The following is a 114,477-nucleotide window of genomic DNA, read 5'->3' as shown; positions in this document are numbered from 1 at the left end:
ATGATCTTTGTCTGGAAACTCAGATCATGGACAGGGTCCTCCCCATATCGCTAGACCTAGACCACTACGAATCCCCCCGATGGTCAAAACACGAGAGGTGCCCGTGACCATTATCGGTCACGGGCACCTTCCGTCGTGCGCCGCGGTCCACGGAATGTGCGCAACTGACCGGCGGATATCGCGTCAGCGGCCGATCTTGTCCAGTTCGGTGAGGTCGTCGGCGGAGAGCGCGAGCCCCGCGCCGGCGACGTTCTCCCGCAGGTGCGCCACCGACGAGGTGCCGGGGATCAGGAGGATGTTCGGCGACCGGTGCAGCAGCCAGGCCAGGGCGACCGACATCGGCGTCGCGCCCAGCCGGGCGGCCACGGTCGACAGCGCCGAGGACTGCAGCGGGCTGAAGCCGCCGAGCGGGAAGAACGGCACGTAGGCTACGCCCTGCTCGGCGAGCCGGTCGATCAGGTCGTCGTCCTGGCGGTACGCCAGGTTGTAGAGGTTCTGTACGCACACGATCGGCGCGATCGCCTGCGCCTCGGTCACCTGATCCGGCGTCACGTTGCTCACCCCGAGGTGCCGGATCAGGCCCTCCCGCTGAAGGTCGACGAGCGTCTCGAACGGCTCGGCGAGTGGGCCGGGTTCGGTTCCCACGGCGCTGCCGAGCCGGAGGTTGACCAGGTCGAGCGCCTCGACTCCGAGGTGGTCGAGGTTCTCCTGGACGGCCCGGCGCAGCTGCTCCGGCGCTCGGGCCGGGGGCCAGCCGCCCTGCCGGTCGCGGGTCGCGCCGACCTTGGTCACGATGTGCAGCGCGTCGGGGTACGGGTGCAGCGCCTCCCGGATCAGCTGGTTGGTGACGTGCGGCCCGTAGGCGTCGCTGGTGTCGATGTGGGTGATGCCCAGGGCGACGACCTCCCTGAGCACGGCGAGCGCACCGGCGGGGTCGGCGGGCGGCCCCATCACCCCGGGGCCGGCGAGCTGCATGGCGCCGTAGCCGAGCCGGGTGACGGTCAGATCGCCCAGCGTCCAGGTGCCGCCGGGAAGGGACGTGGAGTGCATGTTCGTACCTCGGGCTTTCGGGTTGCTCGTCGGCGCTGGTGCCGGACGGCTACCTGCTCCACTATCGTGGGGTAACTTCCTGGTGGGAAGTAGGCACTTCCGAGTGCGCAACGTACCCCCGGGTGAAGGAGTGATCGATGGCGACGACGGCAGCGCAGAAGAGGGCCTCGACCAAGGCGGATTATGACGCCTTTCTGGCATTGTGTCCCAGTCGCAAGCTGCTCGACCGGATTTCCGACAAGTGGGTGGTGCTGGTGCTGGCCGCGCTGCGCACCGACGGCTCGCACCGGTTCGGCGCCGACTGCGCCGGCGAGCCCCGGCCGATGCGCTACTCGGAGCTGTCCCGTCTGCTGGCCGGCGTCAGCCAGAAGATGCTCACCCAGACGCTGCGCTCCCTGGAACGGGACGGGCTGATCACCCGCACCGTGACGCCGACCGTGCCCGTCACGGTCACCTACGAGCTGACCGACCTCGGCCTCTCCCTGCACGAGATGATGCGCGGCCTCAAGGGCTGGGCCGAGACGCACATGGACGACGTGCTCGCCCACCGCGCGGCGTACGACGCCCGGACCCCCTGACCCGGCGGGGCGCAGAGGCGGCCCGCACCCGCCACCACCCGAGCGCAGGGGGCGGGCCGTACCCGCCACCACCGTCCGGCGGCCCGACGCTCGCCGACTCAGACCTTGTCGAGAAACTCGGTGAGGATCTCGGTGAACCGCTCCGGGGTCTCCAGGTGCGGCAGGTGGCTGGCCCCCTCGATGATCTCCCAACGCGCCCCGGGGACGAGGTCGTGGAAGGGGCGTACCGCGGCGGGGGTGACCTCGTCGTGCTCGCCGCTGACGACCAGGGTGGGCACGTCGATCTGCGGCAGCCGGTCGACCAGCGAGTAGTCGCGCAGCGTGCCGGTGATGTGGAACTCGCTCGGCCCGTTCATCGAGTGGTAGACGGTCGAATCGCCGTTGATCTCCATGAAGGAGGCCATCAGCTCCGGCGGCAGCGGCTTGCACCGGCACACGTGCCGCTGGTAGAAGACCATCATCGCGGCCTTGTACGCGGCGCTGTCGGTGGTGCCGGCAGCCTCGTGGCGGCGCAGCGTCGCGTCCACGCCGGGCGGCAGCGCGGCCCGCAGGACGTCCAGCTCCGGCAGCCAGAGCGGGTACGACGCCGGCGCGTTGGCGATCACCAGGCCGCGCAGCCCGGCGGGCCGGTCCACCGCGTGCGACGCCGCCAGCACCCCGCCCCAGGACTGTCCCAGCAGCACGTACCCGTCGGCGATGCCGAGTTGACGCAGCAGGTTGTCCAGCTCGGCCAGGAACAGCTCCACGGTCCAGAAGTCGGCGCCCCCACGCAGGTGGGTGGAGCCACCGTTGCCGAGCTGGTCGTAGTGCACCACCGGCCAGCCGGACCGGCTCAGCTCGGCCAGGTTCAGCAGGTAGTCGTGGGTGCTGCCGGGGCCGCCGTGCAGCACGACGAGCGGCGGCCGACCGCCGTGCAGCTCCCCCGTCACCCGGTACCAGGTCCGGTGGTCGCCGAACTCGACGGTGCCCTTGGCGGTCGGTGCCAGTGTCATGTCGTCCACTCCAGCTGTCGTCACTGCGAGATCCAGTCCCGTACCACCCCGGCGGTCGTGCCGACCTGACCCTCCATCATGGTGAAGTGGTCGCCGGGCACCTCCCGGAGCGTGTGCGGGGTTTCCCAGGTGGCCCGCCACCCGTCGTCGTCGCTGCCGGCCACGATGGACTCCTGCGGCCGGACGAAGAGCACCGGCGTGTCGATCGCCTCGATCGGGCAGGTGTCCAGCAGCCGGATGTACCGGCCCATCGCCGAGAGCCGGGCGCTGCTGAACTCGCCGAAGGTGTCCTCCTTGGCCAGCAGCGATTCGAGCATGTGGGTGAAGAACGTCGCCGTGGTGCTGCCGGTGGTCAGGTAGGTGTCCAGCAGCACCACCCCGGTCGGGCCGTGGCCCTGCCGCTCCAGCTCACCGGCGGTGGCGTGGGCGAACAGCCCACCGGAGGAGTAGCCGACGATGACGTACGGCCCCTGTTCGGCGATCGGCCGGACCATCTCGGCGAAGACCCGTACCGCCGCGTCGGACGAGGCGGGCAGGCTGTCGTCGCGGCCGAAGCCCGGCACCGGCAGGGTCCACACGTCCCGGGCGCCGCCGAACTCGGCGGTGAACCGGGCGTACTGCTGGTCGCCGCCGAGCGCCATCGGCGAGGGGAAGCAGACGATCGCCGGCCCCTGGTCGCCGCGGGCGAGCCGGCGGGGGGCGGGGATCTCCGGCAGGTCGGCCGGCCCGTCGAAGGTGGGCCGGATGTCGGCCACCGCGTACAGCAGGGACAGGCCCTGCTGCACCCGACCACCCTTGACGGCGGTACGGAACAGCGCGCTCATCGTGTCGGCGGCGGTGTCGGGCGGTCCGGCCCGGTCCTCGGTGGGTGCGGCGGCCAGTTCGGTGCGCAGCAGCGCGGCGAGTTCGGCGACGCTGCCGTGGTCGAAGACCACCCCGGTGGCCAGCCGCAGCCCGGTGGCCTCGTTGAGGGCGTTGCGCAGCTCCATCGCGGTGAGCGAGTCGAAGCCCAGCTCGACGAAGCGCAGCGCCGGGTCGACGTCGTCGGGTCCGCCGTGGCCGAGCACCGTCGCGGCCCGCGCCCGGACCAGCTCGCGCAGCTGCGCCTCCTGGCCGTCGGCGTCGAGCCCGGCGAGGGTACGCCGCAGCGCCGCCGGGTCGGGCCGGGCGCTGCCGGACGCGGTACGCCGGGCCGGGGTGACCAGCGCGCCGAGGATCGGCGGCACCTCCCCCGCCGCCGCGGTGCGCAGGTCGGCCTTGACCGGGACGAGCACCGCGTCGGTACGGACCAGTGCCGCGTCGAGCAGGGCCAACCCCTCCCCGGCCGACATCGGCAGCACTCCGCCCCGGGACATCCGGGCCCGGTCGGTGCCGCCGAGGTCGTCGGCCATCCCGCCGCCGGCCCACGGCCCCCAGGCGAGGGACTGGGCGGGCAGCCCGGCCGACCGCCGGGCGCTGGCCAGCGCGTCGAGGAAGGCGTTCGCCGCCGCGTAGTTGCCCTGGCCCGGCCCGCCGAGCACACCGGCCGCCGAGGAGAAGAGCACGAACGCGGTGAGGTCGGCGTCGCGGGTCAGCTCGTGCAGGTGGGTGGCGGCGTCGACCTTGGGGCGCAGCACCGCGTCGAGGCGGTCCCGGGTCAGTGCCGGGATGATCCCGTCGTCGAGCACCCCGGCGGCGTGCACCACCCCGGTCAGCGGGTGGTCGGCGGGCACCCCGGCGAGCAGCGCGGCGACCGCGTCCCGGTCGGCCAGGTCGCAGGCCGCCACGGTGACCTCGGCCCCGCGGGCGGTGAGGTCTTCGCGCAGCGCGGCCATCCCGTCCGCGTCGGGGCCCCGCCGGCTGGCCAGCAGCAGGTGCCGGACCCCGTACGCGTCGACCAGGTGCCGGGCGACGAGCCGGCCGAGGGTGCCGCCGGCTCCGGTGAGCAGGACGGTGCCGTCGGCGGTGAAGACGCTGCCGGGGGTGCCGTCGGGCGCGGCGGCGGGCACCAGCCGGGCGGCGTGGGCGACGCCCTCGCGGATGACCAGTTGCGGTTCGCCGCCGGCAAGCACGGCCGGGAGGGCCTGCGCCGACTCGTCGTGGTCGTCGAGGTCGACCAGGACGATCCGCCCCGGGTTCTCCGACTGGGCGGACCGGCCGAGGCCCCAGGCCGCCGCGGCGGCGGGTTCGGTGCCCGGGGTGCCCTGCGCGCCGTGGGTGAGCACCAGCAGCCGGGACGCGGCCAACCGCGCGTCGGCCAACCAGGTCTGCATCAGCCCGAGGAGCTGCCCGGTGGTGTGCCGGGCACCGGCGGCGAGGTCCCTCGAGTCGGGTTGGACGCTGGCGACCAGCACCACGTCCGGTGCGGCGTCCCCCGCGTCCAGGGCGGCGGTGAGGGCGCTCAGGTCGGGGTGGGCCTCGGCGACCAGCCCGACCGTGTCGAGCGCGGCGGCCACCTTGAACTCGTCGGCGCCGACGAGCGCCCACCGGCCGGTGGTCGGGGTGGCGGGCAGCGGCACCGGGGTCCAGTCGACCCGGTAGAGGTGCTCCTGCCGGCCGGTACGGGCGGCGGCGAGCTGGCCGGGGTCGATTTCCCGCAACACCAGCGAGTCGACCCGGGCGATCGGGTCACCGGCCTCGTCGGTGAGGGTGAGGGCGACCTCGTCGGGGCTGGCGGGAGTGACGGTGACCCGCAGGGTTGCCGCGCCGGTGGCGTGGACGGTCACCCCGGTCCAGGAGAACGGGACGGCGGGCGCTCCCTCGCCCCGGCTGAGGCCGACGGCGTGCAGGGCCGCGTCGAACAGGGCCGGGTGCAGGTGGAACCGGTCGGCGTCGAGGACGTCGGTGGGGAGCGCGATCTCGGCGTACACCTCGTCACCGTGTCGCCAGGCGGCCCGCAGGCCCTGGAAGACCGGGCCGTAGACCAGACCGGCGTCAGCCATCCGCTCGTAGATCCCGTCGAAGTCGACGGGGGTGGCGGCGGCCGGCGGCCACGGGGCCGACGGGTCGGCCGACGGGCTGGTCGGTGCCGGGGTGAGCAGCCCGGTGGCGTGCCGCGTCCACGGCGCGTCCTGGTGCCGGGAGTAGACGGTGACCGGCCGGCTGCCGTCGTCGCCGGGTGCGCCGACGGCCACCTGCACCTGGACGCCGTCGTCGTCGGGGACGACCAGCGGGGCCTGGAGGGTGAGTTCGGCCAGCCGGCCGCAGCCGACGTGGTCACCGGCGTGGAGGGCGAGTTCGACCAGTCCGGTGCCGGGCAGCACGATCGTGTCGCCCAACGCGTGGTCGGCCAACCACGGGTGGGTACGCCGGGACAGCAGCCCGGTGGCGATCAGCCCGTCGGTGTCGGGCAGGGTGGTGACGGCCGACAGCAGCGGGTGCGCGGCGTCGAGCAGCCCGGCGGCGGTGACGTCCCGGTCGGCTCCGGTGTCCTGCATCCAGTAGTGCTGGTGCTGGAAGGCGTAGGTGGGCAGGTCGACCTGCCGGCCGCCCGGGTGCACCGCCGCCCAGTCCAGGCCGATCCCGCTGATCCACGCCTGGGCCATCCCGGCGGCGTACGCCTCCACCTGGCCCCTGTCGCGCCGTTGCAGCGCAACGGTGACCGCGTCGTCGACGCAGTCGGCGACCATCGCGGTGAGCACACTGTCCGGCCCGATCTCGATGAACCGGGTGACCCCGCGTTCCTTGAGCGCGGCGACCGCGTCGGCGAACCGCACCGTCCCCCGCACCTGACCCTGCCAGTACCCAGCACTACCCAACTCGGCGGCAGAAGCGAGATCACCGGTCGCCGTCGACACCAACGGAACACCCGCCGGATTGGCGACCACCCCGTCGAGGACCCGCCCGTACTCCGCGAGCATCGGATCCATCAGATGCGAATGGAACGCATGCGACACCCGCAACCGGCGCGTCTTCACCTCAAGACGAGCCTCCAGGCCGGCAATCTGCTCCTCCGTGCCCGACACCACCACCGCACGAGGACCGTTCACCGCCGCCACATCGACGCCATCGAGATCCAACTCATCCAGCGACGCCGCGACCGCCAACATCGCCCCACCCGCCGGCAACGCCTGCATCAACCCACCACGCGCCGCCACCACCCGACACGCATCCTCCAGCGACCACACCCCCGCCACATGCGCGGCAGCCAGTTCACCGATCGAATGCCCGGCGACGAAGTCCGGCTTCAGACCCCACGACTCCGCAAGACGGAACAACGCCACCTCCACCGCGAACAACGCCGGCTGCGTCCACCCCGTCTGATCCAACACACCACCCGGATCGGCGAACATCACCTCCCGCAGATCACCACCCAACAACGGCCCGAACGCCGCACACACCTCGTCCAGGGCAGCGGCGAACACCGGGAAGGCATCCGCAAGCTCACGACCCATCCCCACCCGCTGCGCACCCTGACCCGTGAACAACACCGCCGTCCGACCAGCGGTCACCCGACCCGACAGACCGGTGCCGGCGGCCAGGGCCTCCAGGCCGGCGGCGAGGTCGGGGGCGGAGCCGGCGGCGAGGTCGGGGGCGGAGCCGCCGACGACGACAGCCCGGTGGTCCAGGGCGGCCCGGCCGGTGGCGAGGGAGTGCCCGATGTCGACCGGCCGCTCGTCGGTGAGGAAGTCCCGCAGCCGGGTCGCCTGGGCGGTGAGTCCGGCGGTGGAACGGCTGGCCAGCGGCCAGAGCACCACGGCCGGTTCCGGCGTCGACACGGGCGCGGCGACGGGCTGCGGGTACTCCTCGACGATGACGTGGGCGTTGGTGCCGCTGATGCCGAACGAGGAGACCGCCGCCCGACGAGGCCGACCCACCGACGGCCAGTCCACGACCTCGGTGGCCAACCGCACCTCACCCGCAGACCAGTCCACATGCGGACTCGGCGCATCCACATGCAGAGTGCGCGGCACCACCCCATGCCGCATCGCCATCACCATCTTGATAACCCCAGCAACACCCGCAGCAGCCTGCGTATGACCAAGGTTCGACTTCACCGAACCCAACCACAACGGCAACTCCCGACCCCGACCATACGTCGCCAGAATCGCCTGCGCCTCAATCGGATCACCCAACGTCGTACCCGTACCATGCGCCTCCACCACATCCACCTCAGCCGCCGACACCCGCGCATTCGCCAACGCCTGACGAATCACCCGCTGCTGAGACGGACCATTCGGCGCCGTCAAACCATTCGACGCACCATCCTGATTCACCGCCGAACCCCGCACCACACCCAAAACCCGATGCCCATTCCGCACCGCATCCGACAACCGCTCCAACACCAACACACCAACACCCTCAGACCACCCGGTCCCATCAGCACCCGCCGCAAACGGCTTACACCGACCATCCCGCGCCAAACCCTGCTGCCGCGAAAACTCCACAAACGTCTCCGGCGTCGCCATCACCGTCACCCCACCAGCCAACGCCAGATCACACTCACCCGACCGCAACGCCTGACCCGCCAGATGCATCGCCACCAACGACGACGAACACGCCGTGTCCACGGTGACGGCGGGGCCTTCGAGGCCGAGGGTGTAGGCGATCCGGCCGGAGACGACGCTGCCGGCGCTGTGCCCGGTCACGTAGTCGTGGTACATGAGGCCGGCGAAGACGCCGGTGGCGGAGCCGCGTACCGAGGAGGGGTCGATGCCGGCCCGCTCGAACGCCTCCCAGGAGACCTCCAGCAGCTGCCGCTGCTGCGGGTCCATCAGGACGGCCTCCCGGGGCGAGATGCCGAAGAAGGCCGGGTCGAAGCCGGTCGCACCGGGCAGGAACCCGCCCTGGTCGGCGTAGCTCGTGTCGGGGCGGGTGCCGGTCGGGTCGTAGAGGCGGGCCAGGTCCCAACCCCGGTCGGTGGGAAAGCCGTCGACGGCGTCGACCCCGTCGGCGACCAGCCGCCACAGGTCCTCGGGCGAGGACACCCCACCGGGGTAGCGGCAGGCCATCCCGACGATCGCCACCGGCTCGTCACCGACCGCCGTGGTGGCGGTCTCCCGGGCCTGCGGTACGTCGAGGGCACCGGTCAGCTCACGGTGCAGCGACTCGGCGAGGGCCACCGGCGTCGGGTAGTCGAAGATCAGGGTGGCGGGCAGTCGCAGGCCGGCGGCCGTGGACAGGGCGTTGCGCAGTTCGACGGCGGTGAGCGAGTCGAAGCCGAGGCTCTGGAAGGTCCGGTCCGCCTCGACGGCGTCCGGCCCGGCGAGGCCGAGCACGGCGGCGACATGGGTGTGGACCAGGTGCCGGACGGCTCCGGCCCGCTCGTTCTCCGGCAGGATGGCCAGCCAGTCGCTCTGCGGCCGGTCGACGGTCGCGGCGGTGGCGGCGGTGCGCCGGGTCGGGCCGGCCAGGCCACGCAGCACCGGGGGCAGCCGGTCGCCGAGGGTACGCAGGGTGGGCACGTCGAGCCGGGCCGGGACGAGGGTGGCCGGTCCACCGGCGACGGCGGCGTCGAGCAGCGCCAACCCGTCCTCGGTCGTCAGCGGCAGCACCCCGCCCCGGGACATCCGTTCCCGGTCGGCGTCGCCGAGCCGGTCGGTCATCGCCGACCCCGCACCCCACAACCCCCACGCCAACGACACCCCCGGCAGCCCTGCCCTCCGACGGGACACCGCGAGCGCGTCGAGGTAGGCGTTCGCCGCCGCGTAGTTGGCCTGCCCGGGTGCGCCGATCACCCCGGAGAGCGAGGAGAACAGCACGAACGCCGACAGCGGCCGGTCCCGGGTCAGCTCGTCCAGCAGCGCCGCCGCGTCCACCTTGGGGCGCAACACCCCCGATACCCGCGCTGCGGTGAGCGACGACACGATGCCGTCGTCGAGCACACCGGCCGTGTGCACCACCGCCGACAGGTCCGGCGCACCCGCCAGCACGGCGGTCACCTGATCCCGGTCGGCCACGTCGCAGGCGACCAGGTCGACCTGCGCCCCCGCCTCGGACAGCTCCGCGACGAGGTCGCCCGCACCGGCCGCCGCCGGGCCGCTGCGCGACAGCAACAGCAGCCGGGACACACCGTGCGTCGCCACCAGGTGCCGGGCCACCGCCGTGCCGAGCGCGCCGGTCGCGCCGGTGACCAGCACCGTGCCGGTGCCGAAGAGCGGGGTGTCCGGCGTCGTCGGCAGCGTCCGACGCCCGATCCGGGGTACGGCGACGACGCCGTCCCGGACCAGCACCTGCGGGTCTCCGGTGGCCAGGGCCAGCGGCAGTACGTCGTCGAGCCGCTCGGTGTCGGAGTCGACGAGGAGGAACCGGTCGGGGTTCTCCGCCTGCGCGGAGCGGATCAGGCCCCACACCGCCGCCCCGGCCAGGTCGGTCACGTCGTCGCCGACGGCGTGCCGGGTGAGGACGACGAGCGGGGCGGTGGTGGTCGTCTCGGCCAGCCAGCGCTGGGCGATCCCCAGTACCCGGTTCACCTCGGCGTGCACGTCGTCGGTGCCACCGGCGGCCAGCACCACCAGGTCCACCGAGTCGTCGCCGGTCGCGGTCGGGGCGGTGTCGGGGTGCCAGGCCCAGGTGGGGGTGGTTGCCGTCAGGGTGACCCCGACGGGCTGCCAGTCGAGGCCGAAGAGCGCGTCGGCGACGCCGGAGGCGGCGGCGACCTGCACCGGGCGGAACACCAACGACTGCACGGTGGCGACGGGTGCGCCGACCGCGTCGGCGACCGCGATCCGGACGCCGGTGCCGACGGGGGTGAGCCGGACCCGGAGGCTGGTCGCGGCGGTGGCGTGCAGCGCCACGCCCGACCAGGCGAACGGCAGGCCCCGGTGGGAGTCACCGTCGGCGCGGGTGAGGGTGTGCAGGGCGGCGTCGAAGAGCGCCGGGTGCAGGCCGTAGCCGTCGTTGTCCGTACCGTCGGGGAGGTCGACCTCGGCGAAGAGGTCGTCGCCGGCCCGCCAGGCGCGGCGCAGGCCCTGGAAGGTGGGGCCGTAGTCGAGTCCGCCGGTGGCGAGGTCGTCGTAGAGGCCGGCCAGCGGCAGGGCTTCGGCGTCGGCGGGAGGCCACTCGGTGAGGGCGACGCCGGGGGTGTCCCCGGCGGTGAGGACGCCGGTGGCGTGCCGGGTCCACGGCGCGTCGTCCCGGTGGCGGGAGTGCACCTGGACGGCACGCCGGCCGGTCGGGTCGGGCGTCTCGACGGCGACCTGCACCTCGACGCTGCCGCCGTCGGGGACGACGAGCGGCGCGTGCAGGGTCAGCTCGTCGAGCAGGCCGGTGCCGACCTGGTCGCCGGCGTGGATGGCGAGTTCGACCAGACCGGTGCCGGGGAACACGACGGTGCCGCCGACGGCGTGTTCGGCGAGCCACGGGTGGGTGTTCAGCGACCAGCGCCCGGTGAAGACGACGCCGTCGGTGTTGGCCAGCGGTACGGCGGCGTCGAGCAGCGGGTGGGTGGCGGCGAGCAGTCCGGCCCCGACGAGGGCCGGGTCATAGAGCCAGTAGTGCTGGCGTTGGAAGGCGTAGGTGGGCAGGTCGACCTGCCGCGCGGCGGGGTGGATGGCCGACCAGTCGAGGTCGACGCCGGTGGTCCACGCCTGGGCCATCCCGGTGGCGTACCCGGTGACCTCGTCCCGGTCACGGCGCTGCAACGGGACGGTCACCGCGTCGCCGACGCTGTCGGCGACCATCGCGGTGAGCACACTGTCCGGCCCGATCTCCACGAACCGGGTGACCCCGCGTTCCTTGAGCGCGGCGACCGCGTCGGCGAACCGCACCGTCCCCCGCACCTGCCCCTGCCAGTACCCGGCACTACCCAACTCGTCGTCGGTGGCGAGATCACCGGTCGCCGTGGACACCAGCGGAACACCCGCCGGATTGGCGACCACCCCGTCGAGGACCCGCCCGTACTCGGCGAGCATCGGATCCATCAGATGCGAATGGAACGCATGCGACACCCGCAACCGACGCGTCTTGACCTCAAGGGACGACTCCAGGCCGGCGATCTGCTCCTCGGTGCCCGACACCACCACCGCACGGGGACCGTTCACCGCCGCCACATCGATGCCGTCGAGGTCCAACTCACTCAACGGCGCGGCGATGGCGAGCATCGCCCCACCGGCGGGCAACGCCTGCATCAACCCACCACGCGCCGCCACCACCCGACACGCATCCTCGAGAGACCACACCCCGGCGACATGCGCGGCAGCCAGTTCACCGATCGAATGCCCGGCGACGAAGTCCGGCTTCAGACCCCACGACTCCGCAAGACGGAACAACGCCACCTCGACCGCGAACAACGCCGGCTGCGTCCACCCCGTCTGATCCAGAACACCGTCCGGATCGGCGAACATCACCTCCCGCAGATCACCATCGAGCAACGGCCCGAACGCGGCACACACCTCGTCGAGGGCGGCGGCGAAGACCGGGAAGGCGTCCGCAAGCTCACGACCCATGCCGACCCGCTGCGCACCCTGACCGGTGAAGAGGACGGCCGTACGGCCGGTGGTCAGGTGGCCGTGCACGCCCTGGCCGGCGGCGAGCGCGCGGAGACCGGCGACGCCGTCACCGACGGCCACACCCCGGTGTTCCAGGGCCGCCCGGCCGGTGCCGAGGGTCAGGGCCACGTCGGCGGGGTGCAGGTCGGCGTCGGCGAGGAAGTCGGCGAGGCGGGCGGCCTGGGCGGCGAGGCCGGCGGCGGACCGGCCGGACACCGGCCAGAGCGGCACCGACGGCGGGGCGGGGTCGGTGGCCGGCGTGGTCGCGGGGGCCTGTTCCAGGATCAGGTGGGCGTTGGTGCCGCTGATGCCGAACGAGGAGACCGCCGCCCGACGAGGCCGACCCACCGACGGCCAGTCCACGACCTCGGTGGCCAACCGCACCTCACCCGCAGACCAGTCCACATGCGGACTCGGCGCATCCACATGCAGAGTGCGCGGCACCACCCCATGCCGCATCGCCATCACCATCTTGATAACCCCAGCAACACCCGCAGCAGCCTGCGTATGACCAAGGTTCGACTTCACCGAACCCAACCACAACGGCAACTCCCGACCCCGACCATACGTCGCCAGAATCGCCTGCGCCTCAATCGGATCACCCAACGTCGTACCCGTACCATGCGCCTCCACCACATCCACCTCAGCCGCCGACACCCGCGCATTCGCCAACGCCTGACGAATCACCCGCTGCTGAGACGGACCATTCGGCGCCGTCAAACCATTCGACGCACCATCCTGATTCACCGCCGAACCCCGCACCACACCCAAAACCCGATGCCCATTCCGCACCGCATCCGACAACCGCTCCAACACCAACACACCAACACCCTCAGACCACCCGGTCCCATCAGCACCCGCCGCAAACGGCTTACACCGACCATCCCGCGCCAAACCCTGCTGCCGCGAAAACTCCACAAACGTCTCCGGCGTCGCCATCACCGTCACCCCACCAGCCAACGCCAGATCACACTCACCCGACCGCAACGCCTGACCCGCCAGATGCATCGCCACCAACGACGACGAACACGCCGTGTCGACCGACACCGCCGGCCCCTCCAGCCCGAACGTGTACGCCACCCGGCCGGTGACGATGCTGCCGGAGCTGTGCCCCGAGACGTAGTCGTGGTACATCACCCCGGCGAACACGCCGGTGGACGAGCCGCGCAGGGTGCCCGGGTCGATGCCGGCCCGCTCGAACGCCTCCCAGGAGACCTCCAGCAGCAGCCGCTGCTGCGGGTCCATGATCACCGCTTCGCGGGGTGAGATGCCGAAGAAGACCGGGTCGAACTCGGCGGCGTCGGTGAGGAACCCGCCCTTGTCCACGTACGTGGTCTCGGGGCGGGTGCCGGTCGGGTCGTAGAGCCGGGCCAGGTCCCAACCCCGGTCGGTGGGGAAGCCGTCGACGGCGTCGACACCGTCGGCGACCAGCCGCCACAGGTCCTCCGGGGAGGTGATGCCGCCGGGGTAGCGGCAGGCCATCCCGACGATCGCCACCGGCTCGTCCGCGACGGCCGTGCCGGTGACCGCCCGGGTCGTGTCGGCGCTGTCCGGGCCACCGATCTCGTTGAGCAGGTGCCGGGCCAGGTCACGCGGCGACGGGTAGTCGAAGATCAGGGTGGCCGGCAGCCGCAGGCCGGTGCTGGCGGAGAGGCCGTTGCGCAGCTCGACGGCGGTGAGCGAGTCGAAACCCAGCTCCTGGAACGCCCGACCGGCGTCGATCCGCTCGGCGGAGGCGTGCCCGAGGACCGCCGCCACCTGACTGAGGACCAGGGCGGTGGCGGCGCGCTCGCGTTCCTCGGTGGGCAGTGCGGCGAGGTCCGCCGCCCAGCCGCTGGTGGCAGCCCCGGCGACGGCACGGGCGGCCGTGCGCCGGGCCGGGCGGACCAGGCCGTGGAACGGCAGCGGCAGGTCGTCGCCGAGGGCGCGCAGGGCGGCCAGGTCGAGCCGCGCCGGCACCGCCGTCGGGTACGGGTTGGCGACGGCGGCGTCGAGCAGGGCCAGCCCGTCGGCGGTGGCCAGCGGCAGCACCCCGCCCCGGGACATCCGCTCCCGGTCGGCGTCGCCGAGCCGGTCGGTCATCGCCGAACCGGCACCCCACAGCCCCCAGGCCAGCGACACCGCCGGTCGGCCGGCGGAGCGTCGTACCACCGCCAGCGCGTCCAGGAACGCGTTCGCCGCCGCGTAGTTGCCCTGCCCGGGAGCACCCAGCACCCCGGACATCGAGGAGAACAGCACGAACGCCGACAGGTCCCGGTCCCGGGTCAGCTCGTCCAGCAGCCACGCCGCGTCCACCTTGGGACGCAGCACCGCCGAGAGCCGCGCGGTCGACAGCGACGACACCACGCCGTCGTCCAGCACGCCCGCCGTGTGCACCACCGCCGACAGGTCCGGATGGCCGTCGACCAGGGCCGTCAGCTGGGAACGGTCGGCCACGTCGGCGGCGACCAGCTCGACCTGCGCGCCGGCCCCGGTCAGCTCCGCGACGAGGGCGTCGGCGCCCTCGGCGGCGGGGCCACGTCGGGACACCAGCAGCAACCGGGACACCCCGTGCGTCGCCACCAGGTGCCGGGCCACCGCCGTGCCGAGCGCACCGGTCGCGCCGGTGACCAGCACGGTGCCCGTGCCGAAGAGCGGGGCGTCCGGGGTGGACGGGGCGACGACCTGGCGGGTGAGCCGGGGCACCGAGACCACACCGTCGCGGACCCGCACCTGCGGTTCGCCGGTCGCCAGGGCCACGGCGAGCGCCGACGTCACGTCCCCGGTCGGGTCGGCGTCGGTGTCGACCAGCAGCAACCGGTCCGGGTTCTCGGCCTGCGCCGAGCGGAGCAGCCCCCACACGGCCGCCCCGGCCAGGTCGGTCACGTCGTCACCGACGGCGCGTCGGGTGAGCACCACCAGCCGGTGGGTGTCCGGGCCGGCCAGCCACTCCTGCACCAGCCCGAGCACCCGGTTCACCTCGTCGTGCACCGCCTCCGGGCCGGCGACGTCCCCGCCGACCCCGGCGGCCAGCACCCGCAGGTCGCCGGCGGCGTCCGGGGCGGTCGGGCCGACGGCGGGCACCGGCCCGCTGGCAGCCGGGTGGTGCGCCCAGCCCGGGGTGGGCACCGTGCCGGGGGTGCCGATCTCCTGCCAGGTGAGGTCGAACAGCGCGTCGGCGACCCCGCCGGGGCGGACCACCTGGACGGGCCGCAGCACCAGCGAGTCGATCGTGGCGACCGGGGCGCCGACCGCGTCGGCGACGGCCACCCGGACCCCGGAGCCGGCCGGGGTGAGCCGGACCCGGACGCCGGCCGCGCCGGTGGCGTGCAGGGTGAGACCCGACCAGGCGAACGGCAGCCCCCGGAAGGTGTCACCGTCGGCGAAGCCGAGGGCGTGCAGGCCGGCGTCGAGCACGGCGGGGTGCAGGCCGAAGCCGTCGGCATCCACCTCCTCGGGAAGGCTCACCTCGGCAGAGAACTCGTCGCCGTGTCGCCAGACCCGGCGCAGCCCCCGGAACACCGGGCCGTAGACCAGGCCGCCGGCGGCGAGGTGGTCGTACAGGTCGTCGGTGGGGACCGGTTCCGCACCGGCGGGCGGCCACTCGGTGAGGGCGGTTCCGGTGGTACGGCGGCCGGTGGCGAGCACCCCGCTGGCGTGCCGGGTCCACGGGGCGTCGGTGTCGGCGCTGCGGGCGTACACCTGGAGGGTGCGGGCCTGTCCGGCGTCGGCCGGGCCGACGACGACCTGGAGCTGGACGGCGCCGCGTTCGGGCAGCACCAGCGGGGTCTCGATGGTCAGGTCGTCGACGGTCTCGGCACCGACCTGCGCGCCGGCGTGTAGGGCGAGGTCGACGTAGCCGGTGCCGGGGAAGACCACCGCGCCGTTGACGGCGTGGTCGGCAAGCCACGGGTGCCGGTCGAGGGAGAGCCGGCCGGTGAGGACTGCGCCGTCGGCGTTGGCGAGGGTGACCGCCGCGCCGAGCAGCGGGTGGTCGGCGGAGTCCAGCCCCATGGCGGTGGCGTCCCCGGGGTCGGCCGGGGCGTCCAGCCAGAAGCGTTGGCGCTGGAAGGCGTAGGTGGGCAGGTCGACCGACCTGCCGCCCGGGTGCACCGCCGCCCAGTCCAGGTCGACGCCGCTGATCCACGCCTGGGCCATCCCGGCGGCGTACGCCGCGACCTGCTCGTGCTTGCGTCGCTGGAGCGGGATCGCCACCGCGTCGTCGACGCAGTCGGCGACCATCGCGGTGAGCACACTGTCCGGCCCGATCTCCACGAACCGGGTGACGCCCCGCGCCGCCAGGGCAGCAACGGCGTCGGCGAACCGGACCGTCCCCCGCACCTGACCCTGCCAGTACCCGGCACCACCCAACTCGGCGTCAGAGGCGAGATCACCGGTCGCGGTGGACACCAACGGGATGGTCGCCGGGCTGGCGGTCACCCCGTCGAGCACCTGCCCGTACTCCGCGAGCATCGGGTCCATCAGGTGCGAATGGAACGCGTGCGACACCCGCAACCGGCGCGTCTTCACCTCAAGACGAGCCTCCAGGCCGGCAATCTGCTCCTCCGTGCCGGAGACAACCACCGCACGGGGGCCGTTGACGGCGGCCACGTCGATGCCGTCGAGGTCCAACTCGTCCAGCGGCGCGGCGATGGCCAGCATCGCCCCACCGGCGGGAAGGGCCTGCATCAGACCACCACGCGCCGCCACCACCCGACACGCGTCTTCGAGAGACCACACGCCCGCAACGTGCGCGGCAGCCAGTTCACCGATCGAATGCCCGGCGACGAAGTCCGGCTTCAGACCCCACGACTCCGCAAGACGGAACAACGCCACCTCCACCGCGAACAACGCCGGCTGCGTCCACCCCGTCCGATCCAGAACACCATCCGGATCGGCGAACATCACCTCCCGCAGATCACCACCCAACAACGGCCCGAACGCCGCACACACCTCGTCCAGGGCAGCGGCGAACACCGGGAAGGCATCCGCCAACTCACGACCCATCCCCACCCGCTGCGCACCCTGACCCGTGAACAACACCGCCGTCCGACCGGACACCACCTGGCCGGACAGGCCGCCACCGGCGGCCAGGGTCTCCAGGCCGGCCACGTCACCGCCGAGCACCACGCCCCGGTACGCCGAGACCGCCCGGGTCGTCCCGAGCGAGTACCCGACGTCCACCGGACGCTCGTCGGTCAGGAAGCCCCGCAGCCGGTCCGCCTGCCCGGCCAGCGCCGCCGCCGACCGGCCCGACAACGGCCAGAGCACCGCCGGCGGCTCGACGGCCCCGTCCGGCTCGGCGGTCTCGACCGGTGGGGCCTGCTCCAGGATCACGTGCCCGTTGGTGCCGCTCACGCCGAACGACGACACCCCGCCCCGGCGCGGCTGGCCGTGGTCGGGCCACCGCCGCGCCTCGGTCAGCAGTTGCACGGTGCCGGCCGACCAGTCCACGTGCGTGGAGGGTTCGCCCACGTGCAGGCTCTTGGGCAGGACGCCGTTGCGCAGCGCCATCACCATCTTGATCACGCCGCTGACGGCGGCGGCGGCCTGGGCGTGGCCGATGTTGGACTTGACCGAGCCGAGCCAGAGCGGCCGGTCCGCCGGCCGGTCGTGGCCGTACGTGGCGATCAGCGCCTCGGCCTCGATCGGGTCGCCGAGGGTGGTGCCGGTGCCGTGCGCCTCGATCAGGTCGACGTCGGTGGAGGTGAGACCCGCGTTGGCGAGCGCCTGGAGGATGACCCGCTGCTGGGCCACCCCGTTGGGGGCGGTCAGGCCGTTGGACGCGCCGTCCTGGTTGATCGCGGAACCCCGGATGACGGCGAGGACCCGGTGGCCGTTGCGCTGGGCGTCGGAGAGCCGCTCCAGCAGCAGCATGCCGACGCCCTCGCCCCAGCCGGTGCCGTCGGCGTCCTCGGAGAAGGGCTTGCACCGTCCGTCGGAGGCCAGCCCCCGCTGCCGGCTGAACGCGACGAACGCGCCGGGCGTCGACATCACGGTCACGCCGCCGGCCAACGCCAGGCCGCACTCCCGCTGGCGCAGCGCGTGCGCGGCCAGGTGCAGCGCGACCAGCGACGACGAGCAGGCGGTGTTGATGGTGACGGCCGGCCCCTCCAACCCCAGGCTGTACGCGACCCGCCCGGAGATGACCGCGCCGGAGCTGCCGGTGCTCATGTACGCCTCGACCGGTTCGGGCAGCACGGTGAGCCGGTCCCAGTAGTCCTGGCCGCCGCAGCCGACGAAGACGCCGACCGGCCCGCCGCGCAGCGAGTCGGGGTTGATGCCGGCCCGCTCGCACGCCTCCCAGCTCGCCTCCAGCACCAGTCGCTGCTGCGGGTCCATGGCCAACGCCTCGCGGGGCGAGATGCCGAAGAACTCGGCGTCGAACTCGTCGGCGTCGTGGACGAAGCCGCCCTGCTGGACGTAGCTGCTGCCGGCGGTGGACGGGTCGGCGTCGTAGAGGGCGGCGGTGTCCCAGCCCCGGTCGGTGGGGAAGTCGCCGATGGCGTCGACGCCGTCGGCGACCAGCCGCCACAGGTCCTCGGGCGAGTTGACCCCGCCCGGGTAACGGCAGGCCATGCCGACGATCGCGATCGGATCCTGCTCCTGCGACTCGACCTCGCGCAGCCGCTCCCGGGTGCGGTGCAGATCGGCCGTGACCCGCTTCAGGTATTCGAGGAGCTTCTCTTCGTTCGCCATCCGAACCTCACCAAACTCGTTGCCAGCGGGACACGTTGCTCCGGGAGCGCGGTGGCGGCTCAGGTCATCCCGAGTTCCTTGTCGATCAGGTCGAACACGTCGTCGGCGGAGGCTGTTTCGAGCCGGTCGACCAGGGTGGTGCCCGCGGTGGTGCTGAGGGTCTCGTTGAGCTTCGCCAGCAGCGACTGGAGCCGGACGGTGACCCGGTGGCGTTCGATCTCCTCGGGCGTCAGACCGGCGACGGTGACCTCCAACCGGTCCAGCTCGGCGAGCAGGCCACCGGCGGTGTCACCGGTGTAGCCGAGTTCGGCGCGGAGCTGGTCGGCGAGGGCGGTCGGGTTGGGGTGGTCGAAGACCAGGGTGGCGGAGAGCCGTACGCCGGTGGCGGCACTGAGCCGGTTGCGCAGCTCCACCGCGGTCACCGAGTCCATGCCGAGTTCCTTGAACGCGCGCTGCGGTTCGACCTGGTCGGCGTCGCCGTAGCCGAGGACGGCGGCCACGTTGGTGCGGACCGTGTCGAGCAGCAGGGCACGCTGCTCGGCCTCGGGCAGCGCGGCGAGCCGGTCGGCGAGCGCGGAGGACGACGCCGGGTCGTCGGTCTCGGCGGCCTCGGGCGCGGCGTCGGGCAGGTCGGCGAGCAGCGGCCGGTCCCGGGCCAGGGTGTAGATGGGGGCGAACCGGGCCCAGTCGATGTCGGCGACGACGAGGTGACTCTCGTCGTGGTCGAGGGCCTGCCCGAGGGCGCCGACGGCGAGCCGGGGGTCCATGACGCCGACGCCGAGCCGGTCGAGGTGCGCGCCGACCTCACCGCCGGCCATCCCGCCGCCGCCACCCCAGCTGCCCCAGGCGATCGAGGTGGCCACCGCCCCCCGGGTCCGCCGCCGGTGCGCCAACGCGTCCAGGTACGCGTTCGCCGTCGCGTACCCCGCCTGCCCGGCACTGCCCCACACCGCAGCACCCGACGAGAACAACACGAACGCGTCCAACGACCGGTCAGCCAACAACGCGTCGAGATGCACCGCACCCAGCACCTTCGCCCGGCACACGTCGGCGAAGTCGTCGAGGCTGGTCTCCCCCAACGGCACCTCGGGGTGCAGCACCCCGGCGGCGTGGAACACGGCGGTCAGCTCGTCGCCCAACTCGGCCAGGAGCGCGGCGACCGCGTCCCGGTCGGCCACGTCGCAGGCGACCACCCGTACACCGGGCAGCCGGGCGGTGAGTTCGGCCGCGCCGGGGGCGTCCGGGCCGCGCCGGCTGGCCAGCACGACCCGGTCCGCACCGTGCGCGATCAGCCATTCGGTGACGTGCCCGCCGACCCCGCCGGTGCCGCCGGTGACCAGGACGGTGCCGCTGGGTCGCCAGCGCCGTTCGGGTGCCCCGGTCACCGGACGACGGACCATCCGGCGGGCCAGCGTCCCGGCCGCACGCACCGCGACCTGGTCCTCGCCGCCACCGGTCAGCACGTCGGCCAGCCGGTCGACGGTGTCCGGCGTCCACTCGGCCGGCAGGTCGACCAGGCCACCCCACCAGCCGGGGTAGTCGAGGGAGAGCACGGTGCCCAGACCCCACAGGGCGCCCTGGGCGGGGTCCGTGACCGACTCGAACCGGTCGACGCCGACCCCGCCTGCGGTGACGCACCAGAGCCGCCCGGTGAAGTCGGACGCGGCCAGGGCACGCACCAACGACACGGTGGCGGTGATCCCGGCGGACAGGCCCACGCCCAGCGGATCGGGCCCGTCGTCCAGGGCGAGCAGGGAGAGCACCCCGGCGGGGGCCTCCCGGCCGGCGTGGTCGGTGCCGGTGACGGTGACCACCTCGGCCCCACGGGCGGCCAGCCCGTCGGCGAGCGTACGGAGCCGGTCGTCGCCGGCCAACGCCGCCGGGGCGACCACCCACCAGACGCCGGTCAGCGATCCGCCGGTGGGCAGTTCGGCCGGCTGCCACACCACCCGGTACCGCCAGCCGTCCACGGTGGCGACGTCGCGCTGCCGGGACCGCCACGACGTCAGGCCCGGCAGCACCTCGCCGACCAGCGCGGTGTCGACGCCGAGGCCGTCGGCGAGCACGTCGACGTCGGCGCGTTCCACGGCCTCCCAGAACCCGGCGTCGGTGCCGGCCACGGCCGGGGCGGCGGTGGTCGGGGCGATCCAGTAACGCTCGTGCTGGAAGGCGTAGGTGGGCAGGTCCGCCCGGCGGGTGCCGGGCAGGGCGGTGGCCCAGTCCACGTCGACGCCGCGCACGTGCAGTTCGGCCAGGGAGGTGAGCAGCCGGTCCAGGCCACCGTCGTCACGGCGCAGGGTGCCGGTGACCACCGTCGGGTGGTCCGCCGACTCCAGCGTCTCCTGCATTCCCATGCCGAGCACCGGATGCGGGCTGACCTCCACGAACCCGGTCCAGCCCTGCCCGGCGAGAGAGCGGATCGCCGGGTCGAACCGGACCGTGTTGCGGAGGTTGTCGTACCAGTAGCGGGCGTCGAGGGTGGCGGTGTCCACCCAGTCGCCGGTGACGGTGGAGAGCATCCGGATCGTCCCGGTACGCGGGTTGATCGGGGCCAGGTCCTCCAGCAGCCGGTGTTCCAGCGCCTCCACCTGGGCGGAGTGCGAGGCGTAGTCGACGGCGACCTGCTTGACCCGTACCCCCTCGTCGGTGAGCGTGGCGACGAGTTCGCGCAGCGCCTCCGGGGTGCCGGAGACCACCACCGAGCCGGTGCCGTTGACCACGGCGAGGGAGATGTCGCCCGCCCACCGGGCGATCCGCTCCTGTACCCGGTCGGCGGGCAGCCCGACGGAGACCATGCCACCCCGGCCGGCCAGCTTCTCGCCGATGGCGCGGCTACGCAGGGTGACCACCCGCGCCCCGTCGGCGAGGGACAGCCCGCCGGCCACGCAGGCGGCGGCGATCTCACCCTGCGAGTGGCCGACCACGGCGTCGGGTTCGACACCGTATGCCCGCCAGGTCGCGGCGAGGGAGACCATCATCGCCCAGAGGGCGGGCTGGACGACGTCCACCCACTCCAGCGACGGCGCACCGGGTACGCCGCGCACCACGTCGAGCAGGTCCCAGTCGACGTACGCGCGCAGTTCGGTGGCGCAGCGGCGCATCTGCTCGGCGAAGACCGGCGAGGAGTCCAGCAGGGCGGCGGCCATGCCGACCCACTGGGCGCCCTGGCCAGGGAAGACGAAGACGACCCGGCCGGCGGCGTCGGCGGTGCCGGTGACCGAGGTCGGGGCGGGCTGGCCGACGGCGACCGAGGCGAGCGCGGCGCGCAGCTGCGGCAGGTCCCCGCCGAGCACCACCGCCCGGTGGTCGAGCCGGGCTCGGCCGGCCAGCGTACGACCCACCGCGGCGGGGTCGGTCGGCGCGGCGTCCAGGTGGGACAGCAGCCGTTCGGCCTGGGCCCGCAGCGCCCGGTCGGTGTGCCCGGAGAGCACCCACGGCAGCACCGCCGGGGTGGCCGGCTGCTCGTCCTCCTCGGCCGGGGGCACCTCCTCCAGCACCACGTGGGCGTTGGTGCCGCTGATGCCGAACGAGGAGACCGCGCAGCGGCGGGCCCGGCCGGTCTGCGGCCAGTCGACCGGCTCGGTGAGCAGCCGCACGGTGCCGGGCGACCAGTCGACCTCGCCGCTGGGCTCGTCGACGTGCAGGGTACGGGGCAGCACCCCGTGCCGCATCGCCTGCACCATCTTGATCACCCCGCCGACCCCGGCGGCGGCCTGCGAGTGGCCGATGTTGGACTTGAGCGAGCCGAGCCAGAGCGGCCGGTCGGCGGGGCGGTCCCGGCCGTACGTGGCGAGCAGCGCCTGCGCCTCGATCGGGTCGCCGAGCCGGGTGCCGGTGCCGTGCGCCTCGACCGCGTCGATCTCCTGGCTGGCGAGCCGGGCGTTGGCGAGCGCGGCCCGGATGACCCGGCGCTGGGAGGGGCCGTTGGGGGCGGTGAGGCCGTTGGACGCGCCGTCCTGGTTGATCGCGGAGCCCCGGATGACGGCGAGCACCGGGTGGCCGTTGCGGCGGGCGTCGGAGAGCCGTTCCAGCACCAGCGCGCCGACGCCCTCAGCCCAGCCGGTGCCGTCCGCGGCGGCGGCGAACGACTTGCACCGGCCGTCGAAGGACAGCGCCCGCTGCCGGGAGAACTCCACGAACGCGGCGGGGGTGCCGATCACGGTGACCCCGCCCGCGACGGCGAGCGACGACTCGCCGGAGCGCAGCGACTGGCAGGCCCAGTGCAGGGCGACCAGCGACGACGAGCAGCCGGTGTCGACGGTGACCGACTGCCCTTCCAGGCCGAGGGTGTACGACAGCCGACCGGAGACGATGCTGCCGGCCCCCCAGCTGTCCGGGTAGTCGTGGTAGGCGACGCCGGTGAACACGGCGGTGGGGCTGCCCTTGAGCGACAGCGGGTCGATGCCGGCCCGCTCCAGCGCCTCCCAGGACGTCTCCAGGAACAGCCGCTGCTGCGGGTCCATCTCGGCGGCCTCGCGGGGCGAGATGCCGAAGAACGTCGGGTCGAAGGCGGCGGCGTCGAAGAGGAAGCCACCCTCCCGGGTGTAGCTGGTGCCGGGGTGGTCCGGGTCCGGGTCGTAGAGCCGGTCGAGGTCCCAGCCCCGGTCGGTGGGCATGCCGGAGATGGCGTCGGTGCCGGCCGCGACGAGATCCCACAGGGCGTCGGGCGAGTCGACCCCGCCCGGGTAGCGGCAGCCCATGCCGACGATGGCGATGGGCTCGGCGGCGCGCTCCTCGATGTCGCGGAGCCGCTCGCTGGTCTCGTGCAGGTCGGCCGTGACCCGCCGCAGGTAGTCACGAAGCTTCTGTTCGTTGGACATCAGGAACCCATTCGTGGACGGGGCCGGCAGAGCGGACGGATCATGAGGTGCCGAACTTGCTGTCGATGAAGTCGAAGAGGTCGTCGTCGGAGGCGGTGTCGAGGTCCTCGGTCACGCTGGCCACCTCGGCCGGGCGTTGACCGGCGGTCCAGGCCGCCAGCAGGGCCTTGAGCCGCTCCCCCACCCCGGCGCGGGTGCTCTCGTCCAGGGCGGCGACCGCGTCGGCGTCCAGGGTGGACAGCGCCGCCTGGAGCCGGTCGAGGTCGTCGAGCAGGGTGACGCCCCCGGCGTCGGCGGGCACCAGCTCGGTGAGCAGCTGCTGGGCCAGCTCGGTCGGGGTCGGGTGGTCGAAGACCAGCGTGGCGGGCAACCGCAGCCCGGTCTCGGTGGCGAGCCGGTTGCGCAGCTCGACGGCGGTCAGCGAGTCGAAGCCGGCCTCCTTGAACGCCCGCTCGGGGTCGACGTCGACACCGGAGGCGTACCCGAGGACGGCGGCGACCTGGTCGCGGACCAGCGCCAGGACGGTGTCCAGCCGGTCCGGTGACGGCATCGCGGCGAGCCGGCCGGCGAGGTCGGCGGTGCCGGCGACCGGGGCGGCCGGTTCGGTCTCCGGGTGGGCGTCGGGGAGCGCGGCGAGCAGCGGCCGGGGCCGGGCCAGGGTGTAGATGGGGGTGAACCGGTCCCAGTCGATGTCGGCGACGACGAGGTGGCTCTCGTCGTGGTCGAGGGCCTGCCGCAGTGCCCGGACGGCGAGCCGGGGGTCCATCGGCGGGGTGCCCTGCCGACGCAGGTGCGCGGTGGCCTCCCCGTCTGCCATGCCACCACCGGCCCAGCTGCCCCAGGCGACCGAGGTGGCCACCGCACCCCGGGTCCGCCGCCGGTGCGCCAACGCGTCCAGGTACGCGTTCGCCGTCGCGTACCCCGCCTGCCCGGCACTGCCCCACACCGCAGCACCCGACGAGAACAACACGAACGCGTCCAACGACCGGTCAGCCAACAACGCGTCGAGATGCACCGCACCCAGCACCTTCGCCCGGCACACGTCGGCGAACTCCGCCACGCTGGTCTCCGGCAGCGACTTCTCCTGGTGCAGCACCCCGGCGGCGTGGAACACGGCGGTCAGCTCGTCACCCAACCCGGCCAGGAGCGCGGCGACCGCGTCCCGGTCGGCCACGTCGCAGGCGACGATGTCGACGCCCGGGTGCCGGGCCGCCAGGTCGGCCGCGCCGGGGGCAGCCATCCCGCGCCGGCTGGCCAGCACCACCCGGTCCGCGCCGTGATCGATCAGCCACTCGGTCAGGTGCCCACCGATGCCGCCGGTGCCGCCGGTGACCAGCACGGTGCCGGTCGGCTGCCAGCGCCGTTCGGGGCTGCCGGCGGCCGGCCAGCGGACCAGCCGCCGGGCCAGCACCCCGGCGGTACGGACGGCCACCTGGTCCTCCGCCCCGGCGGCGAGGACGTCGGCGAGCCGCTCGACGTGCTCGTCGGTCCAGTCGGTGGGCAGGTCGACCAGGCCACCCCAGGAGTGCGGGTACTCCAGGGACAGCACGGTGCCGAGGCCCCAGAGCGCGCCCTGCGCGGCGTGCGGCAGGTCCTCGAACCGGTCGACGGCGACACCGCCCGCGGTGAGGCACCAGACCCGACCGGCGAAGTCGGTGGCGGTGAGCGCCTGGATCAGCGCCACGGTGTCGGTGACGCCGACGGAGAGCCCGGCGTCGGTGGCGTCGGGCCTGTCGTCGAGGGCGAGGAGGGAGATCACCCCGACGGGGGTGTCCCCGGCGGGCAGGTCCGTGCCGGTGACCGTGACGACGTCGGCGCCCCGGGCGGCCAGCCCGTCGGCGATGGCGCGTACCCGCGCGTCGCCGGTCGACGCCGCCGGTACGACGAGCCACCAGGTGCCGGGCAGTTCCCCGCCGCCGGGCAGTTCGGTGGAGCGCCACACCACCCGGTAACGCCAGTCGTCCACGGTGGACGCGTCCCGCTGCCGGGCCCGCCAGGCCGCGAGGCCGGGCAGCACCTCGGTGACCACGCCGGGGGCGACGCCGAGGCCGTCGGCGAGCAGGTCGGTGTCGCCCCGGTCGACGGCGTCCCAGAACCCGCCGTCGGCGGCGTCGGTGCCGGTTCCGGCGGTGGGATCGGGCTCGATCCAGTAGCGCTGGTGCTGGAAGGCGTAGGTGGGCAGGTCGACCTGCCGACCGCCGGGGTGGATGGCCGACCAGTCGAGGTCGAGGCCGGTGGTCCACGCCTGGGCCATCCCGGTGGCGTACCCGGTGACCTGGTCGCGGTCCCGGCGTTGCAGCGGAATGCAGGCGACGCCCTCGACGCTGTCGGCGGCCATCGCGGTGAGCACACTGTCCGGGCCGATCTCGATGAACCGGGTGACCCCGCGTTCCTTGAGCGCGGCGACCGCGTCGGCGAACCGCACCGTCCCCCGCACCTGACCCTGCCAGTACCCAGCACTACCCAACTCGCCGTCGGAAGCGAGATCACCGGTCGCCGTCGACACCAACGGAACACCCGCCGGACTGGCGACCACCCCGTCGAGCACCCGCCCGTACTCCGCCAGCATCGGATCCATCAGATGCGAGTGGAACGCGTGCGACACCCGCAACCGACGCGTCTTCACCTCAAGACGAGCCTCCAGGCCCGCAATCTGCTCCTCCGTCCCCGACACCACCACCGCACGAGGGCCGTTCACCGCCGCCACATCGACGCCATCGAGATCCAACTCATCCAGCGACGCCGCGACCGCCAACATCGCCCCACCGGCGGGCAACGCCTGCATCAACCCACCACGCGCCGCCACCACCCGACACGCATCTTCGAGAGACCACACCCCGGCGACGTGCGCGGCAGCCAGTTCACCGATCGAATGACCCGCCACGAAATCCGGCTTCAGACCCCACGACTCCGCAAGACGGAACAACGCCACCTCCACCGCGAACAACGCCGGCTGCGTCCACCCCGTCCGATCCAGAACACCATCCGGATCGGTGAACATCACCACCCGCAGATCACCACCCAACAACGGCCCGAACGCCGCACACACCTCATCCAGGGCAGCGGCGAACACCGGGAAGGCATCCGCAAGCTCACGACCCATACCGACCCGCTGCGCACCCTGACCCGTGAACAACACCGCCGTCCGACCAGCGGTCACCCGACCCGACAGACCGGTGCCGGCGGCCAGGGCCTCCAGGCCGGCGACCAGGGCCGTCGAATCGACGGTCAGGTCGGTGCCGGTGGTCGGGCCGGTGGGCAGGTCGGTGCCGGGGCGGCCGACGACCACGCCCCGGTGGTCCAGGGCCGCCCGGCCTGCGGTCAGCGAGTGCCCGACGTCCACCGGCCGTACGTCGGCGGGCAGGTCGTCGCGGAGCCGGGCGGCCTGCTCGGCCAGCGCACCGGCGGACCGGGCCGACAGCGGCCAGAGCACCACCGGCGGCTCGGGGGTCTCGACCGGCTCGGTGGCCTCGACCGGTGGGGCCTCCTCGACGATCACGTGCGCGTTGGTGCCGCTGATCCCGAACGAGGACACCCCGGCCCGGCGGGGACGGCCCCCGGCCGGCCAGTCGACCGGTTCGGTGAGCAGCCGGACGTCCCCGGAATCCCAGTCGACCTGCCGGGACGGCGTCTCGGCGTGCAGGGTGCGCGGCAGCGTCCCGTGCCGCATCGCCATCACCATCTTGATCACACCGGCCATGCCGGCGGCGGCCTGGGCGTGCCCCATGTTCGACTTGATCGAGCCGAGCCACAGCGGCCGGTCCCGGTCCCGGCCGTAGGTGGCGAGGAGTGCCTGGGCCTCGATCGGATCGCCGAGGGTGGTACCGGTGCCGTGCGCCTCGATCACATCCACGTCGGCGACGGTGAGCCGGGCGTTGGCCAGCGCCGCCCGGATCACCCGCTGCTGCGCCGGCCCGTTCGGCGCGGTCAACCCGTTGGACGCGCCGTCCTGGTTCACCGCCGAACCCCGGATCACCCCGTACACCCGGTGACCATTGCGCTGGGCGTCGGAGAGACGTTCCAGCACCAGCACCCCGACACCCTCGGACCAGCCGGTGCCGTCGGCATCGTCGGAGAAGGACTTGCAGCGGCCGTCGGGGGCCAGGCCCCGCTGCCGGCTGAACGCCACGAACGGGGTGGGGTTCGACATCACCAGCACCCCACCGGCGATGGCGGTGCCGCACTCCCCGGCCCGCAGCGCCTGGCTGGCCAGGTGCAGCGCGACCAGCGACGAGGAGCAGGCGGTGTCGACAGTCATCGACGGCCCCTCGAAACCGAAGGCGTACGACACCCGGCCGGATATCACCGACGCGGAACTGCCGGTGCTCAGGTACGCCTCCGACTCGGCGGGGGCGAGACCGAGCAGGTCGCCGTAGTCCTGGGCGCCGGAGCCGACGAAGACCCCGACCGGGCTGCCGCGCAGCGCCTCCGGGTTCATCCCGGCCCGCTCGCACGCCTCCCAGGTGACTTCGAGCATCAGCCGCTGCTGCGGGTCCATGGCGATCGCCTCGCGGGGCGAGATGCCGAAGAACTCGGCGTCGAACGCGCCCGCCTCGTAGACGAAGCCGCCGGAGCGGACGTAGCTGGTGCCGGGCTGGTCCGGGTCGGCGTCGAAGAGGGCGTCGGTGTCCCAGCCCCGGTCGACCGGGAACGCGCTGATCGCGTCGGTGCCGCTGTCGACGAGCCGCCACAGGTCCTCCGGGGACCGGACGCCGCCCGGGTAGCGGCAGCTCATCCCGACGATGGCGATCGGCTCGTCGGGGGTGAGCGGGGTGCCGCCGGGTACGGCGTCGGGTGTGGTGGCGGTGCCGACGAGTTCGTCGTACAGGTGGCGGGCCAGTACGGCAGGGGTCGGGTGGTCGTAGACCATGGTGGCCGGCAGCCGCAGCCCGACCGCCTCGCCGAGGGCGTTGCGCAGCTCCACCGCGGTCAGCGAGTCGAAGCCGAGTTCCCGGAACGGCCGTTGGACGTCCACGGTGGCCCCCGTGTCGTACCCGAGGACGGCGGCGACGTGGGTGCGGACGGTGTCCAGCAGGTACGGCAGCCGCTCGGCGTCGGGCAGACCGGCCAGTACGGAGGTGTCGCCCGGCGCGGCCGGCGCGGCGGCCACCGGGCCCTGGTGGGCCTCGGGGAGCGCGGCGAGCAGTGGCCGGGGTCGGGCCAGGGTGTAGATCGGGGCGAACCGGGCCCAGTCGATGTCGGTGACCACGAGGTGGCTCTCGTCGTGGTCGAGGACCTGCTGTAGCGCACCGAGGGCGAGGCGCGGCTCCATCGGCGGGGTGCCCTGCCGCAGGAGGTGTTCGGTGGCCTGGTCGTCGACCATGCCACCACCGCCCCAGGTGCCCCAGGCGACGGAGGTGGCGGTCCGGCCCCGACGGCGGCGCTGGTGGGCGAGGGCGTCGAGCCAGGCGTTGCCGGTGCCGTAGGCGGCCTGCCCGGCGCTGCCCCAGACGGCCGCGCCGGAGGCGAACAGGACGAACGCGTCGAGCGGCCGGTCGGCGAGCAACGCGTCGAGGTGGGTCGCGCCGAGCACCTTGGCCCGGCACACGGCGGCGAAGTCGTCGAGGCTTGTCGCGTCGAGCGGGGCGGGGTCGTACAGCACCCCGGCGGCGTGGAAGACGGCGGTCAGCTCGTCGCCGATCCCGTCGAGCAACGCGGCGACCGCGTCCCGGTCGGCCACGTCGCACGCGACGACCTGCACACCGGGCAGCCGGGCGGCCAGGTCGGCCGCGCCGGGGGCGGCCGGGCCACGCCGGCTGGCCAGCACGACCCGCTCGGCGCCCTGGTCGAGGAGCCACTCGGTGAGGTGCGCGCCGATACCGCCGGTGCCGCCGGTGACCAGCACGGTGCCGGTGGGCCGCCAGCGCCGGTCGGGGCTGCCGGCGACGGGCCAGCGGACCATCCGTCGGGCCAGCACCCCCGCGGCACGCAGGGCGACCTGGTCCTCGCCGCCGTCGGCGAGCACGTCGACGAGGCGGTCGAGGGTGGCGGGCGTCCAGTCGGCGGGCAGGTCGACCAGGCCACCCCACCAGCCGGGGTGGTCGAGGGAGAGCACGGTGCCGAGGCCCCAGAGCCCGGCCTGCGCGGCGTGCGGCAGGTCCTCGTAGCGGTCGACGGCGACACCGCCTGCGGTGAGGCACCAGAGCCGGCCGGTGAAGTCGGCGGCGGCGAGGGTCTGCACCAGTCGTACGGTGCCGGTGACCCCGGCGGACAGCCCGGCGTCGTACGGGTCCGGGGTGTCGTCGAGGCCGATCAGGGAGACCACCCCGGCGGGGGTGCCCCGACCGGCGATCGCGGTGCCGGTGAGGTCGGCGGCGTCGACCTGGACGACGGTCGCGCCCCGGGCGGTGAGCGCGTCGGCCACGGCGGTGGCCCGGGGGTCGTCGGCGAGCACGTCCGGCGTGACGATCCACCAGTTCCCGGTCAGCTCCGGGCCGGTGGGCAGGTCGGCGGCCCGCCACACCACCCGGTACCGCCAGCCGTCGGTGGCGGTGGCCGGCGCGGCGGTGGGGGCTTCCAGCCAGTAACGCTGGCGGGCGAAGGCGTAGCGGGGCAGGTCGACCTGCCGCGCGCCGGGGTGCACTGTCGTCCAGTCGAGGTCGACGCCGCTGACCCAGGCTCGGGCCATCCCGGTGGCGTAGGCGGTGACCTGGTCGTGGTACCGGCGTTGCAGCGGGATCGCGACGGCGTCCGTGGCGCACTCCCCGACCATCGCGGTGAGCACGCTGTCCGGTCCGATCTCGACGAACCGGGTCACCCCGCGGGCGGCCAACGCGGCGACCGCGTCGGCGAACCGCACCGTTCCCCGCACCTGCCCCTGCCAGTACCCGGTGCTACCCAACTCGGCGTCGGAGGCGAGGTCACCCGTAGCGGTGGACACCAACGGAATGCCGGCCGGGGCTGCGGTCACCCCGTCGAGGACCCGGCCGTACTCGGCCAACATCGGGTCCATGAGCTGCGAGTGGAACGCATGCGACACCCGCAACCGGCGCGTCTTCACCTCAAGACGAGCCTCCAGGCCGGCAATCTGCTCCTCCGTGCCGGAGACCACCACCGCACGAGGGCCGTTCACCGCCGCCACGTCGATGCCGTCGAGGTCCAACTCGTCCAGCGGCGCGGCGATGGCCAGCATCGCCCCACCCGCCGGCAGCGCCTGCATCAGACCACCACGCGCCGCCACCACCCGACACGCATCCTCGAGAGACCACACCCCCGCAACGTGCGCGGCAGCCAGTTCACCGATCGAATGCCCGGCGACGAAGTCCGGCTTCAGACCCCACGACTCCGCAAGACGGAACAACGCCACCTCCACCGCGAACAACGCCGGCTGCGTCCACCCCGTCCGATCCAGAACACCATCCGGATCGGTGAACATCACCACCCGCAGATCACCATCGAGCAACGGCGCGAAGGCGGCACACACCTCATCGAGAGCCGACGCGAAAACCGGGAACGCCGCCGCCAACTCACGACCCATCCCCACCCGCTGCGCACCCTGACCGGTGAACAACACCGCCGTCCGACCACCGGCCACCCGACCCGATACGCCGGTGCCGGCGGCAAGAGAGGTCAGGCCGGCGGACAGCTCGGTCGCCTCCCGGCCGACCGCCACGCCCCGGAACTCCAACGCCGCCCGGCCAGCGCCGAGGGAGAACCCGACGTCCACCGGACGCGCGTCGGTGCCGGCGGCGAACTCCGCGATGCGGGCGGCCTGGCGGGCGAGTCCTTCGGTGGAGCGTCCCGACACGGGCCAGAGGGTGACCGGCGGGGTCGGTCCCGGCTCGGTGTCCTCGACGGGCGGTGCCTGCTCGACGATGAGGTGCACGTTGGTGCCGCTGATCCCGAACGAGGACACCCCGGCCCGGCGCGGCCGGTCCACCGCCGGCCAGTCGACCTGTTCGGTGAGCAGCCGGACGTCCCCGGAATCCCAGTCGACCTGCCGGGACGGCGTCTCGGCGTGCAGGGTGCGCGGCAGCGTCCCGTGCCGCATCGCCATCACCATCTTGATCACACCGGCGACCCCGGAGGCGGCCTGGGCGTGCCCGATGTTCGACTTGATCGAGCCGAGGAAGAACGGCTGCTCCCGGCCCCGGCCGTAGGTGGCGAGCAGCGCCTGTGCCTCGATCGGATCGCCGAGGGTGGTGCCGGTGCCGTGCGCCTCGATCACATCCACGTCGGCGACGGTGAGCCGGGCGTTGGCCAGCGCCGCCCGGATCACCCGCTGCTGCGCCGGCCCGTTCGGCGCGGTCAACCCGTTGGACGCGCCGTCCTGGTTCACCGCCGAACCCCGGATCACCCCGTACACCCGGTGACCATTGCGTTGGGCGTCGGAGAGCCGCTCCAGCACCAGCACCCCGACACCCTCGGACCAGGCCGCGCCATCGGCACCGTCACCGAAGGAGCGGCACCGGCCGTCCGCGGACAGCGCGCGTTGCCGGCTGAACTCGACGAAGAGCTGCGGAGTGGCCATCACCGCGACGCCACCGGCCAGGGCCAGGCCGCACTCCTCCTTGCGCAGCGACTGGCAGGCCAGGTGCACCGCCACCGACGACGACGAGCAGGCGGTGTCGACGGTGATCGCCGGCCCCTCCAGGCCCAGGTGGTAGGCGACCCGACCGGAGACGAGGCTGCCGGAGGTGGTGCTGTCGACGTAGTCGTGGTGCATGACCCCGACGAAGACGCCGGTGGCGCTGCCCTTCATGGCGACCGGGTCGATGCCGCCGTGCTCGAACGCCTCCCAGGACGCCTCCAGCAGCAACCGTTGCTGCGGGTCGGTCTCCACCGCCTCGCGGGGGCTCATCCCGAAGAAACCCGGGTCGAAGTCGGCCGCGTCGTAGAGGAAACCGCCGTGCCGGGTGTAGCTCTTGCCGGGCTTGCCGGGTTCCGGGTCGTAGACGCCGTCGACGTCCCAGCCCCGGTCGGTGGGGAAGCCGGAGATGGCGTCGGTGCCGTCGAGGACGAGCTGCCAGAGGTCCTCCGGCGACCGGACGCCCCCGGGATAGCGGCAGCCCATGCCGACGATCGCGATCGGCTCCTGGTCCCGACCCTCCACCTCACGCAGCCGCCGGTTGGCCTGTTGCAGTTCGGCGGTGGCGCGCTTGAGGAAGGTACGGAGCTTGTCGTCGTTCGCCATCGTTCACACCAATCTTTCCCGCCGGAGGATCGTCGGAGACTGCCGTCAGGAGATGCCGAGCTCGTTCTCCAGCACGTCGAACAGCTCCTCGTCGGTGGCGGACTCGTAGTCGTGCCGGGTGTCGTCGTCGGGGCGGCCGGCCCGGTCCTGCCAGCCGCGCAGCACCGCCTCCAGCCGGGCGGTGATCCGGGCGTGCTCGTCGCCGGACACCGCGGCCAGGGCCTTCTCCAGCCGGTCGAGGTCGGCGAGCACCGCGTCGGCCGGGTCGGCGTCGGGCACCACCAGTTCGGCCTTCAGGGCGCGGGCCAGGGCGGCCGGTTCGGGGTGGTCGAAGACGAGCGTGGCGGGCAGTCGCAGCCCGGTGACGGTGCTGAGCACGTTGCGGAACTCGACGGCGGCGAGGGAGTCGAAGCCGAGGTCCTTGAACGCCCGGCCGGGTTCCACCGAGGCCGGGCCGGGGAAGCCGAGCACGGCGGCGGCGTGCGTGCGGACCAGGTCGAGCAGCAGGGTGTCCCGGTCGGCGTCGGAGAGCCCGGCGAGCCGCTGCGCCAGCGGTGGCCCGCCGGCCGGCACGCCGCCGGTGGCGGTGGGCCGGCCCGGGGTGCGGACCAGGCCGCGCAGCACGGCGGGCAGCGCGTCGGTGCGCCGCCGCAGCGCGTCCAGGTCGACCCGCACCGGTACGGCGGTGGCCCGCTCGGCGGCGACGGCCGCGTCGAACAGCTCCAACCCCTCGTCGGTGGTCATGGCGGGCATCCCGAGCCGGCGCATCCGGTGCAGGTCGGCGTCGTCGAGGTGACCACCCATCCCGGTGCCGGTGGCCCAGAGGCCGTAGGCCAGCGAGGTGGCGGCCAGCCCGTCGGCGCGGCGGCGCTGGGCGAGCGCGTCGAGGAAGAGGTTCGCGGCGGCGTAGTTGGCCTGCCCGGCGCCGGCCACCCAGCCGGCCGACGAGGAGAAGAGCACGAACGCGGTCAGGTCGCGGTCGCGGGTGAGGTCGTGCAGGTGCCAGGCGGCATCCACCTTGGGCCGCAACACCCGGTGCAGCTGTGCCGGGGTGAGGGCGTCGACAAGCGCGTTCTCGGCGGTGCCGGCCGCGTGCACGACAGCACCGAGCGGGTGGGCGGCGGGCAGGTCGGCGAGCAGCGCGGCGACCGCGTCCCGGTCGGCGACGTCGCAGGCGGCGACCGTCACGTCGGCACCGGCGGCGGTGAGCTCCGCGACCAGTTCCGCCGCGCCGGCCGTGGCGGCGCCGCTGCGCCCGGTCAGCAGCAGTCGGCGTACGCCGTGCCGGGTGACCAGGTGCCGGGCGACGAGGCTGCCCAGCCCGCCGAGGCCACCGGTGATCAGGACGGTGTCGTCGACCGGCCACGGGGTGCCGGTCTCGCCCGTCTCGACGGGCATCCGGGTCAGTCGGGGCACCAGCAGCCGACCGTCCCGGACGGCCACCTCGGGTTCGCCGGTGGCCAGCGCCGCCGCGAGGTGGTCGGTGCCGGTGTCGTCGGTGTCGACCAGCACGAACCGGCCGGGGTGTTCGGCCTCGGCGGCCCGGACCAGCCCCCACAGGGCCGCCGGGGCGGGTTCGACCGGGCTGTCGCCGGCCGCCACCGCGTCCCGGGTGAGCAGCACCAGCGTGCTGTCGGCGTACCCCGGGTGGGTGAGCCATCGGCGCAGCAGCCCCAGCAGGCGTTCGGTGGCCTCGTGCACGGCGGCGGGCGGGGTGCCGGGCGGGTCGAGGGTGACCACGACGGTGTCGGGTGCCGGGTCGGGCAGCTCCGCGTCGACGTCGACCAGGGTCCAGCCGTCGGCGACGGCGTCCGGGGCGGGGACGGGCTGCCAGTCCACCTCGTACAGGTGGCGGTGCCGGCTGCGGGCGGCGGCGCCGAGCGCGTCGGCGGCGACCGGCCGGACCACCAGCTGTTCGATGGTCGCGACCGGGTTGCCGTGCCCGTCGGCGACGGTGACGGCCAGCTTGTCGGCGGTGGCCGGGAAGATCCGGATGCGCAGGGTGGCGGCGTGCGCGGCGTGCAGGGTGACCCCGCGCCAGGAGAACGGCAGCGGGGTGTCGCCCGCGCCCTCGTCGACCAGGTTGGCGTGCAGGGCCGCGTCGAGCAGCGCCGGGTGCAGCAGGAACCGGGAAGCGTCGGTGGCGGCGGCCTCGGGCAGCGCCGCTTCGGCCCAGATCTCGGCGGCGTCGCCGTCGCCGCGCCGCCACACCGCGCGCAGCCCCTGGAACACCGGCCCGTAGCCGTAGCCGTGGTCGAGCAGCCGGTCGTAGAGGCCGTCGAGGTCGACGGGTTCGGCCCCGGCCGGCGGCCACGCGGACAGGTCGGCGGCGGCCGGGTCGGCCCCGGCCTGCCGGACCAGGACCCCTTCGGCGTGCCGGGTCCAGTCGGTGTCCTCGGCCGCGTCGTCGGGCCGGCTCCAGATGCCGAGGGTACGGGCGCCGCTGTCGTCGGCGGCGTCGACCGTGACCCGCAGGGCCAGGCCGCCGTCGGTGGGCAGCACCAGCGGTGCGCCGATGGTCAGCTCGTCGAGTACCGGGCAGCCGACCTGGTCGCCGGCGCGCAGGGCGAGTTCGACAAGCCCGGTGCCGGGGACGAGGACGGTGTCGAACACCGCGTGGTCGGCGAGCCACGGCTGGGCGGTGCGGGAGAGCCGGCCGGTGAGCACCACGCCGCCGGTGCCGGGCAGGTCGACGACCGCACCGAGCATCGGGTGTTCGGCGGGCAGCTGGCCGAGCCCGGTGGTGTCACCGGTGCCGGGGGGCAGGTCGAGCCAGTACCGCTGGTGCTGGAAGGCGTAGGTGGGCAGGTCGACCTGCCGACCGCCCGGGTGCACCGCCGCCCAGTCCAGGTCGACGCCGCTGATCCACGCCTGGGCCATCCCGGCGGCGTACGCCTGCACCTGGCCCTCGTCGCGCCGCGCCACCGGGTCGGTGGCCTGGCCCTTGTGGCGTCGCTGGAGCGGGATCGCCACCGCGTCGTCGACGCAGTCGGCGACCATCGCGGTGAGCACACTGTCCGGCCCGATCTCGATGAACCGGGTGACCCCGCGTTCCTTGAGCGCGGCGACCGCGTCGGCGAACCGCACCGTCCCCCGCACCTGACCCTGCCAGTACCCAGCACTACCCAACTCGTCATCGGTGGCAAGATCACCGGTCGCCGTGGACACCAACGCGATGGCAGCCGGGCTGGCGACCACCCCGTCGAGGACCCGCCCGTACTCCGCCAACATCGGATCCATCAGATGCGAATGGAACGCGTGCGACACCCGCAACCGACGCGTCTTCACCTCAAGACGAGCCTCCAGGCCCGCAATCTGCTCCTCCGTGCCCGACACCACCACCGCACGAGGACCGTTCACCGCCGCCACATCGACGCCATCGAGATCCAACTCATCCAGCGACGCCGCGACCGCCAACATCGCCCCACCGGCGGGCAACGCCTGCATCAACCCACCACGCGCCGCCACCACCCGACACGCATCCTCCAGCGACCACACCCCCGCCACATGCGCGGCAGCCAGTTCACCGATCGAATGCCCGGCGACGAAGTCCGGCTTCAGACCCCACGACTCCGCAAGACGGAACAACGCCACCTCCACCGCGAACAACGCCGGCTGCGTCCACCCCGTCCGATCCAGAACACCATCCGGATCGGTGAACATCACCTCCCGCAGATCACCACCCAACAACGGCCCGAACGCCGCACACACCTCGTCCAGGGCAGCGGCGAACACCGGGAAGGCATCCGCAAGCTCACGACCCATACCGACCCGCTGCGCACCCTGACCCGTGAACAACACCGCCGTCCGACCAGCGGTCACCCGACCCGACAGACCGGTGCCGGCGGCCAGGGCGTCCAACTCTGCCGTCAGTTCGGCCCGGAGTTCCCGACCGCCCGTCGACTCGGTCCACGGACCCGGGTCGGTGTTCGATCCGGCCCGGACCTCCGGGGCGGTGGGCGACCCGACCGGTGCGCTGCCGACGGCCACGCCCCGGAACTCCATCCCCGACCGGTTCACCCCGAGGGAGAACCCGACGTCCGCCGGACGCTCGTCGGTCAGGAAGCCGCGCAGCCGGTCGGCCTGCGCGGCGAGCGCCGCCGCCGACCGGCCCGACAGCGGCCAGAGCACCACCGGCGGCGCGACGGTGGCGACCGGTGCGGCGAGTTCGGTGGCCTCGACCGGCTCCGCCGTGGGCGCCTGCTCCAGCACGACGTGGGCGTTGGTGCCGCTGAGCCCGAACGACGACACGGCCGCCCGCCGGGGTCGTCCGGTGTCCGGCCACTCGACGGCCTCGGTGAGCAGCCGGACGTCGCCGGCCGTCCAGTCGACGTGTGGGGTGGGCTGGTCGACGTGCAGGCTGCGGGGCAGCAGGCCGTACCGCATCGCCAACACCATCTTGATCACTCCGGCGACCCCGGCGGCGGCCTGGGTGTGCCCGAGGTTCGACTTCACCGAGCCCAGCCAGAGCGGCTGCTCCCGGTCCCGGCCGTAGGTGGCCAGGATCGCCTGGGCCTCGATCGGGTCACCGAGTCGGGTGCCGGTGCCGTGTGCCTCGACGGCGTCCACCTGGTCGGCGGTGAGCCGGGCGTTGGCCAGGGCGTCGGCGATGACCCGGCGTTGCGAGGGGCCGTTGGGGGCGGTGAGGCCGCTGCTGGCGCCGTCCTGGTTGACCGCGGTGCCACGGACCACGGCCAGCACCCGGTGCCCGTGGCGTTGGGCGTCGCTGAGCCGCTCGACCAGCAGCACCCCGACACCCTCGGCCCAGCCGGTGCCGTCGGCGGCGGCGGCGAACGGTTTGCACCGGCCGTCGGCGGCCAGACCCCGCTGCCGGCTGAAGTCGACGAACGTCTCCGGGGTGGCCATCACCGTCACGCCACCGGCCAACGCCAGGGTGCACTCCTCGCGGCGCAGCGCCTGGATCGCCAGGTGCAGCGCGACCAACGACGACGAGCAGGCGGTGTCCACAGTGACCGCCGGGCCTTCGAGGCCCAGCACGTAGGCGACCCGGCCGGAGCAGATGCTGCCGGTGTTGCCGGTGCCGATGAAGCCCTCCAGCTCGGCGGGGATCTCCGGCAGCCGGCTCGAATAGTCGTGGTACATCAGCCCGGCGAACACCCCGGTACGACTGCCACGCACCGAAACCGGGTCGATGCCGGCCGATTCGAACGCCTCCCAGGACGCCTCCAGCATCAACCGCTGCTGCGGGTCCATGGCGATCGCCTCGCGCGGGGAAATGCCAAAGAACTCGGGATCGAAAAGTGCGGCGTCGGAAAGGAAACCGCCGGTCCTCGCGTACGTCTTACCGGCCTTGGAATCGTCGGGGTCGTAGATGTCCTCGACGTTCCAACCCCGGTCGTCGGGAAAGTCGGAGACCGCGTCCGTCTCGTCAACGAGGAGCTGCCACAGCGCCGCCGGGCCGTCCACGCCACCCGGAAAGCGGCAGCTCATGCCAACGATCGCGATCGGGTCGTACTCCCGGCGCTCGGCCTGACGCAGCTGCCGGCGGGCCTCTCGCAGATCGGTGGTGGCCCGCTTCAGGTACCCGAGAAGCTTCTCCTCGTTCTCCATCTACGTCTCCCGCCACTAGCCCCAGCCGGGCAGACCCGGGCCAATATCGACTCACGGGTCAGCGCGGCGGCAATTGTCGAAACAGAGAGCTTCTTCAGGCATTGTTGGTTGTTCGCGATGACCCTACGGCGGCCCGACGCACCCTTGACCCCCTACCGCCCCCAGAGCGCCCCCTAGCCCTCGACGGTCCGACCTCGACCGTCGGCAACCGCTCCCCGGCCCGCCGCAGCGGCGGGCTGGGGTTGCTCGCCGCTGCGGCGGGCACCGGCCCGGCGGCGCACGTACAGTCGGGAGGGTCCTGGCCCCACCGATCATCGGCAGGCCCGGCACCGCGCGGATCACCGCCGGCTCCGGTCTGCCGGCCCGAAGGAGCACAGTGAACCGACGCCACCGGACCACCCTCGCGCTCATCCTGACCGGCACGCTGCTGACCACAGTCGCGGCGGCACCGGCGCAGGCCCACCCGGCGAAGCTCCCCGACGTCATCGCCCTGCCCGACGGCTTCCAGCCCGAGGGCATCGCCACCGCCGGCCGGTACGCCTACCTCGGCTCCCGCGCCACCGGCGCGATCCAGCGGGTCGACCTGGTGACCGGCCGCGGCAGCCAGCTCAGCCCGCCGACCGGCACCCCGTCGCTCGGCCTGAAGATCGACTCGCACGACCGGCTCTTCGTCGCCGGGGGCACCACCGGGGACGCCCGGGTGGTCGACACCCGAACGGGGCGGGTCCTGGCGAGCTACCAGTTCGCCAGCGCGCCCACCTTCGTCAACGACGTCGTGCTCACCGGGGACGCCGCCTGGTTCACCGACTCGTACCGGCCGGTGCTCTATCGGGTGCCGTTCGGCCGGCACGGGGCGCTGCCCGCCGCCGACGCCGTCACCCAGGTGCCGCTGACCGGGGCGTACCAGCAGGTCGACGACGCGATCAACGTCAACGGCATCGTGGACACCCCGGACGGCCGGGCGTTGATCGTGGTGCAGTCCAGCACCGGGAGCCTGTTCCGGGTGGACCGGAGCACCGGGGTGACCACTGTGGTCGACGTCCCCGGCTACTCGTTCGTCGCCGGGGACGGGCTGCTGCGCGACGGCCACACCCTCTACGTGGTGCAGAACCGGTTGCAGCAGATCGCCGTGGTCACGCTGAACGGGTCGGGCACCGCCGGCACCGTCACCGGGACGCTCACCGATGCGGACTTCGACGTGCCGACCACGGTCGCCAAGGCGCTCGGCCGGCTCTATCTGCCGAATGCCCGCTTCACCACCACGCCGACGCCGACCACGCCGTACACGCTCGTCGCGGTCAGCCCGGCCTGACCAGTCACCCCGGGGTACGCGGGGACACCACGGAGGTAGGCCCCTCAGCGGATGCTGAGGGGCCTACCTCGTCGAACTGTCGGGCAGCCGTCCGAGCTGCGGTGGAGCGCCAGCCCGTCCGGGTCAGGCGCGGGACCACTTCTGGCTGGCCACCCCGAGGCAGTCCCACAGGTGCAGCTTGCCACCGTTGTTGGGGTTCTGGTCACGGACGTCGACGCACCGGTTGGCGCTGAGGTTGACCAGGTCACCGGCGCCGTTCAGGGTGAACCGTTGGGCCGGGTTGCCGTTGCAGGTGACCAGGTTGACCTCGGTGCCGTTGGCGGTGCCGGCCCAGGCCGGGTCCATGCACTTGCCCATCGCGCGGACGGTGCCGTCGGTGGCGAAGGTCCAGGCCTGCGCGGCGGTGGTGTTGCAGTCCCAGATCTGGAGCTTGGCGCCGTCCACCGGGTCGGCGCTCGGGATGTCGATGCACCGGCCACTCTGCGCGCCCCTGAGCCGGGTGGTGCCGGGGGACGGGTTGTCACCGCCCGGCACGTAGCTGGAGACCCGGACGTAGTCCACGAGCATCTGCTGGGGGAACTGGGTGGAGCCGTCGGGGTATCCGGGCCAGTTGCCACCCACCGCCACGTTGAGGATCATGAAGAACGGGTGGTCGAAGACCCAGCGGTTGCCGCCGAGCCGGGCCGGATCGACCCGGTGGTACTCGACGCCGTCGAGGTACCAGGTGATCAGGTTCGGCTCCCAGTCCACCCGGTAGGTGTGGAAGGTGTCGGCGAGGGGCTGGCCGATGGTGCGACTGCCCGTGATGCCGCCGCCGCCGGAGTATCCGGGGCCGTGCACGGTGCCGTAGACCGTGTTCGGCTCCCGGCCGATGTTCTCCATGATGTCGATCTCACCGGCGTTGGGCCAACCGGCGCTGCCCATGTCGTTGCCGAGCATCCAGAACGCCGGCCAGATGCCCTGGCCGCGCGGAATCTTGATGCGCGCCTCGAACCGGCCGTACGCCTGGCTGAAGGTGGCGGCGGTGAGCAACCGGGCGGAGGTGTACTCGCACCGGCCGTAGTGGCACTGGTAGTTGGCCGGGTTCTCCTTGCGGGCGGTGATGACCAGGTTGCCCTGTCCGTCGTGGACGGCGTTGCTGGTGCTGTTGGTGTAGTACTGGCGCTCGTTGTTGCCCCAGCCGCTGCCACCGATGTCGAAGCGCCATCTGTTCTGGTCGACGGGGGTGCCGGCGGAGGCGTTGAACTCGTCCTGCCAGGTGATGCCGCCGATGGCGGCCGAGGCGGTCTCGGTCTGGGCCGGCAGGACGAGGGCGGCGGCGAGGGTGACGAGGGCGACCGCCGCGCGGGCGAGGGATCGGGACCGTGGGACGGGTCGGGTTCCGAGCACGAGAGGCTCCTTCGGGGCGACATCGGAGGCGGGCGGGTGCCCGCCAGGGAGAGCGCTCTCCACGAAGAATGTCGATACGTCACTCTTCTGTCAAGAATGTTGACAGTTAAGTCGGACCCACGACCACCCGGAACCCCCTGGTGACGAGATGGACACTCTCGGTTATCAGGGGCGTTGCGCGCGGATCGGGGTAGGGGGCGGGCCTCCCCGAAGGGGGCGCTCAGCCCGGAACTGGCCGGGGGCCGGGTGCGGGCGGGACGCGGTGCGGACCGCCCGCCGGCCGGCCGATCAGTGATGCAGCCCGCGCCAGGAAGGGTTGCTGCCACGCCAGGCGTCGGCGAGGATGACCGCCGCCGCCCGGCTCGGGCACTGCTGCACGCGGGAGCGGCCCGACGCCCCGCCGATCTGCGCCTGGACCTCCCAGGCCTCCCCGTCGGTACGGATGTACACGTCCCGCCGCCCGCGCGGGCTCGGGTCACCGTTCCACCAGTGCTCCTCGACCATCATTTGCCGACCGTATAGCAAATCGGCCTCAGGACGTGAGTCACGACTTCGTGGAGGTCCCCCACCGACCCGCCCCGGTCACCCCTGTCGGGGGGTGAGCAGGTAGTCGTCGGCCTCCGCGCTCCAGGCCAACGCGACCTCGTCGGCGGTGGCGGCGGCCTTGCAGAACTGGAGGAAACTGCGGTAGCCGAGCTTCTTCTCGCTGAACTCGGGGCGGGCCCGACGGAGTTGGTTCTTGAGGCCGGAGAGCGCCACCGGGCCACCGGACGCGGCCAGTTCCGCCACCACGGCCCGCAGGAGCGCGAAGGCCACCTCCTGGTCGCCGTGCTCGGGCAGGGACACCTCGGGATCACCCTTGGCCGGCCCCTCCGCCAACTCGACGACGTTGTGCCCGGCGAGGTGGCGCAGCAGTTCGCCGAAGGTGCGGAAACCGTAGTCGGACTCGCTGAAGGTGGGGTCCTTGCGCAGCAGGGTGCGCTTGAGCCGGGAGGCGGTCACCTCGCCGTCGGAGCTGCCCTGGAGGCCGGCGACGGTCTGCGCGACCAGCACCGCGAGCGCGTCCGCGTCCCGTACCGGCTCCTCGGCGGCCGGCGGGCGCTCGGGCTCCGCCTGTTCCTGCTCCACCTGTTCCAGCTGCTGGGGTTCCGCCGGCCGGGCCGGTCGGCCACGCCGGCCGCGGACCGGCAGGACGTCGACGCCCTCCAGCCGGTCGTAGTAGAGGAACTCGTCGCAGGCGGGCGGGAGCAGCGCCGAGGTGGACTTCTCCACCCCGACCCCGATGACCCGCTTGTTGAGCTCGCGAAGCTTGTGCACCAACGGGGTGAAGTCGCTGTCCCCGGTGCAGATGACGAAGGTCGAGATGTAGCCACGCTCGAAGGCCAACTCGACCGCGTCGACCGCCATCTTGATGTCGGCGGCGTTCTTGCGGGACGCCCCCATCCGCTGCGGGATCTCGATCAGCTCGACGTGTGAGCGGGTGAGCATCCGGCGGTCCTCGTCGAAGTACGACCAGTCGGCGTACGCCCGCCGCACCACCACCCGCCCCCGCTCGGCGAGGGCGTCGGCGATCGGGCGGAAGTCGAACGCCCGCCCACCGTGATGCTCCCGCGCCCCCAGCGCGAGGTTCTCGTAATCGAGAAAGAGCGCGATCCGATCCTCTTGATCCACCCAGGCAGCCTACGCCCGCACACCCCACCCCACCCCACCCCGCGCCGAACCACCCCACCCAGGATCTCCCCACCCACCCACCCCACCCCACCCACCTCGGTGATCAAGAGGTTTGCGTCATCAGCGTCGCCGGATGCTGACGCAAACCTCTTGATCACCGCTGACGGGTGGTCGCTGCCGTGTGCCGGGCCGCCCGCAGGGCGGGGCGGGGGGTGGTAACGGGTGGGGGGCGGGGGGTGGGGGGGTCAGGGGTGGGGGGTTTCGGCGAGGGTCTTGATGCCGTTCAGGAGGGACTCGATGTGGGAGCGGAGCTCGCCCAGCCGGAACTCGACGATCTGCTCCTCGTGCTCCGGGGCCCGGTCGATCACCACGCTGAGCCCGGAGCGGCCCGGACCGATCCGCACGGACTGCCGCAACCGGGTGCCGGTCTCCGCCGCTTGCAGCTCGAAACGCCAGCTGGCTGACGGTGACGTGACAGTGGAACGGACGCCGTCCGGGCCGGCGAACACGCCGTCCAGGTCGGTGACGACCCACCCGAAGACCCGCTGCTGGTCCAGCTCGGTGACGTACGAGGCGGTCCGCCACTCGCCGACGTTCGGGTGGCTGTTGTAGCCGACGAAGCTCGCCCCCATGGCCAGGCCGTCCGCCCCGTCGCGCCACTCCACCCGCTGCAACTCGGTGCTCAGTCGGGCCGGCAGGTGAATGTCGGTCACCAGCTCCCAGACCCGGGACGGAGTCGCCTCGACGTGGACCTCGTAGGCCACGCCCGGCCCATCGGCATAACGCAACGTCGCCACCTTCGCTCAGACCCGGCTCACCGGATCATCGACAAGGCGATCGACGATAGTGCATGTCGGAGACGGGCGGCCGGACGGCTCGGCTCCGCGAGGCGGTTGCCGTACCGGCGTCACCGGTCCGGCCCGGCGGCCGGCGGCGTCGCCATCTTGTGGTTCTGCCCCGGCGTGCGGAAGTGGTGGAAGCTGACGGTGGCGCTGACCTCCAACGCCTCCACCCAGTGCCACCAGCCCACCGGGACGAACAGCATCTGCCCCGGCCCCAGCACGGTGTCGAGCACCGTGGCCTCGGCGTACCGGGGGTGCCGGGTGAGATCCGGGTGCGCCGCGTCGACCGCGCTGAACGTGCCGCCGCGCGGATAGACCAGGTGCCGCTCGTACGACGGGACCAGCCGGACGTGCTTGCGGCCGAGCACCTGGCAGAGCAGCACCGAGCTGTTGTCCACGTGCAGCGGGGTCACCGTGCCGGCCGGCCCCAGCAGCAGGTGCCCGAGCCCGGACGGGTCGACGATGCCCTCCGGCGTCCGCACGTCGGCGGCGAGCGGGCGCAGCGCCCCGGACCAGTTCTCGTTGCGCGGCACCATGTAGTAGTCGTTGGTGCGGGTGCCGGAGCCGAGCAGCGCCAGGTAGTCGCGGAACGCCATGGTGGTGCGGTGCCGGTCGTACTGCCAGGCGTGGTCCGGGTTGGCGTCCCGCCCGGTCATCACCTCGACCTCGGCGTCGCCGCAGGCCGCCGCCAGGCCGTCCAGGGTCCAGCCGAGGGCGGGCCAGTCGGCCATCAGACCGTCCAGCACGACGGGTCGGTTGCCGAAGTAGTACCGGGCGAAGAACTCCCCGGGCGTGATGTCGGTGCGCCGGTCCAGGGTCCGACCGCCGTCGCTGTTGCGCAGCGTCCGGTACGTGTCGAGCACCGACTCCATCCAGTCGTAGCGCAGCGCGAGCCGGCGGCACACCGCGAAGTACGGGTGGGCGGTGAGTTCCCGCAGCTCGGCGTCGACGGCCTCCGGGGCTGCGGACCCGGCGACGGCGGCGGCCCGCGCCTGCTCCACCGACGCGCCCATGGCCAGGTTCTCGACCAGCCACTCCCGCCACGCGGAGTCGAGTCGGGGCGGGACGAGGGTGGTCATGCCACGGCCGCCGGGACCACGGTGAGGTGGGCCGGCCGCGCCGCCTCCGGGCAGGTCGGGTACGAGTTCTTGACGTGCGCGGGAAGGTGTTCGACGGCCGGCGGCGGGGTGAGCCGGGGCTGCCGCCGGTACTCGGCGCAGTTGACGTAGGAGTTCTTGACGTGGGCGGGGATGTGGTCCGGAGGCGGGGTGAGCCGCGCCTCGCGGGCGTGCTCCTCGCAGTTGACGTAGGAGCCCTTGACGTGGGCGGGGAAGTGGTCCGGGAGGTTCGTCATGAGCCCAGTCAACGGGCCGTCACATCCCGACCACCAGGGACCGCCGTCCCGGCCGCCCGGGACGTTTCAGCAGGCCATGGGTAGAATCCCGGCCGGAAACGATCATCGGAAAGGGCCATGACGAAGAGGTACGAGCTGCCGCTGCTGGTGCTGACCGCGGCGACCGGCGCGGTCGACGGCGTCAGCTACCTGGCCCTGGACCGGGTCTTCACCGGCAACATGACCGGCAACGTGCTGTTCATCGGCTTCGGGTTGGCCGGGGTGTCCGGCCTGCCGGTGCTCAACAACCTGGTGGCCCTGCTGGCGTTCATGCTCGGCGCGGTGCTCGCCGCCCGGTTGACCCGGGGCGCGTCGGGGCCGGCGAAGCTGCCCGCCGCCGGACTGGCCATCCTGGTCGGCGGCGGTGTGCTGACGCTCGCCCTGGCCGGTATCTGGCTCGCCACCGGCCCGCCGGCACACGGCGCGATGCTGGTCGTCACCGGCCTGCTCGCCCTGGTGCTCGGCGCGCAGGCGGCAGCGGTCAAGCACATCGGCATCCGGGACCTCTCCACGGTGGTGGTGACGATGACCATGGTGAACCTCTCCACCGACAGCCGCGCCGCCGGCGGCCCCGGTACGGCGTGGGTCCGTCGGCTGGGGGCGATCACCGCGATGGGGCTGGGCGCCTTCGTCTCCGCGGTGCTGACGTTGCGGGTGAGCGGGGCGGTGGCTCTGGTCGTGGCCGGCGTGCTGTTGGCGGTCGGCACGGGGCTGATCGCGGTGATCCGCCACCGGGAGGTCGCCGCGGCGGCGGCGGACGACGGGTCGACCGCCGACGGCCGCTGACCAGGCGTCGGGTTCAGTCCTGCGGGCTCAGTCCCGCCACGGCCAGTCGGAACAACCGGTTCGCCCGGACGGCGGGGTCGGGGTGGTGCTCGGTGGCCAGGACGATGCCGACGATCAGCGTGATCAGGTCCACGACCGTGACGTCTGCCGCGACCGTGCCGTCGCGTACGGCGCGGCGCAGCAACGGGCCGGCCGCTTCCTCCAGCGTCGCCGAGCAGCTGTTCTCGTGCACCGGTTCGGCCTGGGCCCCGTCGTAGGCCAGTGCGGCGGCCAGTCCTCGGGCCGAGATGGAGTAGGTGACGACGTCACCGAGCCATTCCAGGAGCGCCTCCCGGCTGTCGCCCCGGGCGGTCAACTCCTGGGCGCGCACCCGCAGGGCCTCGATCCGTTCCCGGGAGACCGCCTCCAGCAGGGCCCGGCGGGTGGGGAAGTGGCGGCGGACGGTCGCCGAGCCGACCCCCGCGGTGCGGGCGATCTGCTCCAGGGAGGCACCAGCGCCGTGGGCGGCGACCTCCCGCTCGGCCACGGCGAGGATGCGCGTGTAGTTGCGCCGGGCATCGGCGCGCTGGCCGTCGGGCATGGCGTCCTCTCCGAGCTTGTTAAGTGGCGGGGCCCGCCGTATCGTACCCGACAGCAAACGGCGGGCCCCGCCGTTTAACCGAAGGAGCACCATGTCCACAGCTTCCGCCCCCGTCCTGGTCACCGGTGCCACCGGTCGGCAGGGAGGTGCGACCGTCCGCGCCCTACGCGCGGCCGGGGTTCCCGTCCGCGCCCTGGTGCGCGACCCGGCCACCGACCGGGCCAGGGCCGTCGCGGCGCTCGGCGTCGAGCTGGTCACCGGCGATCTGCACGATCGCGCTTCGGTGGTCAGGGCCGCCGAGGGCAGCCGCGCCGTCTTCTCCGTGCAGATGCCCGCCATGAGTGCCGAGGGCTTCGACTTCGCCGGCGAGGTGACCCAGGGAATCAACCTGGTCGAGGGCGCCAGGGCCGCCGGTGTGCCACAGTTCGTGCACACCTCCGTCACCGGTGCCGGCCAGCACGTCGAGGCTCCCGGCTGGGCCGAGGGGCGCTGGCCGTCGATGGCACCCGTGCTGGGTGCCAAGAGCGCGATCCAGGATCGGGTGCGGGCGGCCGGCTTCCCCCACTGGACGCTGCTCAAGCCGGGCTTCTTCATGGAGAACTTCCTCCCGTCCATGGCGTTCCTGTTTCCGCGCGGCGTCGAGGGCGGCCTGGTCAGCGTCCTGAACCCGGCGACCCGGCTGTCCCTGGTCGCGGTAGACGACATCGGCCGGGCCGCCGCCGCAGCCATCGCCGACCCGGAACGGTTCGACCGGGTCGAACTGGAACTGGCCAGCGACCACCTGTCGATGACGGAGATCGCCGAGGTGCTCTCCCGCGCCCTGGGCACCCGATTGTCCGCACCCGAGATGACCGAATCGGAGGCCCTCGCCGCCGGCATGCCGGCGATGGGCGCCAACCACGAGTGGCTGAACGCGGTCCCCCAGCCGGGCCGCCCGCAGTACGCGAGGGAACTCGGCATTCCACTCACCAGCTTCGACACCTGGGCGCGGGAGCACCTGCAGGCCGACGCCTGACCTCCCCCGACCTGCGGTGGGCGGTGCGGAACCACCCAGCACGGGCGGGGAAGGCCAAAAACTTTTGTGGGATTCCTACAACGGGCACCGCTCAGGGTTCGGTGATTACGACATGGCGCTACCGCCCGGCACGCGGAAGGGTGATCGCTGTCGGGGGTCAATACCTCGCGGCGCGTACTCGTGGGTCTACCGGAGGAGTCGGTCGAGTGTTCAGCCGTGTCGCCATCGTCAACCGGGGTGAGGCCGCGATGCGCCTCATTCACGCGGTCCGAGAGCTGGCCGCGCAGACCGACACCCGGATCGAGACCGTCGCCCTGTATACCGACGTCGATCGCACCGCCACGTTCGTCCGCGAGGCCGACATCGCCTACGACCTCGGTCCCGCTTCCGCCCGGCCGTACCTCGACCTGAAGAAGCTCGAACACGCCCTCACCGAGACCGGGGCCGACGCCGCCTGGGTCGGGTGGGGTTTCGTCGCCGAGGACCCGGCCTTCGCGGAGCTGTGCGAGAAGATCGGGGTCACCTTCGTCGGGCCGAGCCCGGACGCCATGCGCAAGCTCGGCGACAAGATCGGCGCGAAGTTGATCGCCGAGGAGGTCGGCGTGCCGGTCGCGCCGTGGAGCCGGGGCGCGGTGGAGACCCTGGACGCCGCGATCGCCGCGGCCGCCGAGATCGGCTACCCGCTGATGTTGAAGGCCACCGCGGGCGGTGGCGGACGGGGCATCCGGGTCGTCACCAGCGACGCCGAACTGGCCGACGCCTACCAGCGCACCAGCCAGGAGGCGGCGCGGGCCTTCGGCAGCGGGATCGTGTTCCTGGAACGCCTGGTCACCGGTGCCCGGCACGTCGAGGTCCAGGTGATCGCGGACGGTCGGGGCACCGCCTGGGCGCTGGGCGTCCGGGACTGCTCGGTGCAGCGGCGCAACCAGAAGGTCATCGAGGAGTCGGCCTCGCCGGTGCTCAGCCCGGATCAGACGGCCGAACTCAAGTCGTCGGCCGAGCGGCTGGCCGTCGCGGTCGGCTACAGCGGCGCGGCGACCGTCGAGTTCCTCTACCACCCCGGCGACCGGCTCTTCGCCTTCCTGGAGGTCAACACCCGACTCCAGGTGGAGCACCCGATCACCGAGCTGACCACCGGATTCGACCTGGTCAAGGCGCAGCTGCACGTCGCGGCGGGCGGCCGGCTGGAGGGCCTGCCGCCGGTGGAGCGCGGGCACGCCATCGAGGCCCGGCTCAACGCCGAGGATCCGGACCGCGACTTCGCCCCCGCCCCGGGCCGGATCGCCCGGCTGGACCTGCCCGCCGGGCCGGGCATCCGGGTGGACACCGGGGTGAGCGAGGGCGACACCATCCCCGCCGACTTCGACTCGATGATCGCGAAGATCATCGCCTACGGTCGGGACCGCGACGAGGCGCTCGGCCGGCTGCGCCGGGCGATGGCCAACACCACCGTGATCATCGAGGGTGGCGCGACGAACAAGAGCTTCGTGCTCGACCTGCTCGACCAGCCCGAGGTGATCGACGCCAGCGCCGACACCGGCTGGATCGACCGGGTGCGCGGCGAGGGCCGCCTCGTCTCGCACCGGCACTCCGCCGTCGCGCTCGCCGCCGCCGCGATCGAGGCGTACGAGGAGCAGGAGCGCGTCGAGCAACAGCGGCTGCTGTCGACGGCGTCCGGCGGGCGTCCGCAGGTGCAGCACGTCAGCGGCCGGCCGTTGGACCTCAAACTGCGGGGCGTCGGCTACCGGATGCGGGTGGCCCGGGTCGGCGCGCACCGGTTCCGGGTCGGCATCGAGTCCGGTGCCGACGTACGCACCGCCGACGTCGAGTTGGACCGCTTCGACCGGCACACCGGGCAGATCGTCGTCAACGGCGCGCGGTACCGCCTGCTCACCGGAACCCACGGGGCGATCCACCTGGTCGAGGTGGACGGCGTGACGCACCGGGTCGGCCGCGACGAGGGCGGCGTGGTCCGCTCACCGATGCCCGCGCTGGTCGTCGCGACGCCGGTGGAGGTGGGTGCCGAGGTCGAGGCGGGCGCACCGGTGCTGGTGCTCGAGGCGATGAAGATGGAGACGGTGCTGCGGGCGCCGTTCCGGGCCCGGCTCAAGGAGTGCGGCGTCTCGGTGGGCAGCCAGGTGGAGGCCGGCGCGGCGCTGCTGCGGCTGGAGCCGCTCGCCGACGACGCCGACGAGCCCACGAACGCGCCCACCGCCGCACCGGTAGCGCTGGACCTGCCCGTCGCACCCGCACAGGTCCCGGCGGTCGAGCGCTCCCGGCGTGGCCAGGAGGACCTCCGCGGCCTGCTGCTGGGCTTCGACGTCGACCCGCACGACGAGCGCCGGGTGCTCGACGACTACCTCGCCGCGCGGGCAACGGCCGCCGAGGACGGTCACCGTCCGCTGGCCGAGGAGATCGACCTCGTCGACGTCTTCGCCGATCTCGCCGAACTCAGCCGCAACCGGCTGACCGGCGAGGACGGTGGCAGCGACAGCCACGTCCCCAGCGCCCGCGAGTACTTCCACACCTACCTGCAGAGCCTCGACGTCGAGCGGGCCGGGCTGCCGGCGGCCTTCCAGGCCAAGCTGGCCAAGGCGCTGGGGCACTACGGCGTCACCGATCTGGAGCGCTCCCCCGGGCTCGAGGCCGCCGTGTTCCGGATCTTCCTCGCCCAGCAGCGGGCGTCCGCCGACGCCACGGTCGTCGCGACGCTGCTGCGCGCCTGGCTGCTCGAGCCGCCGCCGGACGCGGTGCTGCGCGAGCCCGCCGGCCTCGCGTTGGAGCGGCTGGTGGCCGCGACCCAGGTCCGCTTCCCCGTGGTCGCCGATCTGGCGCGCGGCGTGGTGTTCGCCTGGTTCGCCCAGCCGTTGCTGCTGCGCAACCGCGCCCGCGTCTACGCCTCGGTCCGCCGACACCTGCGCCACCTGGACGGGCACCCGGAGGCGGCGGACCGCGCCGAGCGGGTCGCCGAGATGGTCCGCAGCACCGAGCCGCTGGTCCGGCTGCTCGGCCAACGGCTCGTCCGGGACCACCTCGACAACGCGGTGATGCTGGAGGTGCTGACCCGGCGGTACTACGGCAACAAGGGGCTCACCGACGTACGCACCCGTCGGGTCGCCGGCTGCACGTTCGTGGTCGCCGAGCGGGCCGATTCCAGCCTGGTCTCCGCCGCGGTACGGTTCGACGCGCTGGGCGACGCGCTGCGCGGGCTCGCCGAGCTGGCCGACGACGGGTCCGCCGTCGACGCCGACATCTACCTCGGCTGGGAGAACCAGCCGGAGGACTTCGACGCGATGGTCGCCGCGCTGTTGGAGGTCGTCAACGCGCAGCCGCTACCGGCCCAGGTCCGTCGGCTCACCACCACCGTCGCCGGGCGCGGCGGCGCGCTGATGCACCACCACTTCACCTTCCGCCCGTCGAGCACGGGGATGAGCGAGGAGCGGCTGATCCGGGGCCTGCACCCGTACATCGCGCAGCGGATGCAGTTGGAGCGGCTGCGCAAGTTCGACCTGACCCGGCTGCCGTCGTCGGACGAGGAGGTCTACCTCTTCCAGTGCGTGGCGCGGGAGAACCCGTCGGACGAACGGCTCATCGCGTTCGCGCAGGTGCGTGACCTGACCGCGCTGCGCGAGCACGATGGGCGACTGGTCGCCCTGCCGACGGCCGAGGACATCGTCGCCACCTGCCTGGACTCGATCCGCCGGGCGCAGATCCGCCGCCCGTCGAAGACCCGCTTCCACACCAACCGGATCGTGATCTACGTCTGGCCGCCGAGCGACCTGACCCGCGAGGAGATGGAGATGATCGCCGGGCGGGTCCGCCCGACGACCATTGGCGCCGGCCTGGAGGAGATCCTGTTCATCGCGCGGCAGCGCGACCGCCGCACCGGCGAGCTGACGAAGGTCGCGGTACGGATCTCCTTCGACGCCACCGGCGGGGCCGAGCTGACCATGGGCGAGCCGCCGGTCGACCCGGTCGAGCCGCTCGACGACTACCGGTTGAAGGTGCTGCGCGCCAGCAGCCGCAACACGGTGTACCCGTACGAGCTGACCGGGCTGCTCGGCCAGTTCGTCGAGTACGACCTCGACGGCGACCACGCGCTGGTGCCGGTGGACCGGCCCCGGGGGCGCAACACCGCGGCGATCGTCGCGGGTGTGGTCACCACGCCGACCCCGAGGCACCCGCAGGGCGTCACCCGGGTGGTGCTGCTCGGCGACCCCACCAAGTCGCTCGGCGCGCTGTCCGAGGCCGAGTGCCGCCGGGTGATCGCCGCCCTGGACCTGGCCGAGCAGCTGCGGGTACCACTGGAGTGGTACGCGTTGTCGGCCGGCGCGCGGATCTCCATGAGCTCCGGCACGGAGAACATGGACTGGGTGGCGGCGGCACTGAAGCGGATCGTCGAGTTCACCCAGGACGGCGGCGAGATCAACATCGTCGTCGCGGGGATCAACGTGGGCGCCCAGCCGTACTGGAACGCCGAGGCGACGATGCTCATGCACACCCGGGGCATCCTGGTGATGACGCCGGAGGCCGCTATGGTGCTCACCGGCAAGCAGTCGCTCGACTTCTCCGGTGGGGTGTCCGCCGAGGACAACTTCGGCATCGGCGGCTACGACCGGGTGATGGGTCCGAACGGGCAGGCGCAGTACTGGGCGCCGAACCTGACGGCGGCGCGGGACGTGCTGATGTCGTACTACGACCACACGTACGTCGCGCCCGGGGAGGACGCGCCGCGCCGGTCGACCACCATCGACCCGGTCGACCGGGACATCTCCCCCTTCCCGCACACCGTGGCCGGCAGCGACTTCACCACCGTCGGCGAGATCTTCTCCGCCGGGGCGAACCCGGACCGCAAGAAGCCGTTCGACATCCGGACCGTGATGCGCGCGCTCTCCGACCAGGACCACCCGGTGCTGGAGCGCTGGGCGGGCATGGCCGACGCGGAGACCGCGGTGGTGCAGGACGTCCACCTCGGCGGCATGCCGGTCTGCCTGCTCGGCATCGAGTCGCGGTCGGTGCCCCGGCGGGGCTTCCCACCCACCGACGGCCCGGACACCTACACCGCGGGCACCCTGTTCCCCCGGTCGTCGAAGAAGGCCGCGCGGGCGATCAACGCGGCCAGCGGCAACCGGCCGCTGGTGGTGCTGGCCAACCTGTCGGGCTTCGACGGTTCGCCCGAGTCGATGCGCAAACTGCAACTGGAGTACGGCGCCGAGATCGGCCGGGCGATCGTCAACTTCCGTGGGCCCATCGTGTTCTGCGTGATCTCCCGGTACCACGGTGGGGCGTTCGTGGTCTTCTCCAAGGCGCTGAACCCGAACATGACCGTGCTGGCGCTGGAGGGCTCGTTCGCCTCCGTGCTCGGCGGCGCTCCCGCCGCGGCGGTGGTGTTCTCCGGCGACGTCAACGCCCGTACCGCCGCCGACCTGCGGGTACGCGACCTGGAGGCCCGGGTCGCGGCGGCCACCGGCACCGAGCGGGCCGCGTTGACCGCGGAACTCGACGAGACCCGCTCGTCGGTCCGCGCGGAGAAGCTCGGCGAGGTGGCGGCGGAGTTCGACCGGGTGCACAACATCCAGCGGGCGGTGGAGGTCGGCTCGGTCGACGCGGTGATCCGGGCCGCCGAACTCCGCCCCCGCATCATCGAGGCGATCGAGTCCCGCCTGCGGTGACCCGGCCCGTCCGGGCGACCGCCGCGGAGTAGTGCCCGGCTGGCCGATGTGCCGCTGCGTCATGTTCGTGACGCAGCGGCATATCGCTGTCCGGGCAGCCGGGGCCGGGTGGGAGAACCGGTGCGGGGCGCGGACCGTCCGCGAGCCGGCCGCCACCGCCGGGGACGACGAGGGGCCGACTCACCGGCGGTCCGGTCGGGTCACGGTGTGCCGGGGGTACCCGCGTCCGCCAGCAGTCGTTGGCGCATCAGGAACTTGCGGACCTTGCCCGTCGGACCCATCACCACGCCGTCGGCGGGAACGGTGACCACCCGCCGGAGCGTCCCGCCGACCACCGGGCCGAGCGCGGCGCGGACCTGGTCGGACCGGTCGAGCGCCGGGTCGGCGTCCTCGGCGAGCAGGAGCAGCACCTCGGTGACGGTACGGTCGTCGGCCTCCCGGGCCGCGATGACCGTGCAGTCACGGACGTCCGGGCAGTGCTTCAGGATGCGTTCCTCGGACAGCGCCGTGTACAGCCAGTTGCCGTCGCCGAGGTCGACCGCGTCGCTGGCCCGGTCGACGTGGTGGTAGTTGCCGTCCGGGTCGCGGTACATCAGGTCACCGGTGAGGTAGTAGCCGTTGAGCCGGGTGCGGAAGGTGTTGACCGAGTCGTTCCAGTACCCGATAGCCAGGGTCGGCGACTTGAGCCCGACGTGCCCGACCTGCCCCTCGGCGACCTCCTCACCGGTGGTCACGTCCAGCAGGGCGATCTGGGCGAACGGGTACGGCTTGCCGACGCAGCGGTCGTAGTGGTCGCTGCCGAGGCGGTGGCTGATCCGGAACGCGCCGTGGCCCATCTCGGTGGAGCCGAGCATGTCGATGAACTTGGAACCGGGCACGTCGACCATGCCGTCCCGGGTGTACGTGGGGTGGCTGCCCACGGCGACCAGCCGGCGTACGTGTGACTCGTGGGCGCAGTCCCCGGTGTTGAACCAGTTGCGCACCGAACTCAGGTCACGGGTGGTGAGGTCGTACCGGGCCAACTCGGACCAGGTCACCGCGAACCCGAAGACCCCGGTCGGCCGCCAGCGTTCGATGGCGTCGAGGATCGTCTCGGCGCTGCGCTCGAACGGGCCGCCCTGCGCCGACAGGTAGAGCAACTGGTAGCCGTTGCACAGCGCCTGGTTGACGGTGATGATGCCGGCGGCGTGCGCGGCCGGCAGGACGGACAGCTCCCGCACCTCGCCGTAGGGGCGGGACTCGGTGAGCCGGACCGCCCGGACGGCGGCGAACAGCCCGTGGTGCGAGTGGACGATCGCGGCCGGCACCCGGGTGGTGCCCGACGAGTGGGTGATGACCACCGGGTCCTCGGGGTGGTGGCGGTAGTGCGGCGGGGCCTGGTCGGGGTCGCCGGTGCCGGTCTCCGCGGCGTCGCCGAGGATCGGCACCCCGAGGTCGTGCTCGCGCAGCGCGGCGTGGTCGGCGTCGACGACCACCCCGACACCGCGCAGCCGCCGGATGAACTCGGCGGCCAGCTCGATCGGCATGTTGCCGTTCATCAGGGCCGGGATCGCACCGAGCCGGTTGAGGGCCAGGAAGTTGAGGAACACGTCGGGCGCGGAGGTCACGTAGATCGCGACCGGGTCGCGCCACCCGATGCCGCGCCGCCGGAACCAGTCCGCGCGGGCGGCCACCCGGGCGGTCAGGGTGGCCAGCGACAGCGGCGTCCAGGCGGGGATGCCGTCGACGTCGACGTCGAAGGTCACCCGTGGCGAGTCCGGGTCGGCGCCGTGTTCGGCCAGCCGGAGCAGCACGTTGCCGGCCCCCAGCTCCATGTCGGCAGCCAAGGTCGCCCGGAAGTTGTCGGCACCCAACGAGTCGTCTCCTCACCTGACACGCTCACGGCCGCCGCACCCCGGCGCAGCGGCCGATCCGGGACACGCTCAGGCTAGAGCGCCGACCACCGCCAGACAATGGCCAACATCAATCGTGGGTACGCCGCCTCCGGCGCCCGCACGCCGACGCCGCCGCGCCCACTCTCCGCCGAGGGTGCGCGACCCGCACCGGGCGTCAGGAGACCTCGCGGTTGAACAGGTGGGACGACCACACCAGGCTGACCGCGGCCAGCCCGATCATGATGAGGGCGCCCTGCCAGACCACGGGTTGGCCGATCTGGCCGTTGAACAACGCCCGCATGCCGTTGGTCGCCCAGGCGAACGGGTTCCAGAACGCGACCTGCTGGATCCACAACGGAGCCAGCACGAGCGGGATGAGCACCCCGGCGAGCAGCGACACCGGCTGACCCACGGTGTTGACCAGCACGCCGAGGCTGTTCTCGTTGCGCACCAACAGGGCGATGTCGTACGAGATCGAGGTGCTCAGCAGCACCATCACCGCCAGCAGCGCGTACGAGACGAGCAGGTTGCCCAGGTGCACGCGCAGGCCGAACGGCAGCGCCACGAGCGTGATGATCACCGCCTGCACCACGTTCAGGCAGACGTGCATCAGGGCCCGGCCCAGCAGCAGGCCGGTCCGGCTGACCGGGGTCACCCGGCACCGGTCGATGATGCCGGCCCGCAGTGCGCTGAGCAACCCGTAGCCGGCGAACAGACCACCGAACAGGCCCATCGCCACGAACAGGCCGGGCACGTAGATGCGGTAGGCGTCCGCGTACGTGGAGGCACCGCGATCGACCATCACCACCTTGAGGAACGGGGCGAACAGGACGAGGTAGGTGATGGGCTGGGCCAGGCTGAACGCGACCATCACCGGGTTGCGCACCATCAGGCCGACCTCCTGCTGGAAGATCAGCCAGGTGTCCCGGACCAGTTTCACTGCGGCTCCTCTCGCACCGGCGGTCACTCCTCGAGTGACCGGCCGGTCTTGGCCAGGAAGACGTCGTCGAGGCTGGGCCGGCGGGCCTCGATCGCCCCGGGCTCGATTCCCCTGCCCAGCAGGGTGCGCATGATCTGCGGGATGGCGGTCGCGGCGCTGTCCACGTACAGCCGCAGGGTGCCGTCGACGGCCTCCGACGAGTGCACGTAGGGCTGCTCGGCCAGCAGCTTCGTGGCGACCGGGAGATCGACGTCGGCCGGGCCGTCCGCGACGTCGGTCCGGGTGAGGTCGATCGCGACCACGTCCCCGGAGATCTCCCGCTTGAGGTCCGACGGGGTGCCCTCGGCGACGATCAGGCCACCGTCGATGATGGAGACCCGGTCGCACAGGGTGTCGGCCTCGTCCAGGTAGTGCGTGGTGAGGAAGACCGTCATGCCCTCCTCGCGCAGCCGCCGGACCTCCTGCCACATGCGGACCCGGCTGGGTGGGTCGAGCCCTGCGGTCGGCTCGTCCAGGAAGATGACCTGGGGCGAGTGGATGACACCGAGCGCGACGTCGAGCCGCCGACGCTGCCCCCCGGAGTACGTCCTGATCCGGCGGTCGGCGAAGTCGTCGAGCTGGAACGCCCCGATGGCCGCTTCGGCCCGGCGCTGCGCCTCGGCCTTGCCCAGGCCGTACAGCCTGGCCTGGAGCACCAGGTCCCGGCGGGCGGTCGAGTCGTCGTAGGTGCCGCTGGCCTGGGCCACGAAACCGATCTGCCGGCGAACCTGGGCGGGTGCCCGCAGCAGGTCGACGCCCGCGATCGTCGCGCTGCCCCCGTCGGGGCGGATCAACGTGGCCAGCATCCGCAGGGTGGTGGACTTGCCCGCGCCGTTGGGGCCGAGGAACCCGACGATCTCGCCGCGCCCCACGGCGAAGTCCACCCCGCGCACCGCCTCGACCGTGCCCGCGTTACGGCCACGCCCGACCCGGTAGGACTTGCGGAGGCCGGTGGCCTCGATCATCGAGCCTCCTCGTGCGGCGGCCAGCTGAGCGGCCGGTCGGCTGGACGACGCCGGGCCACGTCGGTGTCGTCCGTCGACGGCGACGACCGCGCGGGTGCGCCAGGTCAGGCTAGTGTGGCCGTACCCGTAGGACAATGGTCGATGTGTCGACCGGCCAGGGCGACGAGGTGCCGGGCCGCCGCGACCGCGCCACCGGCGGCGGCGAACGACTCGCCGACGCGGCGGGCCTGCGCCCGGTAGCCCGGCTCGTCGAGGACGGCGGTGAGCGCGGCGGTCAGCTCCGCCGGGGTCGCCGACCGGAAGGAGACCTCGATGCCGGCGCCCGCGTCAGCCACCTGCCGGGCCACCGTCGGGTGGTCGTGCCGGATCGGCGCGACGATCACCGGGACGCCGTGGGCGAGCGCCTCGGAGACGGTGCCCAGCCCCCCGTGGGAGACCACCGCGTCCAGCCGGGGCATCAACTCCAGCACCGGCACCCGGGGCGCGACCAGCACGTGCGCCGGCGGATCGGGCACCAGGTCGGCCGGGGCGGTGAGCACCACCTGCACCCGGTCGGCGAGCGGTGCCGTCGCCGCCATCATCCGCTGGTAGAAGTCCCGGGCCAGGTGCTCGGCCATGGTCCCGACGGTGACCAGGACGTGCCGGCGGCCGGGATCCCAGGCGTCCCAGGCGAAGCCCGGTGCGTCGGGACGGTGGCCCAGGGCCGGGCCGGTCAGCACGCACTGCGCCGGCAGCGGCGTCGAGCCGGTCAACGCCGCGCTGGTCAGGCCGATCACCAGGTACGGCGAGAACCGCAGGTCGATCGTCTCGTCGACGGGCAGGTCGGTCATCGCCCAGACCCGGGGCAACTGCGCCCGCACCCAGTCGGTGAACTCGGGCATCTCCCGGGTCGGCGGGGTCAGCTCCAGGGTGCCGACGCAGAAGGTGGCCCACCGTACCCCGTGCCGGTGCGCGGCCAACGCGCCGGCCAGCGCGTACTGGTCGACGACGACGACGTCGGGCCGGTAGTGCGCGACCGCCTGGTCGGCGGCGTCCCGGATGAACCGGTTGACCGGCAGCACGTGCCCCTCCCAGAGGCTGCGCACCGAGGCCATGCCCGACTCGTCGCCGTTGCGGAAGTACCGCTTACCGGTCGGGTAGAGCGTCGCGTCCGGGCCGATCAGCGGGCGCAGGTCGCTGCGGGGCCCGCACCAGGCCACCTCGTGCCCGGCGGCCTGGAGCGCCTGGCCGATGGCGAGCGGGGCGTTGAGATGGGACGCCACCGGCAGGACGACGAACAGGAAGCGGGCCACGCCGGATATTCTGGCACGCGTTGACATCGGCGGATGCCGCTGATGGGATTCCTTCCGTGGCGGTCGACGACGGACGGGTGCGGGCGGCACCGTCCACTGTGCGTCATGGCCGCGCCGGGTGCCGTCCTCGCGCCGATCGCTGTCGCCGCGCTGATCGCCGTCGCCGCACCGGGTGCTGCCGCCGCGTGATGTCGGCATCGACCGCATGACGGCTCTCGACGCGGTCTCGGTCCACCTCCCGCAGCGCCGGGTGCCGATCGAGAGCCTGGCCGGCCCGCTCGGGCTGACCGAGATGCAGGTCCGGCTCTTCCGCCGCTTCCACGGTCTGGACCAGGTCCGCCGCGATCCCGACCTCTCGCTGCACGACCTGCTGCTGCACGCCGCGACCGGGCTCACCGCGCTGCGCGGGCAGGAGCACCGGGTCCGGTTCGTCGTGTACGGGCGGGCGTTCCCCGTCGTGGTGCCGTACCCGGTCAATCCGCTGCACGACGTCTGCCGCGCGCTGGGGCTCGGCCACGCGGTCGCCTTCACCCTTACCCAGCAGTCGTGTGCGAGCGCGTTGCTCGCGATCGAGATGGCCGGCCGGCTGCTGGCGGCCGAACCGGCACCGCACGAGCCGGGCAACGGACCACTGGCCCTGGTCCTCACCGGGGAGAAGGCGTTCACCCGGGACGCCCAGTTCATCCCGGAGACCTCGGTCTTCAGCGAGGGAGCGTCCGCGTGCCTGGTCAGCAGCGACGGCCCCCGGGACCGGCTGCTCGGCTACGCGTGCCAGCAGCGGGGCGAGTTCGACGTCGCCGGGGGCGCGTCCGGCGCCCAGTTCCAGCGCGAGTACCGGCCGGCGCTGGCGGAGGTGATCGGGCAGGCGCTGGCCGAGGCCGGGGTGACCCTCGACGACATCCGGCTGATCCTGCCGCACAACGTCAACATCGTGACCTGGCAACGGCTGTGCCGGCTGCTCGGGTTCCCCCGCGACCGGGTCCTGCTCGACAACGTCCGGGAGACCGGCCACGTCTTCTGCGCGGACGCGTTCGCCAACTACCTGACAGCCTGCGAACGCGAGCTGCTGCGCCCGGGTGACCGCTACCTGATCGCGGCCGTCGGCGCCGGGGACGGAGCGACCTTCGCCGCGATGGTGTTCGCCCACTGATCGCGGGCCGGCGGAAACCTGTCCGCGCCCGACCGACGTGACGGAGGAGAGCCTGCGATGGCAGCCCGGTCGACCGACCTGCACCTGATCCGGGCCGCCCGGCGGAGCTTCGCCGGGCCGGCCGAACTGCTGCGCGACCCGGTCCACCGGGCCCGGTCCGGTCGCTACCTGGCGGATCTGGCCCGGCCCTACGGGTTGGAGGTGCCGGAGGGCCTGTTCGACGCGGCGTCCGAGTCGCTGGGCCAGTCCTACGCGGAGATGGCCGAGACGCTGATCCGGGCGCTCGTGCCGCCGGACGAGCCGGTGGACCTGCTCGTGTTGGCGTTCTCCAGCCACGACATGCTGCCCGGCCGGGCCACCGCCACCTACCTGAGCCATGTCTGCCCGGGGACTCCGCTGTCCTTCGCCCTCTGCGACCAGGGCTCGGCGGCGGCCTTCAGCGGGCTGCGGATCGCCCGCGCGTACGCGTCGTCGGCCGGCTGCCGACGCGCCCTGCTGATCGCCGTCGAGCAGGCCGTGCTGCCCTACGACACACCGGCACCCGGTCCGGCCCGACACCAGGGGGTCGCCATGCTCTACAGCGACACCCCGGCAGCGTCCGGGAGCGCCCCCGCACCACGCGGGAGCACGACACCACCACCCGACGTCACCGCCCCACCACGTGACACGGCAACGGCAGCTGACCGAGGCGGGGACGTCCTGGACGTGACGGCCCGGGTGGGCGTCGTCCGGCAACACCCGGACGTGGCGTTCGACGACGTCGCCACGCTAGCCGCGTCCGAGCTGGCCGCGCTGTCGACCGGTCGCCCCGACGTCCGGGTGGTGCTGAACGCCGACCTCGCCGCGGCCTGGCCGACGCACCCCGTCGAGCGGGTGACCGGCACGCCGCCGGGGCAGCCGACCACCGGTCTGTGGTGGAGCCTGCTCGACGAGCTCGCCACCGGCCCGGACCGGTCCCGACTGGTGGTGGCCGCCGACTACGACCCCGACCTGCGCTACCTCTGCCTGGTCGGGTGGGAGAACGCCGCCGCGTCAGAGTCCGGCGGCCAGGGCTGACCGGACGAATGAGCACAGCCGCTCGTTCGCCTCGTCCGAGCCGACGGTGATCCGTACGCCCGCACCGGGGATGGCCATCACCAGGATGCCGGCCTGCCGGGCCCGGTCGGCGAACGGCACCGCCCGCTCCCCCAGCGGCAGCCAGACGAAGTTCGCCTCACTGGGCGCCACGGTGAGGCCGAGGTCGCGCAGCGCGTCGATCAGCCGGGTCCGCGACGCCGTCAACTCGACGCACCGCCGGGTCAGCTCGGGGGTGACCGCCGGATCCAGGCTCGCCACCGCCGCCGCCTGGGCGAGGCTGTTCGGGAAGAACACCGCGCCCACCATCCCGGCCAGCGGCGTCACCCGTGGTGGCACCACCGCGTACCCGACGCGCAGCGCGGCCAGCCCGTACGCCTTGGAGAAGGTCCGCAGGACGCAGACGTTGTCGTACGCCCGGTACAGGTCCATGCCGTCGGGCACCTGCGGATCGGTGACGAACTCCCGGTAGGCCTCGTCGATGATGACCGGCACGTCGGCCGGGACGCGGTCCAGGAACGCCTCGATCTCGTCGCGGTGCAGCACCGCCCCGGTCGGGTTGTTGGGGTTGCACAGCAACACACACCGGGTCCGGTCGGTCACCGCGGCGGCCATCGCCGGCAGGTCGTGGCGGTACCCGTCCATCGGCACGGGCACCCCCTGCGCGCCGACGTTGCGGATGATCAGCGGGTAGCCCTCGAAGGACAGGGCCGGGTGGACCACCTCCGGTCTCGGCCCGAGGGCCTGGACAAGGTGCTGGCACAGCCCGGCCGAGCCGGGTCCGACGAGGATCGCCTCCGGACCCACGTCCAGCCGCGCCGCCAACGCGGCCACCAGGGCCGCGGAGGTACGGTCCGGATACCGCTGGAGCGCCCCGGCCCCCTCCTCGACGATCTGCCGGATGCTCGGCAGCGGCGGGTACGGCGTCTCGTTCATCGACAGGTCGGCCGGCGGGTGGGTGCCGACGGTGGTCGCAGTGGTCATCGTCGCTCACTTCGTTGCGGGGCCGCGGTGGCGGGTGGGCGGGCGTGCCGGTCGACGAGCAGCCCGAGCTGGTACATCCGGTCGACCAGGGACAGTGGCCGGACGTTCGTGCCGGACAGGTTGCCGGCGGTGAGCCCGAGCAGCCGGGAGTTGGCCGCGGTACGGCGCATCATCCGCGCCCCGAGCAGTCGGGGCAGCCCCGACACGCTGGTGATCATGCGGGCCGCGTTGTGGCTGACCGTGGCGACGTGGTCGAGGTGCGGGCGGCGGGCGGCGTCGAAGTCCCGCAGCGCCCGGTCCACCCCGGCGTCGTCCGGGAGGCCACCGGTGGTCGTGAGGGTGGCCGCGAGGGTCTCGGCGTCGGCGAGCGAACTGTTGACGCCCTGCGCCGCCATCGGGTGCACCGCGTGGGCGGCCTCGCCGACGAGGGCCAGCCCCGGCACGGTCAACCGCGCCGCCCGGAGCCGGTACACCGCGAGCAGTTGCCGCCGGTGCAGGCTGGCCCGCAGCGCCGTCCCCAGTGGCCGGACGGCCGGCACCTCGGCGAGCAGCCGGTCGCACCACCCGGTCAGGTCGGCCGTGCTGCGGCCCCGGAACTCGTCCGGGGTCACCTGCACGTAGAGCCGGCAGCGTCCGCCGGGCAGCGGGTAGACCAGGCAGAGGCCCCGGTCGGTGCGGTAGGCCGACACCTCGTCGGCCACCTCCACCCCGGCCACGTCGAAGGCGACCAGACCGTGCGGGTACTCCCGCCGGTCGACCGCGATGTCGACGGCCCGGCGCAGCGGGGAGGACATGCCGTCGGCGGCGACCACCAGCGCCGCCCGGATCTCCTGGTCGCCCTCGCCGCCGCCGGTGACCCGGACGCCGGTGACCCGGCCGTCCGCGGCGCGCAGCGGCCCGGTGACCCGCTGCCCCCACCGGATCTCGACGGTGGCGGGCAGCCCGTCGGCGAGCACGGCGCGCAGGTCGCCGTAGTCGGCGCAGAGGATCTGCCGGTGCCGGCCCGGCAGGGTGCCGTAGTCCAGGGCGAGCAGCGGGCGGCCCTGCGGGTCGCGGATGGCCAGCCGGTCGACCGGGCGGGCGCCGGTGGCGCGCAGCGCGTCGAGGACGTTCCAGCCGTCGAGGATCCGTACCGTCTCGGGTTGCAGGATCTCGCCCTTCGCGATCGACGCGGGCGTGCGTTGCCGGTCGAGCACGAGCACCCGCAGGCCGCGCGCACCGAGCGCACGGGCGGTGGCCAGGCCGCCGGCGCCGGCGCCCACCACGACGACGTCAGCGCTCATCGGGTGACCGCGCCGGGCGCGGCGTCCGCCCTGCCGGCGACGGTACGCCGGTACTCCCCGAGCGCCCGCAGCGCGACCGCCTGGGTGATCACCGCGTTGGGGTAGCGCAGGTGGTGGCGGATGTAGTTGCAGACCCGGGTCGCCGGCCAGCCGCCGTCCGGTCCGGCCGCGGCCAGCAGCCAGCCGACCCCCCGGTCGACCGCGTCGGCGACCTCGGGGTCACCGGCGGCCAGCAGCCCCTGGACGGCCCAGCCGGTCTCCTCGACCGACCCGGCGGTGCCGTCGCCCGGCCCCCACGACCCGTCGGGCAGTTGGGTGTCGCGCAGCCAGCGGACCGCCCGGTGGACGACGTCGTGCCGGGCGTGGCCGACGTGGGACAGCGCCGCGACCACCACCGCCGTTCCGGAGGTGTGGTCGCGGTACCAGAGGTTCTCGAAGGTGCCGTCGGGCCGCTGGGCGGTCAGCAGCCACGCCGCGGCGGACGCGATCGCCGGGTGGTCGTCGGGGTGGCCGGCGTCGTGCAGCGCGAGCACGGCCTGGCTGGTGATGGCCGGGCACGGACCGTCGTTGGCGAGCTTGGTGTCGCGTACCCACAGGCTCCACGAGCCCCGGCTGTCCTGCCGGCCGACGAGCCAGGCCAGGCCGCTGCGGAGCACCGGGTCGGTGGCGGCGTCGGGGTAGCCGGCGAGCGCCGAGAGGATCTCGGCGGACTCCAGCGTCACCGGCCAGCCGCCCACGTTGGAGTAGCTCCACCCGCCCGGCGGCACGTCCAGCACCGTGAACGCCTCGGGCTTCTGGGTGGCGTGGAAGACGTCGCGGGTCGGGCCCAGCCGGGGGTCCTCGGCGTAGCCGGCGGCGATCAGGCCGGTCACCGCGTACCCGGACCGGGTCAGGTCGAGGTTGGTCACCGCGTCCCAGGAGCCGTCGGGGCGGACCGCACGCCGGAGCCAGCCGACGACGGCCGTGGCGATGTCCGGGGCCTCACCGGCACGGGCCAGGCCGAGCAGCACCAGGGCGGCGGGCCACGGGTCCTCGCTCAGCGCGCCGGTGCGGCCCTCGTGGTCGTAGATCGCGCGCAGCAGCCGCAGCGCCGCCGGGCGGGCCCGACGCAGGGTGGCCCGACGCAGCCGGCCGGTGGGCAGCAGGTCCGCCTGCATCAGGGCGAGGCCGATGAACGGCGCGGTACGGAACGACAGACGCTGCCGGCGTACCCGGTCGAACAGGACGATCTCCAGCGGCAGCCGGCGCAGCGTGCCGGCCTCGGCGGTCATCCCGGCCATCGTGAGGAGTTGGCGGCACAGCAGCGAGATGGCCGGGTCGGTCACCGTGTCGACGCCGCCCATCGCGGCCAGTCGGGCACGGCCGGCCGCGATCGCCTCGCCGCTGGTGGCCGGCGTGGTCAGGGCCAGCGCCGCGACCGCGACCGCAGTGGCGACGACCTCGCTGTCGGCCCCCACCACGCCGCCCCAGCCGCCGTCGTCGTGCTGCTGGCGGCGCAGCCACCCGGTGCCGGCGTCGACGAGGTCGGCGCTGCCCTCCGGGTCGGCGGCGTGCAGGGCGGCCACCGCTCCCGCGGTGCCCAGCACCGAGGCCGGCGGATCGTCGCCGAAGACCCCGTCGGGGCGCTGCCGGCGCAACAGCGCCTCGGCGCCGTCGGCGATGGCCCGGTCGAGGGCCTCGGTGGGCACAACGGTCATGACACGTCCTCCATGGCGGCTCGGCGGGGGGTGGCCAGGGTCAGCGCCGGTCGTCCGGTGCCGAGTTCGTGCCGGGCGCGCATCAGGTGCTGGGACCACCAGGTAAGCCCGACCAACGGCAGCACGAGGACCAGTTGCAGACCGACGCCGAGCCCCAACCCGACGAGGGCCGAGGCCAGCACGACCCGTTCGACGACCAGGACGGCATGTGCCCGCAGCGCCACCAGGACGGGCATGTCGGTGCGGTGGGTGACGAGCGGGGTGAGGGCGGCGGCCCCCAGCGCCACGACCACGAGCAGCGTCACCAGGTAGCCGGTCCGCCCGTGCTGCCCGGCCAGCAGGCCGGCGGTGACTGCGGCGGCGATGGTGACGGCATAGAGGGCCAGCACGGTGCGGACCGCGAACGGCGCACCCCGGCGCACCGGCAGCGTACGGTAGCCGCCGGCCCGGTCACCGTCGATGTCGCGCAACGCCCCGACCAGGTTGGACATCGTGTCGTGCGACCAGAACGCGACCATCGACGCGAGCAGCACCGACACCGTCGAGGGGACGTCCGGGGACAGTCCGACGGTAAGCGCGCCGTAGAGCAGCGCGATCGCGCCGAGCGCCCCCCGGACCAGATTGCCCGCGACACCGCGCGCCTTGCACCAACGGCTGTAGGCGATGATGCCGAACGCGGCGAGCAGCGCGGCCGAGGTGGTGCCCCACCCGCCGAGCACGGCCAGCATCGCGAGGACGGCGAAGCAGGCACAGCCGCACCGCAGCGCCGTGCTCGCGCGCAGCCGGCCGGACGGGATCGGCCGGTGCGGCTTGCTGCCGGCGTCGAGTTCCCGGTCGAAGTAGTCGCCGAGGTAGTGGCCGCCGAGCCAGCCGGCGGTCGGGGCGGCCCAGGCCGACACGAGCAGCCACGGGTGGTGCGGGCCACCGGTCAGGGCCGCCCCGGCGAGGCCCACCAGCCCGACGTACCAGAGGGTGTAGGGCCGCCAGGTCTCGACGTGTGCCCGCAGCGCCGGTACGACGCCGGACGTGCTCACGCTGTCTCGCTCGTCATCCAGTGCGCGATGCCGGCGAGCACCTCGGCGCTCGCCGAGGGGGCGAGCGCGGCCAGTTCGGCAAGGGCCTGCTCGGCGTGCGCCACCATCTGCCGGTGGGCACGCCGTACCGCGTCGACCTCGTCGAGCAGACCGGCGACCCACTCGACGTCTCCCGGGCCGGCGCCCCGCCGGTGCAGGACCGCCATGAGTTCCACCCGGGACGTGTCGGTGGCCGCGTCGTAGGCGAGCAGCAGCGGCAGCGTCGGCCGGCCGTTGTTGAGGTCGCTGGTGGCCGGCTTGCCCGTCTGCTCCGGGGTGGCCACGTAGGACAGCAGGTCGTCGCGGATCTGGAAGGCGATGCCGAGGTGTTCGCCGTAGCGGGCCAGCCCGGACGCGACGTGCGGGTCGGCGCCGCCGAGCAACGCGCCGACGTGGCACACGGCGCGGAACAACGCGCCGGTCTTCAACCGGATCATCTCCGGGTACCACCGGGCACCCGCGTCCAGGTCGCCCACCAGCTGCGCTTCGAGCATCTGGCCACGGCACAGGTCCCGCCCCGCCTCGGCCAGCGCCGCGACGGCGGTGGCGACGTGCCCGGGGGGTGCCGTCGCGCCGGCTTCCACAATGGACTGGAAGGCGGTGAAGATGAGGTGGTCACCCACGACGATGGCGTTGGGGATACCGAAGGCGACCGGGACCGCCGGGCGGCCCCGCCGCAACGTGTCGGCGTCGATGATGTCGTCGTGCACGAGCGTCGCGACGTGGAGGTACTCCATCCCCAGCGCGGCGGGGAGGACGTCCCGTGGCGACCCGCCCACCGCCTCCGCCGCGTGCAGCGTCATCATCGGGCGGAGCAGCTTGCCCGCCGGCAACAGGGCGTAACGGGCGATGGTGGCCAACTGGTCGGTCGTCTCCGGCCACCGGCGTGCGAACTCGGCGTGCAGCAGCCGCCCCGATTCGCTGCGGGCGAGGTCGTCGATGAAGGGCGGATATCGCGTGAAGCCAGTAACCGTCATAGCGTGTCGACCCTCTCGCAAAGGCTCGGCCCAGCCGGCACGCGAGACGTTACCTGTCGACCCCGCCCTGAACAACCATCGGAAAACTGCACCCGCGATGGAGGGACACGAATGTCGCGAACATATTCGCCATCAAATCGGTTGATGCGCAGAGAAATCCGCCGACCCGTTCACCGTGCGTCACACAGATCGATGAGAACAGGTACGGCCGCCGGCCCGCCGGTCGCCGATCAGGCGTCCGTCGCGAGCTCCAACAGCGTCAGACCACCCGTGCCGCGATAGGTCTCGACCGGCGTCAGACCCGCCGCCGAGGCCAGCGCCACGTGCTCACGCACGCCCCGCTCGCGGCCACCCACCAGCACCAGCATCTGCAGGTCGTACGGCGACCGGTGCGGCACGTACGGGTCGGTCGGCAGCACCTCCACCACCAGCACCCGACCGGTGCTCCCGGCCGCCTCGGCGCACCGGCGCAGGATCGCCGTCGCGTGGGCGTCGCTCCAGTCGGTCAACGCCCGGGACACCACGTAGACGTCGGCGCCGGCCGGCAACTCGGCGAAGAAATCCCCGACCACGACGTCGACCCGGTCGGTGAGCCCGTGCGCGGCGAACGTCCGCGCCGCCGTCGCCACCGGCTCGCTCCGGTCGACCAGGGTGCCCCGCAGGTGCGGGTGGGCGCCCAGCAGCTCCCGCAGCAGCCCGCCGGCACCCCCGGCGACGTCCACGACGTGCCGCACCCGGTGCCACGGATACAGCGCCGCCACCTGCGGCGCGGTGAACCGCTGCTGGCTGAGCATCAGCGCGTCGAAGTAGGCCCGGTAGGGCGGGTGCGCGTCGAGATCCGCCCAGAAGTCGTGCCCGTGCACCGTCCGGTAGCCGGGCCCGCCGGTGCGGATCGCGTGCGGCAGCCCGGTGTAGGCGAGGTCCATCCGCGCCCCGAGCCCGTCGAGGTCCAGGTAGCCGCCGTGCCCGCCGCCGTCCCGGTCGCAGAGCAGCTCGCCGACGTCGGTCAGCCCGAACACGTCCGGCGACACCTCGACGAACACGCCCCGGTGGACCAGATAGCGCAGCAGCCGGCCCAACGCGTCCGGGTCGGCGTCGCATGCCGTCGCCAGCTCGTCGAGGCCGGTCACGCCGGCCGCGATCCGCTCCGGCACCCGCAGGGTCACCGCCGTGCGTACCGCGAACGGGGTCGCCAGATCCGTCAGCCGGTCGAGCCGTGCGGCCGGGTCCTCATCGGTCGGGGTCTCGATCGTCACCCGCACAGCCTCCCCGTCACGCCGCGCGTCCACGATGGCCGTGGCCGTCGTCGACCGGCCCGAATGATCTCAAGGGCGACGCGACGGAGTCAACAACGACGGTGGAGAACCCATTCACCCCCGTGGAACAATGCGCCGGCGGGCCCCCGCGCCCAGACCGGAGGAACCATCGATGACCACTTCCCTCGTACCGGAGGTACGGCTCGTCGCGGGCGCCCTGGGCGCCGAGGTCCACGGCATCGACCTCAACACCCTGACCGACGAGGGTTTCGACCATCTCCACCGGCTGCTGCTCCAGCACCAGGTGGTCTTCGTCGCCGGGCAGACCGGGTTGACGCCGCAGGCGCACGTCGCCTTCGGCCGGCGCTTCGGCGAGGTCGAGCTGCACCCGTACCTGCCCCGGCTCGAGGGGCACCCGGAGATCGTCGTGATCGACTCCGAGAACGGCGGGAAGGTCGACGTCTGGCACACCGACATGACCTTCCACCAGAGCCCGCCGATCGCCTCCATCCTGCACCTGGTCCAGTTGCCCGAGACCGGCGGCGACACCATGTGGACCAACCAGTGCCGGGTGTACGAGGCGTTGTCCGCGCCCCTGCGGGACCTGCTCGACGGGTTGACCGCCATCCACGTCATCCGGATCGGCAACGAGTTCACCAGCCGGGCCGAGCACCCGGTGGTCCGGGTGCACCCGGAGACCGGCCGCCGCTCGCTGTACGTCAACCGGCTGTTCACCTCGCACATCCCGCAGCTGAGCCGCAACGAGAGCGACGCGCTGCTGGAGTACCTGTTCGCGTTCTCCGAGGGCCCGCAGTTCACCTGCCGGTACCGCTGGCGGGTCGGCGACGTCGCGATCTGGGACAACCGGGTCACCCAGCACTACGCGATCAACGACTACGACGGGGTCCGGCGCGGGCAGCGGATCACCGTGCTCGGCGACCACCCGACCGGCGACGCGCCCCGATGGGAGCACTACGTCGCCGCGCCCGGTCAGCGCTACTGGCCGGACCGGGTCAACGCGGTGGACAACTACTGAGCGCCCGACCGGTCCGCAGCCGGCGCACGACCGGCGCGCGGCCGGCCGGTCACCAGGTGACCGGGAACGACGCGATGCCGCCGTTCATCCGGTCGTGCCGCCACGGGATCTCCTCGATCGGCACCGCGGGCGTCAGCCCCGGCAGCCGGCGCAGCAGCGCGCCGATCGACAGCTCCACCTGCATCCGGCCGAGCGCCGTACCCAGGCAGAAGTGCGGCCCGAAGCCGAAGGTGAGGTGCGGCGTGGTCGGCGCGCGGTCGATGTCGAAGACGTTGGGGTCGGCGAAGAAGCGCGGATCACGGTTGCCCGCCCACGGGATCGCCATCACGCAGTCCCCGGCGCGCATCGCCACCCCGCCGAGGGTCAGGTCCTCACGCACCACCTGGACCCGGAACATGCTGCTCACCGACGTGTAGCGCAGGATCTCGTCGGTCGCCGACGACAGCTTCGCCGGGTCGGCCCGCAGCTTCGCCAACTGCTCGGGGTGCTGGAACAGCGCCCGCAGCCCGGCGCTCGTGGAGTTGATCTCCAGCCCGCCGAGCAGCACCCCCATCGCCAGCTCGACCAGCTCGGCGTCGACCAGCTCGTGCGCGTCCCGGCCGAGGACCCAGGCCGAGAGCAGGTCGTCGCCAGGGGCCACCCGTTTGCGCGCCAACTGCCCGGCCAGGTAGGCCCGCAACTCCGCCTGCGCGACGGCGGCGTCGGCGGAGCCGTACGCGGTGACCGAGTTGAGGCCCTCGATCCAGCCGTAGAACCGGGGCCGGTCGGCGACCGGCACACCCAACACGTCGCAGACCACGAAGACCGGCAGGGGGGCCACCAGCGCGGCGACCAGGTCGGCGGGGCGGGGTCCGGCCAGCAGGTCGTCGATCAGCCCGTCGACGAGTCGCTGCACCCGGGGGCGGAAGGTGTCGATGCGGCGGGCGGTGAACGCCCGGCTGGCGACCCGGCGGACGACCGCGTGCGCCGGACCGTCCATGTTCAGCTCACGGGGACCGACGCCGTCCGGGGTCGCCGTCGCCCCCAGGGGAAGCCGGGAGAACCGGGGATCGGCCAGGACCGTGCAGCAGTCCTGGTAGCCGAGCACCAGCCAGGCCGGCCGCCCGTCGGGCAGCCGCACCCGGCTGACCGGGTCGGACACCACCATGTCGAGCAGCTCGGCCGGCAGGTCACCGGTGAACGGTTCGAACGGATACTCCCGCAGCTCGGAGGCGACGGTCATGGCGAGCTACCACCTGCCGGTCGGCGGTCCACATCGGGCACCGGGTAAGACTCGGGCATGGGTGCGGCCGCAGTCAATATCCATTGGAGCGACCGACGACCTTCCGGGCACGACACCCATCGCCTAGCATCTGTGGGCCAGGACTGCCCGGGTGGTGCGCGCGGATGGGTCGGACTTGACTGCGCCTTTGCGGATTCTGTTGTCGACGTGGGGCTGGCGGTCGCATTTCTACGGCCTCGTCCCGCTCGCCTGGGCCCTCCAGGCGGCCGGCCACGAGGTACGGGTGGCCAGCCATCCCTCGCTGGTGCCGGCGATCAGCTCGGCCGGGCTCGCGGCGGTGCCGCTGGGCGTGGATCTCGACTTCGCCGAGGCGTTCGCGGGCCGGATCGGGGCGGTGGGTGCCCTGGACCGGGCCGCACCCACCGACCGGGCCGCACCCACCGATCAGGCCGCGCCTGCCGACCGGGCCGAACACGCCGACCCGGAGCCGGACGACGCGGTCGAACCGGCGATCACCCCCGACGGCGGCGTGGTCCGGTTCGCCGACGCCCTGCTCGACGACCTGGTCGGCTTCGGCCGGTCCTGGCGACCGGACCTGATGGTCTGGGAGCCGTTCAACCTCGCCGCCCCGGTGGCCGCCGCCGCGCTGGACGTGCCCGGCGTGCTGCACCTGTGGGGGCCGGACTCCTCGGTCACCCTCCGGCTCGACCCGGATTCGGTGCTCGGGCCACTCGCCGACCGGTTCGGGCTCACCGCCTCGGACGTCGACCTCGCCGGCGTCATGACGCTCGACCCGGTGCCGCCGCCGATGCAGGTGCCGACGGCCCGCCCCGGCCGGCCGATCCGGTTCGTGCCGTACAACGGCCCGGCCGTGCTGCCGTCCTGGCTGCACCACCCGGCGGGTCGGCCCCGGGTCTGCGTCACGGCGGGCACCATGATGGCCGGCGTCGGGCTCAGCGACCGGCTGGGCCTCCCCCGGGTCATCCGGGCGGTCGCCGGGTTGGACGTGGAGGTCGTCGTGCTGGTCGAGCGGGCCCAGCAGACCGGGCTGGGCCCGCTGCCGGGCAACGTCCGGCTGGTCGACGCGCCGCTGGCCCTGCGGCTGGTGCTGCCGACCTGCGCCGCGCTGGTGCAGCAGGGCGGTGCCGGCACCACGATGACAGCGCTGAGCCTCGGGGTGCCACAGCTGATCCTGCCGCAGGTCAGCGACCAGCACTTCAACGGCGAACGGCTGGCGGCCACCGGTGCCGGGACCTGGTTGACCCCGGAGCGGGCCGGCGACGACGCCCTCCGCGAGCTGGTCGGTGAGCTGATCGGCGACGGCCACTGGCGGGAGTCCGCGGCGCTGATGCGGGACCGGGTCCGCGCGATGCCCGCCCCCGCCGAGGTGGTGCCGACGCTGGTGGCCCTCGCCGAGCGCACCCGGATCTGATCCACCGGCCTGTCGGACCACCCTAGGAGTCGCAGATGACGCAACAGCCTTCGCCCATCCCGTACCCGCTCGCTCCGGCTCCCACGATCTACCACCCTTCGCCGGACTACACCCGGCTGCGGGAGACCTGCCCGGTGGCGCACATCGCGCTGCCCGACGGGGCGTCGGCCTATCTCGCCACCCGGCACGCCGACGTCCGCCGGGTCTTCACCGACCACCGGTTCAGCCGGGCCGCCGCGGCCGGTCCCGACCGCCCGACCCGGGAGCTGGGTTCGCTCGCCGAGGACTCGCTGATCGGGATGGACCCGCCCCGGCACACGACGATGCGCCGGGCGGTCTCGCACGCGTTCACCGTGCGCCGGGTGGAGGCGCTCCGCCCGACGGTGGCGGCCCTCGTCGACCGGATGATCGACGAGATGGTGGCGGCGGGGCCTCCGGCGGACCTGATCCCCCACCTGTCCGCGCCGCTGCCGATCTACGTGATCAGCAAGCTGTTCGGCATCCCGGACCAGGACCAGGAACGGGTACGGCAGTGGTCCGACGCGCTCGTGGGTGACTGGGACGCCGATCCGGCGGCCCCGCAGGCCGCCCTCGACGCCTTCGGCGAGATGATCGTGGAGCGCCGCCGCAATCCCGGCGACGACCTGATGAGCGCGCTCATCAACGCCTGGGACACCCACGACGATCTCACCGAACGGGAACTCGTCTCGGTCACCGCCGGCATCTTCGTCGGCGGGCACGAGACCACCACCAACCAGCTCAACCTGTTCCTGCTCGTGCTGGCCCGGCACCCCGAGCAGCTGGCCGGGTTGCGGGGTGACGACCCGGTCGCGGTGGCCCGCGCGGTCGAGGAGCTGTCCCGCTTCATCCAGCTCGGCGACAACGGCGTACTGCTGCCCCGGGTGACCACCGAGGAGGTGGAGCTGGGCGGGGTACGCCTGCCTCCGGGCACCCCGGTGCTCCCGGCGATCGCCTCGGCCAACCGGGACGCGTCGGTGTTCGCCGGGGCGGACACCCTCGACCTGGCCCGGGTCGACAACCCGCACCTGGCGTTCGGCGCCGGCCCGCACCACTGCCTCGGCGCGGCCCTGGCCCGGATGGAGTTGCAGGAGGCGCTGGGCGCGCTGCTGCGCCGGCTGCCCGGCCTGCGCCTCGCCGTCGACGAAGCGGAGCTGCGGTGGCGGCCGGGCCTGGTGGTACGCAGCCTGGAGGCGCTGCCGGTGACCTGGGACCGGGTCGACCGGTGACCACCTGCCGGCACACCGCCGGGTGGTGACCCGGGTCCGGCACGACGTGGCGGTGCCCGGCCGGGTCGCTCGCCGCCCCGGCCGGTGCCGCCCGGCGGTCAGCCGGTGGTCGGGCCGGGTGTGATCCGGGTCGGTGCCGTCGGGTCGAAGGCCGCCTCGACGGCCACCTCCTCCACCCCGCGCAGCAGGGCCTCGGCCTGTGCCTCGGTGAAACAGCCCAGGTCGAAGATCACCTGGAGGAAGACGGTGTCCGGGTGGTCCTCGACGGTGATGAACGCCTGCTCGGGTAGGTGGTCGAGGGTGCCGTCCCAGACCAGGAACGTCTCGGCCGCCTTCCGCCGGATCTGCTCCGGGGTCACCTCCTCGGCGCGGGCGCCGTCCTCCGCCGCCTGCCGGGTCACCACCCGCCGGTCGTTGATCCGCAGGGTGACCCGGGCCGGATAGCCGCGTTCGTCGTCCAGCCGCGCGCCGGCCTCGGCGAGCTGGACCGGGTCGTAGTAGGCGTACATCCCGGCGGCGACCGAGGCCCGGCGGGCCCGGGTCACCACCTCGTCCACAGTGGTGTCGGTGGCGTCGACGGTGAGCACGCCGTTCTGGCTCAGCGGGGCGATGGCCTCGGCGAAACCCGGCCGGAACCGGTTGCCCACGATGAGCTTGGCCGTCAGCGGGCTGACCCCGGTGGCCCGGCCGACCGCCACGGCGATGACCGCGAGCAGCACCCGTGAGGTGTCCGTCCTGGTCCGTCGGGCGATGGCCCGCACCGCCAGGTAGGCCGCGGGTGAGCTGAACCGGCCGTGCCAGAACCGCCGGCCGTGTCGCCCGGCCGGATTGGTCACCTCGCCGAAGGTCGACGGCGGGATGGCTCGCAGGTGCGACTCCCAGTGGCGTACCGCCCGGTCGCTGACCCGGCGCAGCGGCGGGGTCCGCTCCCGCCGGCCGAGGTCGAGCAGTTGCACGGTACGCGGGTCGTGGGCCCGACGCGCCGCCAGGTCGACCAGCCCGAGGTCGGCCATCAGCAGCGCCGTCGCGGTGCCGTCGACCACCAGGTGGTCGAGGGTCAGCACCCGGTGCACCAGCGCGCCCCGGTGCCGGATCACCGCCATCCGCACCGACCAGTCCCGGTACAGGTCGTAGTGGGTCAGTAGGCGGGCGTGACCCAACTCGTAGGCGAACTTCGCCACGTCGGCCGGGTCGGCGTCGTCGGGCACGTCCAGCACGTCGAGGGCGATCTCCCCGGCGGCGGACACCACCTGGCAGGGTTCACCCCGCTCGTCGGTGCCCAGTCGCATCCGCAACGCCGGATACCGGCCCATCAGGTCGGCGAGCTGCGCCGCCACCTGCTCCACCGTGACCCCCGCCGGCACCGGGTGCGCGCCGCTGACGTTGTGCGTCCACCCGGTCTCCCGCATGTCCTGCATGATCGCCTGTTGACCCCAGGTCAACGGCGCGGTCCCGGCCCCCGGGCCGGCGAACGGGACGAGCACCTGCGCCTCGGCGGTCTGCGGGAACATCGGTCCATCAGAGCAACGGGGATCGGCACGTGTCAACGCCACAAAACGCCGCGCCCACCGGGCCGCCGACAGAGCCGGGGCGACGACGACGTCACGGTGACGACGACGTTAGGGTACGGCCCATGCGGGACGCCGTCCGGATCTGGATCGTGTCGGCCAGGGTGGCCCCGGACGAGTTGGCCGGGTACCGCGCGCTGCTCGACGCCGACGAGCGGGCCCGGGCGGCGGCACTCACCCAGACCGCCACCCGGGACCGGTTCACGGTGGCGCACGGCGCGCTGCGCGTCCTGGTGGGCCGGACCCTGGACGCGCCGCCCGAGCGGCTCGCCTGGAGTCGGGGCCGGTACGGCAAGCCGACCTTGACCGGCCCCTGGGCCGGTCCGCAGACGAGCCTGTCGTACTCCGGGGACCTGGTCGCGGTGGCCGTCGGCGGTGCCCGCCCGGTCGGTGTCGACATCCAGCATCCGACGCCGGGGCTGGACCCGACGGCCATGGCCACCCGGTTCTTCGCCCCCGAGGAGGCCCGGCACGTCGCCGCAGGACCCGACGCCGCGACGCGGGCCGACCGGTTCGCCCGGTTGTGGGCGCGCAAGGAGGCGGTGGTCAAGGCCGCCGGTGGCCGACTCTGGCCGCACCTGGCGATGCCGGTGCACCGCGGCGACGTGGTGGAGTGCGTCGACCCGGTGGCCGTGCACCGGGTCAGCGACGACACGACGCCGGGCGTGTACCGGCTCAGCGACGTGGCGACACCGGCCGCGTACCGGGTCGCGGTGGCCCTGGCCGGCGACGCGCCGTACGCCGTCGAGTCGTGCCACCGCCTCGCCGCCGACTCCGACCGGCGATCCGGATCGGCATCCGGTCGTCCCGGATGAAGATCGGCGCAATCGTTGACACTCGCCGATCGCGTTTGCTCTGATGACTCCATGTTGGAGCGTAGGGCCCACCGGTGACAGAACCCGACACGGCCACCCCGCCGCAGCTGCGCGCGCAGGTCGTCGACAGCATGACCACACTGCTGACCCGGATGCTCAGACCCGAGGCACCGGTCACCGTGCGGACCCAGCTGATGGACGAGCTCGGCCTCAGCTCGTCCCTCGCGCTGGAGCTGCTGCTCGAGCTGGAGGACGAGCTGGAGATCCAGATCGACGTGGAGGATCTGGACGAGGACCTGATGACCACGGTCGGCGACCTGGCCGACTACATCACGCACCACTGCACCCCCCGCTGACAGCCCTCCCGGAGGCGACGCCGGGCCCGGACGGCGTTCCCGAAGGAGTCGCATGCCGACCATGGACCAGCCCCGCCTGAGCGTGGTGATCCCCGCCCACAACAACGCCGCCGCGCTGGACACGACGTTGGCGTCGCTGACCCGGCAGAGCCTTCCGCCGGAGGACTTCGAGGTCATCGTCGGCGACGACGGCTCCGCCGTCCCGCTGGCCCCGGTCACCGAGCGCTACGCCGACCGGCTGCGCATCAGCTGCGTACGCAGCGAAGCCAACCGGGGCCGCAGCGCCAACCGCAACGCGGCGGCGGCGCGCGCCCACGCCGACACCCTGCTGTTCCTGGACGCCGACACGGTGGCGCATCCCACGCTGCTGGCGCGGCACCGGGCCTACCACGCCGAGCGCGACGGCCGGCCCGGGGTCCTGCTGGGTCAGCGGTACGACCTCGACTGGGCCGGTGCGGACGCGCTGCGCCGGGGCGAACCGATCGTCGCGGAGATGCTGGACGCGGAGCGCGGCGACCCGCGCCTGGAGGACATCTCCCACCCGCAGCGGATCCGGGACTTCCCCAGCGCGCCCTGGGTGCTCGGCCTGACCCACAACGCCTCGGTGGACCGCGGGTCGTTCCTGCGGGTGGACGGCTTCGACGAGGCGATGGTCAAGTGGGGGTTCGAGGACCTCGACTTCTTCTACCGGGTCTTCCACCTGCACGGGGCCCGGCCCGACCTGTTCCGGCTGGACGTCGAGGCGCTGTCGTACCACCTGCCGCACTTCCGCAAGACGTCCAACGGGATCGCCTCGATGGACAACATGAAGCACATGCTGCGCAAGCACATGCGCTACGACGTCGAGGTGCTGTACGCGATCAACACGTTCGGGCGGCACCTGGGCCGGATCAGGCTCTACGGCGAGGCCATCGACGCGTACCGGCGGCAGGGGTTGGGGCGGCCGACCGCGCTGCCCGCCCCGGTCCGCGCGGAGCTGGCCACCAGCACGGCGCTGGTCGTCGGCAACGGGGTGTCCGCCCTGGAGCTGGGCCCCGGCTCGCAGACCTTCGACCACGACGCGCCGCCCGGCCCGACCAACTCGCATCTGCTCGGCACCGTGCTCCAGCAGTTCAAGACCGGCGCGTTGGACCTGATCGTCAACATCGACCTGTGGCGGTGCTTCCTCCCCGACGACCTGCCGGCCTTCCTGACCAGGGGTCTGCTCAAGGCCGACCGGATCGAGCTGGTCGCCACCCACGGCCCGCTCGACCAGCAGGCGATGCTGCCGGTGCCCCTCGTGGCGGACCTCGACTACCTGACCGACATGCTGCAGCACCACTTCGACGTCACGGTCGACGTGCACGACACCGCGACCCTGCTCACGATCCGCTGAGGCAGCCGGCGGGAGGGTCGCCTACGCCCCCGGGTGGCCGAGTACCAGGCTGACGTTGTGACCGCCGAAGCCGAACGAGTTGGACATCACGGTGGCCACCGGGCCGGTCCGCGCCTGCTTGCGGATGTGGTCGACCTCGTCGGCCGGGTCCGGGTCGTCGAGGTTGTAGGTCGGTGGCAGCACGCCGCGCCGCAGCGCCTCGACGCCGATGGCCGCCTCGACCACGCCGGAGACGCCGAGCAGGTGCCCGGTGACCCCCTTGGTGGAACTCACCGGCGGCGAGGCCGCACCGTAGACGTCCCGCATGGCGGCCACCTCGGCCGCGTCACCGGCCCTGGTGCTGGTGCCGTGGGCGTTGAGGTAGCCGATGTCGTCGGTGTGCAGCCCCGCGTCACGCAGCGCCGCCCGCATGCAGTGCGCGGCCCCGGACCCGTCGGGGCGCGGGGTGGTGGGATGGTAGGCGTCGTTGTTCGCGCCCCACCCGAGCAGGTCGGCGTGCCGTCGCGCCCCGCGCGCCACGGCGTGCGCGGTGCGCTCCAGGACGAACACCCCGGCGCCCTCGCCGAGGACGAGACCGTTACGCCGACGGTCGAACGGGCGGCTCGCCACCGTCGGATCGGGCCAGCCGTGGGCGAGCGCGCGGGCGTTGCCGAACGCGTCGGCGAAGGCCGGGAAGAGCGGCGCCTCGCTGCACCCGCAGAGCACCATGTCGGCCTCGTCGGCACGCAGGATTCGCAGCGCCTCGCCGAGCGACTGGGCTCCGGCCGCGCACGCCGTGCCGATCGACGAGGTGTAACCCCGGATGCCGAACCTGATGGCGATCCGCGCGGCGCCCATGTTCGGCAGCGTCCCGGGCAGCAGGTACGGGCTGACCCCGAACCGGCCCCGCTCGGCCCGTTGGAGCACCTGGGTCGCCAGCGTCGACAGGCCGCCGACGCCGGAGACGATGACGGCGATGCGGTACGGGTCGACGTCCCGGCCCACCTCGACGCCGGCGTCGGCGAGCGCGTCCTCGGCCGCCCGTAGTGCCATCACGATCGAGCGGTCCACCACCCGGGACTCTGGGCCGGGCAGCACGCTGGCCGGGTCGATGGCCGGGCTGATCGCCGCGACGTCGACGACGCCGTGGACCGGGTGCCCCTCGGGTGGGCGGGTCAGGCCGGACCGGCCGTCACAGACCGCGTCGAACACCTCGGCGGAGGAGGTGCCGACCGGGCTCACCAGCCCCATGCCGGTCACCGTCACGCCGGCGCGCACGGTCAGTGTGCCGAGGCGGGCTGGATGCGCAGCGACACCGCGCGGCAGAACTCACCGACGGTCATCATCGCGAGCGCCTCGGCCTCGTCGTCGTCGAACGCCACCCCGAACCGGTCCTCCACCCGCACCGCCAACTCGGCGAGGCCGAGCGAGTCCACGTCGAGACCGGCCGGTCCGAACACGGTGTCGTCGTCGGCGTCCTCGATGTCGTACTTCATCTCGGTCAGCGCGGCGAACAGGAACGCGCGGATCTCATCGGTCATGGCCGTTGTTTCCTTTCCGGAGGTCGACAGCGGGGGCCAGGCGGGCGGCGGGAGGGCGGGCGGAGTGGCAGGCGGCCGGGGACGCAGCCGGCCCGGTGGCACGGGTGCCGCACGACCGTGCGCAACGGTACGGGCGGGGGCCTTCGACCATCCGACCTCGCCCTTCCGTCACGCGGTCCTGGCGACGCGCTCGACCTGCCACCCGGAGAACCGGTGAGTCTGGTGGGGTTACTTCTCGGGAGCTGGCGGCTGCGACGGGGAGCCAGCTGCGACGCCCGTGCGACCGCGCGGCCGTCGCCGATCTGGCTACGCGGAGCACCCGCTCCGCCTGGATCGACCTTACTCAATCAAGCCGGTTTCGCAAGGTCCACCCGGACCGTGCCGGCCGACCGATCGGCCTCCGGATCGACGAGGCGTACCGGGAGCCGGTCGTAGCCCCGCAGCATGAGTTGACGCCGCTCGCCGGGTTCCGCCGCCAGCGCCAGCGCCGGGAACCGCTCCAGCAGGCGGGGCAGGACGAGTCGACCCTCCGCCCGGCCGAGAGCCGCGCCGAGGCAGTAGTGCGGCCCGGCGCTGAACGCCAGGTGCCGGTTGTCCGGGCGGGACGCATCGAAGGTGTCCGGATCGGCGAACCGACGCGGATCCCGGTTGGCCGCACCGGTCAGCACCAGCACCGATCGTCCCCGGGCGACGGTCAGCCCGGCGACCTCGGTGTCCTCGGCGGCGACCCGCACCGCGAAGTGCACCGGCGGCTCGTACCGCAGGATCTCGTCGACGTACGCCGGGGCGAGGGACGGGTCGGCGCGCAGCGCGGCCAGGGCCTCGGGACGCGCGAGGAGCAGGGGCAGCCCGTTGCCGAACAGGTTCGCGGTGGTGCGGAACCCCGCGTTGTACATGATGATCAGGTTGGCCAGCAGCTCGGCTTCCGTCAGCTGGTCGGGGCGCTCGTCCCGGAGGCGAGCCAGGGCCGAGACGAGGTCGTCGCGGGGTTCCGCCCGGCGCGCGGCCAGCAGTGCGGTGAAGTAGCCGGTCAGCTCCTCGGCGGCGGCGTTGGCGGCCCGGATCTCCCGGAACGAGCGCGGCCCGATCTCCAGCACCGCGTCGAACGCCCGCACCCGGGACGGGAACCACGCCCGATCCCGCTCCGGCACCCCCAGCAGCTCGCCGACGACGTCACTGGGCAGCGGCAGCGCGAACGCGGCCATGAAGTCCACCGGCCGGCCGTCCGCGCCCGCCTCGGCGAGCCCGTCGAGCAGCCCGTCGGCGATGCGCAGGATCGCCGGCTCCAGCGCGGTGACCCGGCGGGCGGTCAGCGCCTGGCCGAACAGTTGCCGTACCCGGGCGTGATCGTCCGGCTGGGCGTTGAACATGCTGGCCTGGAGGGTCCGGATCACCGCGTGGTCGCGCCACCGGATGCCGGCCCGGTCCAGGTGGTCCGCGTCGAGCACCCGGAAGACCGGATCGCGCAGGACCCGGTGGGCCGCGTCGTACCCGTGGACCACGAGGGCGTGCGGCGCCGTCGGCGCGAGCGCGACCGCCTCCCCCAGCTCGTGCAGCCGGGCGTAGTACGGGTACGGATCGCGCCGTACCTCGTCGCCGAGCAGGTCGTCGAGTGAGACTGAGAAACCCATGGCGCTCCTCGTACGGGGTGCACGGGCGGAAGATCCCGTGACCATAGACGCATCGGCCGCGACGTGTCCACGGCCGGCCCGGTCGACGGCCCCGGTCACCGTCGGACCGGTCGCGCCGCCGAACTGATCGACTGCCCGAGGCCCCGGCGCTGACAGGTCCGGGTCGAATCAGGTGTGACAGTGTCGGCGCAGCCGGACAGGTAGGGGGTGTGACGGCGATCGAGAGGCAACCATGAGCAGTATCGAAGACGGTGACCGGGAGCGGCGCTTCCGCTCCGTACACGCCGCGACGTACGCGGACCTGCTGCGGTTCGTGCAGCGGCGGATCCCGCCCAGCGATGCCGAGGACGTCGTGTCGACGGTCTTCCTCACCGCCTGGCGTCGGTTCGACGACCTGCCCGAGGACGCCCGGCCGTGGCTGTTCGCGGTGGCCCGCCGGACGATGGCGAACCAGACGCGGGGCTGGCTGCGTCGGCAGGCCCTGGACGTACGGCTGGTGACGCCGGACGAGCCGGCGTACGGGGACGACACGGTCGCCGCGGCCGCCCGGATCGACCTCGACCGGGCCTGGCGGGGGCTGCGGCCCGGCGACCGGGAGGTGCTGGCGCTGGTGGCGTTCGACGGGCTGACCGCCGAACAGGCGGCCACCGTGCTGGGCTGCCGCCGCTCGACGTTCGCCATGCGGCTGGGTCGGGCCCGGGAACGCCTACGAGCCGCGCTGGAGCCCGCCGCAGCCGTCCGCCCGCAGCCCCTCACTGTCCTCAAGGAGCAGCAGTCATGAAGGATCTCGAACAGCTCAGCGTGCTGGACCCGGCGCGTGGCCGTGAGCCGACCGCAGCCGAGTGGGCCCGGTCGAACGCCCTCGTCGATCGGATCGTCGACGGCCGGGCGGTGCACACCGCGTCGGTACGCCGACCGGCCCGCCGTCGGTGGGCGATCGGTCTGGTCGCCGCGGGGGCGGCTGCGGTGGTCGGCGCGGTCACCGTGCCGTCGCTGCTGCCGGGGTCCCTGGACCGGGCCTTCGCCTCCTGGACCCCGGTACCCGGCTCGCTCACCGGCGAGCAGGTCATGCCGCAGGCACGTCGGTGTGCCGAGAGCGGGGTGGGTGACGGCGGTTCGGGGCCGGTCAGCCCGTCCGACGTGATCCTGGCCGAGCAGCGCGGCGTGGCCACCCTGCTGATCCTGAGGCGCGGCGCGGGCACGATCGAGTGCATGAGCCTGGACGGCGGTCGGCCCGCCGCGATGACGTTGACGGACGGTCCCCTGCCGGTCCCCGCCAACGGCACCGTCAAGGTCGAGACGTACAGCTCCGTCGGCTCCGACGACGAGCAGTACTCCAGCGTCGTCGGCCTGGCCGGCCCGTCGGTGACCGGTGTCGACCTGGTCTTCGCCGACGGCAGGACCATCCAGACCAGCACCAGGGGCGGTTGGTGGGCCGCGTGGTGGCCGGGCCCGGAGGGCGGGGAGGTCGGCAGCATCACGGTGGTCGTGCACAGCACCACCGGCACCGCCACCCACCCGATCGAGGACCTGTAGCCGGCGGTGCGGATCAGGCGACGCGGCGCGGTGGGAGCTGCCGGCTCGTTCGATCAGGAATCGAGAAGCCGTCGGCCGTCCCCGGGTCATAGCCTTTTCCCAGGTGGCCGGCAGGATGCCGAGCCTCGACCAGCAAGAGGGGGAGCCCGCGTGTCCACGAAGAGTTCGACCGCCGCGTCCGACGGCGACGCCGCCGAGAAGTCGGCCGGGGTCGGCGCCGAGAAGCCCACCGGGTCCACCGGCTTCAGTGCCGAGGAGCGCGCCGCGATGCAGGAGCGCGCCGCCGAGTTGCGCGCCGAGGGGAAGAAGGGCGCCAAGAAGGCCGACGGGATCCAGGCGGTCCTCGACCGGATCGCGCAGATGGCGCCGGAGGACCGGGCGCTCGCCGAGCGGGTGCACCTGGCGGTCACCGCGGCGGCCCCGGAGCTGTCGCCGAAGACCTGGTACGGGATGCCCGCCTACGCGAACGCGGACGGCAAGGTCGTCGTCTTCTTCCAGGACGCGGGCAAGTTCAACTACCGGTACTCGACCCTGGGCTTCCAGGAGGCGGCCCACCTCGACGACGGTGACCTCTGGCCGGTGTCGTACGCGCTACGGACGTGGAGTCCCGCGGTGGAGAAGCGGGTCCGCGAGCTGGTGCGGGCGGCGGTCTCCTGACCGACGGTGGGCGGTGACACCCGGCCGGGCCTCCCCTGGCCGGGTGTCACCGCCGCGCAGGCGGGTACCCGGCGACGATGATGCCGACCAGCAGAGCCCTGATCGCCGGCGCGGCCGGCGCGTCCGCCCTGAACGCCGTCACCTACCTCGACATGGCGGTCCGGGCCAGGCCGGCCAGCAGCGCCGCCGAGGACAGCGTCGGCCGGTTGGCCGACCTGGCCCGGGTCGACCTCGGTGACCAGCGGACCGGCGAGAACCGGCGGTCCGGGCTCGGGCCGCTGCTCGGCTACGCCACCTCGGTGGCCGCCGCCGCGGTCTTCGCCGCGGCGGGCGGTCGCCGGCTGCCCGTCGTCGGGGCCGCCCTGGCGCTGACCGGCCTGGCGATGATCGGCTCCAACGGCCCGTTGACCGTCCTGAAGGTGACCGATCCGCGCTCGTGGTCGACCACCGACTGGCTCACCGACCTCATCCCGCACCTGGCCTACGGCGCGGTCACCGCCGTCACCCTCCAGGCGCTGCGCTGACCGTCCCGGCCGAGGGGTGGGGCAGCCGGCAGAGGGCTATACGTTTTGCGGCGGGATGCCCGGGTAGGGGATGAGTAGACCCATAGCTCCCAGCCCCACGAAGAGGTGCCGCTCGATGGATTCCCGCAAGCCTGCCCAGGTGGTCAAGGACGTGGTGGACACCGCAGCCGAGAAGGTGGCCGACCTGATCACCCCCGACGTGCCCGGTGCGCCGGGTAGCGTTCCGCCCACCGTCGACGAGCCCACCACCCCGCACGGTCCGCTGCCGCCGAAGAAGGAGCAGGGCGCGCCGGAGACGCGTACCCCGACCGGCACCGCCACCGGTGCGCCCACCGTCGCCAACGGCCAGCAGGGCGAGTTCCTCACCACCTCGCAGGGCGCCCGGCTGCGGGACACCGACCACTCCCTGAAGGCCGGGCCGCGCGGCCCGACGCTGCTCCAGGACCACCACCTCCGCGAAAAGATCACCCACTTCGACCACGAACGCATCCCCGAGCGGGTGGTGCACGCCCGGGGCGCGGGCGCACACGGCGTCTTCACCGGGTACGGCGCCGAGGAGGTCACCCGGGCCGGCTTCCTCCGCAAGGGGAAGGAGACCCCGGTCTTCGTCCGGTTCTCCACCGTCCTGGGTTCCCGCGGCTCGGCCGACACGGTCCGGGACACCCGCGGCTTCGCCACGAAGTTCTACACCGACGAGGGCACCTTCGACCTGGTCGGCAACAACATGCCGGTGTTCTTCATCCAGGACGCGATCAAGTTTCCCGACATCATCCATGCCGGGAAGCCGCACCCGGACCGGGAGATCCCGCAGGCGCAGAGCGCGCACGACACCTTCTGGGACTTCGTCTCCCTGCACACCGAGGCGCAGCACCACACCATGTGGAACATGTCCGACCGGGGCATCCCGCGCTCGTTCCGGACGATGGAGGGTTTCGGGGTGCATACCTTCCGGCTGGTCAACGCGGCCGGGGCGACGGTGCTGGCGAAGTTCCACTGGAAGCCGAAGCTGGGCGTGCACTCCCTGGACTGGGAGGAGGCGCAGCTACTCAGCGGCCTCGACCCCGACTTCCACCGCCGTGACCTCTACGACGCCATCGAGGCCGGCGCGTACCCGGAGTGGGAACTCGGCCTCCAGGTCTTCCCGGACATCCCGGAGGAGACCTTCGCCGGCATCGACCTGCTCGACCCGACCAAGATCGTCCCGGAGGAGCTGGCCCCGGTGCAGCCGGTCGGAAGACTCGTCCTCGACCGGACGCCGACGAACTTCTTCGCCGAGACCGAGCAGGTCGCCTTCCACCTCGGCCACCTGGTCCCGGGCATCGACGTCACCAACGACCCGCTGTTGCAGGGGCGGCTCTTCTCGTACGTCGACACGCAGCTCACCCGGCTGGGCGGGCCGAACTTCTCGCAGATCCCGATCAACCGGCCGCACGCCCCGGTCAACGACATGCTCCGCGACGGGTTCCACCAGGACGCCGTCCACGCGGGCGTCGCACCGTACCGGCCGAACTCGCTCGACGGCGGCAACCCCTTCCCCGCCGGGGACGCCGAGAACGCGTTCGTCGACGTGCCGGTCACCGTGGCCGAGGCCCCGAAGGCACGCGCCAACCCGGCGTCCTTCGACGACCACTTCAGCCAGGCCCGCCTGTTCTGGCTGAGCATGTCGCCGGTGGAGCGGCAGCACATCGTCCGCGCCTACACCTTCGAGCTGGGCAAGTGCTACCACCAGGCGATCCGGGAGCGGCAGTTGCAGTGCCTGGCCAACATCGACCCGGTGCTCTGCACGGAGGTGGCCGCCGGCCTGGGCCTGCCGGCCCCGGAGCCGACCGTGCCGCTCGCCGACGTCGCGCCCAGCCCCGCCCTGTCCCAGCTCGGCCGCAGCTGGCCGGCCGACGGCCGGACGGTCGGCATCGTGGTCGACGCCGACACCCACACCGAGCAGGTCGAGCAGGTACGCCGTGACGTGTTCGCCGCCGGCATGGTGCCGCTGGTGATCGCCGCGCACGGCGGCACGGTGGGCGGCCTGACGGTGCAGCGGACCTTCGCCACCGGCCGCTCGGTCGAGCTGGACGCGCTGCTGCTGGCCGGGGCGCCCGCGCCGGCGCCGGATGCGCTGCCCGCCCGGGACGCCAAGGCGGGGGCGGCGGACGCCACGGTCGTGGACCCCCGCGTGTTGCTGCTGGTGCAGGAGTGCTGGCGGCACGCCAAGGTGATCGGCGGCTGGGGCGCGGGCGCACGGGTGCTGGAGGTGGCCGGGGTTGCCGGCGGTGAGGGTGTGGTGACCGGTGACTCGGCCGCCGACGTCCTTGCCGACGTGCAGCGCCTGCTGGCCGCGCACCGGGTCTGGGAACGGTTCCCCGCCCCGGTCTCCTGACCGCAGGGCTGACGACGGGGGTGTCCGTTCCGATTGGGAGTGGAAACCCCCGTCGCGGGTCTGTTGCCGGGGGAACATACCGTCGGTGCGGTGGCCACCGAGGCGGACATCTCCACCCGCGGTTTCCTGATCCTGATCTTCGGCGTCGCCGCGCTGCTCTGCTGCGGCGTGCCGGCCGGTGCCGTCTACCTCTACCGCACAGACGCCAGGGACGAGCCCGCCATGCGCGCGGTCGGCGACGCGTACCTGTCCGCCGTGGTCCGGCGTGACTTCGGCACCGCGTACGACCTGTTGTGTGCGGCGGACCGACGCCGGCAGTCGCGGGCGGCATGGGTGGACCACGCTCCCCACAGGTCCGGTCCGACCGGGTTCCGGATCACCGATGTGACCATCGAGCGGCCGAGCGAGACACCGACCCTGCGTACGGTGATCGCCGAGGTCGACTACCCCGACCAGGCGTCCCGGACGGTGCACCTGTCCGTCGAGCGGCAGGACGGCTCCTGGAAGGTGTGCAGCCCAGAGGTGCCGTGACACCCACTTTCCGCGCCGGGCCGTGCCCCACGTCCCGGCTCACCGGCCCGGCCGCGCGGACCAGCCGGGTCGGCCGTCGTGTTGACGTCACATGTCAGACGAATTACGTTGGCAACCGTCGATGTATTCGGGCCTTTGGCCTGCACCCCGACGAGGAGCTGCACATGTTCAGACGAAGAGTCGCCCTGCTGTTCCCCGTGCTGCTCGCCGCGACCCTCGGCACGGCGGTGGTCACCGGCGCGGTGGTGCTCACCACCGCCCCGCCCGCCCAGGCATTGGAGAACGGCCTGGCACGGACCCCGCAGATGGGCTGGAACGACTGGAACTCGTTCGGGTGCAACGTCAACGAGACGCTCATCCGGCAGACCGCCGACGTGCTGGTCTCCAGCGGCATGGCCGCGGCCGGATACCAGTACGTCAACATCGACGACTGCTGGTCCACCCGGCAGCGCAACGCCAGCGGCGACCTGGTCGCCGACCCGGCGAAGTTCCCCAGCGGCATGAAGGCGCTCGCCGACTACGTCCACGGCAAGGGCCTCAAGCTGGGCATCTACTCCTCGGCCGGGACCACCACCTGCGCCGGCTACCCGGCCAGCATCAACTACGAGCAGCGGGACGCCAACCTCTGGGCATCCTGGGGCATCGACTACCTCAAGTACGACAACTGCGGCGACCACCTCGGTCGCAGCGCACAGCAGCGCTACACCGCGATGCGGGACGCGCTGGCCGCCACCGGACGGCAGATCCTCTACAGCCTGTGCAGTTGGGGACAGGACAGTGTCTGGACCTGGGGCACGGACGTCGGCAACTCCTGGCGCACCACCGGAGACATCGGCGGCAACTGGAACTCCATCATGGGCATTCTCGACCAGCAGGTCGGCAAGGAGTCGTACGCCCGGCCCGGCGCGTGGAACGACCCGGACATGCTGGAGGTCGGCAACGGCCCCACCGAGACCGAGTCGCGGGCCCACTTCAGCCTGTGGGCGCTGCTGAACGCCCCACTGCTGGCCGGCAACGACCTCCGCACGATGTCGGCGGCCACCCGCACGATCCTGACCAACACCGAGGTCATCGCGGTCAACCAGGACTGGGGCGGACGGCAGGGCTACAAGATCAGCGACACCGGTGACCTGGAGGTCTGGCGCAAGCCGATGTCCACCGGAGGGGTGGCCACGGTGCTGCTCAACCGCAGCGGCGGCACCGCCAACGTCTCCACCACGGCCAGCGCGCTCGGGCTCGGCAGCGCGGGCTTGTACGCGGTGCGTGACCTGTGGTCCCACACCAGTTCGACGTCGACCGGCACGATCAGCGCGTCGGTACCGGCGCACGGCGCGGCCATGTTCCTGGTGACCGGCGGTGGCACTCCCCCGCCGACCACTCCCCCGCCGACCACGCCCCCACCGACCACGTCGGCCCTGCGCAACGTCTCCGCCGGCCGGTGCCTGGACGTCAACGGCGCGACGCAGACCAACGGCACCGCGACCATCGTCTGGGACTGCCACGGTCAGACCAACCAGTCCTGGACCTCGACCAGCAGCCAGGAGCTGCGGGTCTACGGCAACAAGTGCCTCGACGTCTACAACGCCGGCACCGCCAACGGCACCTCGGTGATCATCTGGGACTGCAACGGCCAGACCAACCAACAGTGGCGGCTCAACGCCGACGGCACGATCACGGCGATCGGCTCGGGTCGGTGCCTGGACCTGGTGGGCGGCGGCACGGCGAACGGCACCCGCACCCAGATCTGGGACTGCAACGGAGCCGCCAGCCAACGGTGGAGTCGCTGAGCCATCGGCCCCGGTAGCCGGGGCGCGACCAGTCCGGCCACGCGCCGCTGCGGGCACCGACCCCCGCGCGGCGCGTGGCCGGCACGGCGTTCGGCCCGCTGGTCGCTGGAGCCGTCTCTGAGGTAGCCGAGTGCCACCCGGCCGCTGTGCCGGCGACCCTGGTCGTCCACGCCGTCGAACACCGTCACGCCGAAGACCGTCCACCGGCTGTTGCCGGCGCTCGCGGCGGTCTGCGGTTGGTGGACGCTGCGGCTAGGTGACCGATGCGGTGGCCGCGAAGGTCTCGCGGAGCGCCGGGTCCAGCGACCGGCCGGTGGTCGGCTCGATGAACAGCTCGGCGAGCAGGAGGTCGGCGAAGTGGGTGGGGTTGATGCCCGCCTCCTTGCCGGCGAGGCCGTGCAGCAGGCCACCGCAGCGCAGCGAGGCCCGTACGGCTGCGGCGGGCAGGCGACCGACCCGACGCCGGTTGCCGACCGCCTCGGCGATGCGGGTGATCATGTCCGCCCAGCTCAGGTTCTCGTCGGCGACGGGGATGTCCGTACCGCGCGCCTGCTCCAACGCATCGACCGCGACCTCGGCCACGGTTCGCGCCGAGGCGGTGGCCGTCCCCCCGCCGGGTGCCAGCAGGGGCGTCCGGGACCTCGCCCAACGGTCCAGCGGACCGGCCCAGTTGGGTAGCCGGTCGCCGACCCGGCCGAAGACGAACGGCAACTCCAACACGGCGACCGGCAACTCCGGACCAGCGGCCGTCCGTCCCTCCCGTGCCTGTGCCAGGCGACACCGGATGTACGGGTGACGGGCCGCGAGTTGCCACTGTGGATGCAGCCGGTCGAAATAGGTGTAGTACGAGCCCATGACGACCCCACGGGTGAGACCTTCGTGGCGGGCGGCAGTGAACAGTCGCGCCACCGGCTCGACGATGTTCCGGTGGAGGACCGGCTGGACCGGTCTTGGCAGCACCCGCTGTTCGTCCGCACGGGTGGCGAAGACGACACCGTCGTGGCCGGTCAGCAGCGGTCGGAGGTCCTCGATCGAGGCGGACTCGAGGTCGAGCAGATGGTCGACGCCCGGCCGGGCGGTACGCGCCACCGTGGTCACCGGGTGGCCCCGCTCGCGCAGCACGGTGACGACATGGGCGCCGATCAGGCCACTTCCCCCCACCACAAGAATTCTCACGTCCCATCGTCCGCTCCGGACCCGGCCGCTTGTCAAGCCATCCACCGGGGTCGCCATCGGAGAGGCAGCCCTCGCCGGTGGGAGGAGCCGACATCGCGGTCAGGCGGAGGCCGACAGGCGAATCACCTCGACCTCGCCGGTGAGCAGGACCGGGCCGGCGGCGTACGGCACCAGCAGCGTGTCCCCCCGCCGCAGCGACAGGTCGTCCTGCGCGCCGACCGACCGGCCCGCTCCGGCCACCACGACCAGCACGCTACAGCCGCGTTCCAGCCGGTCACCGCCGTGCAGGCGTTCGGCGGCGAAGAACTCGTCCGCCGCCCCGGGCAGCAGTCGGGCCACAGTGCCACGGAGGTCGGCGAGCCGGGTGGGCGGCCAGGCCCGCCGGTCGACGCACTGCAGCGCCAGGTCGTAGCCGAGGCCCAGGTGGCCGTCGGCGAGGCCGAATTCCTCGTACTCGAGCAGCCGGCTCAGTCGGTCGCCGAGATCGTCGGTGAGCAGCATGGCGCTGTTGGCCGGATCGTTGACGTAGATCAGGCGGTTCGGGAACGGCGCGACGACGTCGAGGTCGTTGGCCCGGACCCGCAGGCCCTGGTCGTACTGGACGATCAGGTGCGGATAGCAGGTGTCGCCGACGCCGCTGGTGAGGTACTCGCGGCTCCGGACGCGACCGTTCCGAGGTGAGTCGATGTCACGCCCGAGAGGATAGGTCGGCCCAGTGGACAACTAGTGGATTTAGTGGATTCTGGGCGGGATGCCGTACCGCTGGATCACCTGCTCCGCTCGGCTCTGCGCGACCGGTCGGCGGCCGGGGATGATGACCCACACCGATCCCGGGATCTCGGTCCGACGCGACCACCACGGGTGGGACATCGGCCCTCTGCCTCGGTCGCCCTGGGCCGATACGGCATCCGTCTCGCCACCCTGGCGCTGCGGCGGAACGCTCCCGACCTGCTACACCGTTCGCTGCTCGCCACCGGACTCGCCGAATGCATGGAACCGACGATCCCGGGGACCTCATGGTGGACCTGGCACTGCCGTGGATCGTGGCACAGCAGCTCGGCGCGTCCCCGGTCACGGTGTTCGCCACCGCCGCCGCCGGTCTTCCGGATGGCTCGGTCGCCACGCTGTTCAGAACCTTCGGTGCCCGGACAGACATCACCTCGGCGGCATTCGGCTGGGAAATGGTCACCACCGCGGACGGCCCGGACTTCCGCCCGACGTACTGACCACAGTGAGCACCCCGTCGTCAACGCGGTGACCACTCGCGCACGAAGATCGTCCATTTGGCCGACCGCCGGTATATCGGAGCCGCACGACGGGCCCGATGACGGAGGGTCATCGGGCGGGAACTCCCTTCACGACGGCTCCCGCCGGAACGTCCCGCACGACGCACGCCCCGGCACCGACGATCGCGTTCGCCCCCATGCGGCAACCCGGTAGAACCACGGCCGTCGTGCCGATCAGCACGCCCGTCTCCGCATGACAATCACCGGAGACAGCGGCAAGCGGGTTGACCGACACGAAGTCCTCCAGCGTGCAGTCGTGACCGACGGTCGCGTTCTGATTGAGGTGCACGTGCCAGCACGACGTTGGTTGTCACCCGGGCCCCGGCGAAGACGAGCAGACCTTCGCCCGCCACCAGATCAGGCCCCACAGTGGCGGCCGGGTGCACGAGGCTTGCCGCCGCCAGCCCGTATTCGGCGACCCGGTCGGCCAGCGAACGCCGCGTCCGCGGGTTGCCGACTCCGAGAACCACCCGCGTCGTCGGCGGCAGCGACCCCAGCCACTCCAGCGGTCCGAGCAGCGAAACGACGAGCCGGCTCACCCGCTCACGGCTCACCGCGCTCGGCTTGTCGTCGACAAAACCCAGTACCCGCCAGGTCGGGGACACCGCATTGACGGCACGAACTATGCCGAGCATCTCTCGCCCGTGGCTCCACAGCCCACGATCACCAGATCCTCGACCATGCGACGACCCAACAAACTCCGGCGCTGTCGCGCTGCCCGACGCGGAAATGCCATGCCGCCGTGCGATGAACCCCACGGTGGCGAGCAGAATCTTGACGTCCAGGCGCAGACAACGCCCATCCACGTACGCCACGCCGTAGGCGAACTTCTCCTCCCAGGTGAGCGCATTGCGCCCGCGCACCTGGGCCAGCCCGGTCACCCCGGGCCGCACCTCATGCCGGCGGGCCTGCTCCGGGGTGTAGCGATCCAGGTACTGCACCAGCAGCGGGCGAGGGCCGACCAGGCTCATGTCGCCTCGCAGGACGTTCCAGAGGTTCGGCAGGTCGTCAAGACTCATTGCCCGCAGCCCGCGCCCCAACGGTGTCAGCCGCTCCGCGTCGTGGGCCGGGATGCACGGCCCCTCGCGCATCGTACGGAACTTGAGGAGTTCGAAAGGGACACCATGACGGCCTGGACGCATCTGGCGGAACAGGACCGGGCCACCTAGACGCCACCGCACCGCGGCCGCCACGACAACCAGCACCGGCGCGAGCAGGACCAGTGCGGTCGAGGCGACGACCAGGTCGATCGCTCGCTTGGTCCGATCGTATCCCCGCGGGCCCGCAGTCATGACCGCCACCCCACCCCAGCGCCCACTGCCGCCAGCTTCGACTGTGCGACCCGGCGGAGGCCGACATCGAGCACCGACAGGGGTCGGTGCGACGGCACCGTCCCGGACGCATACTGTCGGAGCCCTTCAGGCGTCTTCACTGCGGCCTCCTGCAATCCCGCGTCAGCGCCGCGACGACCCCGAGCGCCAAGCCAAGCGACGAGAGCAGCGTGTGGGCGCGGAGGGCACCCTGCGAGATCAGCACCCGCCACCCTCGGCGTCAAGGCCATCTCGACCTTCACCGCCGACCTACCCGGGCGGACGGAGTCTCGAGTCTCTCGGCCGAGGAGACGCATCTTCAACAACCCGCTGGTAGCGAGGACCAGCCTGCTATGGGTCCGGCCGCGCGCAGAACGCCGTTCAGCCCCACGGCCCGCCTCCAATCGCCATAGAAACCTCAGAAATCGATTTGCAGCCTATGCTCCATATACGCTCGACTATCGGGCTTATCATAAAAATCACGGAAAGTTCCAGGGTCGACCGAGTCTGCTGGCCCGAACGCGACTCGGATTTCGGTTCACCGTGGTCGAGCGCGCCCGACCAGCGGACGAACGCGGTGGTGGGTCTGGTGAGGCAGGGCCAGGGTTGCTCGGATATGTAGCCGACGACCGCGTTGGCCGTGGGTCGATCGGGCGATGGTTGCAGCACTCGGATGAGCAGATGCCGCCGATATGCGGCGGGCAGCCGCGCGATCGCGCCGGCAAGCACGTCGAGGTGATCGGTGGCGGTGTGCACGCCCGCGTTGCCCGGCAGCAACGCGATGCCGAGCAGAGGTCTCAAGAGCCGCGCTATCCCGCTACCAGCGGCAATGGTGCTCGCCGCCTGTTCACAGGGCGTCTGAGTCTGCCGCTGTTGATCGCTGGTCGACGACTCTTCACACTGTCCCGGGCCCCATCTGCGCCCCGCCGTCACCGGGCAGTTCCGCCCCTGTCCCCTCATCGGATGGGCGAGGAAGCCTTGCCAAGGTGGCAGCGAGATAGGCGTTGCGGCGTGCAACGAGGCGTTGCAGGTACGGCCGCAGGATGAGGCTGGTCATGAGGCGACCAAGGGGCCCCATCGGTGCGGTGAAGTCGATGACATCGCGCATGACGGTTGCCGAGGAGTCAGCCGGGTTCCTGGTGAAGGTGTGCGCGTGGTGCCATCGACCAAACGGGCCGCTGATCTGCTCGTCCGTGAAGCCGTACGGCCGCCGGTAGTCAGAGATCCGAACGGTCATCCGCCAGGGGAGGCCGAAGTGCCTGGCTTCCCACGTGACGGCATCTCCGGCCTTCAACCGGCCGGTCGTTACGCCGTCGACCGCCCGTTCGGCGCTAGTTTCCATGGACTGGGTGTGCATATCAACGTCAAGACAGGCGTCGAAGACGGCTTCCGGGACTGCCTGAACATCCGTGGTCAGCTCGATGCGCGGCACCCAGCCAAAGTAGGCCCCGGGCCGCGACCACGAGGCCGCGGGAGGACCACTTGACCCCAGCCAGGATCAGGGTGGGTCGACCTGCGACTCATGATCTCTCGACGAGCAACGACAAGGCCGGTTGGAATGCTCTCCAACCGGCCTCTGAACTGCGGAACTGAGAGTGGGCGATGCTGGTATCGAACCAGCGACCTCTTCGGTGTGAACGAAGCGCTCTCCCACTGAGCTAATCGCCCTCAGCACCGTTGACTTTACCCGATCGTGCGACGGACCCAAAAACCCGGGGGGGCCGGTCAGTTCGTGGCGAGGTAGTGCAGCAGCCTGGCGACCAGGTCGATGCCGAGGCTGTACTTGAGCGAGAGCCAGAGCACCACGGCGACGAAGACCAGGCCGGCAGAGCCGAGCAGGAACCGCACCGCCAGCGAGCGGGTGGCGGCCCAGCGGGTCCAGGCGTGTACGTGTCGGCGGGTGAAGCCGAGCAGTTGGCGGGCCCAGTGGAACTCGACGGCCCAGATGGCGAGGCCGCCGATGACGATCAGCCAGCCGGGGCCGGGCAGCGGGATGAGGGCGATGCCGATGGTCACCACGAGCGCCCCGGCGACGGCGACGAAGATCTTGAGGGCGACCCGGCCGGTGGGGTTGGCGCGGATCAGGTCGAGGGTGGTGCGTAGCCGCCATCGCCAGCCGGCAGGGCGGCCGGCGAGGACGGTGCGGCCGGGCCGGGTGCCACCGTCTCGGACGCGCCCGTTGGTGGCCGGGCGGGGCCGGCCCCGCCCGGTTGAGGAGGAGCCTCCGGCACGACCGGCGTCGGACGTCGTCCGTTCGTCCCGGTCCGATGGCTTCATCGGCACCCTGTCACCCCGCCTTTTGGCTGCTCGGGCCCCTACTTTCGGTGAATCGGCCGCCCTCGACGCATCCACTGAGGAACGCTTCGTGGCCATTTCGCCCCCCAGTGTCGCCCCGGCCCGTCACTTGCGCAGACCACCGGACGTTACCGGAGTAAGTCGACGACTGAACCACCCGACCTCGGACGGGCTCCCGCACTGGGCAGAACCGGAAATCCTACAAGAATTTTCACATTCTCACGGCGATTCGGACCCCCTTCCCACCACTGGGTGAAGTCAGCGTATGGCGGAGCGTAGCCAGCAGTAGCACCTGAGTATGGGAAAAGCGGGACACGCGCGTTCCGCAGCGGTGCCGGGGGGAGAACGTCCATGAGTGTCATCCGACCGACGACCGTAGAGGTCGAGACGTCGCTAAGGCTCGTCGCGCCTGACGCCACCGCCTTGCCGGTGCGTGCCAGCCTGCGTTACGACCCTGCTGACCCGTATGCGGTCCATGTCCTGTTCCACGCCGAGTCGGCCGGTGGCGAGGCGGTGAGCTGGTCCTTCGCCCGCGAACTGCTGGTCACCGGCCTCGACGAACCGGCCGGCATCGGCGACGTGCGGGTCTGGCCCTGGGCCACCCCGCGCGGCGACTTCGTCGCGCTGGCGCTGTCGTCGCCCGACGGCAACGCCCTGTTCGAGGTCCCGCGCAGCGTGCTGGTGCGCTTCCTGCGCCGAACCTACGTCGTCGTTCCGCGCGGCCGGGAGGCCGAGCACCTGGACGTCGACACGGCGGTGAACCGGCTGCTCGCCGGTCGCTGACCAACGTCACCGGAGCCGCGCGGATCTGCCGAGTCCGCGCGGCTCCGGCCCACCCGGGCCTGCCGAGTCCGGGGCCACGGGCGACCCGGGCCGCGCGGATCTGCCGAGTCCGCACCACCGACCTGCCCGCTGATCCTGGTACGCCCTTCCGCGTGTGGATCGCCCGCCCCACCACGGTGGGCCGGTCGTACGCCCAGCTCGGCCCGTACGGGCCGGCGCGCGAACGGGCGACCCAGCCGGTCAGCCGTGCGTCGTGATGCCGCCGTCCACCGGGATCACCGCGCCAGTCAGGTACGCCCCGGCCCGCGACGACAGGTAGATCGCGGTGCCGGCCATGTCCTCGGGGCGGCCGATCCGGCCGAGCGGCACCTGCTGCGCGATCGCCGCCCGGGACGCCGGGTCGTCCAGGGCGAAGGCCATCATCCTGCTCTCGAACGGGCCGGGGGCGATCGCGTTGACCGTGATCCGCTCGGCGGCGAGCTGGTGGGCGAGGCTGCGGGTGAGCATGTGCACGGCCGCCTTGGTGGCGGAGTACGCGTACACCTCCATCATCGGCACCCGGAGCCCGTCGATCGAGCCAATGTTGATCACCCGGGCCGGGTCGTCGTCGGTGGCCGCCGCCCGCAGCGCCGGCAGCAACGCGGTGGTGAGCCGGAACACCGCCTTGACGTTGACCGCCCAGAGCTTGTCGAACGCACCGGCCGGGTACGACTCCAACGGCGCTCCCCAGGTCGCGCCCGCGTTGTTGACCAGCACGTCGAGCCGGTCGTACCGCTCGCGGACGGCGGCGGCGAGCGCCTCGGCGCCCGCGTCGTCACCCAGGTCGGCGGGGATCGCCTCGCAGCGCCCTTCGACGGACAGCTCCTTGGCCACCGCGGCGCACACGTCCGCCTTGCGGGACGAGATGATCACGGTGGCGCCGGCCCGGACGAAGCCTCGGGCGATCATCAACCCGATGCCCCGGGAACCACCGGTGACCAGCACCGTCTTGCCGTCGACCGAGAACAGGTCCGTCATGAGCATCCCATCACGCGTGCGCACTTACCGACCGGTAACGTAGCCCGGCCCCGGCAGTCGGACAAGCCCACCGACCGACAGCGCACCACGGACGCCGACCGACAACCGCCACGAACGCGACAGAGTCCCATCGCCGGGATGCGGCCGGAGCCGTCCCCGGTTACGGTCGAAGACGATGGTCCCTTCCGGTCACCTCTCCCCGGCAACCCGTCCCGACCTGCCCCGCCCCGAGATCGACATCCTGGAGCTGGCCGACCTCACCCCCGAGGCCGACCCGCACCGGCCGGTGTTGCTCGACCGCGACCTGCTCGTGCTGGTCACCGGTGGGCACGGCATCGCCGAGCTGGACTTCAACGCGCTGCCCTGCCGGCCCGGCACCCTGCTCCGGGCCGGCCCCGGCCAGGTGCTGCGCTGCCCCGCGCGGCTCGACGCGATCGTGCTCCGTTGGCATGCCGGCGTGTTGCGCGGGCTGGACGTCGACCCGGACGCCGTGCCCCACCACCACCAACTGGTCGGCGAGGACGAGGACGCGGTCATCAACGAGGTCTCCCAGCTGGTGGTGGACCACCGCCGGCACCGGGACGACCCGGCCGCGCACGCCCTGCTCCGGCACCAGCTCGCGGTGCTGCTCATCCGGCTCGCCCTGCTGCGCGGTGCCCCGGACGCCGGGCGGACGCCCGACGAGACCGGCCCGCACCGCACCGAGGTGGTCACCTTCCACCGGTTCTGCCGGGAGGTCGAGGCGAGCTACCCGCACACCCGCCGGGTCGAGGACTATGCAGCCCGGCTGGGCTGCTCGGTGCGTACCCTGACCCGGGCCTGTCTGGCGGTGACCGGGCACAGCGCCAAGCAGGTGGTGGACGAGCGGGTCGCGCTCCAGGCCCGCCGGCTGCTCGCTGCCACCGACGAGCCGGTGGCCCGGATCGGTCGTCAGCTCGGCTTCCCCGAGCCCACCAACTTCGGCCGGTTCTTCACCCGGGAGGTCGGGGTCAGCCCGGGTGCGTTTCGGGCCGCCCGGGACCGGCCACCGGCACGGATTGCCCGGCCGCGTCGACCCGCCGACCCCGCCACCCTCAACGGGCAGGCATGATGGCAGGGTGCAGATCTCCGCGCGCGGCGACTATGCGGTCCGAGCGGCCCTGAGCCTGGCCACCGCCTACCCCTCCCTGCTCTCCACCCAGGCGATCGCCAGCGAGCAGGACATGCCGCGCAAGTTCCTCGAAGCCGTCCTGGCCGACCTGCGCCGGGCCGGCGTGGTCCGCGCGCAGCGCGGCGCCGAGGGCGGCTACACCCTGGCCCGGCCGCCGCGCGAGGTCACCGTCGGGGTGATCCTGCGCGCCGTGGAGGGTCCACTGGCCGGGGTACGCGGGCTGCGCCCCGAGGAGACCCGGTACGAGGGTTCGGCGGAGAACCTCCCCCGGCTCTGGGTGGCCGTCCGTGCCGCCGTCCGGCAGGTGCTGGACGAGGTGACCCTCGCCGAGGTGGTCAGCGGTCGACTCCCGACGCACGTCCGGAAGCTGACCACCCTGCCGGACGCCTGGGAGCCGCGCTGAGCCACCGGTAGGTCGACGACCTTCCCTGAGACCCCGTTGCCCTCCTTTCTCTCCCGCCCTCGTCGATCCGACACCACCTATCTCCCGGGTAGAGCTGGCGGCGACCGTCCAGCTCGGACCGGAGCAGGTTTCGGATTTCGTGGATGCGGGCATGTTCCGGGCCGAGACAGCAGGAACGACGCCGAGCCGGCTGGAACGACAGGGAACGCGAAAGGAGCGCCACGATGGGTCTGATGTTCCGTAAGCGCAAGAAGTACGGGCCGATCATCCTCAACTTCACCGAGAACGGCTTCTCCTCGTGGAGCATCAAGATCGGTCGCTGGTCCTGGAACTCCCGGGCCAAGGCGCACCGCGTCGACCTGCCGGGGCCGCTGTCCTGGAAGCAGGACAAGTCCCGGGCATGACGCCCTTCGTCGAGCGGGGCGCCGGTGGTCCACCGGCGCCCCGCTCGACGTCTGCGGGCCCGCCGCTGCCGGGCCCGGCCGACGGCCCCTCCCGCCCGACCAGCCGCCCCGGCCGCACCGGCCCACCGCTCGGGTTCGGCACTTCACCGGATCGGGGCCGTGAGGACGGCGCAGAATCGCCGCATGGCAAGCGACGACGGGGGCTACGCACGGGCCCGACGACACACCCTGGCGGCCTGCGCTCTCCTGCTGACCAGCTACTTCCTGGTGCCGTTGGAGCCCGATCCGAACGGCCTGCGGCTGGCCCTGCGCGCGGCGGGCACCCTGCTGCTGATCAGCGTGGTCACCTTCCTGGTCACCCGTCAGGTGAGCCGGCAGCTCGGCACCGGCGCACCCGTCGGCGAGGCCGAGGTCCGGTCGTTGAGCCGGCTGGTGGTGGCGCTGGTCGCCGGGCTGCTCGCCTTCGCGCTGGCCGACTACGTGGTGGCCGGCAGCGGACCGGGCCAGTTCGTCGGGCTGCGCACCCGGCTGGACGCGCTCTACTTCGCCCTGGCCACCCTCACCACGATCGGCTACGGCGACGTGCACGCCCAGGGACAGCTCGCCAAGGTGATCGTCTGCGTGCAGATGCTGTTCAGCATCGGGGTGATCGCCACCGGGGCGTCCATCGTGGTCAGGCAGTTGACCGGGCGTCCGGGGCGGGGCCGGCGCTGATCAGCACGTCCCCGCCGAGCCGCCCGTGCTCCGGGTTCCGGGTGACCGCGCCGGTGTCCAGCAGATCGGTGAGCACCCGACCGGCGTCCACGGCCCGGTACGCCGTCGCGGTCAACGCGTGCCGACGCAGCTCGGTCACCGTACGCGGGCCGTGGCGGGTCAGCTCGGCCAGCAGTTCGCCGCGCAGCGGGCCGGCCGCCGGGTGCCCGGCGACGTCGAGCAGCCCACCGGCCGGGTCGCGGTAGCGGATCGCGGCGGACCCGTCGGCGGCCCAGAGCGCGTCCTTGAACGCCTCCAGGCTCTTGTCCAGCCCGGTGCCGAAGGCCACCAGTCGCGCCGGTGACCCGTCGGCGGGGACCAGCTCGACCTCGGCGACCAGGGGGAACCCGGCGGCCGTCAGGGCCGGACGCAGGGCGGTGGCCGCGGCGGCGGTGAGCAGCACCTCGGCCGGTCGGCCGGTCGCCGTGGCGGCCAGCAGCGCCGGGTCCGGCACCGCACCGTCGACCAGGGTGAGCAGCGGTGCGCCGGCCGCGCCGGCCGCCTTGAGCACCACCGGCAGCCGGGCCGGGTCGCCGGGCACCACGTGCACGGCCACGTCGGCCGGGAGGGTGGCCTCGACGGTGCCGAGCCGGGCGGGTAGTTCGGGGCCGCCACCGGCGAGCACCAGGACGGTGAGCCGGCGGCCCCGGAGCCGGTCGGCGAAGCCGGCCACCACCCGCAGGGCAGCCTCGGCGGTGCCGGGGTCACCGGCGTACGACAACGCGAGGGTGGCCCGCCGGGAGCGGTGCAGCGCCCCCGGCAGCCAGTGGTCGAGCTGGCGGACGAGCAGCTCACGCAGGACGGCGTCGATCGACATCCTGTCGTTCTACCGTACGGCGATTCAGACCGGGACGGAGATCCCCACCCCGCCCCGGGTCTGGCCGCCGTAGCGGGCCCGCTCGAGGTCGAGGTCGAGCCGGCCGATCCGCTTGCGGGCCGCGAGGGCGCCCTCGTCGAGCCGGTCCGCCGGGACGATCCAGACGATCTCGAACTCCAGCCCGTCCGGGTCGCGGCCGTAGAGGCTCTTGGTGGTGCCGTGGTCGGAGGTGCCGACCAGGGCGTCGGCGGCGGCCAGCCGCTCGGCGGTGACGGCCAGCTCGTCGAGGGTGTCCAGCTCCCAGGCCAGGTGGTAGAGGCCGACGGTGGCCCGGCCGGCCTGCGAGCGGCCCGCCGTCGCGCCGATCTCGAACAGGCCGAGGTCGTGGTCGTTCGTCGAGTCGGGAGCCTGGAGGAAGGCCGCGCCACGGAACCCGTCCGGGGTCATCGGCACCGGGCGGAAGCCCAGCACGTCGCGGTAGAAGTCGACGCTGCGTCGCAGGTCGGAGACGTAGAGCACGGCGTGGTTGAGGCGGTGGATTCCCATGCCACCCACACTAGCGGGAAGTGGTTGAGCACTCAACCATTTTGGCTATGATACGGGTCATGACCCGCTGGCTGGACCCCGACGAGCAGCAGACCTGGCGTGCCTTCCTGGCCGCCTCCCGGGCGCTGATGGAGAACCTCGACCGCGAGCTGCAACGCGACGCCGGGATGCCGCACGCCTACTACGAGATCCTGGTCCGGCTCTCCGAGGTCCCCGACCGACGGCTGCGGATGAGCGAGCTGGCCGACCTCACCGGCTCGTCACGCAGCCGGCTCTCGCACGCCGCGGCCCGGCTGGAGACCGCCGGCTGGATTCGCCGCCAGGAGTGCCCCACCGACCGGCGCGGCCAGGTCGCCGTCCTCACCGAAGCCGGCTTCGCGGCCCTCGCCGCCGCCGCGCCCGGCCACGTCGAGGGGGTACGCCGACACCTGTTCGACGCGCTCAGCCCGGCCCAGGTCGACCAGCTGCGCCGGATCAGCGAGGCGCTGGTCGTCCACTTGACCGGTTCTTGACCAAGTTGCCGGCCGACAAGGGTTGTACTAACCGTTGCCGGCCAAGCACGATGGGGCGTGTCTTCCGGCTTTGGTGAACTGACCCTCCAGGCGCAGCACCTGGTGTCCGCCGGCGACCTGGCCGGTGCCCAGCGACTGCTCGCCGACGCGCTGACCGACGCGGACCCCCGACCCGATCACGCCTCCCCCGAGCTGGCCGAGGCCGCCGGGCTCCAGGCCCGATTGCTGGTCACCCTCGGCGAACCGCACTCGGCACGCGGCTGGGCCGCCTTCGCGTACGCGGCGTCGAGCCGGTTGCACGGCATTTCCGACCAGCGGACCATCTCGACGGCGGCCACCCTCGCGGCGGTGCTGCACCGGGTCGGCAGCGACGCCCGCGCCGCCCGGCTCTACTCCGAGGTCATCCTGGAGCTGACCGCCCACGACGGCCCCGAGTCGCTGCGGGTGCTCGCCGCACACGCCGATCTGGCCACCGTGGAGTACGCGCGCGGCCAGTGCGCCCAGGCCCGCGAACGGCTCCAGGACGCCTGGGAACTGCACCGCGAGGTGTACGGCGACGGCCACGCCAGCGGGATCAAGATGCTGGCCCGGCTCGGCGCGATGCAACGCGACTGCGGCCGGTTCGACGAGGCGCACGACAACCTCGCCCTCGCCCGCGAGCTGGCCCGTCAGCACCTGGCCGCCGACGACCCGCTGGCCCGCCAGGTGGCCGCGCTGGCGCGGGCCGCCGCCGACCCGGACCACGTCTGCGACGACGAGCCCACGCCGGAGCGCGGCGCACCGGTGGTGCCGGCCGCCCGCACCCCACCGCCCGCCGAGGGGCCACCGGACCTGCCGGCCTGGTCGGTCGGGGTGGTGCCGCCCGACGAGACGCACTCTCCGACGGTGCCCGGCCAACGGCTCCCCGCCGAGGACACCGGCTACCCGCAGGACGGGCGTCCAGGCCCCTTCGACCACCCGGACAGCGTCGGCACCGCCGGCCGCCCGGCCGGTACCGGCTATCCCGCCGACGGCGGCTACCCCACGGAGGGCGGCTACTCCACCGACCGGGGTCACCCCGCCGAGGGCAGCTATCCCACAGCCGCCGGTCACCTCGGCGGCACCGACTATCCGATGGGGTCGGGCCAGGTCGGGAACGACGGGCGCTGGCCACCCGAACCGGCCGCCGCCGGTACGGCCGGGCTCGGGGTGACCGGCGGCCGGCGGGAACACCCGTACGCTCCGCCGCCGTCGGTCGGCCACCACGACGAGGAGGCCGCCGGGGTACGCCGGGTCACGCCGCCGGCCCCGCCGGTGGACCCGTCCCGGCTGCTGCCCGTGCTGGTGCCCCGCCGGCACGCCCCGCCCCCTCGCCGCCCGGGTGCCGTACCGCTGGTGGCAGCGGGGGTCGCGGTGGTGCTGCTCGGCGCCGTCGCGGTGATCGCCGGGGTGTCCCAGGTAAGCAGCCCCGGCGACCCGCCCGCCGCGCCGGCCAGCCCCGGGGTCGCCCCTACCGCCGCCGGTACGCCGAACGCCGCACCACCCGCCTCACCGGGCACCCCACCCGGGCGGGTGACGCTGCGCGACCGATCCGACGGCATCGCCCTGACCTGGACGTACCCGGCCGGTGGCGAGGGTCCGGTGATCCTCTCCGCCGGCCGGACCGGGCAGGACCCGCGCCCGTTCGAGACCCTGCCACCCGGCACCGACAGCTTCGTCGTCCACGGCCTGGACCGCACCACCAACTACTGCTTCACCGTCGCCGTGGTCTGGTCCACCGACGTGGTGGCCCGGGCGAAACGGGTCTGCACCGCCCGCCGCTGAGCCCGCTGCGCCGACCGGTCACCCACCGCGACGATCCGGGTGGGGCAGGACCCGAGCCGGATCGTGCGGTGCCCGGGTCCGGCGGCAGGTGCGCCGAGCGGGCCGGGTCCGGTCCCCGCCGGACACTCGCGACGGGGCACGTCGAGCGGTCCTCAGTCGGGGTCCGGCAGGACCGGCAGGCGCAGCCGGACCACCAGGCCGGGCCCCGCGTCGGCGAGGCCGATCGTGCCGCCGCCGCGACGGACCAGTTCCCGGACGATGGCCAGGCCGAGCCCGGCACCGCCCGCGTCCCGGGCCCGCCCCTCGTCCAACCGGGCGAACCGGCGGAACACCCGCTCCCGGTCCGCGACCGGGATGCCCGGCCCGTCGTCGGTCACCGTCACCAGGTGGTACGGCCCGTCCGTCGCCGGCTCGACCGCCAGCACGACCCGGGTACGGGTGTGTCGTACGGCGTTGTCGACCAGATTCCCCAGCACCCGCCGCAACTCGTCGGGAACACCGACCGTCCACGCCGGCCCCGACGCCGCGGTGACGATGACCGGCGGCCCCGACACCGGGGCGGCGGCGACCGGCAGCCCCGACACCGCAGTGACAGGGGCTGCCGGCCCCAACGTGGCAGGGGCTGCCGGCCCCGATGCCGGATCGGCGGCGACCGGCGGGCCCGGCCAGCGGGAGGCCACCTCGGCGAGCAGCCCGCCCAGCTCCACCGGCCCGGCCTCACGCGGGTGGCCGGCCGGCTGCGGCGGCTGCTCGTCGAGCCGGGCCAGCAGCAGCAGATCGTCGACGAGCCGACCCAGCCGTTCGGTGTCGGCGAGCAGGTCGGCGGCGACCGCCGGCCAGTCGGAACGGTCGCCGAGGCGCTGGGCCACCTCCAGCTCGGTACGCATGTTCGTCAACGGGCTGCGCAGCTCGTGCGCCGCGTCGGCGAGGAACGACCGTTGCCGGGCGCGGGCCGCCTCCAACCGGTCCAGCATGTCGTTCAGGGTGACCGCCAGCCGGTGGATCTCGTCCTGGGAGGCGGGCACCGGCAGCCGGTCGGCCGCGTCCCGACCGGTGATCTCGGCGGCCCCGCTGCGCAGCGCCTCGACCGGGCGCAGGGTCGCGCCGACCACCCGCCAGGCGACCACCGCGAGCAGCCCCACCAGCAGCGGGAAGGCGACCAGCAACACCGTCCGGGCGGCCTGGGTGGCATGCCGGACATCCATGGTGGAGCGGCCCACCAGAACGGTCAACGGCTCCCCCGCCGACTGGGCCGGCACCGCCACCACCCGCACCGGCCCCTCCCAGCCGAGCCGCTGGCCGGGCACCACCGTCCGCCGCCGACCGTCCCCGGCGAGCTGGTCGGGACGGACCATCGGCACCAGCCGGTCGGCGTCGATGGAGGCGGCCCGGATTCGTCCGGCGGAGTCGACCACCTGCACCCGCAGCTGCCCACCGGCCACCGGCAGCGGATCGGGCAGGGCGTCCTCGCCGGCCAGCCGGGCGACCGCGTCGGCCGTCCGGAACGCCTCCTCGTCGACGGTGCGTTGCAGCGACCAGCCCAACGCCACCAGCAGCACCACCCCGCCCAGCGCCAGCCCCACCGAGAGCCCCGCCACGCCGAGCACCATCAGCCGGGCGCGCAGGCCGAGCGCCGGCCAGCGGGGGCGTCTCACGGGATCAGCCGGTAGCCGGCGCCCCGGACGGTCTCCAACCGATCCCGGCCGATCTTGCGGCGCAGGTAGCCGACGTACACCTCGACCGCGTTCGGGGCGGTCCGCAGGCTGGCGTCCCAGACGTGGTCCAGCAGCTCGGTCTTGGAGATCACCTCGCCCGGCCGGCGGATCAGGTACTCCAGCAGCGCGAACTCCCGGGCGGTGAGCACCACCTCGGCATCGGCCCGGGTGACCCGCCGCCGGGCCGGATCCAGCCGCAGATCGCCGACGGCGAGCACGGTCGGCCGCTCCGGGGCACCCCGACGCAGCAGCGCCCGCAGCCGGGCCAGCAGCACCACGTACGAGAAGGGCTTAGTCAGGTAGTCGTCCGCTCCGCAGTCCAGCCCGTCGGCCTGGTCGTACTCGCCGTCCTTGGCGGAGAGCATCAGCACGGGCAACCAGTGCTCGTCGGCGCGCAGCCGCCGGACCACCTCGTACCCGGACAGGCCGGGGAGCATCACGTCGAGGATCATCGCGTCGTAACCGCCGTGCCGGGCGGCGTCCAACCCGGCCGGCCCGGTGCCCGCCGTGTCCACCACGAACCCCTCGGCCGTCAGGCCACGCTGCAACGCCGCCGACAGCCGAGCCTCGTCCTCCACCACCAGCACCCGCATAATCCCAGCGTGCCACCCCGACGCGACCGACCGCGACGCGGTCCTCAGCCAGTTCACAGCACCGAACCGGCAGGATGGCCCCAGGAGGTGCCGTCATGTCCGTACTGAAGAACCGTTCCACCCTGCGGTGGCTGGTGCCGCTGGCCGCCGCGGTCACCGTCGTCGGCGGGGGTGCCGCGATCGGCACGTTCGCGGCGAACGCCGAGCCCGCCCTGCCCCCGCGCAGCGCCGCCCAGCTTCTCGTCGACCTACAGACCGCCCGGTTGGACGGGCTCTCCGGCACGGTGGTGCAGCGCGCCGACCTCGGGCTACCGTCGCTGGTCGGCCTGGCCGGTGGGGACGCCGCGCTGCTCACCGGCACGCACACCCTGCGGGTCTGGTACTCGGGGCTGGACCGGCAGCGGGTCGCGCTGCTCGACACCCTCGGCGAGCGCGACGTCATCCGCTCCGGCCGGGACGTGTGGACCTGGGACAGCAAGGCCAACACGGCGACGCACCGCACCCTGCCGGAGTCGACCGACCGGGCGGCGGAGAGCACGCTGCCGGTCACCCCGCAGGAGGCCGCCGAGCGGGCGCTGGCCGCTGTCGACCCGAGCACGTTGGTCACCACCGGCCGGTCGGCCACCGTCGCCGGTCGGGACGCGTACGAACTGGTACTCACCCCGCGTGACGAGGCGTCCCTGGTGCACCAGGTGCGGATCGCCATCGACGCGACCGAGCACGTGCCGCTGCGGTTCGAGGTGCTCGCCGACGGCGCTGACCAACCGGCGTTCGAGGTGGCCTTCACCCAGGTCGACTACCGCCGGCCGGATGCCGACCAGTTCACCTTCAACCCGCCGCCCGGAGTGAAGGTGACCGAGGCGACCGGTGACCTCCCCGCCTCGAAGGCGGGAGCGGACCCGAAGTCGGGCACCGGGTCGAAGGCCGGAGCGGCGCAGCGGCCCGACGCGGGCGACGACGCCGGTCTGCGTACCGTCGGCACCGGCTGGACCACGGTGCTGGTGGCACGTACGGACGCGGCGCGGACGCCGGCCGGCGGCACGGCGAAGCCCGGATCGGACGACGCCGCCGACGCGGCACAGGCTCTCGAGCTGTTGAACGGGTTGCCGAAGGTCAGCGGGGACTGGGGCAGCGGCCGGCTGTTCACCGGGAAGCTGTTCAGCGTGCTGATCACCGACGACGGGCGGGTGCTCGCCGGGGCGGTGACACCGGAGCGGCTGTACCAGGCCGCACGGGGCTGATCCCTCGGAACGACCCTCGGGGGTCCGGGCCGGCGCAAGCCGGTGCGGGCCCCCGTCTGCCTGTCCGGCCCCCACCCGGGAGGCGGTGGCGACAGAAGAGAGCGGGCCGGGCGCGGCACGGGCTGGTGACGGTGACGGCGGGCGAGCCAGCCGGCGCTGGTTGGTGCAGGCACAGGCCAGCGCGGCGCGGGAGTATGACGCGGGTCGGGAACAGGCGGAAGGCTTGGTGCGGGCCGCCGCAGGCGGTATCTTGAACAGTTCCCGAAATGCAAAAGGGAATGGCTGCATAGCCATTCCAACAGCTATTCTAATCAACGAGGAGACGGCTTGTCAACGCACCCGGACGAGCTGCGGCAACACGACGACGAGATCGGCCGCGAGCAGAAGTACGTCTCGATGCTCTACGGCCGGCTGGACGGCATGCGCGAGCAGGCCGCCCGGCGGCTCACCGACGAACTACGCGCCGGCGGTGGCGGCACGTTGCAGGACCGCTCCCAACGGGACAGCGCCGTTCGGATGTACGCCGACCAGGTCGAGCAGTTCTCGGCGGTCGAGCAGGGGCTGACCTTCGGCCGGCTCGACGGCGCCGACGGCAGCCGGCACTACGTCGGCCGGATCGGCATCTTCGACACCGACGGCGACTACGACCCACTGCTGATGGACTGGCGCGCGCCGGCCGCCCGGCCGTTCTACCTCGCCACCGCCGCCAACCCGCAGGGCATCCGACTGCGGCGGCACCTGCGCACCCGGGAACGCAAGGTCACCGGCCTCAACGACGAGGTGCTGGACATCGAGGCGGCCTCCCCCACCGGCCACGAGGAGCTGACCGGTGAGGCGTCCCTGCTCGCCGCGCTCAGCGCCGGGCGCACCGGCCGGATGCGGGACATCGTCGAGACCATCCAGGCCGAGCAGGACCGGATCATCCGGGCCGACCTGCCGGGGGTGCTGGTCGTGCAGGGCGGGCCCGGCACCGGCAAGACGGCGGTCGCGCTGCACCGCGCCGCGTACCTGCTCTACACCCACCGGCAGCAGCTCTCCACCCGGGGCGTGCTGCTGGTCGGGCCGAACGCCACCTTCCTGCGGTACATCTCGCAGGTGCTGCCGGCGCTGGCCGAGACGGGCGTGCTGCTCAGCACCCCCGGCGATCTCTTCCCCGGGGTCAACGCCCGCCGCGCCGAGCCGCCCCGGACCGCCGCGCTCAAGGGGCGGGCGGTGCTGGCCGAGGTGCTCGCCGCCGCCGTACGGGACCGGCAGTGGGTGCCCGACGAGCCGCTGGAGATCGAACTGCCCCAGCGGGAACTGCTGCAACTGGACCCGGCGACGGTACGCCGGGCCCGGGACCGGGTCCGGTCCACCGACCGCCCGCACAACCTGGCCCGCGCCCTGTTCGACATCGAGGTCGTGCACGCCCTCGCCGACCAGGTCGCCGAGCGGATCGGCGCCGACCCGCTCGGCGGGGAGAACCTGCTGGAGGAGGCGGACCGCGCCGAGATCCGTCGGGAACTGCGCGAGGAACCGGAGATCACCGCCGCGCTGGACCGGCTCTGGCCGGTGCTCACCCCGCAGCGGCTGCTCGCCGACCTGTACGCCTCGCCGGAGCGGATCGCCGCCGCCGCCCCGATGCTCACCGAGGACGAGCGGGCCCTGCTGCACCGCCTGCCCGGTGGCGGCTGGACGCCGGCCGACGTGCCGCTGCTGGACGAGGCCGCCGAGTTGCTCGGCGAGGACGAGCGGGCCGCCGCCGCCCGCCGGGATCGCATCCGTTCCTTCCAGCGCGAGTACGCCGAGGGCGTGCTGGACATCGCCCGGGGCTCCCGCTCGATCGACGTGGAGGACGACGCCGACGGCGGTGAGATCCTCGGTGTCACCGACCTGATCGACGCCGACCGGTTGCTGGAACGGCAGGAGGAGACCGACCGGCTGACCACCGCGCAGCGGGCCGCTGCCGACCGGAGCTGGGCCTTCGGCCACGTCATCGTCGACGAGGCGCAGGAGCTGACCCCGATGGCCTGGCGGCTGCTGATGCGCCGCTGCCCGAGCCGGTCGATGACCATCGTCGGGGACGTGGCACAGACCGGTGCGCTGGCCGGCACCCCGTCCTGGGCCGAGGCGCTGGAGCCGTACGTGGCGCAGCGGTGGCGGCTGGAGGAACTGACCGTCAGCTACCGCACCCCGGCCGAGATCATGGCGGTCGCCGCCGAGGTGCTCGCCGAGATCGACCCGGCGCTGCGCCCACCCCGCTCGGTACGCCACGGCGGGGTGCCGCCGTGGGACCGGACGGTCGAGGCGGATCAGCTCGCCACCGAGTTGACCGAGGCGGCCACCCGGGAGGCCGCCGGGCTGGACGAGGGGCGGCTCGGGGTGATCGTGCCGGCCAGCCGGGCCGACGAACTGGCGCGCGTCGTGCTGACCGCGCTGCCCGACTCGGCGGTCGGCGAGCAGCCCGAGTTGGAGAGCCGGGTGGTGCTGCTCACCGTCGGCCAGGCCAAGGGCCTGGAGTTCGACTCGGTGCTGGTGGTCGACCCGGACCGGATCGTCGCCGAGTCCCCGCGCGGTCGCAGCGACCTCTACGTCGCGCTGACCCGCGCCACCCAGCGCCTGGGCGTGCTGCGCCCCGCCACCTGACCCCTGCGGCGCGCTGACCACTCCCGGTGCACCGTGCTGCCCGCACCCTGACCCACCGCCATCACCGCGCCCCACCACCACACCGCACCCGTGCGGCCGACGTGAGACCGGCCACACGGGTGCGGTCCCGCACCGGGCACCCCGTCAGTCGTCGGAGAAGTCGCCGATCTCGACGGCGCTGGCGGACTGATCGCTGGTGGCGCCACCGGTCGGGGTGCTCAGGCCGCCGGTGGTGGCGTCGCCGGTGGTGGTCGGGGCCACCGTGCCCGGGTGTCGTTCGGGTTGCCGGGCCACCCGGCGCACGCTGGCCGGGCCGGCGGTCCCGCCGGTCGTGGTCACCGCGCCCTGGCCCCGGGTCGGGCCACCGTCACGCAGCACCTCCGGGTCGATCGGCACGTCGGCCACGTCATCCGGATCGTCCTCCTGGATCGCCCGGGTCACGTCGACAGAGGGCACGGTCACCTCGTCGAGCGCCCCGGGACCGTACACGCCGGAGGTGAGCCGCTCCTCGGCCTTACGGGTGGAGTCCCGCATCGCATCGTCGTCACGCACGTTCATCACCTCGCAGAGTCTCGACTGAACCCGCTGCGTGCCCGGGGTCCGGACGGCCAAACGCCGCCCCCGTACACGCGTCGCCCCGGCGGAGACGTCGCCGCGTACCCCGGGTGGGACACCTGGCTCGAGCGGACCCGGCGGGGTCGGACAGTGGCCGGGGCGTACCACGGCCGGGGCACCTCGGGTGGGGCCGGCGGGCGACGGAATCCGGCCCGGGGGCCGGTGTTACCTGCTCAGGGTCGGGGGGTAGACCCAGGGTGCCCCCGCCACAGCAGGTGAACCGTGCCGTGGCCGACCGCGGTAGCGGGGCGAGGGAGTGCAGGTACTCATCAAATCCTGAGGAGGACCAGATGAGCACGCAGGCTGCATCCACCAGGCCCATGAACCGGCCGATGCAGGACACCGCCCAGCGCAACGCCATGATGAACGAGCAGACCCGGCAGATGCCGGCGATGCAGGACGGGCACCGGGAACCGATGCCGTCTCCGGGTACGGAGACCAAGCAGTCGTTCCTGACCACCGAGTTCTGGGTCTACGCCGCCGCAGTCGCGGTAGTGGTGATCTCCGCCTTCTGGCGTGGTACCACGGCGAACGGGCTGAACATCAACAACCCGACGCAGGCGTGGTGGTTCCTGACCGTCCTGACCGGCGCCTATCTGGTGAGCCGGGGCCTGGCGAAGGCTGGTTCGGCGCGGCGTTCCGGCGCGGAGCGCAAGGGTCGTCGCTGACCGTAGCTGACCCGAGCAGCGCAAGCTGCTGAGAACGGTGGCCCCCGGGATTCCTCCCGGGGGCCACCGCTGGTCTCCACTGGTCACCCGAAGCCGACCGCGCAGAAGCGGTCACGCAGAAGCGGTCACTCGAAGTCGCCGCCGTCGTCGTCGCCCTCGAAAGCGTCCTCGATGAGTTCACCGGCGATCAGGCCGCCGGCGACGCCGAGCGCCGCGCCGGCCACCACGCCACCCATCCCCGGGCCCCGGCCGTGGTGGCCGTGGCCGTGGCCGTGCATCGGGTAGCCGTGGGTGGGGGCGCCGAACCCGGAGGAGGCGCGCAGGTTGCCGTACGTCGAGGTGGTCTCGCGCAGCCATCCGTCGACGACCTGGGTCCAGTCGACCCGGTCGACGTCGGCGTGCGAGACGGTGTAGCGGCCGAACACGTCGTGCCCGGAGCTGAGGAAGCCGCCCCGCTTGTCGCACTCCAGCACCACCTCGACCCCGTGCGGGCTGGTGACGAAGGTCAGCTCGACCTCGCTGATGGCCTGCGCGTACTGCGGGCCGGCGAAGAACTCGATCTCCTGGTAGAACGGCAGCGTCTGCTGGGAGCCCCGGATGTGGCCCCGCTCCAGGTCGGCGTGCTTGAACCGGAAGCCGAGCCGCTGGAACGCCTCCAGAATGTGCTCGTGCACCGGCAGCGGGTGCACGTTGACCTGGTCGAGGTCGCTCTTGTCGACCGCGCGCGCGATCGCCAGCTCGGTACGCAGACCCATCGTCATGCCGTGCAGGCGCTGGCCGTAGACGTCGGTGATCGGGGTCTCCCACGGCACCGGCAACTGGAACGGGATGGCGAGCTGCTGCTTCGGCGCGAGCTGGAAGGGACCGCTGACCACCATCCGCTGGAACTCCATGACACCGGCGTACTCGCTGTCGCCGCCCTCGATCTCGACCCGGGTGACCAGGCCGATGGCGATCTGCTCGATGTTGGCCGGGGCGTCCCCGCCGACCAGGTTCACGTTGCCGTCGAGGGTCAGGCCGGGCCTCGTGTTCGGGTTGGCCAGAACGGTGTCGACGCTGGGCCCACCCACACCGAACGCGCTCAGCATCTTCTTGAAGACCATCGGAACTCCCGCTTCACGGTCGGCGCACTCCACCGTGGAGCACGCACGGTTACCCAGGGCACCCTAATCGGTAGGACTGTGAAGTGGCTGAGAGGCCACGCCGGGCCGCGCCAGCAGGATCAGCACCCCGGACGCCGCCACGAAGAAGACCGCCATGGCCCCCACCATGGGTAGCAGGCTGGCGTACCCGAGAACACCGGTGAGCGGCGTGACCACCGCGCCGGCGAGGAAGCCCAGGCCACCCTGGAGCGCGGCGGCCGTGCCGGCGGAACGCCGGCCGGCCTCCTGCGCCAGCGCGGTGGTCGCCGGCAGGGTCAGGCCCATCCCGGCCACCACCACCGCGAGCAGCGCCCACGGTACGGCCAGCGGCAGCTCGCCCGACCGGTCGGCCAGGGCGGCGACCAGCAGGGCGAGGGTGGCCACCGTGGACGCGGCCACCCCGGCGGCCCGCAGCCGGCCGGCACCGACCCGCGCCACCAGCACCCGGAACAGCAGCCCGGCGCCGGCCATGCCGGCGGCGTTGGTGGCGAAGATGAGCGTGTAGCGGGACTCGTCCATCCGGTAGGCCGTCTGGAAGACGAACGACGACCCGCCGATGTAGGTGAAGAAGCCGGCGATGGCCAGGCACAACACGGCGAGGTGGGTGCGGAACGCCCGGTCGCGCAGCAGTTCGGCCATCCGCGCCACGGCGTCGCGCGGGCCACCCGCATGCCGGCGGTGCGCGGGCAGCGTCTCCGGCAGCCCGACCAGCGCGGCCACCGCCATCGCCGCCCCCAGCCCGGCGAGCGCGACGAACACGGTGCGCCAGGTGCCGTGATCGAGGATCACCCCACCGACGGCGGGTGCCAGCACCGGCCCGAGGAAGGTCACCGAGGCGATGCTGCCGAACCGGGCGGCGGCCTGCGTGCCCTGCCAGGCGTCGGTCACCATCGCCCGGCCGAGCGCCACTCCGGTGCCGGCGGCGATGCCCTGACCGAGTCGGGCCAGCACCAGGATCCCGCCGGTCGGGGCGACCGCGCAGAGCAGCGACAGCAGCGCGAAGCTCAGCGTGCTCACCAGCACGATGCCCCGCCGACCCCGGACGTCACTGACCGGGCCGAGCAGGAGCTGACCGGCGGCCATCCCGACGATGAACGCGGTCAGGGTCAGCTGCGCCACGGTGGCGCTGGTGTCCAGGGAACGCCGCAGCTCCGGCAGGGCGGCGATGTACGCGTCGGTGGCGAACGGTCCCACCCCGGTCAGCAGCACCAACGCCACCATGGACGGCGTACCCGCCGGGCGGTGTTGCCGGTGCGCCCTGGACGGCGTCTTGACCTGTGGCTGCGTCACCCACGGACCGTAGACGAGCTGACCCACGGAATGCACCTGGCTTCCGAATCGGCCGAGGCCACCCGTCCGACCTCGCGAAAGCCCTTGCTGCCGGCCTCACCCGGCCTCGTCGGCCAACAGTCCGCGCAGCACGCTGCGTACCGTCGCGTCGAAGAGGTCGCGGGGCGCGGACCGTGACGGCGGGGCGGTGAGGGCGGCCGTGAGGTTCGGGAACGCCGCCACGTCGATCCCGGCGAAGCCGACCGGCGGCCCGGCGGACTCCCGGCGGGCGAACAGCGACGTCACCCCGGTCATCATGGCGATCGCCTCGAACTTGGTGGCGGTCGCCGCCGGCACCGGGCGCAGGATCGCCAGGCAGTGGTCGAACCAGGCCAGGCTCTGCGGGCCGGGGGCGGTCGGCCGGGGCAGGATCTCCACCAGCCACGGGTGCCGGCGGAAGAGCGCCAACTGCCGGTGGGCGAGGCGCAGCATCGCGTCGAGCCAGTCGCCGCTGCTGTCCGGGTACGGGCGCAACTCCCCCGCCGCCCGGTCGACCATCAGGTCGAGCAGGTCGTCCCGGGAGGACAGGTAGCGGTAGAGCGAGGCGGCTCCGGTGTGCAGCGTGGCGGCGAGCGCCCGCATGGAGACCGCGCCGAGGCCGTCGGCGTCCGCCATCGCGATCGCGGCGACCACGATCTCGTACCGGGAGTGCGTCGGGGCGGGACCGCGCAGCCCTCTCGCCGGCCGGGACCAGACCGTCAATCGCTCTGGCTCGATGGGTGACGACACGGTTACACTTTAACTGCTAACGCCGTTCGCGGTTCCAATGGGGAGGACGACATGGAACAGAACTGGTCCGTCCAGCGGGTGCCGACGGCCGACGGTGCCGAGATCGTGCTCCACTCCGTCGGCAGCGGGCCGGGAATCGTCGTCGTACACGGGGGCGGCGTCACCATCGAGATCTACCGTCGGCTGGCCCTGCGGCTGGCCGACCGGTTCACCGTGCACCTCTACAACCGTCGCGGACGGGCCGACGCGGCTGCCCGCGCCGAGCCCTACGACGGCGAGCAGGACGTCGACGACCTCGGCGGCGTGCTGGCCACCCTCGGGGTCCGCAACGTGATCGGCCACAGCGGCGGCGGCTTCGTGGCGCTGCGTGCCGCCGCCCGCGGCCTGCCGATCGACCGGCTCGCCCTCTACGACGCGGCAATCCAGGTCAACGGCCTGTTCCCGCTCGGGTGGGTGCCCGCCGCCCGGAAGGCGGCGCAGTCGGGCGACATCGCCCGCGCCCTGGCGATCACCGGCGGCGGCCTCAACACCCACTCGCCCGCGTCGCGTCTGCCGCTTGTCGTCCGGGCCACCCTCTGCCGGCTGTTCCTCCGTACGCCGGTCGGGCGCACCATGGGCGAGTTGCTGCCGACCACCCTCGACGAGAGCACGCTAATCCAGCGGCACGACGGCCCGCCGGAGCAGTGGGCCGGCGTCAAGGCCGAGGTGCTGCTGGCCAGCGGCGGCGCCGGGCCGTCCTACTACCGGCCGATCAACGAGGCGCTGGCCGGGGTCATGCCGCATGCCCGCACGCTGGTGGTGCCGGGCGCGAGTCACGACGCGCTCAACCGGGCCCCGCAGCCCCTCGTCGACGCGCTCGCCGAGTTCTTCACCGCCCCGGCCGCCTAGCCACCGACCGGCCCGTGAGGGGCCGATCACGCCGACATCGTCGTGCACAACGACGAGCCCCAACAGCCGGCCTGGGCGACCCGAACCCGCTGACCGCCCTCAATTCGGCACCAGCACACCCGCAGGACGTCTGCGCGTGCCTCCAGCGAGAGAGAGATTGTCCCATCCCTGTGCTCGAATCCCGTCATGCACATCGTCGTCTGCGGCGCACTCGTGGAGAACGGCGCGGTGCTGCTGGTGCACCGCAGTCCGGCCCGCCGGGCATACCCGGATCTCTGGGATCTGCCCGGCGGGCACGTCGAAGCGGGTGAGTCGGAACTACAGGCCCTCGCTCGTGAGATGCGCGAGGAAGTCGGTGTTCAGATTGTGGCCGAGTCCTCTTCACGGTTGGGCGACCTGCGGGCCGGCAGTGGCGAGGACGCTGTGCACGTGGGCGTCTGGCACATCGGAGACTGGGTTGGCTCGCCGACCAACCGTGCGCCTGACGAGCATGATGACATCGCCTGGGTCAGGGTCAGCGAGCTGGGCGGCCTTCCCCTCGTGAACAGCGCCCTACCCGCACTGCTTCCTTCCCTCCCTGCACCTGACCGGCCGCCTGGTCGCGCGGACGTCGGGACAACCGCTTCACGCCTGGCTGAGGAGGTGGTGTGACGGGCTGTAGTCGATCTTCGTGTCGGCGTAGACGCCGAGAGTGCCATCCCTGAGACACCTCAGGCCGACGCTGATCCAGCGCACCTCTCCGTCGTCGAAGAGCGCATAGCCGACCGCGGCGGCGAACTCCTCACCTCCGCAGGGGCAGGAACAGGACTCATGACCGGTCCCGGCCCAGTGTTCGGCGCTGTCGCCGAAGAAGGCGACCGCGCCGCAGGCGAGGCAGGTCCGCTGGGTCGCTTCCTCCTCGTCGATCCGGACGCGGAAGGTACGGCCGTCGCACTCGCCGCATCGGGACTCCACCACCGTGGCTACCGGGTAGCCTCCCGCCTCGAAGTAGCGGATGTACTCGGCGAGGTCGTCGAAGTTCTCCCCGCGCCACAGCTTCCCGGACTTGTCGAGTGCCACTCCGGCATTCTGCCTGGTGCCGGCCGTTCGCCGGGCACGCGGTGCGCCCGTGAACGGACGACCCCCGCCCGGCTCAGACCCAGATGGTGGCCAGCCAGGCGGTGACGGCGGCGGCCACCAGCAGGACGATGTTGAGCCCGATCTGGCGGGTCTCACCACGGGACAGGTGCACCGCAATGCCACCGACCTGGATCAGGACGAGCCCGACGGCCGCCGCGACCGCGAGCCAGGGCGCGATCCCGGTCAGCGGTGGCAGGACCAGGCCGGCCGCGCCGAGAATCTCCAGCACCCCGATGGTCCGGACCAACGGCATGGGTACGCGATCGACCCAGCCCATCATCGGCTGGAGCTGCTCCCGGCTCTGCGTCGCCTTCTTGCCCCCGGCGTACAGGTAGAACACGGCCAGCAGGGCGGCGAAGATCCAGTAGGCGAGTGTCATGGCGAGCTCCTTCGGCGATGAGCACGATGGTTACGAGAAGGAAGTAGCCACATCATGTGTCAAAATCGGGGGCCT

At 73.0% G+C, this 114,477-nt stretch carries 79 protein-coding genes and 1 tRNA gene; 34 read left to right on the top strand and 46 right to left on the bottom strand.

Going from position 1 to position 114,477, the window contains the following annotated elements:
- Nucleotides 1-183: 183 nt before the first annotated feature.
- A complete protein-coding gene (locus tag ACIG87_RS24670) occupies nt 184-1,050 on the bottom strand; it encodes an aldo/keto reductase family oxidoreductase (protein WP_396853565.1) in 867 nt (288 codons plus the stop codon).
- Nucleotides 1,051-1,187: 137 nt separating this feature from the next.
- Between ACIG87_RS24670 and ACIG87_RS24665 the strand changes: the two genes are divergently transcribed.
- Nucleotides 1,188-1,628 (top strand): winged helix-turn-helix transcriptional regulator, encoded by a 441-nt coding sequence (locus ACIG87_RS24665; RefSeq protein WP_396853563.1) that lies wholly within the window; start codon nt 1,188-1,190, stop codon nt 1,626-1,628.
- A gap of 98 nt (nt 1,629-1,726) precedes the next feature.
- Here ACIG87_RS24665 and ACIG87_RS24660 read toward each other — a convergent pair whose 3' ends face one another.
- The 5 genes from ACIG87_RS24660 to ACIG87_RS24640 are packed head-to-tail and all read right to left on the bottom strand — an operon-like array spanning nt 1,727 to nt 38,229.
- Nucleotides 1,727-2,629, bottom strand: a complete 903-nt coding sequence (locus ACIG87_RS24660; RefSeq protein ID WP_396853562.1) for a proline iminopeptidase-family hydrolase — start codon at nt 2,627-2,629, stop codon at nt 1,727-1,729.
- Nucleotides 2,630-2,640: 11 nt separating this feature from the next.
- Nucleotides 2,641-18,705, bottom strand: a complete 16,065-nt coding sequence (locus tag ACIG87_RS24655; protein ID WP_396853560.1) for an SDR family NAD(P)-dependent oxidoreductase — start codon at nt 18,703-18,705, stop codon at nt 2,641-2,643.
- Between the two features lie 59 nt (nt 18,706-18,764).
- Complete coding sequence (locus tag ACIG87_RS24650; protein ID WP_396853577.1) at nt 18,765-23,555, bottom strand: type I polyketide synthase; 4,791 nt, start codon at nt 23,553-23,555, stop codon at nt 18,765-18,767.
- Between the two features lie 10 nt (nt 23,556-23,565).
- Nucleotides 23,566-32,658 (bottom strand): type I polyketide synthase, encoded by a 9,093-nt coding sequence (locus ACIG87_RS24645; protein WP_396853558.1) that lies wholly within the window; start codon nt 32,656-32,658, stop codon nt 23,566-23,568.
- A 45-nt stretch (nt 32,659-32,703) separates the two neighbouring features.
- Entirely contained in the window at nt 32,704-38,229 is a 5,526-nt protein-coding gene (locus ACIG87_RS24640; protein WP_396853557.1) for an SDR family NAD(P)-dependent oxidoreductase, read from the bottom strand.
- A gap of 376 nt (nt 38,230-38,605) precedes the next feature.
- On the opposite strand from ACIG87_RS24640, the gene ACIG87_RS24635 reads away from it, so the two are divergent.
- Nucleotides 38,606-39,541: a superoxide dismutase gene (locus tag ACIG87_RS24635; RefSeq protein WP_396853556.1), complete on the top strand. Its 936-nt coding sequence runs from the start codon at nt 38,606-38,608 to the stop codon at nt 39,539-39,541.
- Between the two features lie 123 nt (nt 39,542-39,664).
- Here the strand turns inward: ACIG87_RS24635 and ACIG87_RS24630 are convergent, their stop codons facing one another.
- The 6 genes from ACIG87_RS24630 to ACIG87_RS24605 all read right to left on the bottom strand — a co-directional run bounded on the left by ACIG87_RS24630 (nt 39,665) and on the right by ACIG87_RS24605 (nt 44,797).
- Entirely contained in the window at nt 39,665-40,930 is a 1,266-nt protein-coding gene (locus ACIG87_RS24630) for a family 16 glycosylhydrolase (protein WP_396853554.1), read from the bottom strand.
- Between the two features lie 288 nt (nt 40,931-41,218).
- Entirely contained in the window at nt 41,219-41,437 is a 219-nt protein-coding gene (locus ACIG87_RS24625; RefSeq protein ID WP_091251726.1) for a hypothetical protein, read from the bottom strand.
- Nucleotides 41,438-41,512: 75 nt separating this feature from the next.
- Nucleotides 41,513-42,601: an NYN domain-containing protein gene (locus ACIG87_RS24620; protein ID WP_396853553.1), complete on the bottom strand. Its 1,089-nt coding sequence runs from the start codon at nt 42,599-42,601 to the stop codon at nt 41,513-41,515.
- A gap of 245 nt (nt 42,602-42,846) precedes the next feature.
- Nucleotides 42,847-43,389 (bottom strand): SRPBCC family protein, encoded by a 543-nt coding sequence (locus ACIG87_RS24615; protein WP_396853551.1) that lies wholly within the window; start codon nt 43,387-43,389, stop codon nt 42,847-42,849.
- Between the two features lie 119 nt (nt 43,390-43,508).
- On the bottom strand, nt 43,509-44,522 hold the full coding sequence (locus tag ACIG87_RS24610; RefSeq protein WP_396853549.1) for a cupin-like domain-containing protein: 1,014 nt from the start codon (nt 44,520-44,522) through the stop codon (nt 43,509-43,511).
- The gene (locus ACIG87_RS24605) at nt 44,519-44,797 is read right to left on the bottom strand and encodes a hypothetical protein (RefSeq protein WP_396853547.1); all 279 of its coding nucleotides are present in this window, start codon (nt 44,795-44,797) and stop codon (nt 44,519-44,521) included. Before ACIG87_RS24605 ends, ACIG87_RS24610 begins: the two co-directional genes overlap by 4 nt.
- 117 nt (nt 44,798-44,914) lie before the next feature.
- On the opposite strand from ACIG87_RS24605, the gene ACIG87_RS24600 reads away from it, so the two are divergent.
- Nucleotides 44,915-45,622: a YoaK family protein gene (locus tag ACIG87_RS24600; RefSeq protein WP_396853545.1), complete on the top strand. Its 708-nt coding sequence runs from the start codon at nt 44,915-44,917 to the stop codon at nt 45,620-45,622.
- Between the two features lie 13 nt (nt 45,623-45,635).
- Here the strand turns inward: ACIG87_RS24600 and ACIG87_RS24595 are convergent, their stop codons facing one another.
- Complete coding sequence (locus ACIG87_RS24595) at nt 45,636-46,202, bottom strand: TetR/AcrR family transcriptional regulator (RefSeq protein WP_396853543.1); 567 nt, start codon at nt 46,200-46,202, stop codon at nt 45,636-45,638.
- 91 nt (nt 46,203-46,293) lie between these two features.
- On the opposite strand from ACIG87_RS24595, the gene ACIG87_RS24590 reads away from it, so the two are divergent.
- Together ACIG87_RS24590 and ACIG87_RS24585 are read left to right on the top strand one after the other, a co-directional pair.
- Nucleotides 46,294-47,217, top strand: coding sequence for an NmrA family NAD(P)-binding protein (locus tag ACIG87_RS24590; protein ID WP_396853541.1), 924 nt, complete (start codon nt 46,294-46,296; stop codon nt 47,215-47,217).
- A 206-nt stretch (nt 47,218-47,423) separates the two neighbouring features.
- Nucleotides 47,424-52,889 (top strand): carboxyl transferase domain-containing protein, encoded by a 5,466-nt coding sequence (locus ACIG87_RS24585; protein ID WP_396853540.1) that lies wholly within the window; start codon nt 47,424-47,426, stop codon nt 52,887-52,889.
- Nucleotides 52,890-53,089: 200 nt separating this feature from the next.
- Here ACIG87_RS24585 and ACIG87_RS24580 read toward each other — a convergent pair whose 3' ends face one another.
- From ACIG87_RS24580 to ACIG87_RS24565, 4 genes are all read right to left on the bottom strand, one after another.
- Entirely contained in the window at nt 53,090-54,742 is a 1,653-nt protein-coding gene (locus tag ACIG87_RS24580) for a class I adenylate-forming enzyme family protein (protein ID WP_396853539.1), read from the bottom strand.
- 196 nt (nt 54,743-54,938) lie between these two features.
- Nucleotides 54,939-55,703, bottom strand: a complete 765-nt coding sequence (locus tag ACIG87_RS24575) for an ABC transporter permease (RefSeq protein WP_396853538.1) — start codon at nt 55,701-55,703, stop codon at nt 54,939-54,941.
- 23 nt (nt 55,704-55,726) lie between these two features.
- Nucleotides 55,727-56,707, bottom strand: coding sequence for an ATP-binding cassette domain-containing protein (locus tag ACIG87_RS24570; RefSeq protein ID WP_396853536.1), 981 nt, complete (start codon nt 56,705-56,707; stop codon nt 55,727-55,729).
- 104 nt (nt 56,708-56,811) lie between these two features.
- Nucleotides 56,812-57,999 carry a glycosyltransferase gene (locus ACIG87_RS24565; protein WP_396853534.1) on the bottom strand — a complete coding sequence of 396 codons (1,188 nt, stop codon included), beginning with the start codon at nt 57,997-57,999 and terminating at the stop codon, nt 56,812-56,814.
- A 42-nt stretch (nt 58,000-58,041) separates the two neighbouring features.
- Between ACIG87_RS24565 and ACIG87_RS24560 the strand changes: the two genes are divergently transcribed.
- Genes ACIG87_RS24560 through ACIG87_RS24550 form a run of 3 tightly spaced genes read left to right on the top strand, consistent with a single transcriptional unit; the run spans nt 58,042 to nt 60,205 of the window.
- On the top strand, nt 58,042-58,188 hold the full coding sequence (locus tag ACIG87_RS24560) for a hypothetical protein (protein ID WP_396853533.1): 147 nt from the start codon (nt 58,042-58,044) through the stop codon (nt 58,186-58,188).
- A 16-nt stretch (nt 58,189-58,204) separates the two neighbouring features.
- Nucleotides 58,205-59,149, top strand: coding sequence for a 3-oxoacyl-[acyl-carrier-protein] synthase III C-terminal domain-containing protein (locus ACIG87_RS24555; protein WP_396853532.1), 945 nt, complete (start codon nt 58,205-58,207; stop codon nt 59,147-59,149).
- Nucleotides 59,150-59,206: 57 nt separating this feature from the next.
- Nucleotides 59,207-60,205, top strand: a complete 999-nt coding sequence (locus tag ACIG87_RS24550) for a 2-hydroxy-acid oxidase (protein WP_396853530.1) — start codon at nt 59,207-59,209, stop codon at nt 60,203-60,205.
- On the opposite strand, the gene ACIG87_RS24545 is transcribed toward ACIG87_RS24550, so the two are convergent.
- The 6 genes from ACIG87_RS24545 to ACIG87_RS24520 all read right to left on the bottom strand — a co-directional run bounded on the left by ACIG87_RS24545 (nt 60,182) and on the right by ACIG87_RS24520 (nt 67,493).
- On the bottom strand, nt 60,182-61,207 hold the full coding sequence (locus ACIG87_RS24545; protein WP_396853528.1) for a histidinol-phosphate transaminase: 1,026 nt from the start codon (nt 61,205-61,207) through the stop codon (nt 60,182-60,184). The genes ACIG87_RS24550 and ACIG87_RS24545 overlap by 24 nt on opposite strands.
- Nucleotides 61,204-62,490 carry an FAD-dependent oxidoreductase gene (locus tag ACIG87_RS24540; protein WP_396853526.1) on the bottom strand — a complete coding sequence of 429 codons (1,287 nt, stop codon included), beginning with the start codon at nt 62,488-62,490 and terminating at the stop codon, nt 61,204-61,206. Before ACIG87_RS24540 ends, ACIG87_RS24545 begins: the two co-directional genes overlap by 4 nt.
- Nucleotides 62,487-64,187: a prenyltransferase/squalene oxidase repeat-containing protein gene (locus tag ACIG87_RS24535; protein WP_396853524.1), complete on the bottom strand. Its 1,701-nt coding sequence runs from the start codon at nt 64,185-64,187 to the stop codon at nt 62,487-62,489. The genes ACIG87_RS24540 and ACIG87_RS24535 overlap by 4 nt, the downstream gene beginning before the upstream one ends.
- Nucleotides 64,184-65,221 carry a UbiA family prenyltransferase gene (locus ACIG87_RS24530; protein WP_396853522.1) on the bottom strand — a complete coding sequence of 346 codons (1,038 nt, stop codon included), beginning with the start codon at nt 65,219-65,221 and terminating at the stop codon, nt 64,184-64,186. The genes ACIG87_RS24535 and ACIG87_RS24530 overlap by 4 nt, the downstream gene beginning before the upstream one ends.
- Nucleotides 65,218-66,237 (bottom strand): polyprenyl synthetase family protein, encoded by a 1,020-nt coding sequence (locus ACIG87_RS24525; RefSeq protein WP_396853520.1) that lies wholly within the window; start codon nt 66,235-66,237, stop codon nt 65,218-65,220. Before ACIG87_RS24525 ends, ACIG87_RS24530 begins: the two co-directional genes overlap by 4 nt.
- 230 nt (nt 66,238-66,467) lie before the next feature.
- Entirely contained in the window at nt 66,468-67,493 is a 1,026-nt protein-coding gene (locus tag ACIG87_RS24520; RefSeq protein WP_396853518.1) for a methyltransferase, read from the bottom strand.
- Between the two features lie 172 nt (nt 67,494-67,665).
- Here ACIG87_RS24520 and ACIG87_RS24515 point away from each other — a divergent pair, with 172 nt between their 5' ends.
- Entirely contained in the window at nt 67,666-68,529 is an 864-nt protein-coding gene (locus ACIG87_RS24515; protein ID WP_396853517.1) for a TauD/TfdA dioxygenase family protein, read from the top strand.
- A gap of 49 nt (nt 68,530-68,578) precedes the next feature.
- Here ACIG87_RS24515 and ACIG87_RS24510 read toward each other — a convergent pair whose 3' ends face one another.
- The gene (locus tag ACIG87_RS24510; RefSeq protein WP_396853515.1) at nt 68,579-69,751 is read right to left on the bottom strand and encodes a cytochrome P450; all 1,173 of its coding nucleotides are present in this window, start codon (nt 69,749-69,751) and stop codon (nt 68,579-68,581) included.
- A 187-nt stretch (nt 69,752-69,938) separates the two neighbouring features.
- Between ACIG87_RS24510 and ACIG87_RS24505 the strand changes: the two genes are divergently transcribed.
- Nucleotides 69,939-71,183 carry a nucleotide disphospho-sugar-binding domain-containing protein gene (locus tag ACIG87_RS24505; RefSeq protein ID WP_396853513.1) on the top strand — a complete coding sequence of 415 codons (1,245 nt, stop codon included), beginning with the start codon at nt 69,939-69,941 and terminating at the stop codon, nt 71,181-71,183.
- Nucleotides 71,184-71,218: 35 nt separating this feature from the next.
- Nucleotides 71,219-72,430: a cytochrome P450 gene (locus ACIG87_RS24500; protein ID WP_396853512.1), complete on the top strand. Its 1,212-nt coding sequence runs from the start codon at nt 71,219-71,221 to the stop codon at nt 72,428-72,430.
- A 98-nt stretch (nt 72,431-72,528) separates the two neighbouring features.
- On the opposite strand, the gene ACIG87_RS24495 is transcribed toward ACIG87_RS24500, so the two are convergent.
- A complete protein-coding gene (locus ACIG87_RS24495; RefSeq protein ID WP_396853510.1) occupies nt 72,529-73,941 on the bottom strand; it encodes a condensation domain-containing protein in 1,413 nt (470 codons plus the stop codon).
- 122 nt (nt 73,942-74,063) lie between these two features.
- Between ACIG87_RS24495 and ACIG87_RS24490 the strand changes: the two genes are divergently transcribed.
- From ACIG87_RS24490 to ACIG87_RS24480, 3 genes are all read left to right on the top strand, one after another.
- A complete protein-coding gene (locus ACIG87_RS24490; protein ID WP_396853509.1) occupies nt 74,064-74,813 on the top strand; it encodes a 4'-phosphopantetheinyl transferase family protein in 750 nt (249 codons plus the stop codon).
- 74 nt (nt 74,814-74,887) lie between these two features.
- A complete protein-coding gene (locus tag ACIG87_RS24485; protein ID WP_396853507.1) occupies nt 74,888-75,169 on the top strand; it encodes a phosphopantetheine-binding protein in 282 nt (93 codons plus the stop codon).
- 52 nt (nt 75,170-75,221) lie between these two features.
- Nucleotides 75,222-76,544: a glycosyltransferase family 2 protein gene (locus ACIG87_RS24480; protein WP_396853506.1), complete on the top strand. Its 1,323-nt coding sequence runs from the start codon at nt 75,222-75,224 to the stop codon at nt 76,542-76,544.
- A gap of 21 nt (nt 76,545-76,565) precedes the next feature.
- Here the strand turns inward: ACIG87_RS24480 and ACIG87_RS24475 are convergent, their stop codons facing one another.
- From ACIG87_RS24475 to ACIG87_RS24465, 3 genes are all read right to left on the bottom strand, one after another.
- On the bottom strand, nt 76,566-77,807 hold the full coding sequence (locus ACIG87_RS24475; protein ID WP_396853575.1) for a beta-ketoacyl-[acyl-carrier-protein] synthase family protein: 1,242 nt from the start codon (nt 77,805-77,807) through the stop codon (nt 76,566-76,568).
- On the bottom strand, nt 77,804-78,064 hold the full coding sequence (locus ACIG87_RS24470; protein WP_396853504.1) for an acyl carrier protein: 261 nt from the start codon (nt 78,062-78,064) through the stop codon (nt 77,804-77,806). Before ACIG87_RS24470 ends, ACIG87_RS24475 begins: the two co-directional genes overlap by 4 nt.
- Before the next feature lie 347 nt (nt 78,065-78,411).
- Nucleotides 78,412-79,695: a cytochrome P450 gene (locus tag ACIG87_RS24465; protein WP_396853503.1), complete on the bottom strand. Its 1,284-nt coding sequence runs from the start codon at nt 79,693-79,695 to the stop codon at nt 78,412-78,414.
- A 232-nt stretch (nt 79,696-79,927) separates the two neighbouring features.
- Between ACIG87_RS24465 and ACIG87_RS24460 the strand changes: the two genes are divergently transcribed.
- The 7 genes from ACIG87_RS24460 to ACIG87_RS24430 all read left to right on the top strand — a co-directional run bounded on the left by ACIG87_RS24460 (nt 79,928) and on the right by ACIG87_RS24430 (nt 87,104).
- Nucleotides 79,928-80,476, top strand: a complete 549-nt coding sequence (locus tag ACIG87_RS24460; protein WP_396853501.1) for an RNA polymerase sigma factor — start codon at nt 79,928-79,930, stop codon at nt 80,474-80,476.
- Complete coding sequence (locus tag ACIG87_RS24455; protein WP_396853499.1) at nt 80,473-81,231, top strand: hypothetical protein; 759 nt, start codon at nt 80,473-80,475, stop codon at nt 81,229-81,231. The genes ACIG87_RS24460 and ACIG87_RS24455 overlap by 4 nt, the downstream gene beginning before the upstream one ends.
- Before the next feature lie 150 nt (nt 81,232-81,381).
- Nucleotides 81,382-81,888: an iron chaperone gene (locus ACIG87_RS24450; protein ID WP_396853498.1), complete on the top strand. Its 507-nt coding sequence runs from the start codon at nt 81,382-81,384 to the stop codon at nt 81,886-81,888.
- Between the two features lie 77 nt (nt 81,889-81,965).
- Complete coding sequence (locus ACIG87_RS24445) at nt 81,966-82,412, top strand: hypothetical protein (RefSeq protein ID WP_396853497.1); 447 nt, start codon at nt 81,966-81,968, stop codon at nt 82,410-82,412.
- Nucleotides 82,413-82,527: 115 nt separating this feature from the next.
- Nucleotides 82,528-84,786: a catalase gene (locus tag ACIG87_RS24440; RefSeq protein WP_396853495.1), complete on the top strand. Its 2,259-nt coding sequence runs from the start codon at nt 82,528-82,530 to the stop codon at nt 84,784-84,786.
- 90 nt (nt 84,787-84,876) lie between these two features.
- A complete protein-coding gene (locus ACIG87_RS24435) occupies nt 84,877-85,317 on the top strand; it encodes a hypothetical protein (RefSeq protein ID WP_396853493.1) in 441 nt (146 codons plus the stop codon).
- 164 nt (nt 85,318-85,481) lie between these two features.
- Nucleotides 85,482-87,104, top strand: a complete 1,623-nt coding sequence (locus ACIG87_RS24430) for a glycoside hydrolase family 27 protein (RefSeq protein WP_396853492.1) — start codon at nt 85,482-85,484, stop codon at nt 87,102-87,104.
- Nucleotides 87,105-87,356: 252 nt separating this feature from the next.
- On the opposite strand, the gene ACIG87_RS24425 is transcribed toward ACIG87_RS24430, so the two are convergent.
- Both ACIG87_RS24425 and ACIG87_RS24420 read right to left on the bottom strand, forming a co-directional pair.
- Nucleotides 87,357-88,265 carry an NAD-dependent epimerase/dehydratase family protein gene (locus ACIG87_RS24425; protein WP_396853490.1) on the bottom strand — a complete coding sequence of 303 codons (909 nt, stop codon included), beginning with the start codon at nt 88,263-88,265 and terminating at the stop codon, nt 87,357-87,359.
- A 114-nt stretch (nt 88,266-88,379) separates the two neighbouring features.
- Entirely contained in the window at nt 88,380-89,003 is a 624-nt protein-coding gene (locus tag ACIG87_RS24420; RefSeq protein ID WP_396853489.1) for a hypothetical protein, read from the bottom strand.
- Between the two features lie 320 nt (nt 89,004-89,323).
- Between ACIG87_RS24420 and ACIG87_RS24415 the strand changes: the two genes are divergently transcribed.
- Complete coding sequence (locus ACIG87_RS24415) at nt 89,324-89,506, top strand: hypothetical protein (RefSeq protein WP_396853488.1); 183 nt, start codon at nt 89,324-89,326, stop codon at nt 89,504-89,506.
- Nucleotides 89,507-89,766: 260 nt separating this feature from the next.
- Here ACIG87_RS24415 and ACIG87_RS24410 read toward each other — a convergent pair whose 3' ends face one another.
- From ACIG87_RS24410 to ACIG87_RS24390, 5 genes are all read right to left on the bottom strand, one after another.
- On the bottom strand, nt 89,767-90,858 hold the full coding sequence (locus ACIG87_RS24410) for a sugar transferase (protein WP_396853487.1): 1,092 nt from the start codon (nt 90,856-90,858) through the stop codon (nt 89,767-89,769).
- Between the two features lie 399 nt (nt 90,859-91,257).
- Nucleotides 91,258-91,677 (bottom strand): hypothetical protein, encoded by a 420-nt coding sequence (locus ACIG87_RS24405; RefSeq protein ID WP_396853486.1) that lies wholly within the window; start codon nt 91,675-91,677, stop codon nt 91,258-91,260.
- 94 nt (nt 91,678-91,771) lie between these two features.
- Nucleotides 91,772-92,308, bottom strand: coding sequence for an SRPBCC family protein (locus ACIG87_RS24400; protein WP_396853485.1), 537 nt, complete (start codon nt 92,306-92,308; stop codon nt 91,772-91,774).
- Between the two features lie 164 nt (nt 92,309-92,472).
- Nucleotides 92,473-92,544: transfer RNA gene (locus ACIG87_RS24395), tRNA-Val, on the bottom strand.
- A 57-nt stretch (nt 92,545-92,601) separates the two neighbouring features.
- Complete coding sequence (locus tag ACIG87_RS24390) at nt 92,602-93,153, bottom strand: TIGR02611 family protein (protein WP_396853483.1); 552 nt, start codon at nt 93,151-93,153, stop codon at nt 92,602-92,604.
- 369 nt (nt 93,154-93,522) lie between these two features.
- Between ACIG87_RS24390 and ACIG87_RS24385 the strand changes: the two genes are divergently transcribed.
- Entirely contained in the window at nt 93,523-93,954 is a 432-nt protein-coding gene (locus tag ACIG87_RS24385) for an SsgA family sporulation/cell division regulator (RefSeq protein ID WP_007457244.1), read from the top strand.
- 240 nt (nt 93,955-94,194) lie between these two features.
- Here ACIG87_RS24385 and ACIG87_RS24380 read toward each other — a convergent pair whose 3' ends face one another.
- Nucleotides 94,195-94,971, bottom strand: coding sequence for an SDR family oxidoreductase (locus tag ACIG87_RS24380; protein ID WP_396853481.1), 777 nt, complete (start codon nt 94,969-94,971; stop codon nt 94,195-94,197).
- 175 nt (nt 94,972-95,146) lie between these two features.
- On the opposite strand from ACIG87_RS24380, the gene ACIG87_RS24375 reads away from it, so the two are divergent.
- From ACIG87_RS24375 to ACIG87_RS24360, 4 genes are all read left to right on the top strand, one after another.
- Nucleotides 95,147-96,061, top strand: coding sequence for a helix-turn-helix transcriptional regulator (locus ACIG87_RS24375; RefSeq protein ID WP_396853479.1), 915 nt, complete (start codon nt 95,147-95,149; stop codon nt 96,059-96,061).
- A gap of 7 nt (nt 96,062-96,068) precedes the next feature.
- Entirely contained in the window at nt 96,069-96,524 is a 456-nt protein-coding gene (locus ACIG87_RS24370) for an RrF2 family transcriptional regulator (protein WP_396853478.1), read from the top strand.
- A gap of 224 nt (nt 96,525-96,748) precedes the next feature.
- Complete coding sequence (locus ACIG87_RS24365) at nt 96,749-96,928, top strand: DUF4236 domain-containing protein (RefSeq protein WP_007075522.1); 180 nt, start codon at nt 96,749-96,751, stop codon at nt 96,926-96,928.
- Between the two features lie 183 nt (nt 96,929-97,111).
- Nucleotides 97,112-97,642, top strand: coding sequence for a potassium channel family protein (locus ACIG87_RS24360; RefSeq protein ID WP_396853476.1), 531 nt, complete (start codon nt 97,112-97,114; stop codon nt 97,640-97,642).
- Here ACIG87_RS24360 and ACIG87_RS24355 read toward each other — a convergent pair.
- The gene (locus ACIG87_RS24355; protein WP_396853474.1) at nt 97,602-98,498 is read right to left on the bottom strand and encodes a hypothetical protein; all 897 of its coding nucleotides are present in this window, start codon (nt 98,496-98,498) and stop codon (nt 97,602-97,604) included. The genes ACIG87_RS24360 and ACIG87_RS24355 overlap by 41 nt on opposite strands.
- 24 nt (nt 98,499-98,522) lie before the next feature.
- Nucleotides 98,523-99,044 (bottom strand): VOC family protein, encoded by a 522-nt coding sequence (locus tag ACIG87_RS24350; RefSeq protein WP_396853473.1) that lies wholly within the window; start codon nt 99,042-99,044, stop codon nt 98,523-98,525.
- Nucleotides 99,045-99,091: 47 nt separating this feature from the next.
- On the opposite strand from ACIG87_RS24350, the gene ACIG87_RS24345 reads away from it, so the two are divergent.
- Nucleotides 99,092-99,556 (top strand): MarR family winged helix-turn-helix transcriptional regulator, encoded by a 465-nt coding sequence (locus ACIG87_RS24345; RefSeq protein ID WP_396853472.1) that lies wholly within the window; start codon nt 99,092-99,094, stop codon nt 99,554-99,556.
- Between the two features lie 57 nt (nt 99,557-99,613).
- Entirely contained in the window at nt 99,614-101,359 is a 1,746-nt protein-coding gene (locus ACIG87_RS24340) for a tetratricopeptide repeat protein (protein WP_396853471.1), read from the top strand.
- A 152-nt stretch (nt 101,360-101,511) separates the two neighbouring features.
- Here ACIG87_RS24340 and ACIG87_RS24335 read toward each other — a convergent pair whose 3' ends face one another.
- Together ACIG87_RS24335 and ACIG87_RS24330 are read right to left on the bottom strand one after the other, a co-directional pair.
- Nucleotides 101,512-102,969 (bottom strand): ATP-binding protein, encoded by a 1,458-nt coding sequence (locus ACIG87_RS24335; RefSeq protein WP_396853574.1) that lies wholly within the window; start codon nt 102,967-102,969, stop codon nt 101,512-101,514.
- A gap of 41 nt (nt 102,970-103,010) precedes the next feature.
- Complete coding sequence (locus ACIG87_RS24330; RefSeq protein WP_396853470.1) at nt 103,011-103,667, bottom strand: response regulator transcription factor; 657 nt, start codon at nt 103,665-103,667, stop codon at nt 103,011-103,013.
- Nucleotides 103,668-103,762: 95 nt separating this feature from the next.
- On the opposite strand from ACIG87_RS24330, the gene ACIG87_RS24325 reads away from it, so the two are divergent.
- Nucleotides 103,763-104,908: an outer membrane lipoprotein carrier protein LolA gene (locus ACIG87_RS24325; RefSeq protein WP_396853468.1), complete on the top strand. Its 1,146-nt coding sequence runs from the start codon at nt 103,763-103,765 to the stop codon at nt 104,906-104,908.
- Between the two features lie 396 nt (nt 104,909-105,304).
- Nucleotides 105,305-107,533 (top strand): HelD family protein, encoded by a 2,229-nt coding sequence (locus tag ACIG87_RS24320; protein WP_396853572.1) that lies wholly within the window; start codon nt 105,305-105,307, stop codon nt 107,531-107,533.
- Nucleotides 107,534-107,677: 144 nt separating this feature from the next.
- Here ACIG87_RS24320 and ACIG87_RS24315 read toward each other — a convergent pair whose 3' ends face one another.
- On the bottom strand, nt 107,678-108,085 hold the full coding sequence (locus ACIG87_RS24315) for a hypothetical protein (protein ID WP_396853467.1): 408 nt from the start codon (nt 108,083-108,085) through the stop codon (nt 107,678-107,680).
- A 446-nt stretch (nt 108,086-108,531) separates the two neighbouring features.
- Between ACIG87_RS24315 and ACIG87_RS24310 the strand changes: the two genes are divergently transcribed.
- Complete coding sequence (locus tag ACIG87_RS24310) at nt 108,532-108,816, top strand: hypothetical protein (RefSeq protein WP_396853570.1); 285 nt, start codon at nt 108,532-108,534, stop codon at nt 108,814-108,816.
- A gap of 125 nt (nt 108,817-108,941) precedes the next feature.
- On the opposite strand, the gene ACIG87_RS24305 is transcribed toward ACIG87_RS24310, so the two are convergent.
- The 3 genes from ACIG87_RS24305 to ACIG87_RS24295 all read right to left on the bottom strand — a co-directional run bounded on the left by ACIG87_RS24305 (nt 108,942) and on the right by ACIG87_RS24295 (nt 112,016).
- Nucleotides 108,942-109,919 (bottom strand): sporulation protein, encoded by a 978-nt coding sequence (locus ACIG87_RS24305; RefSeq protein ID WP_396853465.1) that lies wholly within the window; start codon nt 109,917-109,919, stop codon nt 108,942-108,944.
- A gap of 63 nt (nt 109,920-109,982) precedes the next feature.
- Nucleotides 109,983-111,248, bottom strand: coding sequence for a multidrug effflux MFS transporter (locus ACIG87_RS24300; RefSeq protein ID WP_396853464.1), 1,266 nt, complete (start codon nt 111,246-111,248; stop codon nt 109,983-109,985).
- 96 nt (nt 111,249-111,344) lie between these two features.
- Nucleotides 111,345-112,016 (bottom strand): TetR/AcrR family transcriptional regulator, encoded by a 672-nt coding sequence (locus ACIG87_RS24295; RefSeq protein WP_396853463.1) that lies wholly within the window; start codon nt 112,014-112,016, stop codon nt 111,345-111,347.
- A gap of 51 nt (nt 112,017-112,067) precedes the next feature.
- Between ACIG87_RS24295 and ACIG87_RS24290 the strand changes: the two genes are divergently transcribed.
- Together ACIG87_RS24290 and ACIG87_RS24285 are read left to right on the top strand one after the other, a co-directional pair.
- Nucleotides 112,068-112,904, top strand: coding sequence for an alpha/beta fold hydrolase (locus ACIG87_RS24290; protein WP_396853461.1), 837 nt, complete (start codon nt 112,068-112,070; stop codon nt 112,902-112,904).
- 186 nt (nt 112,905-113,090) lie between these two features.
- Nucleotides 113,091-113,555 carry an NUDIX domain-containing protein gene (locus tag ACIG87_RS24285; RefSeq protein ID WP_396853459.1) on the top strand — a complete coding sequence of 155 codons (465 nt, stop codon included), beginning with the start codon at nt 113,091-113,093 and terminating at the stop codon, nt 113,553-113,555.
- Here the strand turns inward: ACIG87_RS24285 and ACIG87_RS24280 are convergent.
- Nucleotides 113,529-113,963, bottom strand: a complete 435-nt coding sequence (locus ACIG87_RS24280; protein ID WP_396853458.1) for a hypothetical protein — start codon at nt 113,961-113,963, stop codon at nt 113,529-113,531. The genes ACIG87_RS24285 and ACIG87_RS24280 overlap by 27 nt on opposite strands.
- A gap of 73 nt (nt 113,964-114,036) precedes the next feature.
- Entirely contained in the window at nt 114,037-114,402 is a 366-nt protein-coding gene (locus tag ACIG87_RS24275) for a DoxX family protein (RefSeq protein WP_396853456.1), read from the bottom strand.
- Between the last annotated feature and the right edge of the window lie 75 nt (nt 114,403-114,477).

This window comes from Micromonospora sp. NPDC051925 (assembly GCF_044548625.1).
Classification (GTDB): Bacteria; Actinomycetota; Actinomycetes; order Mycobacteriales; family Micromonosporaceae; genus Micromonospora.
The sequence above is the reverse complement of the archived record's forward strand: the minus strand, read 5'-3'. Positions and strand labels throughout refer to the sequence as shown.

Bases quoted from the DNA above. Each gene is read 5' to 3' on its own strand.
- ACIG87_RS24670 (WP_396853565.1), bottom strand. From the start codon at position 1,050: ATGCACTCCACGTCCCTTCCCGGCGGCACCTGGACGCTGGGCGATCTG.
- ACIG87_RS24665 (WP_396853563.1), top strand. From the start codon at position 1,188: ATGGCGACGACGGCAGCGCAGAAGAGGGCCTCGACCAAGGCGGATTAT.
- ACIG87_RS24655 (WP_396853560.1), bottom strand. From the start codon at position 18,705: ATGGCGAACGAAGAGAAGCTCCTCGAATACCTGAAGCGGGTCACGGCC.
- ACIG87_RS24645 (WP_396853558.1), bottom strand. From the start codon at position 32,658: ATGGCGAACGACGACAAGCTCCGTACCTTCCTCAAGCGCGCCACCGCC.
- ACIG87_RS24640 (WP_396853557.1), bottom strand. From the start codon at position 38,229: ATGGAGAACGAGGAGAAGCTTCTCGGGTACCTGAAGCGGGCCACCACC.
- ACIG87_RS24625 (WP_091251726.1), bottom strand. From the start codon at position 41,437: ATGATGGTCGAGGAGCACTGGTGGAACGGTGACCCGAGCCCGCGCGGG.
- ACIG87_RS24610 (WP_396853549.1), bottom strand. From the start codon at position 44,522: ATGACCACCCTCGTCCCGCCCCGACTCGACTCCGCGTGGCGGGAGTGG.
- ACIG87_RS24605 (WP_396853547.1), bottom strand. From the start codon at position 44,797: ATGACGAACCTCCCGGACCACTTCCCCGCCCACGTCAAGGGCTCCTAC.
- ACIG87_RS24600 (WP_396853545.1), top strand. From the start codon at position 44,915: ATGACGAAGAGGTACGAGCTGCCGCTGCTGGTGCTGACCGCGGCGACC.
- ACIG87_RS24595 (WP_396853543.1), bottom strand. From the start codon at position 46,202: ATGCCCGACGGCCAGCGCGCCGATGCCCGGCGCAACTACACGCGCATC.
- ACIG87_RS24590 (WP_396853541.1), top strand. From the start codon at position 46,294: ATGTCCACAGCTTCCGCCCCCGTCCTGGTCACCGGTGCCACCGGTCGG.
- ACIG87_RS24570 (WP_396853536.1), bottom strand. From the start codon at position 56,707: ATGATCGAGGCCACCGGCCTCCGCAAGTCCTACCGGGTCGGGCGTGGC.
- ACIG87_RS24560 (WP_396853533.1), top strand. From the start codon at position 58,042: ATGGGATTCCTTCCGTGGCGGTCGACGACGGACGGGTGCGGGCGGCAC.
- ACIG87_RS24555 (WP_396853532.1), top strand. From the start codon at position 58,205: ATGACGGCTCTCGACGCGGTCTCGGTCCACCTCCCGCAGCGCCGGGTG.
- ACIG87_RS24550 (WP_396853530.1), top strand. From the start codon at position 59,207: ATGGCAGCCCGGTCGACCGACCTGCACCTGATCCGGGCCGCCCGGCGG.
- ACIG87_RS24545 (WP_396853528.1), bottom strand. From the start codon at position 61,207: ATGACCACTGCGACCACCGTCGGCACCCACCCGCCGGCCGACCTGTCG.
- ACIG87_RS24540 (WP_396853526.1), bottom strand. From the start codon at position 62,490: ATGAGCGCTGACGTCGTCGTGGTGGGCGCCGGCGCCGGCGGCCTGGCC.
- ACIG87_RS24535 (WP_396853524.1), bottom strand. From the start codon at position 64,187: ATGACCGTTGTGCCCACCGAGGCCCTCGACCGGGCCATCGCCGACGGC.
- ACIG87_RS24525 (WP_396853520.1), bottom strand. From the start codon at position 66,237: ATGACGGTTACTGGCTTCACGCGATATCCGCCCTTCATCGACGACCTC.
- ACIG87_RS24515 (WP_396853517.1), top strand. From the start codon at position 67,666: ATGACCACTTCCCTCGTACCGGAGGTACGGCTCGTCGCGGGCGCCCTG.
- ACIG87_RS24510 (WP_396853515.1), bottom strand. From the start codon at position 69,751: ATGACCGTCGCCTCCGAGCTGCGGGAGTATCCGTTCGAACCGTTCACC.
- ACIG87_RS24500 (WP_396853512.1), top strand. From the start codon at position 71,219: ATGACGCAACAGCCTTCGCCCATCCCGTACCCGCTCGCTCCGGCTCCC.
- ACIG87_RS24495 (WP_396853510.1), bottom strand. From the start codon at position 73,941: ATGTTCCCGCAGACCGCCGAGGCGCAGGTGCTCGTCCCGTTCGCCGGC.
- ACIG87_RS24490 (WP_396853509.1), top strand. From the start codon at position 74,064: ATGCGGGACGCCGTCCGGATCTGGATCGTGTCGGCCAGGGTGGCCCCG.
- ACIG87_RS24480 (WP_396853506.1), top strand. From the start codon at position 75,222: ATGCCGACCATGGACCAGCCCCGCCTGAGCGTGGTGATCCCCGCCCAC.
- ACIG87_RS24470 (WP_396853504.1), bottom strand. From the start codon at position 78,064: ATGACCGATGAGATCCGCGCGTTCCTGTTCGCCGCGCTGACCGAGATG.
- ACIG87_RS24465 (WP_396853503.1), bottom strand. From the start codon at position 79,695: ATGGGTTTCTCAGTCTCACTCGACGACCTGCTCGGCGACGAGGTACGG.
- ACIG87_RS24460 (WP_396853501.1), top strand. From the start codon at position 79,928: ATGAGCAGTATCGAAGACGGTGACCGGGAGCGGCGCTTCCGCTCCGTA.
- ACIG87_RS24455 (WP_396853499.1), top strand. From the start codon at position 80,473: ATGAAGGATCTCGAACAGCTCAGCGTGCTGGACCCGGCGCGTGGCCGT.
- ACIG87_RS24445 (WP_396853497.1), top strand. From the start codon at position 81,966: ATGATGCCGACCAGCAGAGCCCTGATCGCCGGCGCGGCCGGCGCGTCC.
- ACIG87_RS24440 (WP_396853495.1), top strand. From the start codon at position 82,528: ATGGATTCCCGCAAGCCTGCCCAGGTGGTCAAGGACGTGGTGGACACC.
- ACIG87_RS24430 (WP_396853492.1), top strand. From the start codon at position 85,482: ATGTTCAGACGAAGAGTCGCCCTGCTGTTCCCCGTGCTGCTCGCCGCG.
- ACIG87_RS24410 (WP_396853487.1), bottom strand. From the start codon at position 90,858: ATGACTGCGGGCCCGCGGGGATACGATCGGACCAAGCGAGCGATCGAC.
- ACIG87_RS24390 (WP_396853483.1), bottom strand. From the start codon at position 93,153: ATGAAGCCATCGGACCGGGACGAACGGACGACGTCCGACGCCGGTCGT.
- ACIG87_RS24385 (WP_007457244.1), top strand. From the start codon at position 93,523: ATGAGTGTCATCCGACCGACGACCGTAGAGGTCGAGACGTCGCTAAGG.
- ACIG87_RS24380 (WP_396853481.1), bottom strand. From the start codon at position 94,971: ATGACGGACCTGTTCTCGGTCGACGGCAAGACGGTGCTGGTCACCGGT.
- ACIG87_RS24375 (WP_396853479.1), top strand. From the start codon at position 95,147: ATGGTCCCTTCCGGTCACCTCTCCCCGGCAACCCGTCCCGACCTGCCC.
- ACIG87_RS24365 (WP_007075522.1), top strand. From the start codon at position 96,749: ATGGGTCTGATGTTCCGTAAGCGCAAGAAGTACGGGCCGATCATCCTC.
- ACIG87_RS24360 (WP_396853476.1), top strand. From the start codon at position 97,112: ATGGCAAGCGACGACGGGGGCTACGCACGGGCCCGACGACACACCCTG.
- ACIG87_RS24355 (WP_396853474.1), bottom strand. From the start codon at position 98,498: ATGTCGATCGACGCCGTCCTGCGTGAGCTGCTCGTCCGCCAGCTCGAC.
- ACIG87_RS24350 (WP_396853473.1), bottom strand. From the start codon at position 99,044: ATGGGAATCCACCGCCTCAACCACGCCGTGCTCTACGTCTCCGACCTG.
- ACIG87_RS24345 (WP_396853472.1), top strand. From the start codon at position 99,092: ATGATACGGGTCATGACCCGCTGGCTGGACCCCGACGAGCAGCAGACC.
- ACIG87_RS24335 (WP_396853574.1), bottom strand. From the start codon at position 102,969: ATGGTGCTCGGCGTGGCGGGGCTCTCGGTGGGGCTGGCGCTGGGCGGG.
- ACIG87_RS24330 (WP_396853470.1), bottom strand. From the start codon at position 103,667: ATGCGGGTGCTGGTGGTGGAGGACGAGGCTCGGCTGTCGGCGGCGTTG.
- ACIG87_RS24325 (WP_396853468.1), top strand. From the start codon at position 103,763: ATGTCCGTACTGAAGAACCGTTCCACCCTGCGGTGGCTGGTGCCGCTG.
- ACIG87_RS24320 (WP_396853572.1), top strand. From the start codon at position 105,305: ATGCTCTACGGCCGGCTGGACGGCATGCGCGAGCAGGCCGCCCGGCGG.
- ACIG87_RS24310 (WP_396853570.1), top strand. From the start codon at position 108,532: ATGCCGGCGATGCAGGACGGGCACCGGGAACCGATGCCGTCTCCGGGT.
- ACIG87_RS24305 (WP_396853465.1), bottom strand. From the start codon at position 109,919: ATGGTCTTCAAGAAGATGCTGAGCGCGTTCGGTGTGGGTGGGCCCAGC.
- ACIG87_RS24290 (WP_396853461.1), top strand. From the start codon at position 112,068: ATGGAACAGAACTGGTCCGTCCAGCGGGTGCCGACGGCCGACGGTGCC.
- ACIG87_RS24285 (WP_396853459.1), top strand. From the start codon at position 113,091: ATGCACATCGTCGTCTGCGGCGCACTCGTGGAGAACGGCGCGGTGCTG.
- ACIG87_RS24275 (WP_396853456.1), bottom strand. From the start codon at position 114,402: ATGACACTCGCCTACTGGATCTTCGCCGCCCTGCTGGCCGTGTTCTAC.